The 90,917-nt window shown below is 48.1% G+C and carries 78 protein-coding genes (1 of these 78 only partly in view); 30 read left to right on the forward strand and 48 right to left on the reverse strand.

The genetic code is table 11. From position 1 onward, the window contains the following. On the reverse strand, positions 1 to 275 hold the start of the coding sequence (locus ACYVK4_RS11175; RefSeq protein ID WP_461127591.1) for a LacI family DNA-binding transcriptional regulator. The gene continues 730 nt to the left of window position 1, outside the view; only the first 275 of its 1,005 coding nucleotides appear in the window; it begins with the start codon at positions 273 to 275; the stop codon falls past the left edge of the window. 331 nt (positions 276 to 606) lie between these two features. On the opposite strand from ACYVK4_RS11175, the gene ACYVK4_RS11180 reads away from it, so the two are divergent. From ACYVK4_RS11180 to fbp, 4 genes are all read left to right on the forward strand, one after another. Further along, positions 607 to 1,239, forward strand: coding sequence for a hypothetical protein (locus ACYVK4_RS11180; RefSeq protein ID WP_461127592.1), 633 nt, complete (start codon positions 607 to 609; stop codon positions 1,237 to 1,239). Continuing rightward, positions 1,236 to 2,903, forward strand: a complete 1,668-nt coding sequence (locus ACYVK4_RS11185; protein WP_461127593.1) for a UxaA family hydrolase — start codon at positions 1,236 to 1,238, stop codon at positions 2,901 to 2,903. The genes ACYVK4_RS11180 and ACYVK4_RS11185 overlap by 4 nt, the downstream gene beginning before the upstream one ends. 64 nt (positions 2,904 to 2,967) lie before the next feature. Continuing rightward, a complete protein-coding gene (gene uxaC, locus ACYVK4_RS11190; protein WP_461127594.1) occupies positions 2,968 to 4,413 on the forward strand; it encodes a glucuronate isomerase in 1,446 nt (481 codons plus the stop codon). Positions 4,414 to 4,502: 89 nt separating this feature from the next. Further along, positions 4,503 to 5,531 carry a class 1 fructose-bisphosphatase gene (gene fbp / locus ACYVK4_RS11195; RefSeq protein ID WP_461127667.1) on the forward strand — a complete coding sequence of 343 codons (1,029 nt, stop codon included), beginning with the start codon at positions 4,503 to 4,505 and terminating at the stop codon, positions 5,529 to 5,531. 107 nt (positions 5,532 to 5,638) lie between these two features. On the opposite strand, the gene ACYVK4_RS11200 is transcribed toward fbp, so the two are convergent. The 3 genes from ACYVK4_RS11200 to ACYVK4_RS11210 all read right to left on the reverse strand — a co-directional run bounded on the left by ACYVK4_RS11200 (position 5,639) and on the right by ACYVK4_RS11210 (position 11,942). Then, on the reverse strand, positions 5,639 to 7,318 hold the full coding sequence (locus ACYVK4_RS11200) for a RagB/SusD family nutrient uptake outer membrane protein (protein WP_461127595.1): 1,680 nt from the start codon (positions 7,316 to 7,318) through the stop codon (positions 5,639 to 5,641). Between the two features lie 47 nt (positions 7,319 to 7,365). Further along, the gene (locus tag ACYVK4_RS11205; protein WP_461127596.1) at positions 7,366 to 10,614 is read right to left on the reverse strand and encodes a TonB-dependent receptor; all 3,249 of its coding nucleotides are present in this window, start codon (positions 10,612 to 10,614) and stop codon (positions 7,366 to 7,368) included. A 272-nt stretch (positions 10,615 to 10,886) separates the two neighbouring features. Then, entirely contained in the window at positions 10,887 to 11,942 is a 1,056-nt protein-coding gene (locus ACYVK4_RS11210; protein WP_461127597.1) for a FecR family protein, read from the reverse strand. Positions 11,943 to 12,292: 350 nt separating this feature from the next. On the opposite strand from ACYVK4_RS11210, the gene ACYVK4_RS11215 reads away from it, so the two are divergent. Beyond that, positions 12,293 to 13,582 (forward strand): nucleoside hydrolase-like domain-containing protein, encoded by a 1,290-nt coding sequence (locus ACYVK4_RS11215; protein ID WP_461127598.1) that lies wholly within the window; start codon positions 12,293 to 12,295, stop codon positions 13,580 to 13,582. A 112-nt stretch (positions 13,583 to 13,694) separates the two neighbouring features. Here the strand turns inward: ACYVK4_RS11215 and ACYVK4_RS11220 are convergent, their stop codons facing one another. Further along, positions 13,695 to 14,267 carry an RNA polymerase sigma factor gene (locus ACYVK4_RS11220; RefSeq protein WP_461127599.1) on the reverse strand — a complete coding sequence of 191 codons (573 nt, stop codon included), beginning with the start codon at positions 14,265 to 14,267 and terminating at the stop codon, positions 13,695 to 13,697. A 299-nt stretch (positions 14,268 to 14,566) separates the two neighbouring features. On the opposite strand from ACYVK4_RS11220, the gene ACYVK4_RS11225 reads away from it, so the two are divergent. Together ACYVK4_RS11225 and ACYVK4_RS11230 are read left to right on the forward strand one after the other, a co-directional pair. After that, positions 14,567 to 15,487 carry an alpha/beta hydrolase gene (locus ACYVK4_RS11225; RefSeq protein WP_461127600.1) on the forward strand — a complete coding sequence of 307 codons (921 nt, stop codon included), beginning with the start codon at positions 14,567 to 14,569 and terminating at the stop codon, positions 15,485 to 15,487. Between the two features lie 47 nt (positions 15,488 to 15,534). Further along, entirely contained in the window at positions 15,535 to 16,518 is a 984-nt protein-coding gene (locus tag ACYVK4_RS11230) for an alpha/beta fold hydrolase (RefSeq protein WP_461127601.1), read from the forward strand. Positions 16,519 to 16,532: 14 nt separating this feature from the next. On the opposite strand, the gene ACYVK4_RS11235 is transcribed toward ACYVK4_RS11230, so the two are convergent. The 20 genes from ACYVK4_RS11235 to ACYVK4_RS11330 form a co-directional block, all read right to left on the reverse strand. Then, a complete protein-coding gene (locus tag ACYVK4_RS11235) occupies positions 16,533 to 17,486 on the reverse strand; it encodes a hypothetical protein (protein ID WP_461127602.1) in 954 nt (317 codons plus the stop codon). A gap of 65 nt (positions 17,487 to 17,551) precedes the next feature. Further along, complete coding sequence (locus ACYVK4_RS11240; RefSeq protein WP_461127603.1) at positions 17,552 to 18,763, reverse strand: glycoside hydrolase family 88/105 protein; 1,212 nt, start codon at positions 18,761 to 18,763, stop codon at positions 17,552 to 17,554. 41 nt (positions 18,764 to 18,804) lie between these two features. Continuing rightward, complete coding sequence (locus ACYVK4_RS11245; RefSeq protein ID WP_461127604.1) at positions 18,805 to 20,517, reverse strand: glycoside hydrolase family 43 protein; 1,713 nt, start codon at positions 20,515 to 20,517, stop codon at positions 18,805 to 18,807. A gap of 10 nt (positions 20,518 to 20,527) precedes the next feature. Continuing rightward, positions 20,528 to 21,538: a pectinesterase family protein gene (locus tag ACYVK4_RS11250; RefSeq protein ID WP_461127605.1), complete on the reverse strand. Its 1,011-nt coding sequence runs from the start codon at positions 21,536 to 21,538 to the stop codon at positions 20,528 to 20,530. Between the two features lie 4 nt (positions 21,539 to 21,542). Next, complete coding sequence (locus ACYVK4_RS11255; protein ID WP_461127606.1) at positions 21,543 to 22,298, reverse strand: rhamnogalacturonan acetylesterase; 756 nt, start codon at positions 22,296 to 22,298, stop codon at positions 21,543 to 21,545. 10 nt (positions 22,299 to 22,308) lie between these two features. Then, a complete protein-coding gene (locus ACYVK4_RS11260; protein ID WP_461127607.1) occupies positions 22,309 to 23,964 on the reverse strand; it encodes a glycoside hydrolase family 28 protein in 1,656 nt (551 codons plus the stop codon). 82 nt (positions 23,965 to 24,046) lie between these two features. Next, complete coding sequence (locus ACYVK4_RS11265) at positions 24,047 to 25,690, reverse strand: RagB/SusD family nutrient uptake outer membrane protein (protein WP_461127608.1); 1,644 nt, start codon at positions 25,688 to 25,690, stop codon at positions 24,047 to 24,049. Between the two features lie 21 nt (positions 25,691 to 25,711). Next, on the reverse strand, positions 25,712 to 29,029 hold the full coding sequence (locus tag ACYVK4_RS11270) for a TonB-dependent receptor (protein ID WP_461127609.1): 3,318 nt from the start codon (positions 29,027 to 29,029) through the stop codon (positions 25,712 to 25,714). Between the two features lie 216 nt (positions 29,030 to 29,245). After that, positions 29,246 to 30,277, reverse strand: coding sequence for a FecR family protein (locus ACYVK4_RS11275; RefSeq protein WP_461127610.1), 1,032 nt, complete (start codon positions 30,275 to 30,277; stop codon positions 29,246 to 29,248). Between the two features lie 168 nt (positions 30,278 to 30,445). Continuing rightward, on the reverse strand, positions 30,446 to 31,024 hold the full coding sequence (locus ACYVK4_RS11280) for an RNA polymerase sigma factor (protein WP_461127611.1): 579 nt from the start codon (positions 31,022 to 31,024) through the stop codon (positions 30,446 to 30,448). 670 nt (positions 31,025 to 31,694) lie between these two features. Then, entirely contained in the window at positions 31,695 to 31,895 is a 201-nt protein-coding gene (locus ACYVK4_RS11285) for a hypothetical protein (protein WP_461127612.1), read from the reverse strand. A gap of 8 nt (positions 31,896 to 31,903) precedes the next feature. Beyond that, complete coding sequence (locus ACYVK4_RS11290) at positions 31,904 to 32,803, reverse strand: hypothetical protein (RefSeq protein WP_461127613.1); 900 nt, start codon at positions 32,801 to 32,803, stop codon at positions 31,904 to 31,906. Positions 32,804 to 33,080: 277 nt separating this feature from the next. Then, entirely contained in the window at positions 33,081 to 33,437 is a 357-nt protein-coding gene (locus tag ACYVK4_RS11295) for a hypothetical protein (protein WP_461127614.1), read from the reverse strand. A 115-nt stretch (positions 33,438 to 33,552) separates the two neighbouring features. Next, positions 33,553 to 33,966: a hypothetical protein gene (locus tag ACYVK4_RS11300; RefSeq protein ID WP_461127615.1), complete on the reverse strand. Its 414-nt coding sequence runs from the start codon at positions 33,964 to 33,966 to the stop codon at positions 33,553 to 33,555. Between the two features lie 55 nt (positions 33,967 to 34,021). Further along, positions 34,022 to 34,411, reverse strand: coding sequence for a hypothetical protein (locus ACYVK4_RS11305; RefSeq protein WP_461127616.1), 390 nt, complete (start codon positions 34,409 to 34,411; stop codon positions 34,022 to 34,024). 89 nt (positions 34,412 to 34,500) lie between these two features. After that, positions 34,501 to 35,169 (reverse strand): hypothetical protein, encoded by a 669-nt coding sequence (locus tag ACYVK4_RS11310; RefSeq protein WP_461127617.1) that lies wholly within the window; start codon positions 35,167 to 35,169, stop codon positions 34,501 to 34,503. A 147-nt stretch (positions 35,170 to 35,316) separates the two neighbouring features. Beyond that, positions 35,317 to 35,520 (reverse strand): hypothetical protein, encoded by a 204-nt coding sequence (locus ACYVK4_RS11315; RefSeq protein WP_461127618.1) that lies wholly within the window; start codon positions 35,518 to 35,520, stop codon positions 35,317 to 35,319. Positions 35,521 to 35,579: 59 nt separating this feature from the next. Continuing rightward, positions 35,580 to 36,947, reverse strand: a complete 1,368-nt coding sequence (locus tag ACYVK4_RS11320; RefSeq protein WP_461127619.1) for a toprim domain-containing protein — start codon at positions 36,945 to 36,947, stop codon at positions 35,580 to 35,582. 39 nt (positions 36,948 to 36,986) lie between these two features. Continuing rightward, positions 36,987 to 38,456: a DUF3945 domain-containing protein gene (locus ACYVK4_RS11325; RefSeq protein WP_461127620.1), complete on the reverse strand. Its 1,470-nt coding sequence runs from the start codon at positions 38,454 to 38,456 to the stop codon at positions 36,987 to 36,989. Between the two features lie 17 nt (positions 38,457 to 38,473). Beyond that, a complete protein-coding gene (locus tag ACYVK4_RS11330; RefSeq protein ID WP_461127621.1) occupies positions 38,474 to 40,459 on the reverse strand; it encodes a DUF3945 domain-containing protein in 1,986 nt (661 codons plus the stop codon). Between the two features lie 302 nt (positions 40,460 to 40,761). Here ACYVK4_RS11330 and ACYVK4_RS11335 point away from each other — a divergent pair, with 302 nt between their 5' ends. After that, on the forward strand, positions 40,762 to 41,358 hold the full coding sequence (locus ACYVK4_RS11335) for a M23 family metallopeptidase (RefSeq protein WP_461127622.1): 597 nt from the start codon (positions 40,762 to 40,764) through the stop codon (positions 41,356 to 41,358). Positions 41,359 to 41,370: 12 nt separating this feature from the next. On the opposite strand, the gene ACYVK4_RS11340 is transcribed toward ACYVK4_RS11335, so the two are convergent. The 4 genes from ACYVK4_RS11340 to ACYVK4_RS11355 form a co-directional block, all read right to left on the reverse strand. Next, positions 41,371 to 41,751 carry a helix-turn-helix domain-containing protein gene (locus tag ACYVK4_RS11340; protein ID WP_461127623.1) on the reverse strand — a complete coding sequence of 127 codons (381 nt, stop codon included), beginning with the start codon at positions 41,749 to 41,751 and terminating at the stop codon, positions 41,371 to 41,373. A 19-nt stretch (positions 41,752 to 41,770) separates the two neighbouring features. Then, the gene (gene mobC / locus ACYVK4_RS11345; RefSeq protein ID WP_461127624.1) at positions 41,771 to 43,828 is read right to left on the reverse strand and encodes a conjugal transfer protein MobC; all 2,058 of its coding nucleotides are present in this window, start codon (positions 43,826 to 43,828) and stop codon (positions 41,771 to 41,773) included. 154 nt (positions 43,829 to 43,982) lie between these two features. Further along, positions 43,983 to 45,311 carry a relaxase/mobilization nuclease domain-containing protein gene (locus ACYVK4_RS11350; protein ID WP_461127625.1) on the reverse strand — a complete coding sequence of 443 codons (1,329 nt, stop codon included), beginning with the start codon at positions 45,309 to 45,311 and terminating at the stop codon, positions 43,983 to 43,985. Continuing rightward, on the reverse strand, positions 45,293 to 45,712 hold the full coding sequence (locus tag ACYVK4_RS11355) for a hypothetical protein (protein ID WP_461127626.1): 420 nt from the start codon (positions 45,710 to 45,712) through the stop codon (positions 45,293 to 45,295). Before ACYVK4_RS11355 ends, ACYVK4_RS11350 begins: the two co-directional genes overlap by 19 nt. A gap of 693 nt (positions 45,713 to 46,405) precedes the next feature. On the opposite strand from ACYVK4_RS11355, the gene ACYVK4_RS11360 reads away from it, so the two are divergent. The 14 genes from ACYVK4_RS11360 to ACYVK4_RS11425 all read left to right on the forward strand — a co-directional run bounded on the left by ACYVK4_RS11360 (position 46,406) and on the right by ACYVK4_RS11425 (position 58,357). Beyond that, positions 46,406 to 47,116 (forward strand): ParA family protein, encoded by a 711-nt coding sequence (locus tag ACYVK4_RS11360; protein WP_166693933.1) that lies wholly within the window; start codon positions 46,406 to 46,408, stop codon positions 47,114 to 47,116. A gap of 3 nt (positions 47,117 to 47,119) precedes the next feature. Next, positions 47,120 to 47,671, forward strand: a complete 552-nt coding sequence (locus tag ACYVK4_RS11365; protein ID WP_461127627.1) for a DUF3408 domain-containing protein — start codon at positions 47,120 to 47,122, stop codon at positions 47,669 to 47,671. Continuing rightward, positions 47,668 to 48,345 (forward strand): hypothetical protein, encoded by a 678-nt coding sequence (locus tag ACYVK4_RS11370; protein WP_461127628.1) that lies wholly within the window; start codon positions 47,668 to 47,670, stop codon positions 48,343 to 48,345. Before ACYVK4_RS11365 ends, ACYVK4_RS11370 begins: the two co-directional genes overlap by 4 nt. A 102-nt stretch (positions 48,346 to 48,447) precedes the next feature. Next, a complete protein-coding gene (locus tag ACYVK4_RS11375; RefSeq protein WP_461127668.1) occupies positions 48,448 to 48,708 on the forward strand; it encodes a DUF4134 family protein in 261 nt (86 codons plus the stop codon). Between the two features lie 19 nt (positions 48,709 to 48,727). Then, entirely contained in the window at positions 48,728 to 49,063 is a 336-nt protein-coding gene (locus tag ACYVK4_RS11380; protein WP_461127629.1) for a DUF4134 domain-containing protein, read from the forward strand. 1 nt (position 49,064) lies between these two features. Next, on the forward strand, positions 49,065 to 49,391 hold the full coding sequence (locus ACYVK4_RS11385) for a DUF4133 domain-containing protein (RefSeq protein ID WP_461127630.1): 327 nt from the start codon (positions 49,065 to 49,067) through the stop codon (positions 49,389 to 49,391). Next, positions 49,375 to 51,912, forward strand: coding sequence for a TraG family conjugative transposon ATPase (locus ACYVK4_RS11390; RefSeq protein ID WP_461127631.1), 2,538 nt, complete (start codon positions 49,375 to 49,377; stop codon positions 51,910 to 51,912). Before ACYVK4_RS11385 ends, ACYVK4_RS11390 begins: the two co-directional genes overlap by 17 nt. A gap of 26 nt (positions 51,913 to 51,938) precedes the next feature. Then, the gene (locus ACYVK4_RS11395) at positions 51,939 to 52,814 is read left to right on the forward strand and encodes a hypothetical protein (RefSeq protein WP_461127632.1); all 876 of its coding nucleotides are present in this window, start codon (positions 51,939 to 51,941) and stop codon (positions 52,812 to 52,814) included. Beyond that, entirely contained in the window at positions 52,811 to 53,680 is an 870-nt protein-coding gene (locus ACYVK4_RS11400; protein WP_461127633.1) for a hypothetical protein, read from the forward strand. The genes ACYVK4_RS11395 and ACYVK4_RS11400 overlap by 4 nt, the downstream gene beginning before the upstream one ends. An 11-nt stretch (positions 53,681 to 53,691) precedes the next feature. Further along, entirely contained in the window at positions 53,692 to 54,744 is a 1,053-nt protein-coding gene (locus tag ACYVK4_RS11405; protein WP_461127634.1) for a hypothetical protein, read from the forward strand. A 1-nt stretch (position 54,745) separates the two neighbouring features. Further along, positions 54,746 to 55,396 carry a conjugative transposon protein TraK gene (gene traK / locus ACYVK4_RS11410; protein WP_461127635.1) on the forward strand — a complete coding sequence of 217 codons (651 nt, stop codon included), beginning with the start codon at positions 54,746 to 54,748 and terminating at the stop codon, positions 55,394 to 55,396. Positions 55,397 to 55,648: 252 nt separating this feature from the next. Then, positions 55,649 to 56,971: a conjugative transposon protein TraM gene (gene traM / locus ACYVK4_RS11415; RefSeq protein WP_461127636.1), complete on the forward strand. Its 1,323-nt coding sequence runs from the start codon at positions 55,649 to 55,651 to the stop codon at positions 56,969 to 56,971. Between the two features lie 26 nt (positions 56,972 to 56,997). Beyond that, positions 56,998 to 58,116: a conjugative transposon protein TraN gene (gene traN, locus ACYVK4_RS11420; RefSeq protein WP_461127637.1), complete on the forward strand. Its 1,119-nt coding sequence runs from the start codon at positions 56,998 to 57,000 to the stop codon at positions 58,114 to 58,116. 76 nt (positions 58,117 to 58,192) lie between these two features. After that, positions 58,193 to 58,357 (forward strand): hypothetical protein, encoded by a 165-nt coding sequence (locus ACYVK4_RS11425; RefSeq protein WP_461127638.1) that lies wholly within the window; start codon positions 58,193 to 58,195, stop codon positions 58,355 to 58,357. A 591-nt stretch (positions 58,358 to 58,948) separates the two neighbouring features. Here ACYVK4_RS11425 and ACYVK4_RS11430 read toward each other — a convergent pair. The 7 genes from ACYVK4_RS11430 to ACYVK4_RS11460 form a co-directional block, all read right to left on the reverse strand. Next, positions 58,949 to 60,466 carry a glycoside hydrolase family 32 protein gene (locus ACYVK4_RS11430; RefSeq protein ID WP_461127639.1) on the reverse strand — a complete coding sequence of 506 codons (1,518 nt, stop codon included), beginning with the start codon at positions 60,464 to 60,466 and terminating at the stop codon, positions 58,949 to 58,951. 106 nt (positions 60,467 to 60,572) lie between these two features. Further along, a complete protein-coding gene (locus ACYVK4_RS11435) occupies positions 60,573 to 62,294 on the reverse strand; it encodes a RagB/SusD family nutrient uptake outer membrane protein (RefSeq protein WP_461127640.1) in 1,722 nt (573 codons plus the stop codon). A 93-nt stretch (positions 62,295 to 62,387) separates the two neighbouring features. Then, complete coding sequence (locus tag ACYVK4_RS11440) at positions 62,388 to 65,495, reverse strand: SusC/RagA family TonB-linked outer membrane protein (protein WP_461127641.1); 3,108 nt, start codon at positions 65,493 to 65,495, stop codon at positions 62,388 to 62,390. 19 nt (positions 65,496 to 65,514) lie between these two features. Continuing rightward, positions 65,515 to 66,414, reverse strand: a complete 900-nt coding sequence (locus ACYVK4_RS11445; RefSeq protein WP_461127642.1) for a carbohydrate kinase family protein — start codon at positions 66,412 to 66,414, stop codon at positions 65,515 to 65,517. A 12-nt stretch (positions 66,415 to 66,426) separates the two neighbouring features. Next, positions 66,427 to 67,749 (reverse strand): sugar porter family MFS transporter, encoded by a 1,323-nt coding sequence (locus tag ACYVK4_RS11450; protein ID WP_461127643.1) that lies wholly within the window; start codon positions 67,747 to 67,749, stop codon positions 66,427 to 66,429. A 190-nt stretch (positions 67,750 to 67,939) separates the two neighbouring features. Beyond that, complete coding sequence (locus ACYVK4_RS11455) at positions 67,940 to 70,609, reverse strand: substrate-binding domain-containing protein (RefSeq protein ID WP_461127644.1); 2,670 nt, start codon at positions 70,607 to 70,609, stop codon at positions 67,940 to 67,942. Positions 70,610 to 70,901: 292 nt separating this feature from the next. Next, positions 70,902 to 71,486: a hypothetical protein gene (locus ACYVK4_RS11460; RefSeq protein ID WP_461127645.1), complete on the reverse strand. Its 585-nt coding sequence runs from the start codon at positions 71,484 to 71,486 to the stop codon at positions 70,902 to 70,904. A 408-nt stretch (positions 71,487 to 71,894) separates the two neighbouring features. On the opposite strand from ACYVK4_RS11460, the gene ACYVK4_RS11465 reads away from it, so the two are divergent. Continuing rightward, the gene (locus ACYVK4_RS11465; RefSeq protein WP_461127646.1) at positions 71,895 to 72,230 is read left to right on the forward strand and encodes a hypothetical protein; all 336 of its coding nucleotides are present in this window, start codon (positions 71,895 to 71,897) and stop codon (positions 72,228 to 72,230) included. A gap of 59 nt (positions 72,231 to 72,289) precedes the next feature. Continuing rightward, positions 72,290 to 72,592: a DUF2695 domain-containing protein gene (locus tag ACYVK4_RS11470; RefSeq protein WP_461127647.1), complete on the forward strand. Its 303-nt coding sequence runs from the start codon at positions 72,290 to 72,292 to the stop codon at positions 72,590 to 72,592. Between the two features lie 43 nt (positions 72,593 to 72,635). On the opposite strand, the gene ACYVK4_RS11475 is transcribed toward ACYVK4_RS11470, so the two are convergent. From ACYVK4_RS11475 to ACYVK4_RS11485, 3 genes are all read right to left on the reverse strand, one after another. Next, on the reverse strand, positions 72,636 to 73,055 hold the full coding sequence (locus tag ACYVK4_RS11475; protein ID WP_461127648.1) for a hypothetical protein: 420 nt from the start codon (positions 73,053 to 73,055) through the stop codon (positions 72,636 to 72,638). 20 nt (positions 73,056 to 73,075) lie between these two features. Next, positions 73,076 to 73,321, reverse strand: a complete 246-nt coding sequence (locus ACYVK4_RS11480) for a type II toxin-antitoxin system HicA family toxin (RefSeq protein WP_461127649.1) — start codon at positions 73,319 to 73,321, stop codon at positions 73,076 to 73,078. Between the two features lie 384 nt (positions 73,322 to 73,705). Then, positions 73,706 to 74,320 carry a DUF4369 domain-containing protein gene (locus ACYVK4_RS11485; RefSeq protein ID WP_461127650.1) on the reverse strand — a complete coding sequence of 205 codons (615 nt, stop codon included), beginning with the start codon at positions 74,318 to 74,320 and terminating at the stop codon, positions 73,706 to 73,708. 745 nt (positions 74,321 to 75,065) lie between these two features. On the opposite strand from ACYVK4_RS11485, the gene ACYVK4_RS11490 reads away from it, so the two are divergent. Next, positions 75,066 to 75,983, forward strand: coding sequence for an alpha/beta fold hydrolase (locus ACYVK4_RS11490; RefSeq protein WP_461127651.1), 918 nt, complete (start codon positions 75,066 to 75,068; stop codon positions 75,981 to 75,983). Positions 75,984 to 76,081: 98 nt separating this feature from the next. Here the strand turns inward: ACYVK4_RS11490 and ACYVK4_RS11495 are convergent, their stop codons facing one another. Both ACYVK4_RS11495 and ACYVK4_RS11500 read right to left on the reverse strand, forming a co-directional pair. Further along, positions 76,082 to 76,474, reverse strand: coding sequence for a DUF4142 domain-containing protein (locus ACYVK4_RS11495; RefSeq protein WP_461127652.1), 393 nt, complete (start codon positions 76,472 to 76,474; stop codon positions 76,082 to 76,084). 21 nt (positions 76,475 to 76,495) lie between these two features. Beyond that, entirely contained in the window at positions 76,496 to 76,672 is a 177-nt protein-coding gene (locus ACYVK4_RS11500; RefSeq protein ID WP_461127653.1) for a hypothetical protein, read from the reverse strand. Positions 76,673 to 77,086: 414 nt separating this feature from the next. Between ACYVK4_RS11500 and ACYVK4_RS11505 the strand changes: the two genes are divergently transcribed. The 3 genes from ACYVK4_RS11505 (at position 77,087) to ACYVK4_RS11515 (ending at position 79,875) form a co-directional block, all read left to right on the forward strand. Continuing rightward, positions 77,087 to 77,695 (forward strand): class I SAM-dependent methyltransferase, encoded by a 609-nt coding sequence (locus ACYVK4_RS11505; RefSeq protein WP_461127654.1) that lies wholly within the window; start codon positions 77,087 to 77,089, stop codon positions 77,693 to 77,695. A gap of 329 nt (positions 77,696 to 78,024) precedes the next feature. Further along, positions 78,025 to 78,600 carry a helix-turn-helix domain-containing protein gene (locus tag ACYVK4_RS11510; RefSeq protein ID WP_461127655.1) on the forward strand — a complete coding sequence of 192 codons (576 nt, stop codon included), beginning with the start codon at positions 78,025 to 78,027 and terminating at the stop codon, positions 78,598 to 78,600. 6 nt (positions 78,601 to 78,606) lie between these two features. Further along, positions 78,607 to 79,875, forward strand: a complete 1,269-nt coding sequence (locus ACYVK4_RS11515) for a hypothetical protein (RefSeq protein WP_461127656.1) — start codon at positions 78,607 to 78,609, stop codon at positions 79,873 to 79,875. 296 nt (positions 79,876 to 80,171) lie between these two features. On the opposite strand, the gene ACYVK4_RS11520 is transcribed toward ACYVK4_RS11515, so the two are convergent. The 7 genes from ACYVK4_RS11520 to ACYVK4_RS11550 all read right to left on the reverse strand — a co-directional run bounded on the left by ACYVK4_RS11520 (position 80,172) and on the right by ACYVK4_RS11550 (position 85,166). Continuing rightward, positions 80,172 to 80,780: a DUF1579 family protein gene (locus ACYVK4_RS11520; protein ID WP_461127657.1), complete on the reverse strand. Its 609-nt coding sequence runs from the start codon at positions 80,778 to 80,780 to the stop codon at positions 80,172 to 80,174. A gap of 334 nt (positions 80,781 to 81,114) precedes the next feature. After that, positions 81,115 to 81,942 carry a helix-turn-helix domain-containing protein gene (locus ACYVK4_RS11525; protein WP_461127658.1) on the reverse strand — a complete coding sequence of 276 codons (828 nt, stop codon included), beginning with the start codon at positions 81,940 to 81,942 and terminating at the stop codon, positions 81,115 to 81,117. Beyond that, positions 81,943 to 82,965, reverse strand: a complete 1,023-nt coding sequence (locus ACYVK4_RS11530; protein ID WP_461127659.1) for an aldo/keto reductase — start codon at positions 82,963 to 82,965, stop codon at positions 81,943 to 81,945. A gap of 216 nt (positions 82,966 to 83,181) precedes the next feature. Next, positions 83,182 to 83,619 carry a hypothetical protein gene (locus tag ACYVK4_RS11535; protein ID WP_461127660.1) on the reverse strand — a complete coding sequence of 146 codons (438 nt, stop codon included), beginning with the start codon at positions 83,617 to 83,619 and terminating at the stop codon, positions 83,182 to 83,184. Positions 83,620 to 83,799: 180 nt separating this feature from the next. After that, positions 83,800 to 84,252, reverse strand: a complete 453-nt coding sequence (locus ACYVK4_RS11540) for an LIC_13387 family protein (RefSeq protein WP_461127661.1) — start codon at positions 84,250 to 84,252, stop codon at positions 83,800 to 83,802. Between the two features lie 218 nt (positions 84,253 to 84,470). Further along, positions 84,471 to 84,857 (reverse strand): helix-turn-helix domain-containing protein, encoded by a 387-nt coding sequence (locus ACYVK4_RS11545; protein WP_461127662.1) that lies wholly within the window; start codon positions 84,855 to 84,857, stop codon positions 84,471 to 84,473. A gap of 12 nt (positions 84,858 to 84,869) precedes the next feature. Further along, a complete protein-coding gene (locus tag ACYVK4_RS11550; protein WP_461127663.1) occupies positions 84,870 to 85,166 on the reverse strand; it encodes a type II toxin-antitoxin system HigB family toxin in 297 nt (98 codons plus the stop codon). 594 nt (positions 85,167 to 85,760) lie between these two features. Here ACYVK4_RS11550 and ACYVK4_RS11555 point away from each other — a divergent pair. Next, entirely contained in the window at positions 85,761 to 87,968 is a 2,208-nt protein-coding gene (locus ACYVK4_RS11555; RefSeq protein ID WP_461127664.1) for a tachylectin-related carbohydrate-binding protein, read from the forward strand. A gap of 159 nt (positions 87,969 to 88,127) precedes the next feature. Continuing rightward, entirely contained in the window at positions 88,128 to 90,725 is a 2,598-nt protein-coding gene (locus tag ACYVK4_RS11560) for a hypothetical protein (protein WP_461127665.1), read from the forward strand. Positions 90,726 to 90,917: the final 192 nt, after the last annotated feature.

Raw genomic sequence — 90,917 nt, forward strand, 5'->3', positions numbered from 1 at the left:
TAGCCCCGGCTATGGGCAATGTCCTCAATACCGTTGATAACCTGAGAGAAAAAATTATTAGCAATCTGGGGAACAACAACGCCGATAACCCGGCTACGGTTTTCCTTCAGACTAAGGGCAATTGGATTGGGCCGGTAGTTGAACCGCTCGGCATACTCGATCACTAGGCGTTTCGTATCTGTACTGATTTCATAGCTATCCCGCAAGGCACGGGACACGGTCGAAGTCGAGAGATTTAATGCACGAGCAATATCTTTTATCGTAATGGCTTCCAAAACTGTATCCTGGTAAAATGCAAATAAGAAACCAAATGAACCAGATGTTCTGCTTATAAGGTTAAACGGCCAATTAATTACTTATTCTACAAATTAAGGGCGCAACATTAACCAATGGCAACGTTCCCGATAACGTTTGCACGAATAAATAATGGCAAAAGCTTCGCTATTAGTCCTGAACGCCCTAAACTTAACCAGGAAATTGACCTACGGAAGTAAGAGCGATCGTACGTTCTCCCCGCGAAAAAGACAATTTCGTTATCGTTCATTCTGTAAATCCGACAACGTTGACCGCTCTGTGCTGCTTGCCTAATTAACGAAACGATAGCGAATGAATGCTTTATCAAGTCAATCCTTACCGCTAATCCAGCCCCCAACAACGATCAGTATGCCAGCCTTGCCGCTACGCCATTTGCCAGAGCGGGTGCTCCAGTTTGGAACGGGTGTTTTACTACGGGGGCTCCCTGATTATCTGATTGCCAAAGCGAACCGACAGGATATTTTCAACGGTCGGATTGTCGTCGTAAAATCAACGGATGGCGATGATATGAATGCGTTTAGCCGACAGTATAATCTATATTCACTCTGCATTCGGGGTGTAGAAAATGGACAACTGGATGAACAGAACGTAGTCTGTTCGTCCATCAGCCGTGTTTTATCGGCTAAGGATAATTGGGATGAGGTACTAACCGTTGCCACCAGTCCCGACCTTCAAATTGTGATTTCCAACACAACCGAAGTCGGGATTCAACCGGTGCAGGACGACGTTGGGCAAACCCCGCCCCACTCCTTTCCGGGTAAGTTACAGGCTGTCCGTCAGAATACCGCGCTCTGGAGGCACGATTTAAGCCAGTTACCCGGCTTTTGCAATGCCGTTGCCAGCTATCTGACCCAACTGCTCGAACAGGGTGTGCCAGTCCCGGTCAGCGCCCAGTTTGACCATTATGAACCCGTAATAAAATGAAACAGACCGTCTTAAAAATACACCCCGATGATTCTGTGCTGGTCGCACTCGCCGATTTAGAACCGGGCGATCGGGTCTACTGGGGCGATTCCACACTAATTGTGACGGAAGCCGTTCCCGCAAAACACAAACTGGCTATTCATGATCTAGCGCCCGGCGATGCCATTACGATGTATGGGGTGCTGGTTGGCCGATCGAAGCAGACCATACCGGCGGGTGGGCGACTAACTACATTTAACGTTTTACACGCAACGAATAGCTACGACGTGCATAGTTCAACTTACCAATGGACCCCGCCTGTAGTTGATCACTGGCAGCAGCAGTCGTTCATGGGTTACCACCGGTCGGATGGGCGTGTCGGAACGGCCAATTACTGGCTTGTGGTGCCGCTCGTTTTCTGCGAAAATCGGAACATTCAGGTCCTGGAAGAAGCCCTAATCAACGACCTGGGTTATGGCCGACGCCATTCCTATCAGTACCAGACGCAGGAATTGATGGCACTGGTGCAGGCTGGCCGCACCGTTGAAGACGTGTTGCAGGCCGATCTGAACCAAACAGAACCATTGTCCGGTAGCCTTACCCGTAAACCGTCACGTTTATTCCCGAACGTTGATGGCGTGAAGTTTCTATCGCACGAAGGCGGGTGTGGCGGTACCCGGCAGGATGCCCAAGCGCTCTGCGGACTGTTGGCTGGCTATATTACTCACCCGAACGTAGCGGGTGCTACGGTGCTGAGTCTGGGTTGCCAGAACGCGCAGGTGGGCATGTTGCAAGATGAAATCAGCAAGCGAAATCCTCAGTTCGATAAGCCGTTATTTGTGCTGGAGCAACAGACCATCGGCACCGAAGAGTCGTTGATTGGTCAGGCTTTGCGCCAAACGTTCGCAGGTCTGATGCAGGCCAACGCCTGTGTGCGGCAGCCTGCTCCGCTGAGTAAACTGACCATCGGGCTTGAATGTGGCGGTTCCGATGGATTTTCGGGTATTTCCGCGAACCCCGCCCTGGGCCATGCGTCAGATTTGCTGGTTGCTTTGGGCGGCACGGTAATTCTGGCCGAGTTCCCCGAACTATGCGGGGTGGAGCAGGAGCTTTGCGACCGCAGTGTCGATGCAGCAACGGCGGGCCGGTTCCGGGAGTTGATGAATACGTATGCTCAGCGCGCCAAAGAAGCCGGATCAGGTTTCGACATGAATCCCTCACCGGGCAATATCCGTGACGGGCTCATAACCGACGCCATGAAGTCGGCTGGTGCCGCGAAGAAAGGAGGTACTTCACCCGTGGTGGCCGTTCTTGATTACCCGGAACTAGTCACTAAGCCCGGCCTGAATCTGCTTTGTACGCCCGGCAACGACGTTGAATCGACAACGGCAGAGGTGGCTTCAGGCACTACGGTGGTTCTATTCACAACGGGCCTCGGTACGCCCACGGGAAACCCCATTGCTCCCGTCATTAAAATTGCCAGCAACACGGCCCTGGCCAACCGAATGCCCGATATTATTGATGTAAATACGGGCACTGTGATCGACGGCGAAGAGACCATTCAACAGGCGGGTGAACGACTGCTCGAACAGATCATCCTTGTGGCGAGTGGCGAAATCGAAGTAGCCGCCGTGCGGCATGGGCAAGACGATTTTATCCCCTGGAAACGGGGCGTTTCACTATAACTCAAAGAGTGAAAGGCGCATCCGTTTTCGCCTTTCACTCATTCGCTCATTCACTCTTTGCATCATGAAAAAGCCCTTTCTAAACGACGATTTTTTATTGCAGACCGACACCGCCCGGCAACTTTATCACGAGTTCGCCAAGCCGATGCCGATCATTGATTATCACTGCCATCTACCCCCCGACCAGATTGCCCAGGATCGAACCTTTGAAAACCTGACCCAAATCTGGCTCTATGGTGATCATTATAAATGGCGGGCCATGCGTACCAACGGCGTTGACGAAAGCTATTGCACGGGCAATCAAAGCGATTATGCCAAGTTCCAGAAATGGGCGAATACGGTGCCGTATACGGTTCGAAATCCACTTTATCACTGGACCCATCTGGAGCTGCAGCGCTATTTTGGCATTACCGAAACGTTGAGTGGGGAAAGTGCCCGGCGTATTTATGACGCTTGTAGGGAGAAATTACAGTCGCCGGCGTATTCAGTCCGGAATCTGCTTCGCCAGGCGAATGTGGAAACCGTCTGCACCACCGATGATCCGGTTGATTTACTGGAGCATCACCAGCAAATTGCCGATTCAGGTTTTGAGATTAATGTACTGCCTACCTTTCGGCCCGATAAAGCAATGGCCGTAGAAGACCCGGTTGCCTTCAATCAGTACGTTACCCGGCTGGAAGCAGCCAGCCAGATCGAGATCCGAACCTTCGATAACTTTCTGGACGCGCTCAGTCAGCGCCACGATTTTTTTGCCTCTATGGGCTGCAAACTTTCCGACCACGGCCTGGAGCAGATTTACGCCGATGACTACAGCGAAGCCGAGGTACGGTCCATTTTTAACAAGCTACGGTCGGCCCACCCATTGGCCAGTCAGTCGTTGACCGAATCGGAAGTCAGGATTTTCAAGTCGGCGATGTTGGTATACCTGGCCGAAATGGATTGGGAAAAGGGCTGGACGCAGCAGTTCCACCTCGGCGCACTGCGAAACAACAATTCCCGCCTGCTGCGAAAACTCGGTCCCGATACAGGATGGGACAGCATTGGTGACTTTTCGCAGGCACGTACACTCTCCCGCTTCCTCGACCGGCTCGACACGACCAATAAGCTGGCGAAGACTATTTTATACAATCTCAACCCGGGCGATAATGAATTGATGGCGACCATGATCGGCAATTTCAACGATGGTTCGGTGGCGGGTAAAGTACAATTTGGCTCAGGCTGGTGGTTTTTAGACCAGAAAGAAGGCATGGAACGACAATTAAATGCCCTTTCCAATATGGGTTTGCTGAGTCGATTTGTGGGTATGCTGACCGATTCGCGATCGTTTCTGAGCTATCCGCGCCATGAGTATTTCCGTCGAATTCTATGCAACCTATTTGGCAACGATATCGAAAACGGCGAACTCCCTGACGACATCGACTGGATGGGCCACATCGTTAAAAATATCTGTTACGGGAATGCGAAAACGTATTTCGGTTTCCAGGGTAAGCCAATAGAAATGCCGGTTTAATAGAAACCGTGACAAGTACACAAACCTCTTCTATCCACACTTCTTTTCGATCAATCAATTCATCTCCACTACTCATGAACGTTCAACAAATGGAAACTACGGTTTCGCACCCCCTGGCCTTACCCGTCGGGGTAACCCTCGATCGGTACATTATGAACCGGCAAACGGCATTTCCATACGCCACGGGTGATCTATCGCAGTTACTACGGGACATTGCGCTGGCCGGGAAAATCATTCATCGTGAGGTAAATCGGGCGGGGCTGATCGATCTGACTGGCGGCCTGGGGATCCAGAATGTACAGGGCGAGAGCCAGCAAAAGCTGGATATGATTGCCAATATTCGCTTTTGCCGCGCCCTGAAAAATGGCGGTGAAGCTTGCGCTATCATTTCCGAAGAGGACGAAGACATTGTCTTTACAGGTAATAATCAGGGGAAATACGTCGTGGCGATTGACCCGTTGGATGGCTCGTCCAATATCGATGTCAACGTATCAATTGGCACGATCTTTTCCATTTACCGACGCGTCACCCCGATTGGCACCGAGCCTACCCTGGCCGATTTTCTGCAGGGTGGCCGCAAGCAGGTGGCCGCTGGCTATATTTTGTATGGCTCATCGACCATTCTGGTTTACACGACCGGGCACAGCGCCAATGGCTTCACGTATGATGCCTCGCTGGGCGAGTTTATTTTGTCACACCCGGATATTCAAAGCCCGGCCAACGGGCAGATTTATTCCTGCAATGATGGACATGCCGACAGCTATGAGGCAGGTATCCGGAACTACCTGACTTCCTGCCGGAAGGCACAATACACGGCCCGGTATATTGGGTCGCTCGTAGGCGATTTTCACCGGAATCTGCTCAAAGGCGGTATTTATCTGTATCCCCCGACGAAAATAAATCCCAACGGTAAACTTCGATTGCTCTATGAAGCGTATCCGTTGGCGTTTCTGGCAGAAAGAGCGGGCTGTTTAGCCTCAACGGGACATCAGTGTATTTTAGATGTCGAACCTACCAGCCTGCACCAGCGAACACCACTGTACATCGGTTCCCCGCTCATGGTCGAAAACTTATTAGATAAAGTTAAATATCTCTATATCAGACCATTACGGAGCTAATATTTCTCTACTGAATCAGATTAACTAGTAAAAAGAAAGCCCTCCTGACTTCCAGGAGGGCTTTCTTTTTACTAGTTAATCTAAGCTAACTATGTTGACACCCCTTCTTAGTTATATCCTGGATTCTGGACAAATTCGGTTTTGTTCTGTAGCACGTCGATTTCAACACGGGGAATTGGTCGCATCAAATGATAGGGCCTTACATTGGCGGCCGCGTCCAGATTATACTTCGTCAGGCGCTCGATTAATTTTCCGGTTCGTTTTAGATCAAACCAGCGAAGTTGTTCACCAACAAATTCCCGAGCCCGTTCGTCCAGCATGAAATCAAGCGTCATGTCGGCGGCATTCACGGTCATCAGCTCGCTTTTCCCCGGCAGTGCGGCCCGCTTCCGAACCACGTTGACGTAATCGGCCGCCCCACCTGTGTTGCCCAGTTTCATACTGGCTTCTGCCGCAATCATGTACATTTCGGAAAGTCGAAAAACGAACGCATCCCGTTTGCTATTCACTACATCTTTGGATGCGCGCGTGGGGTCCATGAATTTCTGGAGTCCAGCATAGCGCCACCGGGGAATTGTGGGCACACCGTTGGCCTGATAAACATCATTGACATCATAGATGGCATAGGGTTTCGATTTGCGGAATGTCTCAGAAACGGCCCGCTTCGAGACAACGGCAATGGTATCGCCCAGCTTCATACCACCGGTTAGCGTTGTCGCGTCGTTTGCCCACCAGACCGTCCGGAACGACCCCGCCCAGCGCGCATCTTTTGTTTCGTCATATAGGTCTAACAGATACTTTGACGGCATGTATTGCATCAGCGATCGGCCCGATTCCAGATCATATTGCCAGCCTTTCAAGCCATTGAAATACGGAATAAACATCAAATGCCCGTGATGTCCGCCTTCCCAGAGCCAATAGTAGCCTAAATCATCGTAGCGACCGTAGTCGTTGAGGGTGTTATTTTCGGAGTAGTTGACAAACCAGATGACTTCTTTGTTGGCACTACCACTGCTGTTAGCAATATCCCAAAGTGACTTATAATTATCCGACAGTTTGAAATCATAGTTTTTAATAACCCGGTCGGCCATCGCCAATGCTTCGGTGTTTTTGTCGCGGGTCAAGTATAGGCGGGCCAGAAAAGCAGCCACGGCGGGTTCAGTTACGCGTCCGCCCTGCGTCGTCACAACACCCTTCATACTTGTCAGCGCAGTTTCCAGATCACTGAATATGAGTTTGTAAATATCATCGACTGGTGCTCTCAAGGAGGTTATTTCCGGTTCTGTCGTTTCTTGGGTACGCAATGGAATTGCGCCAAAAGTTTCGACCAGATGGTAGTAATAAAAAGCCCGAAGAAAACGAACTTCCCCTTCCCGAGCGGCTTTCAGGTTTGCAGGCAGCGGCGATTCCTTAATTCGGGCAATCGCTGTGTTACACGCATTAATACCCCGATAAAAACTTTTCCAGACAAACAGCAACCCGCCTTCCGTTGCCTGAAGGTTGGAATTATAATCATAGTAGGGGTACGCTCCGTTTGCCGTGTTGCCGAAAAGCATTTCGTCGGTACCTGCTTCGGTCAACAGGTACCCAACGGTTTTACCGTACCAGATACGCGTGGGCGCATAGCAGGAATTAACCAGGCTCTCAATGCCTTCTGTGGTTTTGTAAAAAACATTCGCTGTAACCGTATTTTTGTTGGTTTCTTCCAGAAAATCGGAGCAGGCATACAAGCTTAATATCCCGATGAATACCGCAGAAAGAACTATATAGTTGAGGATTTTTTTCATAATGACAAAAAGGAAAAGGTCTCAGATGAACTGAAAACTTGTGATAATTAGAAACTGACGTTAAGGCCAACAATGAGCTGTTTAGTCAGGGGAAAATCGACGGAACCGCCACGCTCAGGATCGTAATCCTTCAGCTTACTGAAGGTGAAAAAGTTTTTCGCGGTCGAGTAGACCGTTACGTTACTCAGCGGAGTCTTTTTCAGCAGGATTTTCGGTAAATTATAACTTAGCCGGATATCCTTAATTTTCCAGAACGATCCATCGACGTAGCCGAGCGTCGACAGGTACTGATCGGTGTGGCTAAGCCACGGACGCGGATACGCATTGGTCGGGTTTTCGGGCGTCCAATAATCGGCTACTGCCGCTGTGCCACCCGGATAAAAATACCCGAGATACTGACTGGAAATCGTCTGCCCAATCCGAGCGTAAATCAGCACGGAGAGGTTGAAATTGCCATAAGTAAAGTTGTTGGTGATACCGCCGGACCATTTTGGGGATGCCTGTCCCAGCACAACGCGATCATCGCTGGCCGTAATTTTACCGTCGTTGTTCTGATCGCGCACTTTGATCTCGCCGGGCACTTTGTTGTAGCTAGCGGCTGCATCTTTTTCAGCCGTTTGCCAGATGCCCAGTTTTTCGTAGTCATAAAAAACGCGAAGCGGCTTACCAACAAACCAGGCTTTTGACACGTCGTCGCCCCCAACACTCAAGGCCACAATCTCTTCTTTATACGTCGCCAGATTCAGATCCGTTGACCAGGAGAACTTCGACGAGTTATAATTACGGGTAGAAATAAGCAGATCAATGCCTCTGGTTTTGGTTTTCCCAACGTTGGCAACAGTAGTGCTATACCCTGTCAACGAGGGTAAAATCCGATCCATGAGCAGATCACTGGTGTTGGTATTGTAGACATCAATAGTGCCAGTCAGCCGATTTTTGAAGAAACCAAAGTCAAGTCCTACGTTGACCGTTGCGGTCTTCTCCCAGCCTAAATCTTTGTTCGCCAGGAGCTTGGGCCAATAGCCGAAAGCGGGCGTTTCATCGAACGAATAAGCGATTTTGCTAAGTCCACCCTGCGTTTGATAAGCTGCAATGGCACTGTTTCCAGAAATCCCGTAGCTGGCTCTAAGTTTCATTTCAGAAAACAGGTTTCCGGTGTTGGTCATGAACGACTCATCCAGCAGACGCCAGGCCACCGCTACCGAGGGGAAGTATGCCCACTTATGGCCATCAGCCAGCACCGATGCCCCATCGGCTCGTAACGAAGCCGTTAGTAGATACTTGTCTTTGAACTTATAGTTCAGGCGGCCAAACACCGATGCCAGTGAACTTTCGACCTGGCTACTGTTGGTAATAATGTCTCTGGTATTGGTACTCAGGTTGTAAAACAGCGACGACGAAAACGGCTGATCTTTCCCTTCTCCCGAAAAATTCACCGTCCGGTAGCTGATCATACTAGTCCCAACCATCGCATTAATGGAGTGGGCGTTGATAGCTTTACTGTAATTCAGTACGTTTTCCCAGGTCCAGTTGCGGTTCTTACCATCGACCAGTGCCGACCGAGAATACCCACTGTTCACACCCGCCAGGGTTGTATTCTTTCCTTCAAAAATGCCCTGCTGGCTATTGGAAATATCGATACCAAAACTAGATCGTAACGATAGGTTTTTCAGAATCGACCATTCGCCAAAACCGAGCATAAAAATCCGGGTGCTGGTTGTCAGGTTGGAATAATTATCCGGATTCTCGTCGAGGAGCGGATTGTAGACCACCGCACCGGGAAAGGGATAGGTTTTAAGCGAGCCGTCCTCATTGTAGGGAATGCCCAAGGGCGAACTTTTCTGAAGGTTCCAGAAACTCGTGTTTCGCCGTTGCTGCGTGGATGAGTTAAAATTCAACACCATCCCTACTTTCAGGTTGTCCATAATCTGGTGGTCGAGATTAAGGTGCTGGACAAACCGACGTAGCTGGTCATATTTGAGTAATCCGCGCTCGTTGAAATACTCCGTCGATAGGCGAAACTTCGTTTTTTCGTTGCCACCCGAAATCGCAATGTGGTTGTTCTGGACACTTCCTCGACGTAACATTAGACTAACCCAGTCGGTATTGACTCCTTTTCGGATGTTGTCCATCTGTATATTAAAGATCTTTTCATCATCGGCAGAGCTACTCCACTGACCAGCAGCCCGATAGGACTCACGTGTCATAGCAACGTATTGATCTGTGTCCGTAACGTGCTGATAAGCAACCGGATCGTTGATACCGTAGTAATTATTGAATTCGACTTTGGTTTTGCCGGCCTTCCCGCTTTTGGTCGTGATCAGGATAACACCATTGGCGCCCCGCGACCCATAAATGGCGGTTGAGGAAGCATCTTTCAAGACATCAACGGAGGCAATATCATTCGGATTAATATCGATATACGAACCGTATTGTATCCCATCCACCAGAATCAGCGGCTGGTTGGAAGCATTGAGCGACCGGTTGCCGCGAATGGTAAAATTGAGGGGGGCACCCGTTTCGCCACTGCTTCGGGTCAGGTCCATACCGGCTACTTTTCCCTGTAGCGTTTCCAGCGCATTCACAACCGGAGTGGACGTAATCTGCGCTTCCTTGATCGAGACGACTGATCCGGTCAAATCCCGCTTCTGAACCTGCCCATAGCCGACCACAACTACCTCATTGAGCGAGTTCTGGTCGGGCTGCATGCTAATGGTTAGCGTCGATTGATTGCCCACGGCGATATCCTGAGTTTTGTAGCCAACAAACGAAAGTGTCAGCGTTACTTCACCCGTTGGAATAGTAAGTTTAAATTGCCCTTTCGCGTCGCTGGTGGTTCCCCGCGTGGTGCCTTTGATCACGATGCTAACGCCCGGCAGCTTTTCTTCTTTCTCGTCGCTAATTGTACCGGTAATTACCTGGTCAGCGGCTTCCGGTTCGGGTAAAGATGCCTCTGCCTTTGATTCAGCATCCTGAACAATACTGTCTAAAACGATATGCCCATTAATAAGCTGATAGGTCAGATTAAGCGGCTTCAGCAGTTGTTCCAGCGCATCGCTCAGCTTCACGTTAGTCAGATGAATCGTGACGGGCCGATCAACGCCGATATTTCGGGAGCTGTAGACGAACTTCACCGACGTCTGCTTTTCAATCTGCCCGATAACTGCCCGCAGGCGCTGGCCTTCGGTATGTAAGGAGATAGACTTATTCAGCAGTGCCTGCGCGTTACCGTCGAAGCCGTATGACAGGCCCACAAACGTGACGAATAAAAAGAGTTGTATAACAGATAGTTTCATAAGCAGCAGAAAAAACGGTATACGTCGGCTGCATGACCAGCTCAATAGAGCTGAATCAAATTTTTTCATACCTTTAAGGGTTTGTTAAATTGGACGATTTGATAAATAAGTCCCTCGTTTATTGGGCAGTGCAATGCCGCAATGACTAGCTCACAAGGCTACATGAGGGAAGATTCGGAAGCTGATTATGGTGCAAACATGATCAGCTTCTTTTTTTGTGGGAGTGTACTAAATTCACATAGGCATCCTGGTTAAGCGATGGTTCGTTTACACTACAGATTCGCACAGCCTTTTCCACTAATCAAAATGGTCGTTCCCTGCACGGTGTAGCTGGATTTAGTGGCTGCGCAAATCATATCTAATTGAGCATACAAAGAAAGATCAGACAGATCGGCGGTTAGCGGGCATTCATTCTGATTCTCGTTCTCAAGCTTGATCGTTAGGCCATAGGCATCTGCTAACTGCTCAATAACCCGACGTAGCGGAACGTCATCAAACTCGAATGAGCGAGGCTGCGCTACAGACTTTCCTGCGGAAATTAGTTGTGGATGTTCAACAAGGCCAGTTACAAACTGTTGATTATCTGACGAATACGTAGCCTTTTGATTCGGACGTAACACAATCATATTTGTCGGGTCGGCCGTTTCGGTAGCCTTTGGCTGCTGATAAACAGCTACCCGGCCCGTTGCCACTTCAACAATAACCTGCTTTGTGGTCGCCTGCGTTTTCACTAAAAAGCTGGTCCCTAACACCTTGGTAACAACTGTGCCCGTGTATACGTAAAAGGGCCGCGTTGCCATTTTTTGAACGGTAAAAAAGGCTTCGCCTGTTAGAGAAACTTCCCGTTTATTAGCCGCGAATTCCGCAGGATAGTCAATGGAGCTTCGGGGCGATAATCTAACCTGGCTGCCATCTGAGAGCTGAATCATTTTGGATTTATCCGACGCGTTTGTCTGCCGTTTCCAATCGGCATGACTAATTTTCGGGTAAGCCTCGTTCGCTGATTTTATTTGTCCGTCTTGTTGCCGATAAAACCACCAGCCAGCCAGCAATACCAGTACAATTGAAGCGGCAACCGCCATCCAGGGGTAAGCAAACCGGCGCCGGGAACTGCTTACCGGCATAGGAATTACCTTCGACGACTGCGTCCGACTCTGAATTTGCTGCCATAGTAAGGGCTCTAACGTTTGCAAATCCGTTTCGGGCAATGGCTCTTTGTCTTTGTTTTGTACGATCCCATACCAATGTTCGACAAATGCCCGCTCTTCTTCAGAGCATTTCCCGTTCAGATACTGTTGCAGAAGAAACCCAAATTCCTTGCGGCTCATATTAGGTGGAGTTAGTCGTCCTATACATGACATACTTCTCCTATACCGACCGCAAAAGGTTTTATTAAATAGGTGAATATTTATATTTAATTTTGACTTTAAGCAAACAATTCTTTGTATAGTGCAAAAATGTTTTCTGTAGTATGCGAATACGATTATAGAATAACGGTAAGATCATGTCATTTTTTTTCCATTGAGTTGCGGAAAAGTGCTAGGTTTCCTGACCTATATACTGTAGTATACTGCGTGTAGAAAGCCAGCTAAAAACCCTTAAACTTCCTGATGTTCAGTTAATCATGTTAGCTAAATCAGGTGCAGGCAATCAACGATTGTTGAAGGAGAAATTAACTATGAAAAACGTGTTTTTGAGTTACTTATTGGTCCTGCTTCCCTTTACGCTCATGGCCCAGAAACCCGTACCGGTTAAACCGCGCATTCTCATCAGCACCGACATTGGCGGTACAGATCCGGACGATAATCAGTCAATGGCGCATTTGCTGATGTATGCCGATAAGTTCGAGACGGAAGGACTTGTTTCGTCTCCTTCGTATGGCTTTGGCACGAAGAAGCATCTTTTGGATATGATTGACCTCTACGAGAAAGACCTTCCCAACCTGAGCCAACATCTGAACGACTATCCTACGCCGGATGCCCTGCGGGCCGTCTGCAAACAGGGGCGGCAGGGTGCGGCTCCCTTCAATGGCTACAGCAACGCCACCGAAGGGTCGGACTGGATCATCAACTGTGCCAAAAAGAAAAGTGACCAGCCGCTATGGATATTGGTTTGGGGCGGGTTGGACGATCTGGCTCAGGCGCTGCACGACGATCCTTCGATTCAAAACAAGATTAAGGTATACTGGATTGGAGGACCAAATAAAAAGTGGAGCGCTAATACCTATGCGTATATTGCCCGGAACTTCCCGAACCTGTGGTTCATCGAAGCCAATGGGTCTTACAACGGCTTCTTTTCGAATAATGGTATGCCCGGTAGCCTCGATACCCGTACCTATTACGACCGCTCTATCCACGCTGCCGGACACCTGGGTAAAGACTTTAAGAACTATTACAAGGGCAACATCAAGATGGGCGACACGCCTGCGCTGCTCTATATGATGGATGGAGACCCCAATGACCCGTCCAAAGAAAGCTGGGGCGGTAGCTTTGAAAAGTTTGACCACAGTCCGCGATCTGTTTTCAACCGCAACACCACGCTTGCCGATACGGTAGGCGTTTATTCTGTGATGGAATTTCATTTCAAAGGGCCGAAGATTGACATTCCGGCTGACTCTGCTTGTTTTTCGATGACCGTTCAAGCCCAGAGTGGTGAGCAAAAATGGCCGGGTCATTACCTGGGTGACGGCAACTATGCGATCCTGTATATTCCCAAACAGACCGAAACCCTGAGCTACGCAATCACCTCAACGATCCCGGGCTTCCCTCAACAGAGCGGGAAGTTTGTGGTAAACAACATCTGGCCGGGCAAGCGGGGTGCCAGTGATTTTAAATTAGGTGCAAACTGGTACACTGACCGGGGCGACCCATCGCTTTTTGACGGCCGGCAACAAGGTGGCAAAACGGTGCTCAAATGGCGGAATGCCGTGTTGCTGGATTGGGCCAAGCGGTGGTCATGGCTGTATTAAGCTGCTAGTTAACTTGGCTAGTATGGTCGCAAATGATTTTAGTGAATAGGGTACTAATTACATTTCAGATGCCCGTTGAACAACTGATTCTTTGTAGAATGCAGCTTCTGGCTTAGCAGTAAAATAGCGTTATGGCTAACACAAAATAATCCTGAAGTAAAGGTCTAAGTAACTTAAGGGCTAAGCTAATATGGTATTCGACGGTGCGTTCGGGAATGTCCAGTTGGACTGAAATTTCTTTCGCTGACTTATACTCCAATCGGTTTAGCCGGAAGATCTGACGGGTTTTCTCCGGCAAGTCGTTGAGTTGCTGCTCAACGCTAGTCATCAGGTCGTTTAGGGCAATTTGTTCTTCCGTACTTTCTTCATTCGACGAAAAGCTTTGTGCGTGTTCAACGTACTTCTCGCGTATCAGTCTCGCCTTGAACAGATTGATGATGGCGTACTTGAGGGACGTTTGTAAATAAGCGCTCAGATTTTCGATGAGCAGATTTTCCCGTTGCTCCCAGAGCTTTACGAATAAATCCTGAACCATATCTTCGGGGCTATCCGTTGACGGAAGTTTGTTACGCGCTACGGTGAATAACTTCCTCCAGTGACGCACATAAATTTCCTGAAAGGCGGATTCGTCCCCTTTTTTCAGATAAATCAATAAGGCAGCATCTGGAAGAGTTTTGTACTCCATGATCGCACTGGCAGCGCCGAAAATCGCTTGCTAAAGTACATAATTTTATATGCATAATTATCAAAATAGAATTGCTCGCCAGTCATTCAACCACGCTTGCCTTCGTCTTTTTATGAAAAAAAAGAGCCGTATGGATTGCTAAAGAAGGTTCTTCGTTCTCTAATTCCGTTCGGTAACGTTCCCGGTAACGATTGCGCAAAAAGTCACCATACTTCCTTTGCTAAATCTAATTAGCTTCTCTATTCTTGACTAACTTTTCCCTCCCGTCTGGCATTCCAGCCTCATATTCCCACGAACGTATGCGTAAAATCGGTTTGCTTTTTGTCTTTTTTTTAACCTCAGGCGTCTTCGCCACAGCGCAGGAATTTATGCAGCTTTGGCCTGCTGGTAAAATGCCGAATACAAAAGGTGTAACGCTAAAGGATAGTATTGCCAACGAGCGAGTTTACCAGGTTGGAACGCCGGGTATGTATGCCTTTTTTCCATCAGCGCAGGAAAATAAAGGGGCGGCTGTGGTGATTTGCCCCGGAGGAGGCTACGAACGTTTAGCTTATGTGATCAGTGGTTGGCAACTGGCGAAATGGTTTAATACCATGGGGATAAGTGCTTTTGTCCTCAATTATCGACTCCCGAACTCACCCGACCTGAAACAACGTGAACTGGGACCGCTCCAGGATGCCCAACGGGCGGTACGATTTGTCCGAGCCAATGCCAGGAAATGGGGGATCAAGAACGATAAAGTGGGAATTCAGGGTTCATCGGCGGGTGGGCATTTGGCAGCACTGCTGGCAACCAGTACAACCGATGTATCGGCCATCAGTGATTCCATCAGTCGCCAGTCGTTCCGGCCCGATTTTGCGCTTCTTGTTTCGCCCGTCATTACAATGGGCCAATATGCGCATGCAGGCAGTCGAAAAAACCTGTTAGGTCCCAACCCGTCGGCCGACTTGTTGAAAACCTATTCGCTGGAAAACGCGGTAACGACCACCACTCCCCCCTGCTTTTTGACGCATGCTTACAACGACACCGTTGTTGATCAACGAAACAGTTTGCTATTTTATCAGGCATTGATTGACAAGAAAATTCCGGCCAGTCTGCACATATTTCCACAGGGTGGCCACGCCATTGCGCTACGAAACAATCCGGGATCAACGCAACAATGGATAACCTTATGCGAAAGCTGGCTACGCGAAATGAATCTGCTTACCGATACAAAATAGTGTGCAGAATTACTAAACCGACTCTAAAACAAACAGAACAAACCCCTATGAATCAACGGCTTCTCCTACTACTCATCACAGCATTGGCTACTACCGTTACCTATGCCCAATTAAAACCAACGGGTGGTCGGGATACGTCATTCACCGTGCGAGGCTCCTATCTGCGTGAGAAAAAATACCATCCCGACATCACTCTGGCCGATTCAACGTTGCCAGCCGGAGTTCGTATTGACAAAGCGATCACGTTCAGTTCACCCAGTACAGGAAGAAATCTTAAACTGGATATTTACATTCGGCCAGTCGCTTCCGGAAAGACCCGCCCGGCTATCGTTATGATTCACGGTGGGGGCTGGCGGTCTGGGAATCGGTCGCACAACAATTCATTGGCCGGACAACTGGCTGCTAACGATTTTGTGGTCGTTCCGGTCGACTATCGGTTATCGACGGAAGCCTTATATCCAGCTGCCGTTCATGATATAAAAGCGGCCATTCGCTGGGTCCGGGCCAATGCGAAGAAATACGGCGTTGATCCCAGCCGAATCGCGGTGCTGGGTTTTTCGGCGGGGGGACAGTTAGCGGCTTTGGTAGGCACCACAAACGGACAAGCGACTTTTGAGGGAACAGGGGGCAACGAACGTTATTCAAGCGCTGTTCAGGCTATTGTCGATATTGACGGTGTGCTGGCTTTTATTCATCCAGAATCGGGTGAGGGCGATGACTCGAAGGCAATTTCGGCGGCTACCTACTGGTTTGGCTATTCCAAGACGCAACGACCCAATTTGTGGCAGGAGGCATCAGCGCTTAATCACATTGACAAGCACACTCCACCAATTTTATTTCTGAACAGTTCCGTAGATCGTATGCACGGCGGACGTGACGATCTGATAAAAAAATTAAATGAGCTGGATATCTATTCGGACGTGCATACGTTTCCTGATGCGCCCCATACGTTCATGTTTTTTAATCCGTGGTTTACGCCCACGCTAACGTATACAACTGATTTTCTGAATCGGGTATTGCCGACAAAATAGGTTGGAGCAGCGCGTCAATTCGGCACGAGTCGCCCCTGGGCATCCTCCACATGTAGACGGTTCAAATCCAGCCCATCCAAAACCAGTACACCCTGTATGGACGATTGCTGTTTGGGGTCCTGCTTCCACGACCAGACCAGTTTACCGGCTGGGTTATATTCCAGTATTTGCGTACCACTAGCTCCATGATCGGAACCGTGTCCCTGCCAGTTAGCGACGACCCAATTCCCATTCTTCAATATCTGAAAACCAGCAAAAAAATGAGGCTTTACAACGGGAGGACCGCTAATGCTATCCACCCAAACACCTTTTTTGTCGAATCGCTGGAAATTGGCCGAGTAGCCTCCACTCACCAGCGTATAACCGTTGCTCAATCGTTGGGCCTGCCAGGCGTGTTGTGCTTTGACTTGTTTCGTTAGCTGAGCTTGCCAAACGATAGTCCCATCGGGTTTGCCTTCAAATACCAGGTCATTTGAGGTAAGCAGGAAATTCCCATCAATGGTTTCCCGTATCAGTCGGACATAGGTGAAATCGGGGTAATTGATGGTTCGTTGCACCACGTGGTTCTGATCCAGTTCAAGTAGTATAATGCCTTTCTTCCCCTGCCAGTTCAGGCCCACAAGCATTATATGACCATTGCGTAAGCGCCGGGCGGCAATGGTTCCGTCGAATGTGGTCAATTCGCTCACTTTGTCCCCCGTTTTAATATCCCGCTCCTCATACCCTTTGCCTGTGCCGATCATCACCCGTCCTTTCCCGACCAATTGTAGATCCCGACCCGCCGGAATGGCGACAAAATAGTTTTTTTCCGGGTGAGCCAGATCCACGTAATTTAATCTGGAGAGGCCTTCGTCGCGTAATAACAATTGCCGGGACGGGTACTTATCGGAGGACAGTTGTGCAGCAGAATGCAGATGAATCAGCAAAAAAAGGGCAGACAACAGGCTACGGGTGAGATTCTTGTTCATGCGTAAAAAACCTTGTTTATGCAGGTCGATTTTGAGTTGAAATCGATAGACTTACGAATAGACGGTTATTCCTTCTTCGCCTTCGTTTCTTCAAATTCCAGTGCCAGCATGATAAAAGGCCCAACGGATTTGGGATCATTGTCGCGCTTGGCTTCTTTACAATAATATTCGTACGAGCCATCACGATAAGGCGTACCGCCCAAACCAGCGCCTGCGCAGGCATCCGTTAGGGTGATTTGCCCCGAAGGCTCCGTTTTGATAAAATGAGACAGAATACCATCGTATCCTTTCCGGGCAACACTTGTGTACTTCTGATCAATATAGCCCTTCTTGGCGGCTTTAATCAGGAAATAAACGAACATGGTCGAGCCGGAAGATTCCAGATAGTTACCATCCTGTTTGCCAACATCCATTACCTGATACCAGAGTCCGGTTTTTGGGTCCTGATAATTGGCTAGTGTTTGTGCCAGTTGATTCGTAATGGCGACAATTTGTTTTCGTTGCGGATGGTCTTTAGGGAAATAATCCAAAACGTCTACTAACGTCATCGCATACCAACCCATACCACGCCCCCAGACGTGGGCCGATTTTCCGGTTTCTTTATCTGCCCAGCGTTGCTCTTTACTCTCGTCCCAACCGTGATAGTATAAACCCGTTTTCGGGTCTTTATTATGCTTATCGATGAGCTGAATCTGATTGGCTACGTCGGCAAACAACGCAGGTTCATTAAAGACCTGCGCATACTGGGCCAGAAACGGCGAGGCCATATACAATCCATCGAGCCACATCTGGTGCGGATAATGTTTTTTATGCCAGAATCCACCTTCGCTTGTGCGCGGATGAGTTAGCATCTGGCTCCGCAGCAATCGAAGGGCTTTCTCGTATTTTGGGTCATGCGTTTTCTCATATAGCGCAAACAGGAACTTGCCGGAGTTGACGGCATCGATGTTGTACTGCTCCAGCGTGTAGGTCTTTATCGTACCGTCTGGATTAATCATATCGTCGGCGTATTCCTTAATGTAGGCGTAATATTTTTCATCGCTCGACTCTTTCCATACCTGTTCGAGCGCACTACAGACCAGACCATGACAGTAATTCCAGCGGGGCACTTTCGAAAAGTCGAGCATCCATCCCTTTGGATTGCGTATCATATCCGAATCAGCCATCCGAACCGACCAGGGTTTATCGGAAACTGTTGTTTTTCCCGTGGGTTGTGCCCAAACAGAAATCGTCAATAGAACCAGTAAAAGCGTTGTGGTCATTACAGTTTGTTTCATTCGATGAGTTGTCGTTAAGTGAGTTTAGTATGTGTTGACTATCAGAGTTTTGTACTGGACACCGCTTCTACCCGGAACCAGTCGAAGTCGGCGTAGCCTGAGTCATTGATCTGCGTTGGTCGAGTGCAAAAGATGCCCATCTTAGCCCCAATCCATCGGCCAACTTCGGCCTGGAATACATCGCCGGTTTTCGTAAAAATCAGGCCGTCCAGGCTGTAACTGAACTGGCATTTCGCCCCTTCGGTCACCTCCACACGCAGGTATACGGGCGTACCCGGATTGATTCGCCTAATCACTGTCTCGGCTTCTGCTTTTCCGTCGGCGGCTTTTTTACAGACGCCCTGCACCAGGGTCAGCCCTTGCTTGCTACTTTTTAGCACCAGATTGGCGTAACTCAATCCCATGATAATCAGGCCCGCCTTTTCATTTTCCAGCTTTGGGTTAGGCTTGAAAAGCACCATAGTGGTAGCCATGAAGGATTCGGCAGGAAATTTCTGCATCAGCAGATTTGGCACATCCCAGCTATTTTTCGCGTCTTCCGGGGCTTTGTAGGAATACAACCGCAGAAATCCCTGATCACTCCCGGATCGCCGGCCGACCGTATGCCAGATACCCTTTGGATTCGCCTGCCACTGCCATTGGAAGCCGAGCGTTGGGCTGTTGAACTCATCCGATTCGGCGGGGGTAGCAATGGGATAGGTTTTACCAACCGGTCCGCCGGTACGGTTCGGTTTTTTATACGTTAATACCGGTTCTCCTTTGCCATCACCATCTGTGTCTGTGCCAATAACAGGCCAGTCATTCACCCACTTCATGGGTTGCAGATGCACAACCCGACCGTAGGCTTCCTTGTCCTGAAAATGCAAAAACCAGTCTTCGGCGGGTTTACCATTGCCAGAATTCGTTGTCACCCAGGCTCCCTGATGCGGTCCATTGATCGGGCTTTTCCCCTGATCCATCACAACTTTCCGTTCGTAAGGGCCATAGATATTTTTTGACCGCAGCACCAGTTGCCAACCCGTTGAAACACCGCCCGCTGGCGCAAACAGGTAATAAAACCCATGGCGTTTGTATGCCTTCGGACCTTCAATGGTCGGGTCTGTTTCGTGACCATCATACACAACGACGCCTTCATCCACAACCTTAGTCCCTGCGGCATTCAGCTTTTTGACAGTGAGAATACTCTTGATGCCAGCCCGGCTGCCAGCCCATCCATGTACCAGGTACACGTCTCCATTGTCATCCCAAAGCGGACACGGGTCAATGAGCCCTTTTCCCCCTTCGACTAAAACCGGGTCCGACCAGAGACCAGCCGGATTAGTCGCTTTAGTTAGATAGATTCCAAAATCCGGGTCAGGGTAATAGATATAAAACTCATTGTTATGATATCGAATAGATGGTGCCCAAACCCCATTGCCATGCTGCGTTTTCTCAAAATGCTCAACCGGGGGCTGTCGTTTCAAGGCATGACCGATTATAGTCCAGTTTACCAAATCGTTCGAATGCAGAATAGGCAGGCCCGGAATGGCATCGAAGCTGGATGCTACGAGGTAAAAATCGTTGCCTGCACGGCACACATCCGGGTCCGAATAATCGGCGTTCAGAACAGGGTTCTTATAGGTACCATTGCCCTGATCGGAGACCCATACGTTCGACACCGATGGCGTTACTGAAACGGGTTTCGACCGGATAGTCTGTGCAGCAACCGGAAGTGTTGACAGGAAAAATAGTCCAGCGAGTGGGAGCGAATTCATAAAGGCAAGCTTATTTGGCAGTCGGTAACCAGGCCGATGGTCCTGAAAAAATGGTTGTTAACGTGTAACGCTGGGCCTCATTCGCCGAGAGCTGCTTTGACCATGCGACCCGCTTCGAGGAATTTCCACCCGGTCCTGTGCTACCCTGTTCGGCGTATAACACCGTTTGTTCGTTTGCTGCATTACCCCAGTTATCCCAGCCTACCGGCAGAATATGGCTTCCCATCGCTGTCCGGATAAAAATAGTTTTGGCTTTATAGCGCCAGGGACGCCCCAAGTATACTTTTTGAGTAGCTGCGTCAGCAATCAGTTTGCAGTCCAGAAAAATGAAACCGTAGGCCTGGTAATCAGGCGTAGCGGCCGCCGTGATAAACGAGTCCGATAAGCTCTTGATGGTGCAGGACTGAAAGACGGAAATCGATTTACCAAAAATAAAATCGGTTGTCCCTTCGATGAAGCAATTTTCGTAATACTGACGACTGCCTTCGGCTGCCGCATAAAGGGTATCCTGATTACCCAGCAAAATGCAGTTTTTACAGATAAACCGATCTCCGTCAACGTGCAGTGCCACGGCCTGTCCTACCCGACCAGATGTGTTGCGGATGGTCAGATTTTCCAGTTTCGTATCCGGCGCATCGACGAAGACCGTGTAAGAAGTATACGTGCTGTATTGGTCCTTACCCGTCCAGTCTTTCCCGCCCGGAAACGCTTTCCCGGAATAATCATCACCCGTTATAATCACCCCTTCCCTGCTTTCGCCAATGATATGAATGTTCGGTTTCCAGGACGGAATGACCAGCTTTTCGGCGTATACTCCATTCCTGACGTAGAGTGTAACCCGCACCTGCATATGATCGCGGAAGCTGTTGACGGCTTCCTGAATGGTTTTAAAGTTGCCGCTCCCGTCCTGAGCCACGGTAACCGAAGCGGGAGACGTTGGGGAAGCGGGCGGAGTGGACTGAGCAACGGCAACTTTTGCCATCAGCAACAGGGTAACTAGTAAATGGAGTCTATTTGACATTGAATTACTTCGTTTCACGTTGTATAATTCGATTGGCCAGCTCCAGTTTTAGAGACTTTATACTGGCCAGCACTAACCCGGCCATTTTACGGGCACCGAGCTCATTAAAATGAGTGTTATCTGCCTTCCCTTCAGGATAGTTAGGATGTTCTCCCGGCTCTAACTGGAGAAAGAGAAGTCTGGACCTTTCGACACCGAATGTTTGCAGCAACTCTTGACTTTGCCGGTCTAAATCGATCAATGGCGTTGAGGACTCCGTTGCCACAGCACGTACTAATTCAGAGTAGACCATATGCGTTCCTTCAATCCTGCCATTGGCGTCGAACTGCCGCCGGGCTACGGGTGTGATGAGTACGGGATTTGCTTTTCGGGCCCGGCTTTCGGTGATGAATCGAATCAGATTTTTCCTGAACTCTTCTTCCGTCGTATAACTTTTCTTGGTTTTCACCTCGTCGTTGTGGCCGAACTGAATCAGGACATAGTCGCCCTCATGTAAGCTGTCGACCACCGGTTGCCAGCGATTTTCTTCGATAAACGTTCGGGTGCTACGGCCGTTTTGTGCCCGGTTGTCGACGGTTACGCTCTCATAGAAAAAATAGGCGAAGGGAATTCCCCAACCCGTTTCGGGATAGGCTTTCACCTGTTTTATGGACATGGTCGAGTCGCCAATCAGATACACGGTAATCTTGCCGGGTGGTGGGGTAGAGGCAGAAAGCGTCAGCAGGCCAAACAACAGCCACACCCTTCCAAACAATCTCATAGTCACTAGTTTAGTTGATCGAGGACAGAATCAGGTTCTTTTCCAGCGCACCCTTGCTGAACTCGGCTTTGGTTTTGGCCTTGGCTACGTCGGTGTTTTTTACCTGAATGTCCTGGCTACGTTCGCCATTTATAGAAAACAGCAGACTGGCCTGAGGGTCGTATTGAATGGTGTCGAAAGTCAAATTGCTGCTGTTATCGACCAGAATAACAGGCTTCGTACTTTTGGTGATGAGCCGGACATTGGTAAAGCGGATACCGCTCGCATCGATCAACTCCACCCCCTTATCTGCTTCCAGCACCATCTTTTCCATCGTTATATTTTTAACCGCCATTTCTGGCAATCCGCGAATGAATACGCCTTTCTTCGCGCCGTTGCAGACAATGTTCTCAAACTTCATATGCCGAAAAACCGGCGTTCCTTCGTTGACGACCGGACGTTCATCGCGCTGTCCGTCTGTAGCGAATTTGACGAAGTAATACAGGTCGAAGAAGATGGCCTCCCCACCGATATCCTTCATAAAAATATCTTTGGCGTAGATATGCTCTACCACCCCGCCCCTACCACGTACTGATTTGAACCGCAGGCCTTTGTCGGTACCCATAAACGTGCAGTCCGACACGAAAATGTAACGGGCTCCACCGCTCATCTCGCTACCCACCACAAACCCGCCATGTCCGTTATAGACCGTGTTATTTCGGATAATACCATTCTCGGTTGGCATGCCCCGTTTGCGCCCTTCCTCATCCTTACCCGATTTGATACAGATGGCATCATCGCCCACATCAAGCGTACAGCCTTCGATCAGAAAGTTCTTGCAGGATTCGATATCCATCCCATCGCCATTTTGGGCGTATTCCGGGTTTTTGGTGGTTACATTCCGTATCGTAAGATCCTGACACATCAGAGGGTGCATACACCAGGCGGCCGAATTCTGAAACGTAACGCCTTCCAGCAGCACTTTTTTGCAACTGGTCAGCACGACCAGATTCGGCCGAAGAAAGTCTTTCATATCCTCGAAACTCGACAGCGACTTCTCAGAGGATAAGAGCATACTCCGGCTCTCGGTACTCACCTTTTTGAACTGCTCGCTGGGATACCAGGTCGTGCCATCATCTTTCAACACCCCGCCCGAGGCTACTTTCGCCTTCCACTGATTTTCCGTTAGTTGTCCTTTGTTGACGGCCCGCCATACATCGCCATTGCCATCCACAATTCCCTGACCGGTAATAGCGATATTTTCCAGATTCGTGCCCGAGATCGGCGATTGATTCCGGGCCGCACGCTTTCCTTCGTATACGCCTTCTACCAAAGCGTACTGACTTTTGTCGGGGGTAAACAACAACAAAGCCGACTTATTCAGATGTAGATTGACGTTACTTTTCAACTCGATGGGACCGGTCATCCACAAGCCACCCGGTACCACGACAACGCCCCCTCCTTTTTGACTACAGGCGGCTATGGCCGTATTTATCGCCTTCGTATTCAGCGTCACGCCATCGGGTTTGGCGCCATACGAGAGGATCGATAGCGTATCTTTCCGAAACGCTGGCTGAGCAATCTTCGGGAGATTCGTCCAGCTATAAGTTGGAGTGGATTGAGCCTGCGTAGCAAACGGAACCAGTGTGGTGAACACAAGGCTGAGTAATCGATAACGTCTAGTCATTGTCTTTTATAGTCTACCTGCACTTTTCAAAAAAAGGAACCGCACCGGCAGGCAAAGCCCCCAGTACGGTTCCAAATAAATCCTACTGATAACCCTGGTTTTGCGTAAACTCCGTCTTGTTAGTGATGGCATCCAACTGTGTTTGTGGAATTGGCCGTAGCACCTGGAAGTCCTGAAGGTTGACTGCATTGTCGGGAGCATAGGCCCGAATGCGTTCCAGTAGTTTGCCAGTACGTTTTAAATCGAACCAGCGGATTTGCTCGCCAGCCAGCTCACGAGCGCGTTCGTCCAGAATGAAATCGAGTGTAACCTGAGCCGACGTAATTTGCATAGCCGCTGCTCTCCCCGCTTTTGCGGCCCTGGTGCGCAAAACATTGATATAATCAGCCGCAGCCTGTAGGTTACCGATTTTCATCTGAGCCTCGGCAGCAATCAGATAAACTTCTGCCAGTCGGATCACAAACACATCGCGGGCGCTCTGGGCTTCATTCAGACTGGCGCGGGTAGGATCCATAAATTTCGACAGACTGGGGTAGCGCAGATTGTCTTTCGCCGTTCCGTTGGCATTATAAATCTTACTCCGATCATACGTCTGATATTTTCGTGTCGCTTCAAACGCATCCGGAATCTCCTTACGGCTGCAGTAAACGGCCGTATCTCCCAGATTCATACCCGCCGGGCGGGAGGTCGCATTGGCAAACCACACCTCGGTAAATGATCCCTCGTAGCGGGCGTCGTTATCGCCATAGAGATCGAGCAGGAAGCGCGTTGGCATGTAGCGGTTAAACGGACGCCCGTTCTGGATGTCACGCGTCATGCCGGGCCGGTCGTCGTATTTCATCAGAAACAGCAGGTGTGCGTTGTTACTCCCCCGCCCGTGGCCATAGGGATTGAAGGTGGTGTTGACCAGATCATTAAGCGCCAGGTTCGTTGAGTAATCCACCACATAAATGGCTTCTTTGGTTTTCAGATTACTCATTTTCCACAGGTCAGCGTAATTGGCTTCCAGCTTATAGTTCGTATTTGCCAGGACAGCCTGCGCCATCTCCAGCGCTTCTTTATTCATGCCACGCGTTAGATACATACGGGCCAGAAAAGCCTGAGCAGCACCCTTTGTCACTTTCCCGTATTGTGGCTGAGTGGCGGGCAGGTTCGCTACAGCTATTTTTAAATCCTCGAAGATCTGATTGTAGAACGTTTCTACGGGCGTTCGATTGGCCGTGGAAACGATGCCGTTCGTTTCCTGCGTCGTGAAGTGAACACCACCCCAGGTTTCAACAATGTGCCAGTAATAAAAAGCCCGCAGAAACCGCAGTTCGCCTTCACGAATGGGTCGTAGCGTGGCCGACAGGCCAGCTTTGTCGATCCGGCTTATGCCGCCGTTGCAAAGATTAATCGCAGCGTAAAACTCCCGCCATTCGTTTGCCAGGGCGGCATTGCTTCCCTGAAGATTGAGGTATTGGGTCAAATCGCGATAAACCTCCCCGGTTCCACTCGTCCAGATATCGGTACCCGTTTCGGCGATGTTATAGCCTTCTTCTTTCCCATACCACCAGCGTTGATACGAGTAGGCCGCATTGACCAAGGTTTCAAAGCCTTCGGGTGTTGTGTACACGGTTTCGGCGGTCAGGCCACTGGGGTTGTACTCCTCCAGAGCATCTTTGCACGAGAAAAGGGTAAGGAGAGACAGTGTCAATATTCCCGCTTTTTTAAGGAATGCCTTCATGATCGATTTACTATTTTTGGGTTATAGATTGACGTTCAGGCCAAATACATAAAGCTTGGTCATGGGGAAGTTTTCAGAACCACCCCGCTCCGGGTCGTAGTTCAGCTTGGTGAATGTGACGAGGTTCTTGCCCGTCACATAGAGCCGAACTCCGCGAATGACCTTTGGGAGTACTTTCACCGGCACGTTGTAGGCCAGCGTAATATTCCGAATCCGGGCAAAAGTGCCATCTACGTATCCCAGGGTAGAGAGGTATTTCAAACCACCGTTTTTGTTGGGTCGCGGGTATGCATTGGTCGGATTTTCGGGTGTCCAATAGTCCAGACCAGCCGTGCTGTTGCCAACGCCCTGCTGGTCGAAACGGGCCGAGCGGTCGGAGTTGATCATCTGCCCGATTCGAGCATACAGGAATATATTCAGATCAAACCCTTTGAATTTGACGGTGTTATCGAGACCACCACTCCATTTAGGGCGGGGTGTTCCCAGAATAATCCGGTCGTTAACAGCGTCGATCTTACCGTCGCCGTTTTGATCTTTAACTTTGATTTCGCCCGGTAGCTGTGTTGGCGAAAGTTTTGCGGCTGCCTCAGCTTCAGGCGTTTGCCAGATACCTAGTTTTTCGTAATCGTAGTACACGCTAATGGGCGAACCGACAAACCAGCCATTGCCAATATCGTTGCTGCCCGTAACCAGTTCGGTAATCTCTTCCTTGTTTCTGGTGAAGGTGACGTTGCTGGTCCAGCTCAGATTTGGCGTCCGGATATTGGTACTTCCCAGTGTGACTTCGACACCCCGGTTCCGCGTTTTGCCAATGTTCTGCTTTACAGTCGTTACGCCGGTAGTTGGCGGCAATCCACGGTCCAGCAACAGGTCCTGCGTTCGGGTATCGTAATAATCAATGGAGGTATTGATGCGGCCACTGAACAACCCAAAATCAAGCCCAATATTTTTTGTATACGATAACTCCCATCCTAGGGCCATGTTGCCAACGTTGCGGGAGAATGTGTAGGCGGGGGCGGCTGCTTCGTCATAGCCAAAGGCGATCCGGGTCAGCGTCGTCTGGGTAGCGTACGGCCCTGAGGGATCATTACCGGCCACACCGTAGCTAGCCCGTAGTTTCAGATCACTTAGCCCTTTGACACCCTGCATAAACTTCTCTTCAATAATGCGCCACGCAAAAGCGGACGATGGGAAGAACGTCCATTTGTTACCAGCGGCCAGTTTCGACGAACCGTCTTCACGAGCCGTTACCGTTAACAGATACCGATCCCGGTAAGCATAATTCAACCGGCCGGCAAATGACACCAGATTGTTTTGCGAGTAAGCCGAATTGATCTTGATTTCTTCGGTGGCGCTGCCAATGGAATAGAACAACTGCGACGGTAGTAGCTGATTGACACCCGAAGCCGATGCATTGTCGGATGAATTGCTCAGGTAACTGCCAATACCCGTCAGTGTTAGAGCGTGCTGGCCAAACGTTCGCTGATAGGTGACTACGTTTTCCCAGTTAAGGCTACGTCCACTGCTGGTATTGTAAGTCGCCAGGGATTTGCCGGTGAGGGAGCGGTCAATGGATTTCGGCGACGAATACGCTCCATCCCGCACGGAAGTCATGTTAACGCCAAACGTGCTCCGAATCATCAAGCCTTTAAGGGGCGTTAACTCCAGGTAGCCGTTCGTTAACACGCGGGTCGTCAACACCGTGTTATTAAATACATTGGGCTGTTCGTCGGAGAGTGGATTAGCCGTTTGGCCATCCAACATGATGTAGTTAAAATTGCCATTAGCGTCGTACAGTGATCCGAGCGGGCTGATTTTATTAGCCTGGTTTAGCGGATCTCGCCGAACGCTCTGGTTATAATAGGTCAATTGACTTTGCAGACCGATTTTCATCCAGTCGTTAATCGTAAAATCGACATTTAATCGGCCTGTATAGCGTTTTAGCTCATCCAGTTTTAGAATGCCTTTTTCATTAAAATAATCGACTGATACGTACGACTTCAATCGGTCAGTACCCGCTCGAATACCAACCTGATAATCCTGCTGCAGGCCATTATGAATCAGCGCATCCTGAAAGTCAGTCCAGATCCCTTTTTGTAAGGCATCGTATTCAGCTACGTTCGTAAAAATAGCTGCGTCATCGGCCGGACTTTTCCAGACACCACCCGCCCGCCATGCTTCCCGTTTGAAATCCCGGAACGCGGTGATATCCATCGCCTTCGGATACATCGTTGCCTGCGAAATTCCGGAATAGGCATTAAAGGATATGTCTGGCTTGCCTGTCTTGCCTTTTTTGGTAGTGATCAGAATAACCCCGTTCGACCCCCGCGAACCGTAAATAGCCGTAGACGAAGCATCTTTCAGCACATCCATCGTTTCGATATCGTTGGAGTTGATATCCTCCAGATTGTTGTACTGAATACCATCCACAATGATCAGGGGGGAGTTGTTGCCGCCAATGGAGCGGTTGCCGCGAATCGAGATGTTCACCCGGGCACCCGCCTGGCCGCTACTTCGGGTGATGTCGGCACCGGCAATTTTGCCCTGAGCCGCTTCCAGAACGTTAGCGGTCGGAATTTCCTTAAGTTGCTCGCCTTTGAGTTGAACAACGGAGCCAGTCAGGTCTTTTTTACGAACCGCGCCATATCCAATCACCACGACTTCGTCCAGTGCAGAAACGTCGGGGACCATCGACACACTAATACTTGTCTGATTACCCACCGGTACGTCCTGACTCTGATAGCCAACAAACGAAAACGTCAATACGACGCCATTTCCATCCGGTATCGTTAGCTTGAATTGTCCATTTGCGTCCGTTGTCGAACCGCGATTAGACCCTTTCACGACAACACTTACGCCCGGTAACCCCGCTTTTTTCTCGTCGGTTACAGTACCCGATATCGCGCGGTCAGCCGCTTCGCTACCTACACCGATACTTGTGTGTGATTCAGAATCGGCTTCCAGCACAATTTGCCCGCCCACCAGCCGATACGTCAATTTCAGTGGTCTAAGTAGATCGATTAACGTTTCGTTCAAGCGTTTTTCGGTAACGGCAATTGTTATTGGCTGATTGATGTTGATCGACTTTGAACTGTACACGAAACGGGCAGCCGTCTGCTGTTCAATTTGCGAAAGCACTACGCGGAGCCGCTGGTTTTCGACTTTGAGCGTAACGGTTCGGCTCATTAACTCCTGGCCATGACTATCAAAGGAGAACGAAAAACTTGGACAGGCTACCAGCAGAAAGAGTTGGGCAAGCGATAAATTCAGAAGCCGCATCAGCAGGGTAGCAGGTCGGCTCGGCGAGTAGCCTGTGCGTACAGGTTCTCTTTTTTTCATACTTTTAAGGGTTTTGTTAGATGGTTAATCGACAAAATAATCCGTTCAATCGGCGTACGATTCGCAGTCTTTCCGCCGATGAAATTTGGAGCAATTCGGCGCTGGTTCATGTTGATCGCATGACCAGCGTTTTCTTGAAAACGCGCGTATTGAAGACAGTCAGTTCATAGGCAAGTGGAGTATAAAAAATCATTTATTGTACTGATGAACTGGTTACTAAATGCATCCCTTTCCGTTGATCAGGATTGTGGTCCCCTGAATTTCGTATGTGGATTTTAGTGCTGCGCAGATAATATCTAATTGTGTGTAGAGTGGCTGATTAGTCAGATCGGCGGTAAGCGGACAGTTTTTCTGCTGATCGTTTTCAACTTCGATCTTGATTCCATACGCCTGTTCGAGCGTTGCCAGAACTTCCGCCAGCGGTGCATCATCAAACTGAAATGTCAATGGCTTCTGGTCACTGACTACTGGCTTGATAAGTTTGGGTGAATCGACGAGTCCCGTTACGAAGTGTTCCTCTTTACTAAAAAACGTAGCCGTCTGATTGGGACTCAGAACAACCCTATTTGGTGAGGGTTCTTTCTCCTCTTCCTCTTTGTATACTGTAACCCGACCTGTAACGACTTCCACTCGTACTTGCTTATTAGTCAATAGCGTTCGAATAAAGAAGCTGGTGCCTAATACTTTTGTCACAACCTTATCGGTGTGGACGTAGAACGGGCGGGATGGCATCCTCTGGATCGAGAAAAATGCATCGCCCGTCAGGTACACCGTTCGGTTTTCGACGGCGAAGCGTTTAGGAAATCGAAGCGAACTTTTAGGCGCCAGTTGAACGGTGCTCCCATCTTCCAGGCGTATCGCCAGGGGTTGGGCTGAGTTGTTTGATCGTTCAGTCCAGTCCGTTTGCGAATTGGTGGTGAGCGGATAAATGGATTTCAGATCAATGGGTTGCTTGGCATAGAACCAGATACCAACCAAAATGAGTGATGCAGCAATACTTAGCCAACGATAGCTAACTGCTCGGATTGGTACAACCGGCGTCTCGTCACCCAGTTCGTGGGCATCCATGTTTTGTTGTATCTGATTCCACAGACGACCTTCTAACTCAGCTAAATCTATTTCCTGACCTGACTCACCAGTTTCGGTTTCCAGCAGGCCGTACCAATGTTCAACAAATAGCTTTTCCTGGGGTGTACATTCACCGCGTAGATACTTTTGTAAAAGTTGCCCAAATTTCTTCCGGCTCATGTGACTTGTAGTCCTAGTTTCTACCAGGTAAGTCAACTAAGCAGGGCGAATGCCGCAAATAGTTTTATTGATTAGCCGAAAAGTGCAACATATGGGCTCAAAAATGAGTATATTCCTCGAAAAAATTATAGTATGCAATGGTATTGAAGCAAGCATCACTACCTGGCTTCACAGGAATAAATTCATAAACAGACTGATCAACAAGTAATCGCGGAGGTAATGACGGAGCGTTTTGATGGCCTGACTAATGTGGTATTCGACCGTCCGCTCCGGAACTTTCAGTTGGGAAGAAATCTCTTTGACAGTCTGGCATTCCAGGCGATTCAGGCGAAATATTTGACGGGTCTTTTCTGGTAAATCATTTAAATGCCGCTCCACGGCATTCATCAATTCGTCCAGATCCATTTGCTCGTCTGTCGTAAATAATGCTTCGTTGTAGGAGGCAAACGCATAGCCCGCGTATTTTTCCTTAACCAGCGTTGCCTTGATATGATTAATAATAGCGTATCGAATAGCGGTAAACAAATAGGCATCTAACCGATCGATTCGTAACGATCCACGGCGTTCCCACAAGCGCAGGAAGATATCCTGGACAAGCTCTTCTACAGCATTCAGATCTTGAAGTTTGCGCCGGGCAACATTGTAGAGTTTTTTCCAATACCGCTGGTAAATCTCCCGAAAAGCACTTTGATCTCCGTTTCTGAGATAAATAACCAATAGTTCGTCCGGTAGCGATTTATAATTCACAATATATAGAGAAAAGATGATTACTTAAATCAACTATTGCCTAAGAAAAGCAAGAAAAAAGTAACAATGACAAATTTGTATTTTTACAAGAATTCCCCTTTTTCATCCCTTTTAATAAACTAGCGTTGATCCTTTTAATATCCACTCTACTACTATACTTAACAAATATTTTATTGTTTTTTTCAATGCAATCGTTATCGGGAACGTTGCCATTGAGTTAATCAACTTGATTTTACTATGTTTAGATAGAAATATTCCAAAAAATTGGGATATCAATTTACATCCGACATTAAAATAATTATTAGATTTTTTCAATAAACGAATATGCAACTAGTTAAAAATTTAATAGATTCGTATCTATATTAATACCAATTAAATAAACTAAAAGTATTTTAATGCTTTTGTCAAATGGCGAACACATGCGACGGTTCATAATTGACGCTTATTAGAAACGATATTCTTTTCCCTGCTCAAGAATCGTTCAATTAAACCTCCAATTTGTTTAAACCATAACCAACTAGAACTTTATCTAGCCATTTTAGTAAAACTCTCTTTTATGCAGAATGTATTATTGATCGAGTAAATGCAATAATCTACTCATCGCGCTCTGCTTTTCAGCCTCACCGAGCCCGTAAAAATGAACAGAATTATTGCCCATTCGAACACCGTCCTAATGTCCCATACTATCTCGGCAAATGACGCTGCAACCCGACAGATCACCTACCTCAGCACGGATTTCTGCTAATACATAATTCATGTCGTTCGTGACGCTCCTGTTACCAATATCAAGATCAATGATTGCAATGATGTTTCCTTCAACGGTATACGTATAATCAGCCGCAAATGGTCTATTTGGGGTTTTACGATTCATGCTAGGGACTATTTACAGTTGATCCGAATATCGAAGTAAGCAAGTTGGTTGCGGAACTGTTCACAGTTCATTTTTCGCTGACGCAGAATAGCTTGACGAAGATGCTGACGTGTGTAGCGACTACCTGGCATTAGACCATTAACTTCACAAAAGGCTTCCAACTGGTGCTGGGTAAATCGACTGGATGAGCCAAGTTGGAGCGTTATTTCAACTTGTTCGACGTTTGTTCGAGCAGCCAGCTTGCTTCGCAAATCAGTTATGGCTGCATGAACCGTTAACCCAAATCCTAGCTCTCCCCTGTAGCTTACACAATAGTCCCAGAATTCGGTCTTTAATGCACGCTGATAAAGAATGGCTCCACCAAAGCGGTGCTTTACATGTACGGTCAGATACCCATTCCTCTGTACGGATGCAATTACCTTATCGTCACTTAACTGGTAATTGAGCCGAAAGAATCGACCGATGGTCCTGATTAACCAGTCTCCCGACCATTTTTCAATCGGTACGCTTTTGACTAGTCTTCCCCAATCTCCTCTTCCTTCGTAAAAATGAACAACAGCCTGTGCGTTATCCAGCAAAATTCGGTAATCATCTACCACCGCAAAGGCAATGGCAGATTGGTTAGTCTGTAAGTTGTTTAAAGAAGTCTCCTGCTCCATAAATCGGCGATTCCAGCCAGGCATAATATAGGCTCGGCCTATAGCGGCCTTGCCAAATATACGCCATTTGGTGCAAGAGACTGACGGATAACGGGCGTATGAACGGAGTAGGGATAGTCGTTTTCTGTTTTGTCCACCCTTGGATGCTCCAACCATCGATATCCGATCATGGTCAAAATGGGAAGCCAGAATAGAAAACAGGCGGTTGGTTTCGTGCGGACTCAATTTGTCTGGCAACTTAGTAATCATTCTACGTGCCCGGTGTAACATCCCGGAGCCGGACAGTTAAACAATCGGCGGCCTATTCCTGACTTACTCGCAATAAACCGATCAGCAGCAAAAATGCGATCAACAATCCGCCAATAGCATAATTGGATGCAAGTACATGAGCTCCCTTTGTGAACCAGTCGCACAGTTCAGTAAGCTGGTTATTGACAAAGAAATAAGGACAACTACTGAACTCTGCTAGAATAATCTCCATCGGGTTTATTCAACTGGTTGAAGTACACTAACCCCTATTTTATGCTTAAGCCAAGCTGCTCACACCAACCTGATCGGCAACGGCTCGTGCTTCAGCAAAAGCCTGATTAAAATAGCCGTCACGAAAATCTGTCATGAGTTGATTGGGGCTACTATAAGCATATGCAATGTCCACATGAGCCAACCACGTTAGACTTTCTGTCTGCTCTGCATGATTGAAGCTGCCAATGTCATGCCCGTTTGTCAATAAGATGCTGACTATTTCGGACTCAGGCACCCCGTTATCAGGATACGTTTCGTAAACAATACCCATACTGCCTGCGGGATTCGGGCCAAAAGATTCAGTTGTCCAAACTATATCGCCAACCTGGTAAGCCTGGACTGTTTTTTCGTCTGATTTCATGTTTTTCATGTTGAGGACAACGACTAATTGATTTTCAAAAATATGTATTTCACATTAAATTTAATAGTTATAATATAAAATACATATTATACTAGCCAAAACTTGTATCTCTTGGTTAGTCCCCATCAGGCTCCTCTAAAGGCAAGCTTTCGTCATCGAGCATAGACCGATTTGCCTGCGCAGATGCAAGAGAAGTAAATCCTATAAATTCCACCTGGTCAGTTAATTCCGATTGGGTCCAGGCCGGTGCCTGCAGACTCCCCTCCTGCGTTACCCGATGCCAGAGGGCACACCCATATATAATGTGGCCAGTCGTCCTTAAGCGAAATGCAGGCGGCAGAGGTTCCGTGTAGAGCGCTTCATCATCGCAATAGGCAGCATCAGAACAGTCGTCTGTACCGATTGATTGTTGTCCGGCAATTGTAAGCCGACGAGCCCCAATTTGTCGACAAACGTCGACCAGTGAATCGTCTATGTCAACGGGATATACCTTTTCCAGATAGGGGTCAATTTTTAACAACTTAGTCATCTTTGATAAGGAGTTAAAATCACGGCCGTCTTTCTGCTAAGACGGCCGTGATCATTTACCATGAAAACACATAAATGGGCGCAGGTTTGTAGGCTATTGGGCCTAAAAACTCAATTTCGGCAGTTACCTCCACTAGAGTTGCGTCGGGAGTTACCGTATCACCCTCCCCATTACTACCCGTCCATACTCCATTACCGAAAATAATCTGTCCGGTAGAACGCAGCCTGAAAGCTACTTGGTAAGAATCATCAGGGAGAAGGTCATTGCAGAAAATACCGTCTCCATCAGGTTGGTGGGCCGTATAATCTATGGTGTCACAATCAATCCACTTATAAAACTGATCTAATGAGCCATCATGTGAAACCGGACGCACCTGCTTATTAGTAGCGTCGATCAGAAATACCGGTACTGGTTGCTGAGGAGAGGGAACGGGTTTCGTTGCCATTCGTAAGTGCCCGCTATAACATGACGGAGCCGCACAGAATCAATAAAAAGTAAAGAAGAGCTGGACAATAGGGTCCAGCTCAATTCGCATCAGGCCAATGCAGTCTGTTCGGTTGCTTCTTCCTGCAATTCGCTTGGCTCGGGTTCGGGAAGCAGATCCACAAACGGGTTGAATACGTTTTTAGCTACCTGCGTTTTCCCTGTCTTGGTGAGCGTCTCACGACGGTACAGGTTAACTGTCTGCACGTAATCGGTCATTTCCTGCGTAATGGCTTTATCAGCGGGTTTGTAGGTAAATGACGCGATGTAGTATATGCCTTTGGGCTGTATTTTGTTATTCTCCCGCTTATCCGCATTCACCGTCAGCACCACTTCAATGAGTTTGATACGGTTATAGACCAAGGGGGTTATAAGTCGCTCCAGGTTGGCCACACTGTAACCGTGAAACAAAATTTCCGAAACGCAATCGGCCTCGTCAATGAAAAATAATTCAGCCCATATTTTCAGCCCCTGACCCAAAATGTCATCCGAAAAGATACGCCAGGCGATGGGCTGAAACGATAGCGATGAACTTAGCTTTTCGATATTGTTCTCATCATAATGGATGAAGAACTTGCCCTCTTTGGCGTCGAATCGGTACTGTTTGGGATTACCTGGAATGTACAGGTATTTGTCTACAACTTCACCCGTTTCAGTATCAACAATCTGAAAGGGACCAACCGGCGACCCAACAACAGAGGCATTCGCTAACGCTTGCATTGTCTTTGCCCGAAGTAACACGTCGGTGCCGCGCAATAGGAACACTATAAAGATACAGCTAAATAGGCATAAAACAAGGCTATCTACCTGTTAAACAGCAATATAAGTCAACCCTCCGCTCCCTTTCGTTCGCCGTTCGTTTAAGGGTTATTCTTGCATTAAATCAGCCTCCTTTGCCAGCTCAAATCGTAAAAGCTTTAGGCCAAAGCTAATGGTCAGTTTGTCAAGCTTTGATAAGCTCACTTCCTCCGAAGCAACGTTGATGCGGTCAATGAGGTCACTTACTAATCGCTCATACTGTTCGTGCGCAACGTACCCACTCTGCATGTCCATTTGTTGCTCAGCATCCATGTTTTATTTAGTCAAGCATTGGCATCAAGTCAATAGCTGTTAATTTGGTTATCAAGTAATTACATTAATTTTTGTGGTGTAGCTTTAGAAGGTGTGTTCCTCAAAGTGGGTTGAGACCTCTCGACATTTGCTTTTTGCGTTTGAAGCTCTTCGTTCCAATCCTTAGCAAAGGGGCGTTTGACAACCAGTTTGTCGGTTAGACCCCGCCATTCGATGGCCAGTTTTTCAATTCGGGTCAGCATAGGGCGGTGGTTGGGCAAGTGAATGGTCAGCAAACAATGGTTTCCCTGATGCACAATAGCATCCGCCGTCGCTCGATTCATGTCCGGTGTGTACCCTTTGTTTAAGCTTGTCAACACTTTTTCTTGTAGTGATTCAAGGTACACCTGCCGTTTTGCTTCTTCAACCGGTAACCCATATACGTCAATTGATAAAATGTTACTGTGTTTGTTGTGATTGATACTCAATTGGTGATTCGCCTGCTCAATGGATTGGCCTGGAAGTTGAAGTCGACCTGACCAGCCAATATTGAAGCGAATGCCGCTGTTATCATTATCGTGTCCCAGAATTACTTGCTCCGGCTTCACCCGGTCAATTAACCGTTGTACGGTAAGGGGCTGAAGTGAAGAAGGTTGCCCACCAGTAGCCACATAGACCCGGTCGTAGGGTTCCTTCGGTGGGTGAAGCTGATGATACGACAAGGCATCAATCGGACTTTCACAAATCAGCATTTCTTTGGGTTGATGGCCTTTGGGCAGGTTCGATACCCAGATGCTCTCTAGGCGTTCGCCCCATGTATGTCCATTGACCAAACCCGTAGGACTGTCGTTTTTCAGTAAAATAGCCGTAATGCCCTGTTCACTCTCCATAGGAAATACTGTGTTGATGACCGTTTCCCCTGTTTTCTTACTAATGAACGTTTTGTTGAAAATTTTACCGATGAACGCCCGGTGGCCAATTGTATCGACTGTCAAGCCCCTCTTTTCCAAGAGATAATCCGTGTTGGTCAACGGATCAAGCCTGAAGTAATGAGACATGGCTTTACTTCGGGTTGCTTCAGCGGGCGGTTGACTTTCAACCGTACCAGTGGAACGGCTATTAGCAAGGTGTGATAAATCACCCGTGTACCGGCCAATAAACTCGTGAAGCTGCTGCCAGCCCTCCCTTGTTGCCGTGTCGATGTGCAGTTTATCAATTACATAATCAACAATCGTCCCCCGATCACAGCGGTCCTCTGGGTTATAATAAAAGTATTCGTTTGTTTTTTGATTGTTGCCGATGATGAGCTTTCGACCTTCGGCGTTTTCAAGCACTGGCCAGCGCCGGGTCGATTTTCGCCGGTCCTTCGTGAAACCTTCTGTCTCCAGAAACTGCACCAGGTCAATCTGCTGCTTGTAGTCGGATAACTGCGGCTTTGTAGTTAGCATACGTGTATGTTAGTTGGTTATAACGTTGAGAGAAGTTGCTTAGGAATTTGCTTTAGATGCCCGCTTTGCCCGAGGAGCGTTTGCTGTTTCGCTCTTACTTTCATTGTTTTTACCGCCGGAGTCAGATGCGGTGATCGAACCATTTTTTTCGGATGTAGCGGTTGGAATGTGGTCGAAACGTAGGCCTCGGCTTACCGCTGAGACACGCACGTAAGCCGAAAAAGATGTACCGGCTTTACTGGTCATGTTATCGAGCCGAACGGCCTTTCCCTCAATCAGCCGCTGTTTTTGCAGGCCATTGAGCGTTACACCTTTCAAATGGGACATCCGCTCAATTTTCGGTCGAATCACATCTACACGAAGTACCGTAAGTGTCTTCGTGTCTTTGTCAACGCCAATGAAGCCGGTGAACTTTTGGCAACTCTGCTTGTCGATTAGTTCGGCTACCCGGCCCATGTCGCCGTACTTATGAAGATTAGCTTTATCCTTTTCAGAGAAGATATGCCCCAGGTAACTTTCTTTGAGTGTCAACTTCTGCTGAACGTCCTGAAGTACAAGTTGTGGGCCGTCGTCTGGCGTATTTAACACATATAGCTTACCGGTATTGCCATCACCTGTTGTGACGACATCCGTTTTTTGGCCATTGAGCAATCGCTTTGCGTTCTCCCCGGTTAGCTCGACAGCAAACTGACGGTTAGCCTGTTCGAGCAGTGAATCAGGGTATCGAGTTTCCACTACCAATGGCTGGAGTAGATGGCTTACTACTGGCTTTTCAGCTACCGGTGATCCAACCAACGATTCACCCGAAACAAGTTTTGCCTGACGCAGGTCCACAAACTGACCTGTACCCCGTAAAGTACCAACGACAGTCACGACTTTGGGTGATTCCCCTTTATTGAAAACTGTTACGTGAAATTGACTTCCAACATACCCGTAGCCAACTAGTGGCATGCTCGGGTCATAGTGACTATAAAGTATAGTTTCAATGGTGCGTATAGCTTCCCGATAACCCAACCGGTAAAGATTCATTTCTGTAGGACAATCGGGATCACCAACTAAGAGCACAGGTTGTTTCCAGCTTATGGCCCTGAGCGTAGGGAAAAAAAGCGGTTCGTCTCGTCGATACTTTTCCTCAATCAATACGACGGCAGATTGGTCGTTAAAAATGTATACCTCTGCCTCCCGTTCCTTTCGTATGTCAGAAGGTTTGTACTGATTTATCGTGTAACGAATTGATGAGGATAAAGCACAATACACATCAATCTGTGGATCAATTGGTAAGCACTGATACAGATGCTGGGTATGAGACGTATTCTCAAATCTCAATTCGATTGAAGGCGGCTGACTAGTTGAATCAATTTCCGATACATACCGGATCGGCTCCCCCACAGGTTCGTCGCTGATTAGTACTTGGCGAATCTCTTTAAGAATGGCCTCCCCTACCAGATCAAGCACCTGCTGTGCCCTTGAAGCCCTCACTTGCGCTGTGACTTTCGGTCCTTCATGCATACAACTATAATCTTAGTTTACCCTACTTTTGGCCCTTTCTGCTTTTTCACTTTCTTGGGTTTAGCCTCCTCCCCTAGTGGCTTCTGCGCGTCCTGTTTTTTCTGTTTGGCTGGCTTGGGTGCTTCGACCCGTTGTGCGGCTGCCTGCTTTAGTTCTTCTTTTGGCTGAATCGTTTTCTTACCGCCAGCCCCATCTCCTTTGAGTTGGTGTACGGGTTTGGTCAGGTCCTGGGCTGTCTTCTGATCGACCGTCTGTTTGACTGCGTTATCTGGGATTTTAGCGAATGTAAGCGAGCGTTTGGCCGCCGAAACCTGCACATAAGCGTTGAAGGTTTGACCATTGTTACCAGTCATACCTTCCAGCTTGATGGCTCGCCCATGCTCTAAGTTTTTTTGCTGCGGTTTAGTCAGTGTTACCCCTTTGATCGTCTGCGGGATGTGTAGGCGCTCGGCCCGAAGGACAGTCAGGCTTTTCGTATCTTTATCAACGCCAATGTATCCCACGAACGGCTTGCCAGTGATTTTGTCGGTCAGGTCTACCCGCTTACCCATCTCCCCGTTTTTTTCTAGATTTTGCTTGTCATGGGCTGTCAACTCATAGCCGAGAAATTCTTTCGGTAGCAGCAATTGCTTACGCTCCGGCTGTATACCGACAATTGGCCCATTGTCTGGCGTATTGACGATGTACAGTTTCCCAGCTATTTGAAAGGGTTTACCTTCCTCACCCGCCTGCGTCAGCTTCATCAACTCGGTCTTTCTACCGTTGAGCAAATCATCAAGGTGGCCAGCTTTTTCTAAATCTTGCCGGGTCACCCCAACCTTTTCGAATTGAGCGGCAACTTCTGCCCACTGGTAGCGAGTTGGCCGACCCATTACGGGTACCTCTACGCCCGGAGTGTTTGTCTCGTTCATGGATATAACTTGAGTCTGATTATTTACAATTGATTGAGTAGTCGATTGAAGCGATATGCCGGCAGTTGTGGTCGCTCCATCGGTCGCTAGCTTACGTTCCATCGCCGTATTAACCGATGGACTTTCAGCAGACAGATGCCCCTCAGTTATAGCTGGTGCCTCAGCAAATGAGCTGATATGACCTTGGGAAGTTTGGGCGATTGTAGATTGGGGAACTTGTGCATCTGCCTGGTTGACAGTTCCCAGTCGTTCCCCTACCAGAGACGGTTTTGTGTAAGAGTCCGGTTGGCGTGCTATGTCATAGGGTTCCCGGTTGTCAGGCATTGCTTTTGCTGGCGCAATCCAGTCACTTACGGACTGCCGCAGACGTTGCCAGGCGGTTAAAGAGGGGCCAGATTCCTGGAGTAACTGAAATGATGGAGTCTCGACAGGTTTGACTTTTTCAGAACCTACTTCCTGGATTGGCTGAAGACGGTCATTGCTCTGGAGCTGGCCTTTCAGTTCTTTATGTTGACGTTCCAGATCGGTAATAAATCGGCTCATCTGCTCATGGTTAAGCTGAGCATTGTGCAGGAAGTTGGCTAGAAACCCACCATTAATGTCCAGGTGTAATGTCACAGGACTTACCTGACTACGCATTAATGGCGTACCCAACTCCCCTACTTGTTCATTACGAGATTCGGCTTCAGCTATACGCCCGGGCGTATTGACTACATCAATGCGGTACGTCTCTTTTGGATCGATGAACGAAAGCGGCAAACCCTTTACCGTTTCATGGATCTCCCACAGGTAATCAGTTAGTTTAGCACGGTCGGTTTCAGGTGCTGTTTGGGTACGCTCTTCAACGCGTTTAGCCAGGTCTGCTTTTTTTAGCGTCTCGTCGTACAGGCATCGGGTAATCTCCTCGTCCGACAGTAAGCCATCATTGGCCAAGTATCCCCTCAACTGTTCATATTGTGCGGGTAGTACCAGCTGATATTGTTGCGTTTCTAATCGCTCAAATTCCTGTAGTTGCTCAGCTTCCAGGCGTGTGCGCTCATTGGGTTTAGGCTCTACCGTGCTTTCGGCAATACGCATTGGCTCCATATGCATTTTGTGTTGTTTCAGGCAAAATTATTGTTTTTATATATTATTCATATAACTTCATAATAAATAATTTATTATATATATTAAACATGAAAGTAAAGATCATGGCTGCAAGCACCGCGCTTCTACTAATGTGCACAAAGTCCCTTCAGGCTCAGGTCCTTTTCGCTACTCCTGCTTTACCCCTGGATACGTCAATAAACCGGCAAGGCCGGGCCATATTTTGGGTTAGCTGCTTCGATTCAATAGTAAACTTGCAACGTGACAACTCTCTAGGAGGACCGGTAATCAATCCGGAAATAGACTCAATGCTGGCCTGTTTCACAGATAGTATTTTTAACGGCTCTAATGCGGCTAAACATTCCGTTAGAAACCCTGTCCACCAGTTACAGTATGTACCAGCTATACCACCCCTACGATTAGTATCCTGGCAGGAGTATCACGTTACGAGTAAGTTTGGCTGGCGGACTCACCCAATTGGCGGGACTATTAGCCATCATAGTGGCCTTGATATAGCTCAACCCACCGGCACACCAGTTTATGCAACCGCCTTTGGCGTTGTAAAATGGGTAAAGCGGGAAATGGATGGATTGGGATTAGCCGTTTGTATTGAGCACCCAACGGGATATGAGTCCATATATGGACATCTTTCCACCCATGTGGTCCATGAGCGGGATGTCGTCCAACGAGGTGCGTTAGTTGGACAGGTAGGTAGTACGGGTCGCTCTACAGGACCGCACTTACACTATGCAATACTATTTCAGGGCAAGCCTGTTGACCCCGAACGGTATTGTTTTTTATGGATCAAGCTGGCCCGCGCCGAACTAACCCAAATACAACAACATCGGTCTGACGGGCAAGGTTTCATTCCAAAGAGTACAAAAGGAACGATTAAGCGAGATTGAGCAACCAATTTGTTATGGCTTTTGCTCGACCTTACTGATTTCTTCCATGAACTGATGAAGCAGGGCGAGTCGTTGGGCTTCGCGCTGGTCATTAATACGCTGTCGTTTGACCACTTCATTAGTGAACATAGGTACGTTCGGCTCTTCCTCCTGCTCGGGATTGAACAGCCACTCGTAACTTACCTTGTGCCTTTTCACGTAGTAGAGAGCAATAAGCGTGAACATTTCGCGCGAGACTTTCAGCCCGTTCTCCAGACGATATATCAGATTCTGTGTGGTGCCAAACTCGTCGGCTAGCTCCTGCTGACTCATTTTCAGGAATTCACGTACTTTAGCCATTCGCCGGGCTACAAGTGCTGCATAGGCTTCATTATCCTTTTCTAGTTGTTCCATTACTGGTGTTATACGGTCATTACTCATCTTTAGGTTGCAGGTTTTCGACCAGGTGCTTCAATGCTGGATCATTGGTCAGCCGCTCAATTTCGGCTTGAATTAACGCAGAAATATCCTTTTTTACCCCGTTGTAATTTATCTCCAACATATAACTTAGTTGATGGTCAGAGATTTGGGTAAATTCAGCACCCGGCGGAATGGACTTTACCCGCTCTAATTCAGCAATCATCGCCGGTTCTACCAGCAGCCTGGCATGAAATATTTTCTGTTTAATAGCCTCATCGAAGTTGTCAGCAACCGCTCCGACAAAATGTCCCTGCGACAAATTCGAGATTTTCGATTCAGGTATCACCGAATCCAGATTCTCGGAAATAGACAAGTTGGTATCCCGTTCCGTGAACGATAGTGAGTGTCGAACCTGTTTATTTTTCCCAAAGCGGCTGGACATTGTTTTAGCCGTTTCACCCAGCACCTGACCCGAAAACACATTTCCGATCGTATTGAAAATGGTGGTAGCTTCCTTATCACCGTAATCACGTTTTAACTGGCTCAGGTCCTGCAAGCCCAAACAGGTGGACACCTTGTTACTCCGTGCGGTCGCAATCAGATTGTCTAACCCCCGGAAATAAATTGTGGGTAACTCGTCTATGATTAGTGACGATTTCAACCGGCCTTTCTTGTTGACGAGCTTGATCAGTCGTGCGTTGAAGAGACCCAGTGCAGCTCCATACACTTCCTGACGTTCCGGGTTGTTGCCTACACATAGCACTTTGGGATCGTCCGGGTTATTAATGTCGAGGCTAAAATCATTACCCGTCATAACCCAGTAAAGCGCCGGGCTGGAGAGTCGGGAAAGGGGTATCCGCGCAGAAGCAATCTGCCCCTCTAATTGCTCATAAGCCTCATTTCTGAGGGCACTGGCAAAGGGTTTAAGTAGGTTTTCAATTTCGGGTTCCGATTGCAGGATCGGGAAGAGTTCGCGGTATTCAGCCCCGGCAAATTCAATGATATGGGGAAACGTGCAGTAGCGTTGACCGTCATCTGGCAACCCCTGCTGGGCCAGACCTCGCAATCGACGCTCATCGTATTTTTTGAGGTACCAGATAACGGCCGTTAGAAAGTTCATTGGTGACTCCACAAAGAAATCCCCCTGTTTCTGAATCCATGATTTATTGAGGTTCAAAAGAATGGTCCTTGCTGCTTCCTGTGCGTCAATAATATCAGACATCAGCTCTGGCAGCAATGGGTTACACCGATTCGATCGCCGGGGGTCATCAAAGTTGATAACGTAGAATGTCGGCATCCGTTTGAATGCCCGACGGTTTTTCTGTAAGTAATGGTAGGCAATATTCGACAGATCGGGAAATTTGTAATCGTAGATATACATGGTAAACCCCTTTTCAAGATGTTGCCTTATGAAGTTATTGACTACAGCAAACGACTTTCCTGACCCAGGCGTACCCATGACCAACGTTGCCCGAAACGGATTAACCACGTTTACCCATCCCTTCCGAAGCTTCTTCTTCACATGGTATTCTGTTGGAATATTGACTGAGTATTCGTTCTGTTTCAACTCTGCCTCTTGCTCGAACGACTCGTTTTCTTCATTGAACGCATCTTCTCCAATCTGCACACCCAGAATCTGATTTGCGTAACTGCCAGCCTTGATCAGCAGCAAATAGCCGATCAGCGTTGTTAATAAGTAGGCTCCATTACGGGTCTCAGCTGACAGCCACGCCACCCGAAGAAGTTTTCCATTCAACAATAACAATGCCCCGCCAATAATACTGGCCCGGGTAACATGTGCCCAGGTTACGTTTAGCTGCTTACGCGTTTTGTTACCAAACGTCCATATCCCAAGTAGCAATAAGGCTGCTAGCTTGGAGTAGATGGGATGTGAAAAAAGGTGGGTTGCTCGGTCAATACTCAAGATGAATCTGTCCAACAGGGCAAAGCTGAACCCTATCGATTGTAGCGTGTCGTAGCAGAAGAAGTATAGATGAAACCCAATCATAGCTAGCGACATCAAAATGAGCATGTTCAGTATGCCCCTATACTCTTTATCCTGCGTTCCCATTTTACGTTGACGTAGCGATGAATGTTATACAAAGTTATTCCTCTCGCTAATATATGATATATATTATTTTCATCAACACGATGTCTAAAAGTGTGCAAACAGGCTCAGATAGATACTCCACAAACCCAATCCATATATATAATATATTATTCGTTCACGTTTGACGAATTTTTCGCATCAGATTTTTTTTCTGTTTTTTCTTCACTTGGCCCAGAACCTGCTCCTCTCCTGCTGGTTTTTCTGGCAGTTCTCCAGTTTGATCCAGTACTACTGAGCTTTTCGTATGCTTCTCGGTTTTCTCTTCAATCACCTTTTTCTTTCTTTGGACGATCGTTGATTCCGTTAACACTGTCGCTTCTCGTTTATGTGCTTTTGTCTCACTCGTAGCAACTTGCTTTTGTTTTTGAACGGCAGCATCATGAGAACTTTGGATTACTGGTTTCGACTTTTCAATACGTTTCCGTTCCGTCTTTTCTGAGAAGCCTTTCACTAGCACTTCCCTGCTGAAGTGCTTTTCTAATTCGGCTTCGTGTATAACAGCTCTGGTCTGGGTACTTATGTAGAGGTAAGCTCCATCCGTTTCTCGTATTTCGATGCTGAGTTGGCGTAACGTCTGTTTAAACTCGGTCTCTGTCAAGCTTCGGTAAAGGGCTAATCGCTTTTCAATCAGACTTTCTATTGCTCTGCACTCTTTTTTGTGTTGATCTACTCGATTTGAGAATAGTTCTGTTAACCTGGCATGTGTTGGGCGGCTTGGCAGACTGCTTGCTTTTATGGGTCGATTATTAGCACCCCCTGGATTAATATGTTGGTAGGTGATTCCTGATTGGCTACGCCCAGCTTTCGTATTCACTACAATCCCTTCACAACTCAAGTATTGCTTAAGGCTGTTCACTGATCCAAATGAGTACGTCTCCAATGTCCTTTTTACCTTCTCTTCAACTGTCAGCCTGGTCGAATGTTGTTCAACACCTAACTCCTCCGCTACCCTACCTGACTCTCTAGTCACGAATGGTCGTTCGGCCTGCACCAAACCGTATTTCGTTTCGAGTCGACGACGTACTTTTTGCAAACGGTTCTTGATGAATGTATCCGTGATTTTACGCCCTTCTGCATCCACCGCAACGCTCACCACGTGAATATGCGGGTGTTTCGTATCATGATGTTGGTACATCAGGTAAGGCTGTTTACCAAAACCTATTTCCCTCATTACCTCACCTCCTATCCCTTGCAGCTGATCGACTTCTACCACTTCTTTGGGATGAAACGCAACGGCTAAATGTACCGATGGTTTTTGAATAGCAGGATTGAGACGAGCGTACTGTTCGAGCAGTTGAAGCCTAAACCGCGCATATTTTTGGGCTTTCTCATTATCGGGGTAGTTGGCGATTTGGATACGCTCGGCCTCTCCCTGCTCCACTTTCTGCTCATTGTACCGGAACGCTCCTGCTACATCTTTTCCGGTTAAGATTCGTATAACCATGCTGCGATCTTTTCAATGGTTTCCTGAATCTTAAGAAGCTCTTCGCTTAGCTTATGGCCAACAATAGACTGGGCTTCCTCCTTCCGATCTTCTCCGATTATCTCAGCGATAAGCTGCAATTGGCGCCCCCTTTCCTGTAAATTGATGATGATTGTTAGTAGCAATTCATCTGGTTTCGGCCCCCTGCTTTGCTTCTCTGATAACAATACTTGCTTGAGAAACTGGGCAAACACAAGCTTCCTGCCCGCCTTCGTCTGCTCATATTTCGCCTGTATTTGCCTATTCTCAACGGGAGTTACCCAGCAATTAAGTTTGATAGTCGATCTCTCAGAATCGATTTTAGGAGGTCTTCCCCCTTTACGTGGGCCTGTTTTACTTTTTTCCACCTTTGCGTTGTACACTGCGTACCGTTGATTTTCAACTTATTTTCCATTCTGTTATAAGTGAGAATGAAAGCAGGGCAGTTTCGCGGGTAGCAAAACACATCTTGCAAATACGTCCTAGTGAGGTGTTGTGCATTCAGATGGCCAGTACAAATATGCTTATGTTCTATCTTTTATCAAAGTGCCGTTGTTTTGCTTAATACAACATATCATTTAAGATCGAACCCACTTAACTTGTCCTTTCTTATTTTGTCCTGTTCGCAGAGATGTAACGTGTTTCAAGAAAAATACACTGCAAGTATTTAATAATCAGCCTTATAAACTAACGCCTTATAATAATATGACCTTGTTATAATATCATACATTAAATCCTCTACTTCGCAATGTGATTTTATCATAAACTCATAATATAATATTATAGCTGTATTGCAATATCACATTATTTATAAACAACAATATAATAGTGCAACAATATTAGTTTATTGTTTTAGGGTGTTATTGTAAATTTGCATTGTCATATTATATTTTTACATAAATAAAATATTATTTTAGATATTATATAAAATAATGTTTTATTTACTATCTTATTGACTTACTATCAATTGTACTTAATAATTATTAATTGTATTTAATAAAGAACTTAACTAATAATTACATAAGCATTTATATATTTCTCTTAAAATTGCAATAAATCATAAAAGCGCTTCCAAAATGGCAAAACTGATTTCCGTATGTACCCAGAAGGGGGGTGTCGGTAAAACGACACTGACTATGCTGTTGGCCACCTACTACCATACTACCGTAGGGAAACCGGTAACGGTAATTGATGCTGACTTCCCTCAGCACTCTTTTGATGCAACGCGCCGATCTGAATTAGCAAGCATCCAGAACGACGAAGAGATTCAAAGTCTATATGTAACACTATACCCGGAGATGAACCGTGAGTTGTACAAGGTCTACAAGGGTTCACTCGAGGAATTAGCTATGTTCTTAACCGACCTAAAGGGTAGGGGGGAAGATGAACTAGTCTTCATCGATATGCCTGGTACCATGAACGTCAAAGGTTTCGACCGGGTGGCATCGCAGTTGGATTACGTTATACTACCAATGGAAGCAGACAAGATGAGCTTCACAGCTGGACTGCAAACGTTAGACCTTTTCGACCTCTTTAGGGAAGCAAAGGGAGCGGACTACCAGCTGTTTATGCTCTGGAACAAGTACAAGAAATCGGAAAATCCGAGCTTGATGCAGGGAATAGAAAACATTGTGCGGGAACGAGGGAATGTGAAGATACTTGAACACCGGGTAAGTGACTCAGTAACCTGGAAACGGGAACGTTCTACGTTGTTTCCGAGCGACAAGGTTAAAAACCTGGTTGGAGAATTAAATCAGTTACTTAACATCACTCAACCAGTAGGATAAGCCATGGCTAAAAACAAGAAAACCTTAGACGACGCATCCCTTCGGGCGATGGCTAACCTGGCAACGGCTTCATCTGACCTCAGCAAGCTACAGGAGAATTACGGGTGGAATGCGGATGAAACCGCGCCAGTCGAACAGCAACCGAAAGTGACTGCAATGGAGGTGTCAGCACCATCAGAACAACCATTAGCAAATGAACCAGTTGATGAATCACCGGTTGTGCCAACAGTGGAGGAGGCAATCCAATCACAAACTGAGGTTTTAAGCAAAGTATCAAAGGAGCCCGCAACGTTAGGTAAAAAGGTGGATAAATACACAAACACGTACTTACAACCTATTAAAGGGTTTGAAAGGCCCACAAAGGTGGCTTACATATCAAAACGCTCACATTCATATATCGCATTTTTACAGCGATACGCTGACCTGACAGGCAGCAAGGTATCAATGCAGGAAATCATGGAGAATATATTCCGACAGCACTTCAGCGACAATAAGGCTGAAATCGAGATGATGAGGACAACAGTACAACAAAAAGAAGCCGAACTACACGAATGATAACACTATGGATCAGTGCATCCCTGCTAGCTCTGACGGGCTGGCAGGGCTACCGGTTAGGAAAAGAGTATGGATGGTGGGGGAGGAGCACAACCCTATCTAAAAAGGGGGAAGTGGCTGAAATACCTTCATCAGAAAACACCATATCAGCTGAGAATGGCTTGGGCCGTTCAAGAACCAACTTTGGGAAGTTACTGGGTGGATTTACAACAACAAACCAACAAGCCCTTGAAACTGATGATAGCAGCATCGATGAAGAGACGGAGGGACCAATTATTGAGCCAGCCACAACCCTGATGCCGAAAGATGGACCTATGAACGAAACGGAGTATCCAGCCGAAACGGATCAGATACCCGAAACGTGCAGCTGGATGGATGAGGAATCTATTTCATTGGTCGACTTTGAAAACGATGATGAATCAAAAAGTGAACAGCCACTTGTGCCGCTGAACGAATATGTAAAGCGAGTACGTACAGTTCAACGAAAAATGACGCAACTGAACAAACGACGCAACGCAGATACAAGCTTTGTAAAACAAGAACTAGGGCTATTGATCAATACGTATCAGCTTGAGAATGACCAGGCATTAGATTGGCTTTTCAAACAGCATGAGCAAACGTCTAAACCTGATTACGGCTCGCTCTTCGATCGGATTGAAAGCTTAACAGCCTAAAAAAATTTTGCCCCAATTAAAATACTATATATATTAGCACCGTATTTTCAATATGTATATTATATAATGAAGGCAATTTTGTGCAATTTAGGCATTGTAGGGATGCTTCTACTGAGTCAACAGATTCTCGCCCAAGATGAATTTAAACAGGCAGTTGAGGGTGCAACGACGCAAATAACGAACGCTAGAGCGGGAGCGATCCGACTTGGACAAGCAGTTGCAGCGATAGTGGGAATTGTGGGGGCCATTGCGGTATACAGTAAATGGTCAAACGGAGAGAGTGACGTACGGAAGGCCAGTGCTTCCTGGTTGGGTGGCTTGCTGTTCATAGCCATCGCCTTTATGATTCTAGAGTCCATTTAACTGTAAAAACAACTCAACAATGCAAAATCGCTTTAACCAATCGAGGGGTACTAGCGCGGCCCAACTTATCGCGTTAATTGTGGCAGGCGTACTGGTGGCACATATTGCCCCGGCGCAAGGATTAAGTACTCAAGGGTTGAGCACGGCGGCAACACAGGTCAGAGGAGCGTTCACGATCGTAACGAATTTGATGTACGCCGTTTGCGCCATCATAGGCATTGTTGGTGCCATTTCAGTCTATAGCAAGTGGTCAAACGGAGATCCTGATACCCGGAAAGCTGCAGCCTCCTGGTTTGGCGCGCTCATTTTTGCGGGATTGGTCGTAGTGACACTGTCGGCCGTATTCGGAGCTTAATATGTTTCGAGTTAATAAAGGAGTGGATAGGCCACCTCAGGTACTCGGCATCAGAGGAATGAATTTCCTGATGGTCTTAGGAGGAGCAGCTGTTGGACTGCTGGTTGTAAGTACGTTCATTATGATCGTAACTGGCTGGTCAGGATTGATTTGTTATGGTACGTACCTAGTTGGGCTGATTGTACTCTATGGACAACTGGTACGGATTTCCCGGGTGCATGGGGAACGGGGAATGGCCCGAACACAGGGACGGGGCAGACAGCCTAAATTGATCATGGTTAGAAGTTCGGGGATATATAAACAACTGAGGCATGAACCTAAAAAGTAAAGCTATTCATGACGTGTTTCCCCTAAGAGCCATTGAGCAGGATTGCCTCATATCGGTTCACGGGGATTTGACCGTTTGCTTCGCCGTTAGCTTACCAGAAATATTTACCCAAAATGCAAGTTTCGATGGGGTAGGGGAGGGGCGCGTTGAGCAGGGAGATTACATCACCCTGTGCAACGTATGGACAAAAGCGTTAGGTGTACTGCCAAGCTATACGATCCTGCACAAACAGGATTGGTTCGTAGAAGAAAACTATCAAACTTCAGGCGAAGGAGCAGGCACAACGCAACGCACATTCCTTGATCGGGCCAGTGATCGCCATTTCAATGAGCGTCCCTACCTCCACCACGAGTGCTACCTGTATTTAACCAAAACCCATCCAGAACGACGGGACGTGAGTGCGGTCAAAACATCGCTGGCGCGTGGTCGACTGATACCAAAGGAAGTAGGGGATAAGCACAAAGTTGAGGAGTTCTTTAACAGCGTTGAGCAGTTCACTTCGATTCTGGAAAGTAGCCGGTTAATTGGCCTGCGTCGGCTACGATCAGCCAAATTGGCCGGTACGAGCGAAAAAGCGGGCTTATTAGAGCGATATATGAGTTTATCGCTCCGCGATGAGGTAGTAACGCTGGCGGATTTAGAGATGGATGAGGAGTTACGTGTTGGGGGGAAGTATGCCAAATTCTACACAATCTCGGATATTGACGATCTGCCCGAGTGGGTACACACCAATAACCGGGTTGAAGCACTCTCCACAGAAAGGTCGAATGTGTCGGTAAGCTATGCGGCTCCGATTTCGCTGATGCTACCTTGTAATCACATTTACAACCAGTACATCTTTATCGAGGATAAGCAGGCGGCATTCCCCAAATTAGAGCAACGGGCTACACAAATGAGGTCACTGGCCAACTTTGGGAAGGATAACGAAGTGAACGCCATGCTACTGAACCAGTATCTAAGCTATGCAGCTGAGACTGGTTTTACGCCGGTACGTTCTCATTTCAACGTTCAGGTCTGGACCGAAGACAGAAGCCGTTTACCAGTACTGCGCAATCTGGTTTCTTCAGCCATCGCCAAGTTAGGCGTTCGTCCCCGTGAAAACACGAAGGACGCGTTGGGTCTATTCTGGGCAGGCATACCCGGTAACGCGGCCGATCTGCCCAGTGAAGACAAGTACTGGTCTTTTGTGCCGCAATCAGTGTGTCTGCTCAACCAGGAAACAAACTACTATGATTCTGTCTCGCACTACGGCGTGAAACTGGTTGAGCGGATGAGCGGAAAGCCGTTACTGGTCGACTTATCCGATCACCCCATGAACAAAGGGTGGGTAACGAATCGGAACAAGTTCATATTGGGTCCATCGGGCAGCGGCAAATCGTTCTTTACCAACCATGCACTGCGAAGTTTTCACGTTCAGGGTAGCCATGCCGTCATTGTTGATGTTGGCCATTCGTACCGCGGACTGTGCGATATGCTAGGTGGGCTGTATCTTACTTATTCAGAAGAAGAACCGATTAACTTCAATCCATTCTTTATCGAAAACCGCCTGCTCCCCGACGTCGAGAAGAAAGAAGCCATCAAGGTACTGCTGCAGACGCTCTGGAAACGAAGTGACGAACGGCAAACGATGTCAGAATACACCGCGCTTTCGGATGCTGTAACGCAATATTTCGAAAGTTACCTGCCCAATAATCCGGATACCTTCCCCTGTTTTAACTCGTTCTACGAGTTTATGCAGTCAGATTTCCCCCGGTACCTGGACGAACACAGAGTACAAATCGGCTATTTCGATTATGATAACTTCATCTATGTACTACGGCCCTTTTACAGGGGTGGCGAATACGAGGAGCTACTCAATAGCCGGGCTAATCTGGATCTGCTGAACATACCCTTTATCGTATTTGAGCTGGACAACATCAAGGATCACCCGATCCTCTTCCCGGTGGTTACGATTATCATCATGGACACTTTCATTTCAAAAATGAGAAAGCTGAATGGGGTTCGGAAGATAATTCTCATTGAAGAGGCCTGGAAAGCCATCATGAAAGATGGGATGGCTGAATACATCAAATACCTCTACAAAACGGTACGTAAGTTTTTCGGGGAAGCCTGGATCGTCACGCAGGAAGTGGACGACATCATTGGCAACAAGATCGTTAAAGACTCGATCATCAACAATGCAGACACCAAGATCCTGCTAGACCAGCGCAAGTACCGCAACAAGTTTTCCCACGTAAAGGATTTGCTGGCCCTGACAGATAAGGAAAAAGATCTTTGCCTGTCATTGAACCGGGACCTCGACCCAAAGCGAAAATACAAAGAGGTCTTTATCTCCTGGGGAGGACAAGAATCAAAAGTATATGGCGTCGAAGTATCGACCGAAGAGTATCTGGCTTATTCAACCGAGCAAACTGAAAAAATGCGGCTCGAAGAAAAGGTGGAATCCTACGGCGGTAATTACGACTTAGCCCTGCGCGACTACGCCGACGAAGTAAAGACCGGCACTCTCGTTAGTCGCTAAATCTGCGAATCTATTTCTATACCGAAGTGAAGCAGTCTGTTAACAAACTGCTCTTGACCAGCCTTTGCCTTTTTGGTGGGATGTACCCCATTCAGGCCGGTGTTTGGAGCGTACCAAATGGCTTACACGTTAAGCCGGCGATGGCTGAAGTGGACACCACAAATCCGGGTCAGCCTCCACAACAAAGGCCACCAGGACAGACGTTGCTTGGTGGTTTAGGCGATGAGTTATCCGGGGAAATCGAGAGTATCATCGGCGAAACAGAGAATTCCATAATGCAGGGTATTCAGGATGAGCTTACCGGATTGCTTGGTAATGCCCTGGGCCAACTATTTGACGTTTCGCCTATCTCGGCGGTTAAATCGCTTCAGTCGATGGTGAAGGACGGTTTATCCAAGCAGCAAAAGATCGAGTATCAAAACTACAAGGTAGACTACGCCTGGAAAAAAGCACACATGGAGCTCTCGCCTGCCTTTGCTACCTACTATCGGGAGCTAAATCTAAACCAGCTTACCGGTGCCATTGGAGCCAGTAAGAAAGCGGCCGACAAATTTCTGAATACGTCAGCATTTACGGCTAAAGAAGCGGCAGCAATGCGACAGGTGATACAGGGGGTTGCGGAGACAAGCGACCTGGAAGCTGAGGTTAAAACAATCATTAACCTTGGTAGTAAACCGGTGTGGATGTCAGAAGGGGAACGATTATCAGCCCTGAATGCGGTTCGAACAGACCTCTATGACCGCATCAAGCGTACCAATCAGACAGTAGCTCTAATCCGAGCGACCTATCAATTCCGATCTCGGGAAATAGCTAAAAACGCTTACAGGCAGGGATTGTACAAACAAAATTCAACGCTAAACCGGACAGTAAGGACCCGCTCTACTACCTATCAAACCAGATGAAAAAGAGAACACTATACTGGGTCTGGCTCAGCTGCTTAGTCGGGACTGCCAACGCACAGATGCCCTCTGCCAATACGATACCAATTGGAAACAGGGGTAGCAACATCATTCAATCCGAAATTGACCAACTATTACGCGTATCAGAAAGCGATATAATGGCGGGTTTAAAAGATGCTGGACTCGACTATGGTGAGCTTATAAAAGAAAAGGTCATGGACGAGGTGGTCAAAGGAATTGCTGATGCTACTGTACTGGCTCCGATTGCTACCGAGATCATGGAGCAATACCAAAAACAGAAGAATAAGGACCTCGCAAAAGCTATTGAGCAACTGAAAAGAACCTGGAAAGACGGCCAGGAACGGATCAATAAAGTTCGTTATCAGGACTTTAAAGTCAAATATGCTTATCAGCAAGCGATGAACAAAGCTCCGATGGACATGATGCAAGGCACCCGTCGCCAGGCCATTGACGAGTCAGTGAAGGCATTGTGGACAGATGGGCTGCCTGTCGCCATAACAATCACAGATCCCACCAATGCTCGGCTTATGAAAGAGGACATTGATGCGCGCTATACAAACGAGGACATTGGCTGGACAGTGTTAGCCTCAGCTCGCTCGTCGTTGCTAGCTGATGACAAACCATTGAAGGCAAAAATGGCCCTCGTCGAGAAGCAGGGTCAAACGGCGTACCTATCACCAGCGGACCGGCTTCGGCTGCTCCGCGAAATTGATAAGGAAAGCAAGGCCCGTCGCACAACGCTGCTGGCGATGGACAAAATCACTTCGCAGGGGCTGGACTATTACAAATACCAACGTAATCGGAAAGCGTACCAGACCAAATACCTGCGGACTCAATCATACCGCTAACCCTCAACTGTATGCAGGCAATTCTGTTGGTTTCGCCCGTACTGGAAACATCTATTGACGAGGTGTTCACCCAGTTCTCAGATGGATTTGGGGCATTGGTTGCCTTCGGGCAGGCTATTGGCTTCATCGGCGCACTCTGTTACGTCTTTTATCGGATCTGGGGGCACATGTCCCGGGCCGAGCCCATCGATGTATATCCACTACTTCGTCCCTTTGCCCTAGCCCTTTGTCTGCTCAGCTATCCGCTCTTGGTTAAAAGTATGGTGGGCATCGGGCGATTACTTGATAAAGGAACCGGCTCGATGGTGGCCAGTCAAAAAGCGGAAGTGGAGCGATTGAACCAGGTCAAGAAAGCAAAGGTCAAAGAGAATTGGGATAAGATTCTCATTCCGCCCGGCGAAGATGGCGAGATCGGCACCTGGGATGTTGTCAAGACTGTATTCGGCCCCACAGGTAGCGGTAACAGTTTGGTGGGAAATGCCGTGAGCGGGGTCATGCAGTATTACTTTGATCAGTTTCTGAGTTGGCTGGGGGAAATCTTCTACGATCTGGCGGCTATTTACATCAAACTGATCAGCACATTCTTTTTGATTGTACTGGCCCTTACCGGCCCAATCACCTTTGGCCTAGCCACCTTCGAATGGTTTTACTCCGGTCTAGCAGCCTGGTTCTCGCGCCTGATCCATATCCTGCTATACATTCCGCTGGTCAATATTCTGGGTTCAATTCTGGAGACAATCCACATTTCCATGCTGAATCAAGACCTGGCCGTATTCGATGAGCAGCTGCGATCGGGAAATACCGGCATGGGTTCGTCCGATTGGGGGCTAATCATTTTCTATTTCATTGGCGCTGGAGCGTACCTGTCAATTCCTAAAGTAGCTTCCTACATCATTGAATCTACCGGGGTAGGCGATGCCATTAGTTCAGCCACACAACCAACGGCAATGGTAGCCGGGGCCAGCACAGGACAGGCAGCCGGGGCTGGAGCAGCCTCACTTGGTCGAACCGTTGCCAGTGCTTTCTCATCTTCAAAATCGCAACCGACCTCAAACAGCATCTAACATGAATGGACAATTTCGTTACCTGACCAATTTAGAAACATCCTTCAAAATGGTGCGCTGGATGGCCATCACTGCGGTAGTTGGAAGCCTCGCGTTCGCGCTGGGTGTAGCCTACTGGGCTTTCGCCGAGGTGTCGGCCAGTCGCCAAAAGGTGTACGTACTCGATAATGGAAAGTCCATTATGGTAGCCCTCGCTCAGGAACAGAATATCAACCGGCCAGCTGAAGCAAAAGACCACATCAAGACATTTCATCGACTCTTTTTCACGCTTGAGCCCGACGAGAAACAGGTGGAAGGTAATATCCGAGAAGCAACGTACCTGGGCGATCGCTCGGTTGTCAGGTTGTATCAGGATCTACAGGAAGCGGGATATTATGGACAGCTGATTCAGGGTAACGTACACCAGAAGGTAGAGATTGATAAAGTCGAGGTCAATTTCAGCCAATCGCCCTATCGCGTGGTGACCAGCGGACGGCAACTGCTGATCCGGGCAAACAACATTACCATCCGAAAATTAGTGACGGAGTGCTACCTCATTGATGTGGCCAGGACGGACAATAACCCGCATGGCTTCATGATTGAGCGATTCAAGGTGGTCCAGAATCAGGACATCGAAACGGTTCAGCGGTCCAACCAGACTTCGAATCTATGAAAAGGCCACATCATACGTACTGGCGTTTATGGCGCAGACTTGTTGTCCGAAGACTGCGAGGGTGGGAAAGTCGACCTGTATCTGAGCGAAAATGGCACGTGCTGGCCGCATTTTTTACCCTTTTGCTACTGGGTGGGTGGTCCGTGAGTATGAATTTATCGCACCAGCCACCTGCCCTGCCAAACTCTTTCTCCAAGGGTCAACCATTAACCCCGAAGGTATCTAATCATTCAGAAACCCAACGTGTAACTCATGAACCTTACCTATCCGACTCAACCAGAAAATTACATCGATAATCCGTCACCTGCGGATACGACTGATCCGGCCGAAGCACCAACGGCTCGCAAATCGTTTCAGGACGTTTTGAAAGACAAACGGTTTTGGATGACAGCACCCGTGCTATTACTTGCTCTTGGATCAACCGGGTACTTCCTGATTGCGGGGACTGAGGGTAAACAAATGCCCCTCATTAATAATGTGAACGCAACGATCCCTATCGCACAAACCGACAGCGTACCCAAGTCTAAGTTGGAGTTACAGGCAGCCCAGCAGCGACAAGGCTTAAACAGTCAGTCTACCGTCAACGGTATGCAAACTGGTGTTGTCGCTGCAATACCTGAATCAGCGCCCTCTACGGGTTTACCTGCTACGCTCGACCCTTACGTATACAAGCAAAAACGGATGCCCGAAGCAATCGATCCGGAATTTGCCGCGATGGACTCGTTGTATAACCCTTCGCCCCCTCCGCGTCAAAACAGGGTAGGAGGTAGGCTCCGTCCAAACAATCGAATACGAGCGGTCTCAACAGGTTATCCCCAAATGGCGCTTCCTAATGAATTTAATGAGGAGGCACTGCCCAGACGGGATGTACAGAAACAAGTAGACGACAGACAGCGACTACTGGCTTTGTTGACAGAGTACAAGCGGGACAAAGAAGCCAAGGCGGCTATTGCCCGCGAAGGGGAGCGGCCGCGTAAAGCAGAATCAGGAGCTGTCGTCTCTACGTTGGGGGAAACCACCAATCGACGATTGAATGGTTTCTACGGGCTATACACACAAGATCAGAAAGGGGGTCAGGAATCGGCCTTAACGGAAGAGCTGGGCACCATCCGGGCTGTCATTCATCAAGATCAGCAAATTACCGATGGAGGACGAGTGCAGCTTCGCTTATTGGAGCCAGTAACCGTACGAGGTGTTCTCATTCCGGCCAATACACTGGTTTTCGGTACTGGCAGTTTTGGTACTGAACGTGTGGGTATCACGCTGAATAATCTTCAGTACGAAGGACACATATTTCCAATTAAGCTCACAGTACACGATATGGATGGTATGCCTGGCGTGTTCGTCCCGAACGTGCTGGCTGCGCAAGAAGGAAAGCAACTGCTGGGACAGACGATTAGCGGAGCTAACTACAATCTGAATGGTACCTCAGCGAGTAGCGCCAAAGCAGCCGCAACAATGGCCGGCATATCAGCTGCACAGTCAGGCTTGTCTGGTGCTCGAAGCATTCTTCAACGAAAGATTGTCCAACAGAAAGCTACGCTGAAAGGAAACTATTATGTACTGCTCAAATGAGCTTAGCCAGGTAATTACTGAAGTATATGAAACGACTTATTTTTTCTGTTAGCGCGCTCCTCATCCTGTCGGGTCCAAGTATGGCGCAACGCAAACCAACGTATATCAAGCGTACGTACGCAAAATTGATAAACAAGCGGGACGTACCGGGCCGGCCTCCCATCCCTGAAAGCCCTATGCTGTTAGTTCAGCAACAAACGGTTGGTAAGCCAGACAGCACGCATCGAGCTGAAAGTACGATTGCCGTGAACCTACCCGGCAATAAGCCCCTTTCGGCTTCAGGGGCTCCACGCACTTCTCCGGAAGCGCTTATACAGCCCCAGCACATAATCCGTTCCTACTACGTCGATTTGGCGTACAACAAAACGGTATCGATCATTTTCCCAACGGCCGTACGGTCAGTCGACCTGGGAAGCCGCAGCATCATGGCCGACAAAGCGGCTGACGTAGAAAACGTGCTGAAAGTAAAAGCGTCCCAAATCGGCTTCAACGAAACCAATTTTTCGGTAATGACCACTGACGGCAAGTTCTACAGCTTCGTGGTCAACTACAATGAAACGCCAGCGGTCCTGGCCCTCAACCTGGCAGGGTCTGGAAAAACGGAGCCGGGAAGCCAGGGCAGTCAGATTAACTTAAACGATCGCATCCAATCTGTAAATGGTATCGATGGCCAGGAAGGAGGCATTCAGTTCGCAGGGGTGAAAGCAACGCAGTCAGACATCGTTTATGCTAGCGATCGTATACTACGGAATCGTAGCCGAGGAAAACGGGGAACTGAGGCTAATAAGATGGAAGCTCGTTTACGGGGTCTTTATGTGAAAGATAACGTGCTTTACTACCGGCTGGCCATTGAAAACGAATCGAATCTAAACTACGACATCGATTATGTACGGTACTTCATTGTAGATGGTAAAACTGCCAAACTGACTTCCCGGCAGGAAATTGAGCTACGACCAATCTATGTGCACAATGAAGCGATTACAACGGTACGAGGACACCAGAAAATTGAGCGAGTATATGCCTTCCAGAGGTTTACTATCCCGGGCAACAAGCAGCTGCTGATTGTGATTGGTGAACAAAACGGCGGTCGAGAACTAGCGTTTCAAGTTCAGAACAAGGACATCATGAAAGCCCGGCCATTATAAGGGCACTATCTTTCAAACATAAAAGCTCCGTCACAAGCGGAGCTTTCTGCATTTATACGAATCCTTACCGACGTTCTTGCTGACGCAACTGTCGACTCATCTGGTCAATATCACGTTGCAGCTTGTCAATACGCTGACGTTGACGTTGCTGCAAAAAGCCACGAATGAAGAAAAACAAGAAGAAAACTACGAATCCAATAACCATCGCTCACACTCCTTTCTACCCGCTGGACGAGTTTAAGTCTATTTAGCCGAAAGGTATAGTAAAGTGTATTGTTTGTCAAGTGTTGGCAACGTGCAAACCTAATTATAGAGTAGAACCCTGCTCCCTGCTGTATGTGCTTTTTATCATGCAACTCTTTCAATGGGAATCGGATAACTCTGGAAAGCACGCAACGGAACACCAAGACAATTCCTCAATTAGCTTAAAATTTCTGTTTCGCAAACTCACACCCATCGCTGAAAATGATACCTTGATTTATGAGATAACAATTTGAGATTGAGCAGAGGTATGATTGGGTCATTCGTTTTAAATTCGGCAACTGTCACTCAAAACGGGCGTTTAATTGGACGGCTTGTTTTAATAATTATCAACTACTTTTCGTAGCATACGCAGAGGGGAAAATCTCAACTACTATCAACTAATACTAGCCCTTCGCGAAGGGGCACCTATTTCAGAAGCCTTCTCAAGGGTATTTGAGAAGGCTTCTGAAATAGGTGCCCCAAGACTGCCTCCTAAATAGGCATTTAATTAACCATTTACGTGATTTAGCCTTCAACAGGATTTTCTATCGTTAGGCTAACGTGCTCAATCAAGTGCTGATCATCACACTTAAAGCCCCTTATTAACAGAAGCGTCCAGTGATGTATAGGTTAGAGCTGTTATCGAAATCCCGGTAGCCGACTTTAGGTATAATTTCGTCAGTTCCGTATTCGGAAAAAAGATGTCTGTCATAACGGTAAGACCACTATCGGCAAACAATTCGACTGAAGCAACATCCGCTACAAGCACAAGCGATAGTTTTGAATCCGCCGATAGCCGTGGGGCTGAATGTCGTTTACCAAAGCCTTTTTCAAAATTGACCTTACCCGAATGGCTCCGGTCTATGTAGTACTCATTCGCTTGTTTATCGTAACCGATTATCAATTCATCACCTTTTTTGTTGCCTAGTGTGATGGAAAAGTCTGCCGTCGCCTGCGTGGCCAGCTCCAGTTTAAACAAGCCTGTTTTGTTACTGACTTTCGCCGTTAAATCGTACCCATTATAAACGGGTAGATTTTTTAGTGAAAGGCTTTGCCCTTTTAACGCAGTCAGTTCTTTAACGGGTTCAGACGTCAAAAACAGTTCCTGATTGATTTCTGTCAACCCTAGTTCACGTGGTATCGTGTTGGCACTTCGCCAGGAATCAGTGGGCACTATGTTTGCATATTGCCAGTTGCTCATCCAACCCATCAGGATAACTCGATTGCCTGTATTAGAAAAGGTTACGCCAGCATAATTATCCGTTCCATAATCCATCCACTTCGTTTTGGTTGAATAGGGCTTGAACGTTTTTCCGTCAAAATCACCTACAAAATATTGGGTAGCCGAGCCACCGTTTGGGCCACCAGGGTTGATGCTAACCAGCAATACCCATGCCTTCTTGCCATTATACTCCAGAGGAAACAAATCCGGACACTCCCAAACGCCCCCGTGAGCCCCCACACTGTTACCGAAATCACTTTCCTTTGACCAGGTTTTTAAATTTGGTGACGAATAAAAGGTAACACGGTCTTTTGTCGCCAGGGTCATGATCCACTTTTGCTGGGGTTCATACCAGCGTACTTTAGGATCACGAAAATCACTAATGCCCGGGTTGTGTAACACTGGGTTCCCTGCGTACTTAGTCCAGGTTTTACCTTCATCCAGACTATACGCCAGGCTCTGATATTGAAATTTATCGGATTTTTTCTTTTCTAAATCTTGGTTATGGTGGGTAAAAATAGCCACTATAGGTGTCTGCCCATTTTTGCCGAAGCCGCTGGTGTTCTTGACATCGAAGACGGCACTGCCCGAGAAAATCCAGCCCAAACTATCGGGGTAAAGGGCAATGGGGTGTTCCTGCCAATTAACCAAGTCTTTACTGGTAGCATGTCCCCAGTGCATCGGTCCCCACTTTGTACCAGTTGGATAATGCTGGAAAAATAAATGATAGGTACCTTTCACATAGACCATCCCATTGGGATCATTCATCCAGCCCACTTTAGGGGAGAAATGAAGCTGAGGACGGTGCAGCTCCAGTTGGGTCGTTTGGGCCAGTGCAGGACTAATGGTTGCTAAGACAACCAGAACGATGAGTAGTTTTTTCATAAGAAATTGATGGAAAGTCAAGGCGAGAAACAAGGCAGCGTAAGCTACCCGGAAAAGTCAGGCTGAATTGTGGGAACAATTCAGCCTGACGAATAGCCTGTGTCGATCAAAAACCGGGATTTTGTTTGTAAAGGCCTTTACTGAAGTTAATTTGGTTTAAAGGAATGGGTAAATATTCGTCGCGATTTTTAGTGAACTTCGCTTCTTTTAAATATTCGCGCTTGGTTTTCTCCGCCGAGAAATAAGTAGTCAAATACTCAGCGGCAACACCCCAGCGGACCAGGTCGAAGAAACGATTGCCTTCCATAGCCAGCTCCAGCCTGCGCTCCCAGCGCAGTGCCTGACGAGCCGTAGCCTGATTCCACACGATGTTGATACCTGGTTTATAGGTGCCAATGGCATAGTTCGACGTCGCTTTCCCCAGAGCGTCTTTTAAGAGAGACGTGCTTTTGCCTGCCCGTTCGCGGAGTTGATTAATAAGGGGCAGTGCTTCGTCCTGACGGCCCAGTTCAATAAGCGCTTCGGCTTTCCAGAGCAGAATATCGGCATACCGGATAAGAACTGAATTTTTCGAGCTGCCCATAAAGGGCGGTACTTTTCGGAAAGCCGGGCTATCGGGTGCCACAACCTCTTTCAGCGAAGCCGTAGCCCCATAAATTTCCGGTGCCCGCGCCCACTCCGCCTTGAAGATAAAGTTTGGTTTGTATTTGAAGGGATGCCCTGGAATAGCCACCGTATGATCGACGCGTGGGTCGACGGGGGTAGCATTAAAATCAGCAACTGTTTTAAGGTCACTTGCATTGTAGGTGTCAAACAAGGGTAAACCGTTTTTGTCGGTTTTAAACGCATTGATCAGATTCTGACTGGGCAGATGGAAACCACAACAGCCAAACTCCTGATTCATCGGATAGTTGAGCATGCTGCTCCAGTCAAGTCGACCTTTGGGTGTACCATCGTCGAGCGAGCGTTGAATGGCAAAGACCGATTCAGCGCCGTTGTCGTATTCGGGCAGGAAGTTTTTGGCGAAATCATCATAGAGCGCGTACTTACCCGAGTTGATGATATCGTCGGTTAATTTAACGACCTCCTGCAATTTGGTCTGATCAATGCCTGTTACGTTGTAGTTTACATCCTGCTTATAGGCCTGATACAGCAACGCTTTGGCCAGATACGCCTTCGCCGATAACTGATTGGCCCGGCCTATTTCCGGCTGAGTAACGGGCAGATCCTGCGCGCCGACCCTGAAATCGGCTACAATTTTATCCCATAACTGATCGCTGGTCAACGCAACATTCGAGATGCCCGCGTACTGGTCGTCAGCAACTGTCTCATCAATGTAGGGAATTAAATTGAACAGGATCTTTAATTCGAAATACGCATGGCCGCGCAGAAAACGCATTTCAGCCTGCCGAGCTTTCTTAGTGGGTAGGGCAGTTTCGCTAATGGCGTTTAACCGGCGTAAGGCGTCGTTGGCCCGTGAAATCGAGACGTAGTAGCGAAACCAGAGTTCATCAGCCGGACCTAAATCAGGCCGGATATAAGCAAACGTTTCAAAAAAATGGAATTCGACCAGGTCGGCCGTTCCACCACCGCCTTTGTAGGCATCGCCCGAACGCACATTGCCATAGGGCCAGAGCGTAAAGGGAGCCGTATAGTGATCATTACCTAGCGCCGAATAAGCCGCTACGCACATCTTATTGATGTTTTCCGGGGTATTCAGATCATCTCCGCTAATCACGGCTTTGGGCGTAACATCCAGCGCATTCTGGCAGGAAAAGTGGACTGCCAGCAGCGCACCCGTTAGAATCCAGTGTTTTATCGATTTCATAAGTAAGGTCTATCTATTGGATTATGTCTTTCCAGGCTTACCTGTTTATTAAGCAGGTGTTTGAGCTGGAATGAAAAAATGAAACGGCTTGGGTTAGAAAGAGAAGTTGATACCGGCGGTATACATGGCGGGCTGAGGATAGGCGCTATTCGGCGTTTCGGGGTCAACTCCGGTGTATTTGTTTGCCTTACTGGCGGGCTTTAGTGTTAGTATGTTTTGCCCCTGTACATACACGCGGGCCCGCTGCATTTTTAGCCGCTGTGTCAATCCGTTCGGTAGCGTATAGCCAATCTGGATGTTACGCAATTTCAGATACGAGCCATTCTCAACAAAGTAGGTGGATGTGCGCCCCTCGTTGTTCTTGTCGGTTAGCGTTACCGCCGGAATCGTCGAACTGGTGTTGGCAGGTGACCAGGCATTCAGCGTCCGGGCGCCCCAGTTGGTACCGGCCCAGAGGGACGAAAAATCAGTCAGGATTTTGTTATCGTTATATACGTCGTTACCCTGCACACCCTGAAAGAAAAAGGCAATGTCAATTCCCTTGTAAGACGCACCGGCGTTGAATCCATACATGAATTTAGGATCTCTGATACCAATCCAGGTGCGGTCTGCTACGTCGATCTTCCCATCGTTGTTGAGATCTTTGTAACGAATTCGCCCGATCCCTTTGCCGATCTGCTGAGCGGCCGCATCGACGTCGCCCTGGTTCTGAAACAACCCGTCCGTTACGTAACCGTAAACTGAGTTAATCGAGCGCCCTAGAATGTTATCGGTGGTGCCGTTACCGCCGTACACATTGACCACTTCATCGGGTAGGCTGATCACTTTGTTCCGGTAGGTCGATACATTTCCGGAGAGATTGTAACTAACATCCCCAATGCGGCTTTGATAACCCAGTTGGATTTCAATGCCTTTGTTCTGAAGCGATGCGCCGTTTACCCAGCGACCGCCCCCGTCACCAACAACGGCCAGATAAGGTGGCTGCACCAGAATATCCGTTGTCTTTTTTACAAAGTAATCGATAGAGCCTGCCAGCTTTTGGTTGAAAAAGCCAAAGTCGATACCGTAATTCGTCTGGGTCAGCGTTTCCCATTTCAGGTTGTTATTCCCTAATTGTGTGCGCCGAAATCCTGACGGCAGGCCACCCGTGTTGGCGCCGTTTAAGTCATAGGCGGTTCCCGAATCTTCCGTCCAGGTCGGATCAATACCGTAGTCGGCTACGTAAAGGGCATAGATGGCATTATTGGCAATGTTCTGGTTACCCGTTTGTCCCCAGCCGAAGCGCAGTTTTAAATCGGACAAGGCCGGAACCTGGTTTTTGATGAAAGCCTCTTCACTCAGGCGCCAGCCAAGTGACATGGCTGGAAATACACCATAGCGATTGGCTTCCCCGAAACGGGATGACCCATCCCGCCGGACCGTAACCGAAGCGAGGTAGCGGTCGTTATAAGCATAGTTCAGCTTGCCAAAAAATGACATCAGGCTGTAGGCAGTACCGTTGCCACCATTGTCTTTATTGCCCGAGCCAGCATCCAGGTACATATAGTCAGGCGTTTGCTGGGCAAAACTCTGTCGGCTGGCCGAGAATTGCTGGCTGGTGAATTTGATCTGTTCACTACCCGCCACCAGATCGAAGCGGCTTTTACCGGTCGTTACGGCATAATTCAGCGTATTCTGCCATACCCAGTTTCCGAAGAAATTATTGTTATTGGTAACCCGATTCGTTGGATCGGACAAAAAGCCTGACTTATACGATTTATACATCGACCGCAGACTGGTCATTGTATAATCGACCCCCACGTTCGAGCGCAGGTGCAGATTTGGGATAACTTCCAGGTCGATGAACGCATTACCGAATAGCCGCCCGCCGTAGGTTTTATTCTGTTTATTATCCTCAATGAGCCGGACTGGGTTGTGCCGATCCGTCATGCTGGGCGCTGGACCGCCCCACCCCCCATCGACCGTATGAACCGGTACAATGGGCTGTTGAACCAGCGACAGGTACATGATATCACCCGTTGGGATCTCGGTCTGACGGGTCTTGGTAAACATCAGGTTTTCGCCAACTTTCAAGCGGCCATTGAGAAAACTATAATCGGAATTCATCCGGGCAATGATCCGGTTCAGGTTCGACTCCCGGATGATGCCATCATGATTGAAGTAATTGACCGAAAAGAGCATATTTCCCCGCTCGCCCCCATTCGACAAATTCAGATTGTACGATTGAATGACCCCCGTTCGGGATACTTCGTCGAACCAGCGGGTATCGGCCGGGCGCATGGTTTTTTCGCCATCAATGAATTCGGGGAGCGTGATTTTGTCCAGTACTGGCTGACCATTGGGACCGGCTTTGGATTGAAACTGATAGAGCGGACTGGCGGGGGTAACGCCATCGTTCGTAGCAGCCTGCCAGAAAACCCGTCCCCGTTGTTCCGTGTTCAGAACATTTAGCTTGGAAATGTAATTTTGAGCGGTTGCGTAAGCGGTGAATTCAACGCGGCTTACGCCTTTTTTGGCTCGTTTGGTCGTAACGATAATGACCCCGTTACCCGCCCGTGAGCCGTAGATACTGGCCGCCGAGGCATCTTTCAGAACCTGAATCGACTCAATATCGTTTTGATTGAGCGTTTGCAGCCCTTCCGTGGTGGGTACACCGTCGATTACGTACAGCGGTCCGGTGCCTCCACCGAGTGTTCCCACCCCCCGAATCTGCACATTGGCCCCGGCACCCGGATTGCCATCCGTCTGGATGTACACACCGGCAACCCGACCCTGTAAATTCTGCATCACGTTGGCGGCCGGCATGTCTTTAATGTCGCTCACCTTAACTACGGCGACAGCCCCCGTTAAATCGGCTTTACGTTCTTCTTTATAGCCCGTTACGACTACCTCATTCAGATTTTGCAGATCATCTTCCAGGACTACATCGACCGTGCTGGCGTTACCAACCGGTACCTCTTTGATCTGCATCCCGACAAATGAGAAAGTTAACGTTGCCCCGTTCGATACAGAAATCTTGTAGGTTCCGTCGGCACTGGTGGTGGTTCCGTTCTGGGTTCCTTTTTCAACAATTGTCACGCCGGGCATGACCATATTGTCGACCTTGGAACGCACGTTGCCCGTGATGTTCAATCGGTTTTGCGAAAAGGCTAAGTGGTTGCTAATCAACAAGAATAGCAATCCTAATACATGTTTGTTCATAGGGTTACGAATGGTTAAATTAATGAATAGAAAGAGAGGTTTTTCTTAAAAAAGCCTGAACGGTGGCTTCTGAGAACGGGGACGTGGCACCTGGTTGCGTAGCCATATAAGCCCCCAGGGCACAGGCGAACTCCAGGATTTTCTGTGCGGATTCACCGGATAGGGTTTTGTAAAGAAAGCCTGACAAAAAAGCGTCACCGCTGCCGATGGTATCCGTCACCTCGACGGGAAAGCCAGGCTGTTGCACAAAGCCGGTCGTATCCAACATCGCAGCCCCTTTTTCGCCTAGTGTAACACAAACGGTCTCCAGGGCATATCGGTCGCGGAGTTGCTTCATGGCCTGATGTAGGTCCGTCTGATCGCCATACCAGCTTACTAATTCCACTAGTTCATGCTCGTTGAGCTTGACAATGTCAGCCTGGTACAGAAGCTGTTCAACCGTATTTCGCTCGTAGTGGGGTGCCCGCAGGTTTACATCGAATACCTTCCGACGAGCGACTCCCAACAGCGCCAGCAACGTTTCAAACGTCATCGGGCTGCGGGCCGCCAGGCTACCGTACACAAACAGATCGCTGGTTTGAACCACATCAATCAGGATCGGGTCCAGATGAATGTAGTCCCAGGCCACGGGCTGGACAATTTTATAGGTCACCTCGTTGGCATCCGAGATATTGGCTTTGGCGACGCCCGTCAGGTGAGTCTGGCCAATCTGGATCAAGTCGAGCGGCAAACCCTTGTCCTCCAGAAAGTCAAGCAGCTCCCGGCCTAGTTCATCACTGCCAACGCGACTGATGATCTGCGCATTAAGCCCCAGGTTTCGGAGATCTACGGCCACATTCATCGGCGCTCCACCGGGTTGTTTGCTGGTGGGGAGAACGTCCCACAGCACTTCCCCAAAACAAGTAATTTTAGGTGTCATGGTCAAAGGAGATTAGTGAGCAAAAACAGTTCTTTCTATTTTTTCCAGGCTGGACCCTTTTGTTTCGGGCATCAGCCGAACTACAAACAGCAGTTGGAGCACCATCATGAAAGAGAAAAACAGGAAGGTGTTGCCTCCGCCGAACTGCTCGGCCAGATACGGAAAGGTGAAGGTGATGATGGCGGCCATGAACCAGTGCGTAAAGCTGCCAAGTGCCTGTCCGCTGGCACGTACTTCGTTGGGAAAAATCTCGGCAATAAATACCCAGATGACAGCGCCTTGTGAGAAACCGAAAAAGGCAATGTAGGCAAATAGCAAAATGGGAACCGTCAGGCCGAAGTCCTGAACATAAAAGGCGCGGGCAACCAGCCCTAACGTAATAATCAGTCCTACTGACCCGATTTTCATCAGCGTCCGGCGACCGTAGCGGTCTATCAGGTTCATGGAGATCAGCGTGAAGATCAGGTTGATCAACCCAATACCGGCCGAAGAGAGTAAAGACGAGCTTTTGCCAAGCCCCGTCATCTCAAAAATGCGGGGGGCATAGTAGATAATGGCGTTGATTCCCGATACCTGATTAAACACCGCAAACAACATCGCCAGCATAACGGGGGTCTTATACGTTTTCGAAAACAGACGGGGGGAAATCGCCAAATCAACCTGACTTTGCTTAATAGCGCGGAGGGTTTGCTCCGCGGTGTCCGGATCAATCAGATTCAGCACCTCACGAGCCTGAGTCACATTCCCTCTTTTCAGCAACAGCCAGCGGGGACTTTCCGGAATGTAGAGTACCGCAAGCAGGAAAATAATGGAGGGCACTGCCTGAATGCCCAGCATCCAGCGCCAGGCTTCTGTTCCTATATCGGCGAGCAGAAAGTTGGACAGATACGCGATCAGGATGCCAAATACGACATTGAACTGAAACATGCCCACCAGTTTTCCGCGCGATTTGGCTGGTGAAATCTCCGTGATATACATGGGTGCAGCCACTGACGATGCGCCTACGCCCAATCCTCCCAGCAGCCGAAAAAGCAGAAAGACGCCCCAACTGGGTGCCAGCGCTGTACCCAGTGACGCTATAAGGTAGAGAACGGCAATGCCAAACAGCGTTTTCTTGCGACCCAACTGTTCAGCTGGAATACCCCCCAGCATCGACCCAAGTACCGTACCGATGAGCGCGATGGATACGGTGAGGCCATGTTCCCAAACACTGAGATGCCATAGGGTCTGGAGTGACTGCTCAACCCCGGAAATAACGGCCGTATCAAAGCCAAAAAGGAAGCCGCCCAGAGCAGCAGTAATAGACCAGATCAGAATGTTTGTTTTTCGATTCATCGAGTTGAAAATCGTTTATGACGTTTTCGATGAATCAAATCTCCAGAAACTATACTGCCTTATCCTTTAAACTCTTTTCAAAAAACACTAAAGTTGATACATTGACTAATATGCTGACTATCAGCAGTAATATAGGTGACGCTTTGTCTATTTAATGTAATTTTGATACAACGCCTGTAAAATTGATACATTATGAATTTCGCCACTCCGAAGGAGTTTGACCCACTTTCTGCCGAAAGAAGGTTGCAAAGTAAGCGGGGTCTTTAAATCCTAACGCATAGGCGATTTCGGAGATATTCTTTGTTTGGTCACCCAGGAGTTGTTTGGCCTTCTTAATCCGGTAGTCAGCGATATAATCGTTTACATTTTTGTTGGTCAGCGCCGTAATTTTCCGGTAAAGTTGTACTCTTGACATCCCCAGTTCACGGCTCAGGTTTTCGACCGATAACTGATTACTGTTGATGTGTTTTTCGAGTAATAATTCAAAGTCGAGTAAAAATTTTCGCTCCTTCGACTGTACTTGCTGTGGGTTAGTGATTTCATTGGAAAACCGCCTTCTCATACGATCCCGATTGCCAAGCAGATTCCTGACCTTTACTTCCAGCAACTGCTGGTTGAACGGCTTGGGGATGTAGGCATCGGCACCGGCTTCAGTACCTTCCAGCTGATTTTCCAACCCTCCCTTGGCCGTTATCAAAATCACGGGAATATGCGACGTCCGGAAATCCTCTTTTACCCGCTGCGTCAACCAGATTCCACTCTGACCGGGTAGGGTGACATCACTTAAAATGATGTCCGGAATATTCTGCAAAATAAGCTCCCACCCTTTTTCGGCGGTTTCGGCGGGTAGAATACGGTAGCTTCCGGCGAACCGGCTTTGTAAAAAAGTCAATAACTCGCTATTGTCTTCAATGATCACCATCGACTGATCGGCACTCGACGCTGCGTCAACGACCCGAGTGTCTTTCTCTGTCTCCACACTATGATCAAACACCGGAGCGGATGTTAGCTGTATTGGATCCTGTGGCGGGCTGTAGGGTAAGGTAATTGTGAACGTGGTGCCTTTCCCCGGTTCTGATGTTAACGTTATTTCACCCTGATGGAGCACAACAAACTCCTGGGATAAGGCCAGGCCTAACCCGGATCCTAAGGAAGCGGATTGATTGCCTCGGTAGTATAAATCAAAGGCATGGGCTTTGTCGATAGCATCCATGCCAACACCATTATCGGTTATGATCAGTTTTATTCTGTCGGCTGAGCGCGTCAAAGACACATGGATCAGGCCGCCGGGGGCGGTGTACTTAAAGGCATTGGAGAGCAGGTTAAAAAGTACTTTATCGAGTTTTTCGGCATCGAAGGTGTAGGGGAGTTCAGGCAATTGATGGATAAACTGTAGATCGATCTGGTTTTTTCGGGCTGTAAACGAAAAGTCATTCACAATTTCCTGAATGAATTTTACCAGATCGTGGGTAGCGGTAAGCAACTCTATCTTCCCGGCATCAATTCGCCGTAAATCCAGAACCTGATCAACGAGTTTCAACAGGCGATTGGCATTTTTTCGAATAAGCTCCAGCACTCGTTTCCCTTCTTTACCATCATAGGTTTTTCGATTGAGTAAATCATCCGCCGGGGTTAGAATCAGGCTGAGTGGCGTTTTGAATTCATGAGAGATATAGGAATAAAAGCGCATCTTATCTTCGGTAGCCTGCCTAGCCTGCGCCGATATTCGTTCAATTTCCTCTTTTTGTTGGGCCAGCACCTTATTGGACTGCTGTTTTTCACGCAACAGGGATAAAAGTACGGCTCCAAAAATGACGACAAGGGTTAATAAGGCCAGGAGTACACCAACTGCTTTTTTTTGTGAAGAATAAATCCGACTCAGATCCAGTAATTTGTAAGTCTGTCTCTCGATCGACTGCTGCTGTTCCCTTATTTTTTGGTACTGGGCCAACATTATCTCCACATTATCCGGGTTGATAACCGTCGTAAAAAGTTTGTTCTCTCGCTTGAAAGGCTTTTTGGTTAAGATGCTGACGGCGTTCTTGATGGCTTCTTCACCACCGGTCGGGTATAAGATTGTCGCGTCGATCAACCCTTTTTTTACTAAATCAAGTCCTTCATTTTTACCTGCTAGGCCATCAACACCAATAATTTTAAATTTCTTTCTCAGGCTTAACGATTGGCAGATTGTTGACACAATTAAGGCTAAGCGATCATAGTGCGCGTAGATTACATCGATTTGAGGGTGTGCTTTTAAATAGGCGGGTAAGATTTGATCAAGTTGGTCGTTTTGCCAGATAATACCAGCATAGGTGATGGCCGGATACTGCTTTAAGGCCTGGACAAAGCCCAGATGACGATCAATGGAGGGAGACGTATTCGGGGCCGCACTGATCTCCAGTACGGTTCCATGTCCTTTGAGCAGTGTATTCGCGTATATACCCGCGTTTTGGCCGACCAGGTAATTCTCGGCCCCTACGAAAGCGGTATACTTGGTGGAAGAAATGCGTCGATCTAAAATAATGACGGGTATGCCAGACAGATACGCCTGGTTGATCGAAGACGTATTGGCATCTTTCTCATTAGGCGACACAATTAATAAATCGACTTTCTGCGTTACAAACTCCTGTATCTGTTCATTTTGTTTTTTGGAATCACCATTCGCTACCTTCATCTCCATTGAGATATCAGGGTAAAATGAGAGCTCCCGCTTCATACCCTGATACATGTCTTTTCGCCAATTGTCACTCATCAAACATTGCGAAAAGCCAATGGTGTATTTGGGTTTTTCTTTCTGAGTACAAGAAATGAATAACAGAAACACCAATAAGCAAAATTTAGAAAAGGTAGACATGGCCATGGTTAGACGAAATTAGCCATCCAGATGATTAGATACACTAATCAAATTTGTCAACTTATTGAGGCTATAATACAAATTTAACCCTTAATCTGAGATGTCTACCCAAACTTGTTCATAGTACAGGCTTAGCCATCAGGGAGCCAAAATTAGACCCTAGGAAAATTTCGAACTAAAAGTCTATGCGGCTGATTGTGTTGGATAAATAATAAAAGTCACTGTCTGTCCCACTAAAACGCTGGTTTTACTATTTGTCCAACGCTATCCGTAGCATACTGACCCGTGAATGGCCCTGTTAATACGAAGAAACAATCAATACCCACGAATTGTACTGGCCCTCTTCGAGCCTATTCTCGATTGACATCGTTGGCGTCTCTTTTGCACAGGGTTTGCCCCGCCTCAACGCCGTCGTCAGGTCATCCGGTATGGGTTCTCCTATAGCCTTGAATGCCTTCTCTACCGTTGATGCATACTGGGTAAGGGCTCTCGATCTTTGGTTCATATTTGGTATACTAACCTTTACTTTCAGGGTCTGCACCTCAGTTTGCCTCGACGATTCAAGATACAAAGTGAGGGTATTGCGGAGCTGGCCAATGCCAGGGGAACCAAACTCGTAAAGACTTGAAGCCGACCAGCCTAACCCATCGTAATGCCAGTTTCTTATGCCCCCCCTGCTAATTGTAGCAAGTTTTTTTTGGGTCCTGGCCACATCATTGAATAGCGGAATCTTCAGGGGTTCTGTAACAGGCGAGGACTTGGCTTTAGCGACTGATGCTGAATCTGCCTTGCTGGAATCAGGGCTTTGGGTTGCCCTTCCCTGGTTGGGTGACGAACAGGCAACGGATAGGAGTAGGACGAGGTAAGTGAGGGTAGCTTTCATTGGAACACGAATCGTCGAGCAATATAAGTTTGCGTAAACGTAACAATTCCCAAGATGGTAAGCTCTTTGAGGTAGTTAATAAGTGGATACCTATAGGTGGGTTTGGTTTTTGAGGGAGACAATAGCCAAAACGATTTTCTACTCCAGGCTTATCAACAGACCCGTTATCAGCGGGGGTTTAACTGGACCACTTGTCTTAATGTCTGTCAATGGGATCGCACCGACGGACGGCCCCGCGGTGCGACCTCACTTGACAGGTATTCAAAAATATGCGTCGCACAAAAACGCTCATTTATTGAGTTTTTTTGTGGTTTACCAGTAAGCTACTAATCTGTCATACAGGGTGTATGACAGATTCTATTTTTGTATTACATTGTGTAGTACTAATCATAATGTAGATTATATAACATGAAAAATGGATCAATAGCCTATCCAGATAAGATTTGTCAAGTGGACAATGGCGGATTGACTATATCAGTTAGAAAGCAAGAGACACGAATCGAATGGGGCGAAGTAAAAAGTCTAGTAGCCTTCAAAGTGGATAAGCTAACCTATGATTCGATTTGCTTACAAATCGACTATGGCGAAAATAGATCTGTAGTCGCTTTAGAAGAAACAGAAGGTTGGGAGAGCTTGGTAAAAGGTGTAAAAGCCAACTTTCCTTTAGTGAATCCAGCTTGGGATATAGATATAATTCAACCTCCTTTTGCTGAAAATTTAACTATACTCTATAAAGGAGATTAGATTGTTCTTCGCTTGTTAATTGCTATTAGTTTACATAATGCCACTTATACAACAATAAAATGGCCTCAAAAGAAGATAAGCAAAAGAGAAAGCAGCTTTTGCAGGGGTTCAAGAACAAGGAGCAAGAAGCTAAGAGTGCACAGATGCCTATTTCTAAAGCAGATCTGAAAGATTTATTTGACTACTTGGATTCTTTGTTACAAGAGGAAGATTGTGATGATTCGCTGACGCTAACTGAAGCTTTTTTGTTAGAAAGGCATCTGCCAGTTGATCAAACAAAGGCTTGGCTGGCTCAATACGGTGGCTACTGTGACTGTGAAGTATTAGCCAATGTTGAAGACGAATTTTCTAAGATTATCTGACCTAGACTAACATAAAGCCACTTATACAACAAGGGACATTCAACTACATCAAAGCGACTTGTTTTAACTCGTTCGCTAGTTCATGGATTGCCTTCTCCAATTTCTTAGCTTGACTCTCAGAAGCCTTTTTATTGCCTGAAACGTACTGTTGAACTAAGTTTGGATTAAGTCCGGCTTTCGTAGCAATCGCCGATATTTTCAGCTCGTTAAAATGTTCAAAGAAGGCTCTCAGGTCGTAAACACAATTGAACTCAACATCAGTTACCTCTAGCCCTTGCCACTGCGGCATCTGATTACCTTCGTGGTTAAGATAGTCCGCGATTAAATCGCGCAAATTGTCAGTTACTTGTCTTACTGAATCCCCCTCAGTAGTAAACAGAAAGCCTGGTGCTTTGACGTAAGCACCAAAACCACCATCCATCCACTCGATGACAATAGACAGTGTTTTGGAAGTCTCTACCACAACTATAGCTTATTAGCGGGTTAACCCCTTTTGATTAAAGAAACTAGCCACTGTATCAGACGGGGTGCTTTTTTTACTCGTCCTACAAATCCCGCTTCTCTAAGGATATCATTGAGCAAGCCTAACTTTAAGCTTTGCTCTCCTAGATCAGGGACTGAGATTAGATTAGGCCGAGCAGTATGGCTAAAGATACGATGTTGGCCTTGCTGGCGAACTTCATGCCAGCCAGCAGCGGTAAGCATTTGAATCAGGTCTGAAGCTTTCATAAGTATATAAAGTTCGTGAGCGTCAAAGGTAATAAAATTATTACCTTTGACGCTCACGGAGTAATAATTTTATTACTTATGCATTTTCATTATGATGGGATTTGTTAGATAAATTCAGGACAAGCCAGTTCTTTCACCTCAATGCAGTTCTGAAAAAGATCATATAACATAATGTGAGTTATAAAACGAGTCTGGGAAATGTACAAACTAACTGAGGGTTAGATATTTGTACATTTCCCAGACTCGTTTTATACCTATGATTATGTAAATAGAATAAAACAAGAATTAAAGGGGAGGGAAGTCTCGGGATAGGTCTACAAAAAATACATAATTGCCTGCGTTGTCCGAGTTAATGTAGAAAGCGCAAGAGCCTACTTTTAAAACCTAAAACTTAGATAATAGAGAGAGTAATTCTTTCCCTTGTCGACTATTCCGAATTTCTTTTCCTAGTCCTTCATACAAAACCTTGTACCTATCGAATTGGTCAGGATTGAACATAAGGAGCATAGACAATAAGGAGGCACTGGTTCGATAATTGGGGTGGGTTTTAATAAAGCTAGCAATGGCTCGTTCGCGTTCAGGATTTGGTACAATTACTGGTGATACGTCAATACGAGTTGGATAAATCAAATCTATTTGCTGTCGAAACTGATTTAGAATTTCGTTTTCAGGTGTTCCTTCTATCGAAATCGCTCTAGGATTGTCGAACTCTCCATTGATTCTAATAATACCTGGTTCGTACCAGAAATAAATTGGTAAGCGAGTACCAATTGAGAAGGTAATAGTACTGTCGATAGATGGACGAGCCTCATAAGTGAAGTAACCATTAACAGCGAAAACAGTATCCGTGTGCTTCTTTTTGTCTTGTTGATAAATAAAACAAATGGGCCGATTACCAATCTCCTTAATGTGCCCTTGTACAAGACACGATTGCTTTTCCTGCCCTGATACCGTTAGGGCAAGATGCGTCAGCAAGAGAAGCAAAACTTTAAGTTTCATAATGATTTCGCTAGTTAGTGAAGACATTTTGAATAAATAACTGAAACTGTTGCTACTGTTGTATAAGTAAACATAATATTAACCCCTAAGCTATTTATAGCGCTTCTTTACTCGTAGTCTGCGGGTTCGATCTACCGATATTCCATTAACATAATAACCGTCCCTTGCCTTCCCTTTCCAAGTTACAATTCAGCTTCTTTTCAGGGCTCTTATGCGGTGGTTTATCTTAGAATAGTTCATTAACATAAGAATCCATATGCAACTTGACTGGGAATAGTACAAATATTAAGCCGTATTACAAACAGATCAACACCTCCAAATGGTGGATATTATGCGAAACTAATACTCCAAGCCTATTCTCAATAAATGCTCATTCTTGAGAAAAAAGAGCATTCCTGTATCCCTATTAAAGGCTGGTTTTAATAGTCAGTAAAGAAAACGGTCTTTTACTCTACTGATGGATTAACACGCTGAATACAGCTTATTTTGTTCCATTTCAAGGCAGATAACTTGGTTAAACAATTAAAGTAAGCTAAGCTGTGTCGAATATTGAGTTTTCTAACTCCATATTTTCATATTGGCCCCGTTTTGCAGTATAGACCTACGTATAAATATGGACGAGTTGCAAAATCGTCCGCCCATCACACCTGAGCCGGAATCACTTTTTAAAACCAACGCGTCCTGATCGGAGTTGAGTCAGCGGGTCTGTCACCTGACAGTACGATCCATTAAACCGAAACGACCCATGACAATGCACTACGTCCGGCGAGGCACCGGCACACCCCTACTCTTAGTTCACGGGATTGGTAGTAGCCACCGGTCGTGGGATCTGATCATCGACGGCCTGGCCACCAAACGCGACGTTATCGCGGTAGATTTACCCGGCTTCGGAGCCACACCACCCCTGACAGGCGAGACCTCCATTCGTACCCTTGCCGACGCCGTGACCGATTTTCTGGCCAATAATAATCTGACGGGCATCGACGCCGTCGGCAGTTCGATGGGCGCGCGGTTAGTGATCGAACTAGCCCGGCGGGGCGGGGTGCTGGGTGCCGTCGTGTCGCTCGACCCGGGTGGTTTCTGGCAGGGCTGGGAAATTCCGTTCTTTTACCACTCCGTGCGGTTATCAGCCCAGCTCGTCGGCACATTACAACCCGCACTGCCTTTTCTGACCGGCAACCCCGTTGGCCGGACCTTGCTGTTCGCTCAGTTTTCGGCGGCTCCCTGGAAAATCCCCGCTCCGGTAGCGCTACAGGAATTGCGAACGTTTGTGCCCACGCCCGCATTCAACGAACTATTGGACAATCTGGCCCATGGCGAAAAACAGCAGGGTGCCCCGGCGGGTCTCATTCAACAGCCGTTAGTTATTGGCTGGGGACGCCGGGACCTGGTTTGTCTGCCCGGTCAGTCGAAGCTCGCACTAAGTTTGTTCCCCGATGCGCAACTGCACTGGTTCGCCAACTCGGGTCACTTTCCCCAACTCGACGTTCCTGAAGAAGCAATACAACTGATTCTGGACGTGACCGACGGAACGTATCAGGCTCAACCGGAGCGGACTGAGGCCCCAGTGGAGGTGAAGCCCCCAAACAACGTACTGATTGGTGTAGGTGTCGCCGTTGTGGTGGCGGGCCTGTTTCTGGCACTTCGCAGCGCCAGGTGGTAATCTCGGACGACGAGAGAGAAATCCGAGGCTACAAAAAAGACTGACCCGGCCTTCTCAGGCGAAAAGTCAGTCTTTTTTGTCAACTAGTCCTCGCCAGATCAACCCTTTAGCTGCTGATCCAAAATCTGTTTGGTTAGCGCAACATGTTCCTTAAACACGGCCAGGGCCAGAGTCGCTAAATGCCGCGTCTGACTTTCGGCAGAGCTAGTTTTGCCCATTGAATTCTTCAAATAATTCTGGGCCAGATCCCGTAAGAATTCGTGGTTTTCGAGTTGGGCCTGGATATACGCTTTGTCGAAGGCAGCACCGGTGGCCGTTTTGATTTTAGTCAGCGTTGCCTGGGCCTTGGCGTTCATGGCTGGTACGGGGGTACCCAGATCTTTAAGTACAGACGTAACGGCCTTGGCTTCTTCCAACTCAAAACCAGCAAACTCCTTGGCGTACTTGTTGGCGGCTTTGCTCACGGCAATCTGACTAGTTGCCAGTGACAACTCGGCAGGCCCGAGAACCTTCTACCGAAATTCCTTTTCCGAGGCTGCCGTAGGCGAATCATCTACCAGAATGGCTGCTTCGCTTGTAAGCGAGGTTAGCAACGAACCCAGGAGAGACATACCACCACTAAGGGCAAGACCACCTGTTACTGACTTTTTAAAAAAGGTTCTGCGGGGCGTTGAGTCTGTGTTACTCATAAGCGTATCTTAGTTAAGTTTAGTGCCGGATGACCCGGCTTGATAGGATATACTTAGTTCCCTATCAATTAAATAGGCTTAATTGAATAATAAATGAGTATTTTTTTGCCAGGAGTGAGCAGTATTATCAAGAGTGGGTGTAATACGTATGAAATGCCTCAACCCTCTTAAATTCCATTTGCGGGGTTATTTTGGTATTGGTCGGCCAAAAACTGATTCACTCCGCCTTATTCGGGTTCATTGAAAAGGGGATAAAAGCAAGATTGCCGGGTTTGCAATTTTACAAATCACTTTGCCAGTAAAATAGTGTTTGTTGGTTCGTATGCTACGATTTAGGGTTGACAGTTGTTAAAAACAATCGTCGCATAAATCGCTCGGTTTCTCGCTAAAGGGGTACTAGCAATTTAAATTCAAATGCTCTCCGCTATTCTTGATAGGAAGGCAATGGATAAATCAAACGGCTATGAAGCCATAGTGGCTCGCTTTAGCACCAGGCGCGCACTAGCCATCGGCCAGGCATCGGTTCGGTATTGGGCCCAAACATTGCCCCCAAACGCTACGGTGCTCGACTTGGGCTGCGGATCAGGGATGCCAATTACTCGAATACTGCGAGAGGAAGGCATGCAAGTGTATGGTATTGATGCCTCCCCAACAATGATCCAAACGTTCCAACTCAATTTCCCCTCTTCGCCTGCTGCCTGCGAAGCCGTAGAAGATTCTTTATTTTTCAACCGCCAATTTGATGCCGCGATCGCCTGGGGGCTGTTGTTTCTCTTACCTAGGGAAGTACAGGTACTTGTGCTACAAAAAGTAGCGGCTGCCCTATCGACTGGTGGCAAGCTGTTGTTTACCGCCCCCTCACAAGCCGTCAAGTGGACCGATGTGCTGACGGAACAGGAGGCTCTCTCGCTAGGAGCTGAGCAGTATAAAACGTTATTAGCAGCGTCTATGCTCTTCATCGTCGAGGAATTCGACGATGAAGGAGGAAACCATTATTATCATGCCGTCAAAGTAGATCAGTAGGCCTTTAATAAGTAGAAAAGGCAGCGATTGCTGAGGACAGGGCGGCAATACTTTTCACAGCAAACGCTCCTAGGCGAGCCGACTATGCGTTCATTCAGTTGCTCTCTTCTTAATTTGGGCGTTTAATTAGACGGATAATACTCTTTCAAGCATTTTCCAACTAGATCAATGCAGCCAGTTTAAAGCTGAGATTGCTCAGGATCATCGTACCGTTGGGCAAATCCAACGCCAATGCTTTTCCTAGGACAAAAATACCGTAGAAATGTTAGCCTAAAACCGGCAGCTACCGTGCGGTTTCAAACTACATTTGGCTTAAAAACAGCCCGACCATGAGCAAGGGATGGTTAGCCGAAAATATTGAGTCGCTCCGAAAAAGCAAAGGCAATACCCAAGAAGCACTCGCCGATCAGTCGTCAATCAATCTGAGAACCCTGCAACGAATCGAAGCCGGACAAACTGAACCGCGCGGTAACACGCTCCGCTTGATCGCCCAAGCCTTAGAGACACCCCTGGAAGAATTACTGGATTTTACCAAAGCAACCGACCCTGATTTTCTACAGCTAATGAACTTAGCCACACTTTCCTTCTGGGTCAAACCGCTGGGCAATCTATTTCTTTCGCTTATCTTTTGGGTCATAAATCGTGATAGAATTCAAGTCAGTTATGAGCTGGGCAGGCGCATTAGTAACTTTCAGATTAACTGGTGTTTCATCACCAACGGCTTTCTCTCTATCTGGGTATTCAGTCTCTTCAGCCACTCCCGGTTTGTACTTTCTCCCTTTATCATACTTCCGATTATTCTTGTGCTCTACCTGGCAAATTCCATTATTATTTCGATGGCAACCTGGCCACTTAAGCGGAATCGTAAAACGGTATATTCGGTCAGTTTTACCTTTTTACGTTAAGCTACGATGAACACACATTTTATCACCTGGCCAACCTGGATCGGCCTACTACTGTTGTCGCTGTGCGTAGTCGATCCTGCAGCCGCTCAGGTCGACCAGCAACGTGCCGACAGCTATTTCAGGGAGGCCACTGTTATCTGTCAGCGCGACAGCGGACGGTTATGGGGAGTATCCTTGTGTGGCCCAATGGTGTTCGCCGATGCCCGGACACGGACCGTCGCGACCAGTCAACCGCGTCCGGCCGACGACTGGCCCAAAGTTTTTGGGTTTACCAATGCACCGGTTGAGTGGGGCCATACACGTTGGGTCACCTATACGTGGGAGTTCACGACTGCTCTGCCGAATGCGCGTGTACGGCGCGAGTTTATGTTGCACGAGTTGTTTCACCGCATCCAACCGGACCTGGGACTGATGCCCCTGTCGGGACAGAACGCCCATCTGGATACGTTTGAAGGACGAATCTGGTTGCGGCTTGAGTGGCGCGCCCTGTCGCGGGCACTGGCTCAATCGGGTGAGGGCCGCAAGCACACACTAAGTGATGCTGCCGCTTTCCGATTAAAACGGCGTTCGCTGTTTGCCAATGCTGCCCAGAACGAGCGCGTCGAAGAAATCCGGGAGGGTCTCGCCCAATACACCGGCATCGTCGTCACCGCCGACTCGCGGGCCGATGCAATCGCCAGCACGATTGACCATTTAGCTGCGGCTGATGGGCACGAGACATTTCTGCAACAAGCCTATGCTGCCGGTACGGCGTATGCGGTTCTTCTGGATGAGGCATCGGCAGATTGGCGACGCAATGTGCGTAGCGACTCCGATCTGGGGCAGATGCTGATGGGGGCTCTGGCTATCAGCCCGACTCCTGACGCGGTCGAAGCTTCGGTGCGTTACAGTGGCCCGGAAATTCGCTCGGCCGAGCAGGCGCGCATTGAGCAGCGACGAACCCGCCAACTCGAACTGCGGAACCGCTTTGTTGATGGTCCTGTGCTTATAGTTCCGTCAGGCGGTGGCACTACGTTTAACGCGGTCGGCGCCACGCCCATTCCTGGGGTAGGGACGGTGTTTGTCTTGCCATATCGTACCAAAGCTGAGTGGGGCACATTGGAGGCAACGAAGGGCGTGCTGATCAGCGAGGACGGCAAGCGGGTGTTGGCGGGACCGATTCACATTGACGGCACCACCCTCCGTGGCGAGGGTTGGACGGTGACGGTCGGTGCCGGGTGGAGCGTGCAGTCTGGGCCTCGCTTCAGCGATCACCAGCTGCTTCGCAATCCCTAGTAGGTGACTGGGAAATCCTACCGATAGGCTGTCTAACACTCCGTTGCTGTCAACGAGCTGCGCGCAGGGAAAACCTACGTCTAAGCGGCGTTTCTTAGTTGGCTCGCGGCTGAATGGGCAACCGTCAGTATATACTGTCAACGTCATGACTTCACCTGATAGAGGATGGATTCCTGCATTAGTAGCCACAGGTCACTTCATCTCATTAAATGCTCCTTTATATAGCTTATCAATCGGTAGGTAGGCAAAGTCTTGTTGAAAGAGGTGCAGTGGGCTGTGATCATGCGCCCAACTCCTCATTTGGCCATGGTTTTGCTATAGATCAATTCTCTGGTCTTTTTCAGACTACCGTTTTGATCCTCATAATACTCCTCCCTATACTGATTGGGGTCAATCAGATGCACTATTTTCCGGTGTTTTTGCTTTAAACCCGGGACTAATTCCTGTTCCCACTCGTAGGTGAAAACTTTGCTTTGGGCGTCATACTGGCCCATTTGTTGAGCCGCATCGCTACCGATGTGGTTGTTGATGGCCGTGGTCACATAGCGTTTGCTCACATTATCATACCCCTCAATCTCTAAGCCCTGATAGGTGGCCAGCTTGGTTTTGCCATCCGCAATGGGAATCGGCAGTTGGCCCCCGGTAATGGCTACCTGAAAGAAGCGCCCTTCAAAGATGGCTGTTCGGACCAGAGTTCCTTTTACAAACGGCAGGTTCTTGTCTTGAAAAGTCCAGCTTCCAACCAGACTGGCCAGGATGGCATGCGGAGGGCCTGGCCTGGAGTAGTCCAGCAGTCGGGCCATCGTTTCCTGCTCTTGGCTGGGGGCTTTGGCGGGTGATTGCCCTGGGGCCCAATTGGCCATACCGAGGAAGATAAATAGGAGTGCACTACTAGCAATTTTCATGGGTTTGTAAGGGGTCTGGCAACGAAGTACGAATCGGTGCTCAAGATAGCGAGATTGAACAGCCTATTTGGCAGGATTTGAGGGAATGGAACGACTGGGTGCATTGAGTCCCACTCCTGAGTCGTATGTGCGAGCCCCAGTAAGCCCGCCAGAAGGACTTTCATCTAGGTTAGACAGTTACTAGGGGCGTTTTATGGACGACAGGTTGAGCCGTATGCGGCTGATTGGCTTGGCCAGAGATTAAAAATAACTGTCTCACAATTTGCTCTTACTTGAGACGTAGATACGGTCATTGAGCAAGTACGTTAATTGAACGTTTAAAAAAACAAGGTAATCACTTCAACGAATTAGTAGCATTCAGTGAAGTGGGCGCCATACCAAATTTTTTCTTGAAGGAATACGAGAAGTGTGACAGGCTTTCAAACCCTAAATCTAAGTAAATAGATGAGGGTTTTTGCTGTTTGGCTTCCAGCAGGTGCTTCGCTTCAAGTAGCCGTTTGTCCTGAAGCCATTGACGAGGTGAAGCCCCGAACGCTTTTCCGAAATCACGTTTGAAGGCCGCCAGGCTCCGGCCAGTAAGCTGAGCAAACTTTTCAATGGGAACGTTGTAGTGAAAGTTAGTAAGCATGAACTTCTCCAGGTCGATCTTGTGAGGAGCCGAAAAGTCGAACAGTAAGTTACGAAGCCCAGGCAGCGCAAGAACTAACAGTTTGACCCCTTCCTTTACTTTTAGGATACCCATTTCCGCTGTCATTGCTTCCCCCCCGCTATGAGCATAGGGGATAATCGATTGAAAATACCCCTGCAGGAATTCGTTAGCCGGAATCAGCCTATTGGGTAGCCCCATGAATTTCTGGTTTGCCTCCAGTCTTTCTTCTAGGGCGATCTGGCGCAGCAGCTCTTCCTGCAGGGATATGACAACGGTTTCATAAACCCCGCCGGGTACCGGTGTTTTGGTGAGTGTCCCCAGCTGATGTTTTCCAACTAACAGTATTTCTCCGCCGCTCATGGAGATGGTTTGACCGGCGGTTTCCAGGGTAAACTGTCCTGAAACCTGACCGATCAAGGTATGATGATTCCAGAAACATACTTTTTCTTTCCGCTCAGCCGAACTGTAGGAATAGAAGATGACGCCCGGAAGAATTTCAGCTGGATTAGTCATTTACCGTTGTAAATAGGTGCCACCAAGTAGGCTACCCGGCGCAAAGGTCGTGCTTAATTGGTTCATTTCTTCCGCCGTAAATACAATGTTCATCGCTGCCATATTTTCCGGCAAACGCGACCGACGACTCATGCTGACCAGCGGCATAATGTCGTCACCTTGCTCCTTGACCCAGGCGATGGCAAGCTGTGTGGGTGTGCACCCTTTAAAGCGAGCCAACTGCATTAGAATGTCGACTTTTTCCAGGTTCTTCCGTAAGTTTTCACCTTGGAAACGAGAGAAATGGTTCCGGTAATCGGTTTCGGCCAGCGGTGCTTTCAGCTCACCGGTCAAAAGACCCTCCGCCGTATTGGCGAAGGCCACCACGCCGATGCCTAATTCCCTGGCTGTGGGCAGCAGTTCGCGCTCTATTTGGCGGTCGGCCAGCGAATAGCCGATCTCCAGTGCGCTAATAGGATGAACGCGATTAGCCTGACGAAGTTGGTTCGCCGTTATTTCCGATACACCAATGTAACGCACTTTACCTTCTTGAATCAGGTCGGCGACCGTTCCAATGATATCTTCCAGGGGCACGCTATCATCCATGCGGCTGGGCTGGTAGAGGTCGATAGTGTCAATACCCAACCGGGTCAGCGAGTAGTTGACAAAGTTCTTGATCGCGATGGGACGCAGATCCATTCCCAGCCACTGTCCGTTATGGAAGATGGCACCGAATTTTACGCTGATGAAGGCATCGTCTCGCCGTCCTTTAATGGCTTTGCCAATCAGTATCTCGTTATGACCGGCGCCATAAAAGTCGCCGGTATTCAAAAAATTAATCCCCTTATCCAGGGCTTCCTGGATCGTAGCGATACTTTCTGTTTCGTCCGGGGTGGAACCGCCCCAAATCGAAGACATCCGCATGCAGCCCAAACCAATTTTAGATACGGCGGGGCCATGTTGACCCAGTTGAATTTTTGTGCTGTTTTTCATGCCACAAAGATCACCGCTCACCACCCGGAAAAGGTTTCTTCCACGGCTCAATTAATTTGTCTGTATAGCTCATTTACCTTTGATCTCAAGGAGAAACCGTGGTTTTTGGCATAGATATAAGGTTGGTGAGAATTAAAAATTGCCCATGTCTGAATAGCAGTCGTCTCACAAAAACGCTCCCCTAAGTAAGACGAAGGAGTATTCAATTCTCTGTCTCCTGATTGGAGCATTTGACGAGTAAGCGCAACCAAGCTCAAACCAACTTAACTAGAGTACTTTACTGAATTCATAGGCGGGTAAGTCCTGAGCCCGGCCTAGATCTAAATACATTCGGGTCTGATTAATCAGCAAGCCAGGATCACGCACATACCAGTTATCTTCTCTGGGTTGGGCATTGGTTTTAATCAGTAGCCCAAAATCAGTCTTTACGAGGGTATAATCAACCTGGTCGGTCTGAATACCGTCTTGTATCAGGCGGATCCAGTTCTCGTCGATAATCAGTTCCACATTCGGTATGGAGGGGTTAGGAATCATCGCGGATACCTTAATCAGCTTCCACTTACCCGGTAACCACCGCTTGGCTTGTTGTAAATCCAGCGTATAATCTTTCAGGGGATAGGCCTGGGGATCAACCGGGTCTGTTTTGTGACAACTGATGATGCCAAAAGTGATTAGTAGCAACAAGCTCAACACACTGGTTTTCATTGATCAAGGGGTTCGTTCGTCTTTCTATGTGACCCCAGCCAAGGCAATACGGTTGGATCGCAGTCTGTTGAGTAATCGGCACGATAGTAGCCAAAGGCTGAAAATAGTCAGATCGCTAGTTGATCTTTTCAAATCCTTCTACTAATAGAAAGCCTGGACAGATGCATCAATACCAAAAACTTAATCGTTTACCAGGGCTAAAACGAAAGAAATCAAATAGCAAATTAGGGCCATCGATACACCTACAAAGGGAATAGTAAACCAATACGTCTTGGCTAACCAACTATAAAATCCAACCGTGAGGATTGTTAAAAAGAAAAAGAAGGGGTCGGTTTGAAGATAGCCGAAGTAGCGAAGGGCTAAATAGAAATTAAGCAATCCAATAAATAACAGCCCGCTACTGTGACTGGCATTAAACCCAATCCATGCCTTCCACATATTAATGGCCGGGTTTAGTAAAGGCGATGAGACTTTCATCTGCTGAATCATCTGCTCATTTCTGGACCAAAACGCAGTGGTAAAAAAAGTTAAATACAAGTGGATACTGCCTAAGGTAGCGATGATCAATGAGCCGGTCATCCAAAGGTATTTTGACAGCATAGTTTTTAAGGTTTGACCAAAGATAGGTTTCAAAACCAGCACTTCTCGGCTTAGGCACGAAATGGAAATGGGTCATTGATTTATCGTCTAGAATTTACCGTTTGTTTTATTTTATTGGAGCACCAGCTGAGTGAAGGGCAAATCGTTCTAGTGGTCAGGCTGATCGATTCAACACAAATAAAGTAACTTAGGAATCTACTTTGGTATTGGCTAGTCTCAAATAATGCTCCAAAAAGTGAGATGTTTTAATCTTAGGCGTGTTCCAAAATAAAGTCAGCATCGATCTTCAATTTGGTGCGTAAAGTCTTGGCCATGGCCAGGTTGACCCGGCGCTTGCCCCGTAGGATCTCGGATAAACGAGTTTCGGGCACTTCCAAAAGTTGAGCCATCTCGCGCTGTTTCATCTTCTTTTCATACATCTTGAACTCGATCATTTCCGCAATTGACTGCGGCACTTTTATGGGCATCAGGGGAATACTATCTTCATAAGCTTCGGCCCATTCCGAGAGCTGAGCAAGCTCCGTGGCTTCATCGGGGCTCAACACAGCAAAGCCCCCTCCCGCTGTCGCTTTTTGAAGCAGGATTTCAATCTGAGCCATCAGTTGCTGATAGTCGGCGTAAGTGGTTGGCTGTTGCATGGATGAAAGTGATTAAATAGTTGAGCAGTCTGGTATTTTGTCATACTGAGCATGGGTGCCCACAAAGCGGATGAATACGGTTCGTTTGTCAAAGAAAATCATCGCTACCAATCGGTAATGATTGCCTTTGATGTTAAAGACATAGTGGTCATTGCCCACATAATCGACCGAGTTGAAAGTTTGCTTGACATCGGCCAGCGATTTCCAGTCAGCGGCCTTCACAATAGCATACCAATCGTTGAGAGCCGCAGCCGCTCCGGTATGATGAAGGCCAAACTCGTTGAGAATGGTTTTGGTAATAATGACCATTAATGTCTGTTTGACTACAGATTAAAGATACAGCTTTCTTTTTACATTATCAAATATAAACTTACATATTATGTAAAACCACATATATGGATCAGCTTCTTAAAAAACTCCAGGCTTGCGTAATTCGAGGGTAGGAAGTTGAAATTCGGAGAATACTTCTAGATAAAATCAAAAACGTTTATGTGCTTGTTCCATAAATGGGGCGTTTAAGAAGACTGGACAGCCTAACGTTAATTGTTCTGAATAGCGCATAACAGGTAAAAGGCCAAATTGACTCTATGTCTGTTTCCTTACTTTAAGGATCGCTAGTCTACTGGGGTTGTACCGGTCGCTTTTTTTTATGCTCTTGTAAAATGCAAGGGTATTTAAAGCCCAAGTCGTAAGCAATTTCGCTGATTGACCGCTTACTCAAAACATTAAAACGACATATCCTATATACATACTATATTCTTTTTTTCTTGGTACGTTTAGGGCAGCGATAACTAAAAAACTCCTGTGGAAACTACTTCAGTATCTGGCCTTTCAGTCGATTTACAAGTACCCCTGCCTGTTTCTCTCGACGTACCTCCCGAGGCACCGCAGCGCTTTTCAACTTTGGATTCAGTTCCTGTTTCGGCTGAACCACACATTTTGGTTGAGCCACTCGCTACGTTCTTGCCCCGACTCGAACGGATCTCGCAACTCTCCGGCCCCACGGTAACAGTAAAAATTGCCCCTGCTGCCTTGTCAAGGCGCGTTTCGCACCGCCAGTGGCAAACTACCCTTAACGTGAGTCAGGGCGCCCGGGGTACCTGCTGGGCATTCGCCGGAATTGCTGCGCTGGAAGCCGCTTATGCCCGCATTGGCGTGCACGTTGATCTTTCCGAGCAGTATCTGTTTCATCTCTCCAAAGCTCACGAAAATCACGTGGGCGGACCGGGCATCCATTCGCTGGTGGGTTTTCAGGGCAGCGCGGATATTGTTCATCACCTCGCTTACTGGGCCGTACCCCTTTCTGTTCATGTACCTTACATTGACCAGGGGCCTCTCCAGAATCTGGCAAATTCCATTCCGGGTACCGGACGGGCTCTCTCGGGGACGGGGGGCGGTACCCGGGAACAGGCCGACTGGTTTGAATTCGATCTGCGCAATATTCCCCTGATGGGGCGATGGTTTGCTCAGTACCGCGTCAAGACGTTTGGCAAAAAAACCAACTTTACCAACGATGACATTCGCCAGACACTAGCCGATGGGTATGATGTCGTCGTGGATGTTTTCGATCGAATTAATGGAGGAGGCCACGTGCTGTTAATTCACGGATACGACGACAATGCCCAGACTTTCGATATCAAAAACTCGCAGGGTCTACCGGGCTTCGCTACGATGAATTATACCAACGATCCACAATTTACCATCCAGTATGGCTCCATGTATTTCATCACCGACGTGCAGCCCGTTCAGACGCAATGGGCAGCCATGTGGGTGGGCCGCTGGGAAACGGACCACGATGGCTGGCGCGGAAGCCTTATGATCCGACGGTTCATCGACATTCGAGGCAATGGTCGGCTTCCGGACGCCAACAGCCGGATTAGCCTGGGGACCTGGTACGCCGAAGATGGGCGGGTGCTGGATGTGGTGGGCCACTTCGTCGACGAAGGACGCGGGCTGCATTGCGCCATTGGCGGTCAGCCTTTTGAGGTATACCTGCACACCCGAGACCCCTACCGGGCCGGGGGGCGAGCCTGGTGGAACAACACGCCTTTTGGGGTCGTCCTATCGCGGGGGACGGCCGTGGGAGCCGGTTCCGGCTTTGACCGGAGTGAGTCAATTGGCATCTGGGACACCGTACACGATGGCTGGCGGGGTACATTACGCATCGGCGTCGATCCAGCGTACGTACAAGCGGCAGACGCTGTTACGCGCCGGACCTGGATTGACCCCGGCGCAACGGCCCACCGTATCGACACGCATATTGATTTCGGGGGCGACAACCGTAATCAGTATTTTCAATTGTTGATCCACACGCGCGAAGACGGTCTATTGGGAGGAGTCACCTCCTGGGGTGGTAAGGATTGGCCAGTGGAAGGGCGGCTTTCGCAGAATCTGTACACCATCACCCCGGAAGGCATGCTTAACTGGTACCGAAATACCGGTCGAGCCCGGCTGGCGCGCGAATGGGAAGGTCCAAAAGCCGTGGGAAGTGGCTGGGGCGGTTTTAAGACAGTCTTTGGTGGGGGCGACGGTGTGATCTACGCGATTACTACGGATGGCAAACTGCTGTGGTACTTCCATGATGGCCGCAACCAGGGGCAGCTTCCATGGCAGGGAGCAAAAGAAGTGGGAACCGGCTGGGCATCGTTCGCCCGGGTTTTTGCGGGTGATGGGGGCGTCATCTATGCCGTCGCCACGGATGGCCGACTGCTGTGGTATCGACATCTGGGTCGGCGGGATGGCAGCGCTCGCTGGCAAGGTCCTTTCCAGGTTGGTACCGGCTGGAACGGATTTATTGCCTTAACGGCCGGGCCTGACGGGTGTCTCTACGGCACGCAGCCTGACGGCTCCCTGCTTTGGTACCGCCATTACGGCTACGATCAGGGGTATCCCATCTGGCACGGTCCCGTGCGGGTGGGCAGCGGCTGGCAGGGTTACGATAAAATCTGGGCGGTTGGGAATGGGTATGTCTATGGGCGCACGGCGGCTAATGGCGGTGACCTATGGCTCTGGCGTCATCATGGTTTTCTCACGGGTGAGGCCGCCTGGACCAACGGGGTAAAAGTAGGAAACGGCTGGGGGGGCGGCATGCGGGAAGTCATTGCTACCTAGGCATTGAGGGTAAGAGTAACCCTGAATGACGTTTATCAGCGACTTTTTGAGTTGCCCGGACAGGACCCGCTGATTACCTGTCTGCCGACAGAATCGCTTAGACGAAGACCAGGGATGATGACAAATCGATTTTGAACAAAAATTTGGCAGAAGGTTTCTATGGCACGGATACAAGTTCTTCGTACAATTAGAGTTGGGCAACTTACGGGAAGCACTGATGTCGATACCCAACATCCAAAATGGCCCTTGCTGGTGGATGCCCAACAATTCCCCCTACTCAATGATACCGGGCGTTGGGGCGCTCAGGGGGCTGATCTGGGTGCGAATACGGAGCACTCCGATGGCCGACTTTATATCTTTTTCGGCGATACTACGAAAACGCAGAACAGTCCTAACCAACAGAATGCAGACCTGGTGGCCTGGACCGATGAAACAAAAGTACTCGAGCATGGAGGTCACCTTGCCCTGGGCTTGAATTTCACGCTTCCCTTTGAACCGACCTCGGTACGCGGGCAGCCAGACTGGCGTTTTTGCGGAAAATGCGGTACGCTTTTCTGGGACGGTGATGCACACTTTAAAGGCGTTTGTTCAAAAGGAGGAGCGCACGCAGCCATTGGTCTACGATTCGTGCTGCCTTTCGAGCCCACTTCAGTGCCCGGGCAACCAGAATGGCGCTTCTGCGGGAAATGCGCCGGATTATTCTGGAATGGGGAGGCAAACAAGGGGGCTTGTCCAACAGGAGGGGCGCATGACGCCATTGGCTTTCGGTTCGTTATTCCTTTTGGAACGGCTGCCGTAGCCGGGCAGCCGAATTGGCGATTTTGCGGGTATTGTCGGGGGCTATTTTGGGATGGTGATGCGAACAAGGGCCTCTGTACAGGTGCTCCGGGCGGTGGCTTTCATCTACATGGGGTGCTAAACAATTCGGGCTTGTTCGATCCCTTCAGTGCCGACCCGCCAGTTGGACAGACCCTTAGCCTTGAAGTACCAAACGGGGCATTCAGCTACGCGGGTAAAGTGTACGTTTTTGCCGGCATTGCTGATTCAAAGTACACCAATGAACCCCCGCGCTTTGGCGATCCGGTCGTAGGTGCTTACTTGGTCAGTAAAGCACGTCCTGACTTACCGGGCCCATACCACAAAGAATTTCTTTTCAGTCCACGAATAGGGTGGTGTCCAACGGATGAACGTCGCAGCACTCTGGAAAGCCACCAGCCACTAGGCTTCAAATTCATTGTACCTCATGACATACCGGTTGGCCCAACGCAGCAGGGCAGCTGGCGGTTCTGCGCAAAATGCGCCACGATGTTCTGGGATGGAGATGAAACCAGCAAGGGTGTATGCTCCCGAGGAGGGAGCCACGAAGCGGTTGGGTTCAATTACGTATTAACGCACTCTGATAAGGACGATACCCAAAACCAGGCCAACTGGCATCGGTGCCGAAAGTGCGCGACATTATTCTGGAATGGCGACCCCCGGCAGAAGGGTTTATGTCCCGGAGGAGATACCCATGAACCAACGGGTGTTAGCTTGGTTCTGCCTCATAGTAGCTTTATTGAAGATACCCATCGCCAACTAAACTGGCGCTTTTGTCGAAAGTGTGGTGGCTTGTTTTGGGATGGTGATGGTCGCTTTAAAGGTACCTGTTCCTCCGATGGCCGAGGACACGAAGCCATTGGCTTTAATTTTGCCCTGGCACATGATGTAAATGAAGATGGGCAAAACCAGCAGCATTGGCGCTTCTGTAAAAAGTGTGCCGGTCTGTTTTGGAACGGTGACCAAACGAATAAGGGGGTATGCCCCAGCGGGAACAGCCACGAGGCCGTTGGCTTTAATTTTGTGCTGCCCCATGACGTAGGTGACAATGCGCAGAATCAGCGGAATTGGCGTTTTTGTGGGAAGTGTAGCGGCATGTTTTGGGACGGCGACAGTGGTTTCAAGGGTACCTGCTCGAAAGATGGCAAAGGACACCAAGCCATTGGCTTTAATTTCGTACTACCCCATAACCCGGGAGAAGATGTTCATAATCAGGGTGGTTGGCGATTTTGCACGAAATGCGCTGGCCTGGTCTGGACGCAACAACCGGATCTTTTCTCCTGGGTGGCCCCCTGTGTCATACAAACGGCCGCCCATCCGGGTCTTCCTGCGAGTCCTCATCCACTCGGTCTGATTATGTTTGGCTTTGGTTTTTCGGCAACGCCCGGTATTCGGCTGGCCTGGATGCCGCTGAAGACGCCCAGTGCTCCTCAACTACAGGACATACTGTATTTCACCGGTAATGAAACAGAGCCATGGTCGAGCGAGGCGGATGGGGCTGCTTTACTTTTATCACGTGCCAACACGTACACCCACCTGTCGGCAGCCTGGCTGGAAGGCCCCCAGCGGTGGATTTTGCTCTACTCCAACGCCGTAGATGATTTAAGCACCCCCGATAAGTTTCAACTGCCGACGGTAGCCCGATTCGGAACCACACTTTTTGACTGGTCGGAGGAGATTGAAATTTTTAATCCCCTGCGAGAACAAGCGTATGGCAAGTACATGCACAAAATAGGCCATGATCGCATTCATCCGGACGTTCCGCCACAGCAAGACCCCACCAAGCCCGAGCATGATGGCTGGTCTTATGGCGCATTCCTGCTAAACCGGTTTACAGAATGGAATGAACACACCCGCGAATTAACTATTTACTATTTGCTTTCGCTCAGTTCACCGTATCAGGTACAATTGATGCATTCACGTTTGCTTATTCCGGACTAGTTCACCTCTCCTAGCTAATAAAGTAATGAATAAAGATCTGCTCTTCGACACATCGCACCAGGAGCAGGTCTTCGTATGCGACGAATGGCGTTTGACAAATATTAAAAAAATGGCTGTCTCTTTAAATGCTTCAACTTGAAACGAGGAAACGTTCATAAATAGGCTGAATTTTATTGGTCCGTAATTGCATGG

The sequence above is a fragment of the Spirosoma aerophilum genome (genome assembly GCF_054782495.1).

Coding starts and splice junctions, on each gene's coding strand:
- ACYVK4_RS11180 (WP_461127592.1), top strand. CDS start 607: ATGAATGCTTTATCAAGTCAATCCTTACCGCTAATCCAGCCCCCAACA.
- ACYVK4_RS11185 (WP_461127593.1), top strand. CDS start 1,236: ATGAAACAGACCGTCTTAAAAATACACCCCGATGATTCTGTGCTGGTC.
- uxaC (WP_461127594.1), top strand. CDS start 2,968: ATGAAAAAGCCCTTTCTAAACGACGATTTTTTATTGCAGACCGACACC.
- fbp (WP_461127667.1), top strand. CDS start 4,503: ATGGAAACTACGGTTTCGCACCCCCTGGCCTTACCCGTCGGGGTAACC.
- ACYVK4_RS11200 (WP_461127595.1), bottom strand. CDS start 7,318: ATGAAAAAAATCCTCAACTATATAGTTCTTTCTGCGGTATTCATCGGG.
- ACYVK4_RS11205 (WP_461127596.1), bottom strand. CDS start 10,614: ATGAAACTATCTGTTATACAACTCTTTTTATTCGTCACGTTTGTGGGC.
- ACYVK4_RS11210 (WP_461127597.1), bottom strand. CDS start 11,942: ATGAGCCGCAAGGAATTTGGGTTTCTTCTGCAACAGTATCTGAACGGG.
- ACYVK4_RS11215 (WP_461127598.1), top strand. CDS start 12,293: ATGAAAAACGTGTTTTTGAGTTACTTATTGGTCCTGCTTCCCTTTACG.
- ACYVK4_RS11220 (WP_461127599.1), bottom strand. CDS start 14,267: ATGGAGTACAAAACTCTTCCAGATGCTGCCTTATTGATTTATCTGAAA.
- ACYVK4_RS11225 (WP_461127600.1), top strand. CDS start 14,567: ATGCGTAAAATCGGTTTGCTTTTTGTCTTTTTTTTAACCTCAGGCGTC.
- ACYVK4_RS11230 (WP_461127601.1), top strand. CDS start 15,535: ATGAATCAACGGCTTCTCCTACTACTCATCACAGCATTGGCTACTACC.
- ACYVK4_RS11235 (WP_461127602.1), bottom strand. CDS start 17,486: ATGAACAAGAATCTCACCCGTAGCCTGTTGTCTGCCCTTTTTTTGCTG.
- ACYVK4_RS11240 (WP_461127603.1), bottom strand. CDS start 18,763: ATGAAACAAACTGTAATGACCACAACGCTTTTACTGGTTCTATTGACG.
- ACYVK4_RS11245 (WP_461127604.1), bottom strand. CDS start 20,517: ATGAATTCGCTCCCACTCGCTGGACTATTTTTCCTGTCAACACTTCCG.
- ACYVK4_RS11250 (WP_461127605.1), bottom strand. CDS start 21,538: ATGTCAAATAGACTCCATTTACTAGTTACCCTGTTGCTGATGGCAAAA.
- ACYVK4_RS11255 (WP_461127606.1), bottom strand. CDS start 22,298: ATGAGATTGTTTGGAAGGGTGTGGCTGTTGTTTGGCCTGCTGACGCTT.
- ACYVK4_RS11260 (WP_461127607.1), bottom strand. CDS start 23,964: ATGACTAGACGTTATCGATTACTCAGCCTTGTGTTCACCACACTGGTT.
- ACYVK4_RS11265 (WP_461127608.1), bottom strand. CDS start 25,690: ATGAAGGCATTCCTTAAAAAAGCGGGAATATTGACACTGTCTCTCCTT.
- ACYVK4_RS11270 (WP_461127609.1), bottom strand. CDS start 29,029: ATGAAAAAAAGAGAACCTGTACGCACAGGCTACTCGCCGAGCCGACCT.
- ACYVK4_RS11275 (WP_461127610.1), bottom strand. CDS start 30,277: ATGAGCCGGAAGAAATTTGGGCAACTTTTACAAAAGTATCTACGCGGT.
- ACYVK4_RS11285 (WP_461127612.1), bottom strand. CDS start 31,895: ATGAATCGTAAAACCCCAAATAGACCATTTGCGGCTGATTATACGTAT.
- ACYVK4_RS11290 (WP_461127613.1), bottom strand. CDS start 32,803: ATGATTACTAAGTTGCCAGACAAATTGAGTCCGCACGAAACCAACCGC.
- ACYVK4_RS11295 (WP_461127614.1), bottom strand. CDS start 33,437: ATGAAATCAGACGAAAAAACAGTCCAGGCTTACCAGGTTGGCGATATA.
- ACYVK4_RS11300 (WP_461127615.1), bottom strand. CDS start 33,966: ATGACTAAGTTGTTAAAAATTGACCCCTATCTGGAAAAGGTATATCCC.
- ACYVK4_RS11305 (WP_461127616.1), bottom strand. CDS start 34,411: ATGGCAACGAAACCCGTTCCCTCTCCTCAGCAACCAGTACCGGTATTT.
- ACYVK4_RS11310 (WP_461127617.1), bottom strand. CDS start 35,169: ATGCAAGCGTTAGCGAATGCCTCTGTTGTTGGGTCGCCGGTTGGTCCC.
- ACYVK4_RS11315 (WP_461127618.1), bottom strand. CDS start 35,520: ATGGATGCTGAGCAACAAATGGACATGCAGAGTGGGTACGTTGCGCAC.
- ACYVK4_RS11320 (WP_461127619.1), bottom strand. CDS start 36,947: ATGCTAACTACAAAGCCGCAGTTATCCGACTACAAGCAGCAGATTGAC.
- ACYVK4_RS11325 (WP_461127620.1), bottom strand. CDS start 38,456: ATGCATGAAGGACCGAAAGTCACAGCGCAAGTGAGGGCTTCAAGGGCA.
- ACYVK4_RS11330 (WP_461127621.1), bottom strand. CDS start 40,459: ATGCATATGGAGCCAATGCGTATTGCCGAAAGCACGGTAGAGCCTAAA.
- ACYVK4_RS11335 (WP_461127622.1), top strand. CDS start 40,762: ATGCTGGCCTGTTTCACAGATAGTATTTTTAACGGCTCTAATGCGGCT.
- ACYVK4_RS11340 (WP_461127623.1), bottom strand. CDS start 41,751: ATGGAACAACTAGAAAAGGATAATGAAGCCTATGCAGCACTTGTAGCC.
- mobC (WP_461127624.1), bottom strand. CDS start 43,828: ATGGGAACGCAGGATAAAGAGTATAGGGGCATACTGAACATGCTCATT.
- ACYVK4_RS11350 (WP_461127625.1), bottom strand. CDS start 45,311: ATGGTTATACGAATCTTAACCGGAAAAGATGTAGCAGGAGCGTTCCGG.
- ACYVK4_RS11360 (WP_166693933.1), top strand. CDS start 46,406: ATGGCAAAACTGATTTCCGTATGTACCCAGAAGGGGGGTGTCGGTAAA.
- ACYVK4_RS11365 (WP_461127627.1), top strand. CDS start 47,120: ATGGCTAAAAACAAGAAAACCTTAGACGACGCATCCCTTCGGGCGATG.
- ACYVK4_RS11370 (WP_461127628.1), top strand. CDS start 47,668: ATGATAACACTATGGATCAGTGCATCCCTGCTAGCTCTGACGGGCTGG.
- ACYVK4_RS11375 (WP_461127668.1), top strand. CDS start 48,448: ATGCTTCTACTGAGTCAACAGATTCTCGCCCAAGATGAATTTAAACAG.
- ACYVK4_RS11380 (WP_461127629.1), top strand. CDS start 48,728: ATGCAAAATCGCTTTAACCAATCGAGGGGTACTAGCGCGGCCCAACTT.
- ACYVK4_RS11385 (WP_461127630.1), top strand. CDS start 49,065: ATGTTTCGAGTTAATAAAGGAGTGGATAGGCCACCTCAGGTACTCGGC.
- ACYVK4_RS11390 (WP_461127631.1), top strand. CDS start 49,375: ATGAACCTAAAAAGTAAAGCTATTCATGACGTGTTTCCCCTAAGAGCC.
- ACYVK4_RS11400 (WP_461127633.1), top strand. CDS start 52,811: ATGAAAAAGAGAACACTATACTGGGTCTGGCTCAGCTGCTTAGTCGGG.
- ACYVK4_RS11405 (WP_461127634.1), top strand. CDS start 53,692: ATGCAGGCAATTCTGTTGGTTTCGCCCGTACTGGAAACATCTATTGAC.
- traK (WP_461127635.1), top strand. CDS start 54,746: ATGAATGGACAATTTCGTTACCTGACCAATTTAGAAACATCCTTCAAA.
- traM (WP_461127636.1), top strand. CDS start 55,649: ATGAACCTTACCTATCCGACTCAACCAGAAAATTACATCGATAATCCG.
- traN (WP_461127637.1), top strand. CDS start 56,998: ATGAAACGACTTATTTTTTCTGTTAGCGCGCTCCTCATCCTGTCGGGT.
- ACYVK4_RS11430 (WP_461127639.1), bottom strand. CDS start 60,466: ATGAAAAAACTACTCATCGTTCTGGTTGTCTTAGCAACCATTAGTCCT.
- ACYVK4_RS11435 (WP_461127640.1), bottom strand. CDS start 62,294: ATGAAATCGATAAAACACTGGATTCTAACGGGTGCGCTGCTGGCAGTC.
- ACYVK4_RS11440 (WP_461127641.1), bottom strand. CDS start 65,495: ATGAACAAACATGTATTAGGATTGCTATTCTTGTTGATTAGCAACCAC.
- ACYVK4_RS11445 (WP_461127642.1), bottom strand. CDS start 66,414: ATGACACCTAAAATTACTTGTTTTGGGGAAGTGCTGTGGGACGTTCTC.
- ACYVK4_RS11450 (WP_461127643.1), bottom strand. CDS start 67,749: ATGAATCGAAAAACAAACATTCTGATCTGGTCTATTACTGCTGCTCTG.
- ACYVK4_RS11455 (WP_461127644.1), bottom strand. CDS start 70,609: ATGGCCATGTCTACCTTTTCTAAATTTTGCTTATTGGTGTTTCTGTTA.
- ACYVK4_RS11460 (WP_461127645.1), bottom strand. CDS start 71,486: ATGAAAGCTACCCTCACTTACCTCGTCCTACTCCTATCCGTTGCCTGT.
- ACYVK4_RS11465 (WP_461127646.1), top strand. CDS start 71,895: ATGAAAAATGGATCAATAGCCTATCCAGATAAGATTTGTCAAGTGGAC.
- ACYVK4_RS11470 (WP_461127647.1), top strand. CDS start 72,290: ATGGCCTCAAAAGAAGATAAGCAAAAGAGAAAGCAGCTTTTGCAGGGG.
- ACYVK4_RS11480 (WP_461127649.1), bottom strand. CDS start 73,321: ATGAAAGCTTCAGACCTGATTCAAATGCTTACCGCTGCTGGCTGGCAT.
- ACYVK4_RS11485 (WP_461127650.1), bottom strand. CDS start 74,320: ATGAAACTTAAAGTTTTGCTTCTCTTGCTGACGCATCTTGCCCTAACG.
- ACYVK4_RS11490 (WP_461127651.1), top strand. CDS start 75,066: ATGACAATGCACTACGTCCGGCGAGGCACCGGCACACCCCTACTCTTA.
- ACYVK4_RS11500 (WP_461127653.1), bottom strand. CDS start 76,672: ATGAGTAACACAGACTCAACGCCCCGCAGAACCTTTTTTAAAAAGTCA.
- ACYVK4_RS11505 (WP_461127654.1), top strand. CDS start 77,087: ATGCTCTCCGCTATTCTTGATAGGAAGGCAATGGATAAATCAAACGGC.
- ACYVK4_RS11510 (WP_461127655.1), top strand. CDS start 78,025: ATGAGCAAGGGATGGTTAGCCGAAAATATTGAGTCGCTCCGAAAAAGC.
- ACYVK4_RS11515 (WP_461127656.1), top strand. CDS start 78,607: ATGAACACACATTTTATCACCTGGCCAACCTGGATCGGCCTACTACTG.
- ACYVK4_RS11520 (WP_461127657.1), bottom strand. CDS start 80,780: ATGAAAATTGCTAGTAGTGCACTCCTATTTATCTTCCTCGGTATGGCC.
- ACYVK4_RS11525 (WP_461127658.1), bottom strand. CDS start 81,942: ATGACTAATCCAGCTGAAATTCTTCCGGGCGTCATCTTCTATTCCTAC.
- ACYVK4_RS11535 (WP_461127660.1), bottom strand. CDS start 83,619: ATGAAAACCAGTGTGTTGAGCTTGTTGCTACTAATCACTTTTGGCATC.
- ACYVK4_RS11545 (WP_461127662.1), bottom strand. CDS start 84,857: ATGCAACAGCCAACCACTTACGCCGACTATCAGCAACTGATGGCTCAG.
- ACYVK4_RS11550 (WP_461127663.1), bottom strand. CDS start 85,166: ATGGTCATTATTACCAAAACCATTCTCAACGAGTTTGGCCTTCATCAT.
- ACYVK4_RS11560 (WP_461127665.1), top strand. CDS start 88,128: ATGGCACGGATACAAGTTCTTCGTACAATTAGAGTTGGGCAACTTACG.